Source organism: Catenulispora yoronensis, assembly GCF_039531695.1.
GTDB lineage: Bacteria > Actinomycetota > Actinomycetes > Streptomycetales > Catenulisporaceae > Catenulispora > Catenulispora yoronensis.
The window spans coordinates 1-99,443 of the sequence record NZ_BAAAQN010000049.1; the positions used below are offsets into that span (position 1 = coordinate 1).

The following is a 99,443-nucleotide window of genomic DNA, read 5'->3' on the forward strand; positions in this document are numbered from 1 at the left end:
CCGCGAACAACCAGACCACCTCCGACAACGACTCCCGTGAACTCGGCGAGGCGTCCGTCAAGGCGGCACAGCTGCTCGGCATCCCCAGCAGCGGCACCACCGGCGGCGTCGACAACGGCGTCACCGTCGTCATGTTCTCCGGCCCCTCCTGGGTCGTCAACGGCACCAACTCCACCCTGAACACCAACGCCCAGGCACTGGTCCAGAAGGCGCTCGACACCCTCGGCGCGGCCATGTCGGGCGGCACCACCCCGCCGCCCGGCGGCACCCTGTTCGAGGCGGAGACCGGCACGCTGTCCTCCGGCGGCACGTTCGACTCCAACCACGCGGGCTTCACCGGCTCCGGGTTCGCCAACACGGCCAACGCCGTCGGCGCGTACCTCGACCTGCCGGTCACCGTGTCCGCCGCCGGTACCAAGACTCTGACGATCCGGTACTCCAACGGCACGTCCTCGGACCGGCCCGCGACCATCTCGGTCAACGGCTCCTCGAAGGGGACGGTCAGCTTCCCGGTCACCGCGGACTGGGACACCTGGTCCACCGCGACCATCTCGGTGCCCCTGAACGCCGGGTCCAACACCATCCGGATCGCCGCCACCACCTCCGGCGGCGACGCCAACATCGACTCGGTGACGGTTTCGTAAGGAACCTGGACCAGTAGCTCCACAGTTCAAGCACGTCCCGGCGCCGGCCGGCGGGCCATCCCCGCTGTCCGGCGCCGGTGTCGTCCTGCGAGCGGCGCGCGCCGCCTGGTCACTGACGCCGTCCGCGGGTGACGATGACGACGTACCGGCACTCCGCGGTGGTCGAGTTCTGGAAGGTACACGGCGCCGGTTCGCCGAGTTCGAGGGTGTCGCCGGCGTCGAGTTCGTGGACGGTCGCGCCTTCGTGGAAGGTCAGGCGGCCGTCGAGGACCCAGACCGTCTGGCGGATGAAGGCGAAGGCGGCCGCCGGGTAGGCGACGCCGGCTCCGGCGGGCAGCCGCACCTCGGTGATGTCGGCGGGGAAGTCCGGCCCGGTGATCTGGCGCCGCCGGTACCCGGTGTCGGGGTCGCGCCACGTGGGGAGGTCGGCCTGCCGGGTGAGTCCGGTCGGGCCGGTCCGGTCGGCCGGATCGGTCGTATCCACCCCGGTCACAGAACCCTGGTCCGACTCGCGCTCGGCGCGGGCGAGCAGCTCGGAGACGCTGAGCTGGAACGCCGCCGACAGCTTGCCGAGCACCACCGCCGTCGGGCTGCTCTCGCCGTTCTCGATCCGGCTGATCATCGCCCGCGACACCCCGGAGGCCTCGGCCAGCTGCACGAGGGTCCAGCCGCGCCGGTCGCGCTCGGCGCGGATCCGGGTTGCGATCTTCCCGACCAGTGGTTCTACTATATTGGACATGGATCTAGCATATAAGAATCGGGCCGGGGTCGCGGTCCGCCCCGCCGGCCCCCAGGACGCGGAGGCGATCCGCGAGATCCGGAACCGGGCGATCGAGCGCTCGACCGCGCTGTGGACGAACACGGTGCTGTCGGCGACCGACGGCGCGGCGTGGCTGGACCCGCACTTGCGACGCGGCTCGGCGTTCGTCGCCGAGGCCGACGGCGCGGTGGCGGGGTTCGGTGCCTACGGCCCCTGGCGTGACTTCGAGGGCTACCGCCACACCGTCGAGGACTCCGTGTACGTCCACGAAGACCACCACCGGCGCGGCGTCGGGGCGGCGCTGCTCACCGCCGTGATCGACGCCGCCCGCCACGCCGGCCACCGCATCGTCATCGCCGACATCGAGGCCGGCAACACCGCGTCGATCAAGCTGCACGAGCGCTTCGGCTTCCACCACGTCGGCACCGTCGGCGACGCGGGCACCAAGTTCGGGACCTGGCTCGACCTGACCATCATGCGGCTGCCGCTCAGGTGACGGAGCCCGCCTCCAGCGCGGCCCGCAGCGCGGCCATCGTCGCGGCGACCCGCGCCAGGTCCTCGCTCGACACGGACGCGGTCAGCGCCGCCAGCTCCGCCTCCACCACCGGCCGCGCCGCGGCCAGCGCCTTCTCCCCCTCGGCCGTCAGCCGGAGGATCGACGACCGTCGGTCCTCCGGGTGCGCGACCCGGACGCACAACTCCGCGGCCACCAGGCGGTCGACCGCCTTGCTCACCGCCCCGACGGTGATCCCCACGTCGTTGACGATGTCGAGCACACGGCAGTCCGGGACCCGGTCGATGATCTCCAGGAACTCGAACTGCCCCAGGCTCAGGCCCTGGGCCGCGCGCAGCCGGGCGCTGACGGTGTCGTAGAGCCTGGTCTCCACCCGGACCAGATCGATGAAGACCGGCGTGACGTGCCTCACAACACCTCCATTAGATTCCTAGGAATCAGCTTCCCTGGAATACAGTTATGGCACCGGGAAGGATTCCTCGGAATCTATCTCCTCGGCCCGCCGTTCCGCCATTCCCGCATCGTGGAGGCCCCCTCATGTCCCGTCAGCAGCGCGAAGAACTTGCCGCCCGGCTCCGCTCCGTTCCGCGCGGGGCGACGCCGCCCGGCGTCGAGGAACAGCGCGCCGGCCTCGCCGCCGCCGTCTCCCGGCCGATCCGGCCGGACGTGGCCACCCGGCACACCGTGCTCGGCGGCCGCCCGGCCCTGGAGCTGACGCCCGCCCGCGCCACCGACCGCGGCCACCTGCTCTACCTGCACGGCGGCGGCTACGTCAGCGGCTCGCCGGACACCCACGCCGGACTCGTCGGCGAACTGGCCGCCCGCGCCGGGCTGCGGACCACCTCGCCGGCCTACCGGCTGGCGCCCGAGCACCGGTTCCCGGCCGCGCTCGAGGACGGACTCGCCGCCTACCGCGAACTGCTGGACCGCGGCACCGACCCCCGGGACCTGGTCCTGGCCGGGGACTCGGCCGGGGGCGGTCTGGCCGTCGCCACCCTGCTCGCGGCCCGCCAGGCCGGCCTGCCGCAGCCGGCGGCCGCGGTCGTCTTCTCCCCCTGGCTCGACCTCACTCTCGGCGGCGCGAGCTTCCAGACCCGGCGCGACGCCGACGCCATCTTCACCGAGGCCGATTTCGAGAACTACGTCGAGCACTACCTCGGCTCCGGCGACCGGTCGCAGCCCCTGGCCAGCCCGCTGTTCGGCGACCTCGCCGGCCTGCCGCCGCTGCTGGTCCAGGTCGGGACCGACGAACTGCTGCTCGACGACGCGATCCGGCTGGCCGCCCGGGCGGGCGCCGCCGAGGTGGAGGTCACCCTGCAGATCGGCCCCGGCCTGCCGCACGTCTACCAGCACCAGTACGGCCGGCTCGACGAGGCCGACGCCGCCCTGGACCACGCCGCGCGCTTCCTCAACGACCAGCTGGCCAACGCCCGGGCAGAGGCCGCGGCCAGCGAACCAGCCCTCTGACGCCTCTGGAGACGCGCACGGAGACGCCGCCGGAAACGACGGTGGCGCCGGACAGCATCCTGCGATCCCCTATCGTGTGGGGCATCGAAGGGGGTGGGCGTGCATTCTGGAGAGCTGTTCGCCGGACGCTACGAGATCGTCACCCGGCTCGGCCGCGGCGGTATGGGCGAGGTGTGGTCCGCCCGCGACCGGAGCCTGCGGCGAGACGTGGCCGTGAAGCTCCTCTATCTCGACGACACGGGGTCCGACGACGCGGTGCGGCGGTTCGAGCGCGAGGCGGTGGCCGCGGCCCAGATCAGCCACCCGAACGTGGCGGTGGTGCACGACCGGGGCGTCCAGGACGGCGTGCTGTTCCTGGTCATGGAGCGGATCGACGGCGCGACGCTGTCGCAGGCGCTGCGCGGCGGAACGCCGCTGCCGCTGCCGGAGGCCGTGCGGATCGGGGCCCGGATCTGCGACGCGCTGCTGGCGGCGCACCGGGCCGGGGTGATCCACTACGACATCAAGCCGCACAACGTCATGATCGCCACGGACGGCACCGTGAAGGTCGTCGACTTCGGCATCGCGGGGTTCGCCCATTCGCAGTTCACCGTCGCCCGGACCTCGCAGCTGGCGCCGGCCGGGACGCCGGAGTTCGGCGCGCCGGAGCAGTTCCTGGAGGAGCGCGGCGACGAGCGCTCGGACCTGTACGCGCTCGGCGGGGTGCTGTTCTGCATGCTCACCGGACAGCCGCCGTTCCAGGGCCAGAACGGCATCGCGGTGATGATGCGCAAGCGGGACGAGGCGGCACCGCGCGTCGACAGCCTCGTTCCGGGCGTCCCGCCGGCGTTGACGGACTTGGTCGCCGAGCTGCTGGAACGGGACGCGGCGCGGCGTCCGCAGACTGCTGCCGAGGTGTCTGCGCGGTTGGCGGGTGTTGAGAGGGAGATCTCTGTCGCGCCGGTCCTGGATCCGGGGGCCTCGGGTTCGCAGAGCATGCATCCGGGGGTCGCGGAGACCATGCGGGCGATGCCGGTCGAGCCGCGGTCGACGGCTTGGGCTGCGGGGTCGGCTGCGGGGCCGGCTTCAGGGTCGGCTCCCGGGTCGGCTGCGGGGCCGGCTTCGGCGTCGGAGACGGCTTCGGCTCCGGCTTTGGGTTCCGCGTCGCCGGCCGCAGCGGCTTCGGCTTCGGCATCGGCATCGGCTTCGGCTTCGCGGGCCGCAGCGCAGCACCCGACGTGGTCCGCCGTCGGCGCCCTCCAGCAGCCGACCGTACAGCCGGTCCGCAAGGCGTCGGCGTGGGCGCCGGGGTCCGCGGTGGCCTTCCTCGCGGGCATCATCGCGGCGACGCAGCTGGCCGGCATCGGCGCCCAAGTGATCGCCACGGAGGCCAAAACCGGCAGGCGCTGGACCGACGAGGTGTGGCAGTCCACACAGTCCTGGTCGGGCTGGACCAGTCAACTCTTCACGACCTGGTCGCACGGCGCCGCGATACAGGTCGTCCTGTTGGGTGTCTTCCTGGTGTCCATGGCGCTGCTGGACACATCGGCCGCCGCCAGAGTCAGGCTCGCGGGCTACGCCACCGGTGTCGCCTCGGCCATCTGGCTGACCGTCGCGACCCTCGCGCTCGCCGGGGAGGATCAGCGCGAGTCGTCGCTCCATCTCGCCGCGCGCGTGAGCAAGATCGCACCGCCGACCGCCAGCGTGTGGTGGCAGACCTACGTCATGGCCGGGCCGATCGTGCTGACCGCCGTGGCGTGGATCGCGGTGGCCGCCTACGCGGTGCTCGACACGGGATCGCGGCGCCGACGCGCGGCCATCCGGCGTAGCTGACCGAGCGGACTTCCCTGGTTCTTGGCTCCCGGCCCGGAAACGAGTTGTCCCCGCGCCCTCCGTGGAGGACGCGGGGACAACTGTGTTCGAGCCGAGTTGCCGGCGCTTTAGACGGCGCGGACGTCCTCAGCCTGCGGGCCCTTCGGGCCCTGCGTGACGTTGAACTCCACAGCCTGGTTCTCCTCCAGGTTGCGGTAGCCGCTGCCGCTGATCGCGGAGAAGTGGACGAAGACGTCCGGGCCTCCACCGTCCTGCTCGATAAAGCCGAAGCCCTTTTCGCCGTTGAACCACTTGACCTTGCCGGTTGCCATGAATCTCCTTGAGACCTGCGGCCACACCCACCTGGTGGGGACGCGTGCGCTGAACAACTATTGCACGGTTTGCAGCTTCCGCATTACCACTTGTCATCGTTCTCACCGTATTCGGGGTGAGTGGCGACCAAACAGCCCTATAATGAAGGAATTTCTATGCTTGACACCCCATTCGACCGATCGGGCATCGCCGGACGAAGACCGCCCAATTCCTCCGATTGGCTGTCAATCCGCTTCAGATCGCGACCGCCGGGCATAGGGATGGGTGTTCGACAGGCCGACACACCGACAGGCCGGGAAGGAACTGTGCGATGTTCCAGCTCTTGTGGATCCTCATCCTGGGCCTCATCCTGGGCGCCCTCGCCCGCCTCATCCTCTCGGGCAAGCAGGACATTCCCGTATGGCTGACCATGATCGCCGGCGTCGGCGGCGCCTGGCTCGGCAACGCCGTGTCCGGCTGGATCGGCGTCCGCCACACCGGTGGCGTCGACTGGATCCGCCACGCGCTCCAACTCGGCTTCGCCGTCGCCCTGGTCGCCCTCGCCGCCTCGCTGTGGGCCGGACGGAACGCGGCACGGCATTAGGGAGCTCCGGCGGCTCCGGCGGCTCTGGCGGCCCCGACAGCTCCGCGGCGCCTCGGCCCGGTCCACCACATCGCCCCGCGCACCACGACGGTGTCAGCGGGGCGATGTGCGCTGTCAGGACGGCGTCAGGGCCGTGTCAGGCGGGGCGGCGAAGGTAGCGGTGTGAGGACGGGCCGCCAGGGTCCGCGCAACCACCGCCCGAGGAGCACATCATGCAGAAGTTCGACACCGCCGGTCCGGTCTCCGTCGTCCTGGACATCCCGGCCGGGCGCGTCCGGCTGATCGCCACCGAGCGCGCCGACGCCGCCGTCGAGATCCAGCCGAGCGACACGTCGAAGAAGCGCGACGTCAAGGCCGCGGAGCAGACCGGCGTCGAGTACCGCGACGGCGTCCTGCGGATCACGACCGCCGACCCGCACCGCCTGTTCGGCAGCTCCGGATCGCTGGAGGTGACGGTCGAGCTGCCCTCCGGCTCCCGGCTCGAAGGCAAGGCCGGCGCCGCCGAGCTGTACACCACCGGGCGCCTGGACGAGGTGGCCTTCGACGGCGGGTACCGCACGGTCCAGATCGCCGAGACCGGCGGCGCGCGCCTGAAGGTGCACACCGGAGCGGTCTCCGTGGCCCGGCTGACCGGCCCGGCGTGGATCAGCAACGGCATGGGCGACATCACCGTCGCCGAGGCCGTCACCGGCAAGGTCACGCTGCGCACCGGCTCGGGCAGCCTGTCGATCGGCACGGCCCCGGGCGTCTCGGCCACGCTGGACGCCAAGACCGGCTACGGCCGGATCGCGAACGCGCTGACCAACACCGACGGCCCCGCCGCCGCTCTGGCCATCGAGGCCACCACCGACCACGGCGACATCGACGCGCACAGCTTGTGAGGGTGGGTGGGGGCCGCTCGGGGAGCTCCCGGGCGGCTCGGGCGCTGTGGACAACGAAGTCGGTCCGAGCGGTGCGAAGCTCACCGTCGCCGATTCCGCGCCTCCCGGGCCCTACGCTCCGGCGGTTCGACATTCCGCCACCACCGCCCCAGCACCACCAGCTCGCGCAGCACGCCTCCGACCGCGGCGACCGCCTCGGCATGGCCGAGCAGGTTGGCCCCGCCGCCGTTGTGGAACAACACCCAGGCCGCGGCGGCGGACGGCACCACGACAAGAAGGTTCGACAGGATCCGCGATCGCAGAACCCTGTCCACGGGGCTCCAGCAGGTCTGCACCGCGTGGTCCCACCGCCGCCACAGCGCGGCCCGCACCATACCGCCGGCGTTGGCCACGATGTCCGAACACTGCGATCCGGAGAGCACCGCCCGCCAGTCGCCCTTGAGGTCGTCGGAGCCGGGGACGCCGCAGAGAATGCAGCCCGCCAGCCGGAACAGCCACAGCGCGGCGCGACCGCGCGGGCCCGGCACCGCGATCGGCGGGGGACGCCAGGTCTTCCGGCGCCGCGGCTTGTTCGGCGGCTTGAAGAACCAGTCGGTGAAGTCGTAGAAGGGGAAGGGCAAAGTCGCCTCGCCCCGGCGGGCCTGGCCGGCGGAGCCTTCACTGACCTTCAGCGCGACTTCTTCCCAGGTCATGGGTCACCGCTCGCCATTCCCGGAGCCGGTGGTGTCCAGGCGAGTTGCCTGCGGCGCCGCTCGCTCAGCTCGCTGTGCAGGGCCGCGCGGCCGCCGGTCGTCAGCTCGAAGTAGCGGCGACGGGGCCGGTCCGCGGGCTGCGGGTCCTCCCAGGAGGAGGAGATGAGGCCGGCCTGAAGCAGGCGCTCCAGCGCCGGATACACCGTGCCGGTGCCGTAGCCGGTCTTGCGGCAGATGGACAAGCCCCACTCGGGCTCCTCCGGCGCGGCGGCGGCGAGCAGGCTCAGGACGTCGAGCACAGTCGTCGTCATCCTGATCCGCCTCGGAGCCACACTCTCAGTGTACGACGGTGCGCCACCCTATGTCGATAATCAGAAATTGCAGCACAGAGCCTTGCGCTGCCAAGGATTACGACTTACGGTCACGGCAACGTCGCTGAGCGCGAGTCTTCAAGGGGTCAGCCATGACCGGAATCCGAAGCACCTTGGCCATCAGTCTTCTGACATGCACAGCACTGACCGCGACGGCCTGCTCCGGCAGCACCGCGAACCACACCGACGGCCGGCGGACCGGGCCCGTCAAGATCTGGTACTCCAACAACCCCCAGGAAGTCGCCTGGGGAAAGGCCGAAGTCGCCGCGTGGAACAAGCTCCACCCCGACCAGGAGGTCACCGGCGAGGAGATCCCCACGGCCCACAGCTCCGAGGAGTCCATCACCGCCGCGATCAGCGCCGACACCGCGCCGTGCCTGGTCTTCAACGGCTCGCCGGCCGCCGTCTCGGGCTGGGTCCGGCAGGGCGGGCTGGTCCCGCTGAACAGCTTCCCGGACGGTGCCTCCTACATTGAGGACCGCTCGGGCCGGGCAGCGGCCGCCGAGTACCAGAGCCCTGACGGCGACTACTACCAGCTGCCCTGGAAGTCGAACCCGGTCATGATCTTCTACAACAAGGACATGTTCCGCGCCGCCGGCCTCGACCCCGACCACCCGGCGCTCGCGACCTACAGCCAGTTCCTCGACGCCGCGCACAAGCTGCACGACTCCGGCAAGGCCGCCCTGGCCATAGCCCCGTCGGCGAACGGCGACTTCTACCAGAACTGGTTCGACTTCTACCCGCTCTACATCGCCGAGAGCCGGGGCCGGCAGCTGGTGTCCGACGGCCGGCCGACCTTCGACGACGCGGCGGGCCGGGCCGTCGCCACGTTCTGGGCCGAGATCTACAAAGCCGGCCTGGCCCCGAAGGAGACCTACAACGGCGACGCCTTCGCCGACCAGAAGGCCGCGATGGCCATCGTCGGCCCCTGGGCCATCTCCGTCTACGGCTCGAAGGTGAACTGGGGCGTCGTCCCGGTCCCGACCTCGACCGGCCTGCCCGCGGACCAGATCCACACGTTCGCCGACGCCAAGACGGTGTCGCTGTTCACGGCCTGCCGCAGCCGGGACACGGCGTGGGCGTTCCTGAAGTTCGCCACCGGCCCGGACGGTGACAGTGCCCTGCTGGAGAAGACCGGGCAGATGCCACTGCGCGCCGATCTCGCGACGGTCTACGCGCCCTACTTCGCATCGCATCCCGCATACACGCTGTTCGCGCAGCAGGCGGCCCGGACCGTCGAAGTCCCGAACGTCCCGCACGGCGTGGCCATGTGGCAGGACCTCCGCAACGGCTACCTGCGGTCGGTGGTCTTCGGCGACGAGCCGACCGCGCAATGGCTGCATGAGGCGGCCTTGAAGGTCGCGGCCGATATCCAGCCGTAGGCCGGCGGGTCGAGAGGGAGGACACGCTCATGTCCAGTGCCACGCGGCCCGGCCGGAGTCCCAGAACCCTGATCGGCCTGTGGCTCACCGCGCCTTACGCCCTGTATCTGATCGCGGTCTACGGGGCGCCGATCGTCGAGGGCTTGCGCATATCGTTCCTGAACTACGTGTACGCCGCGCCCGGGGCCTCTATCCCGGAACCGTTCGTCGGCCTACGGAACTACCGGACCGCGCTGGCCGATCCACAGCTCCGGCAAGCTTTCGTCAATATCCTGGAATACCTGGCGGTCAACGTCCCGCTGACCGTCGTCCTCGGCCTGTCCCTGGCAGCGGCGCTGGCCCGGCTGACCAGGAAGAAGACGTTTCTCCGGCCGACCTTGCTCCACTCGGTCTTCTTCGTGCCCTACATCACCGCCGGCGTGGCCGTGATCGGAGTCTGGTATTACCTCTTCAGCCAGGGCGGACTGATCAACCGCCTGCTCGGCACGCTGGCGCCCGACCCCTCCTGGCTGGTCAATTCCAAGCTCGCGATGATCGTGATCGCCCTGGAAGTCACGTGGAAGCAGCTCGGCTTCTACATCCTGCTCTACCTGGCAGGCATCCTGCTCATTCCCCGCTCGCTCTACGAAGCCGCCACCATCGACGGCGCCGGAACCCTCCGCAGGTTCCGCTCGATCACTGTGCCCGGCGTCCGCGACATCACCACACTGACGATCACGTTCTCGGTCATCGACGGCGCGAGCCTGTTCACCGAGCCGTATCTCCTGACCGGCGGCGGGCCCTACGGCACGTCCGTCTCACCGGCTCTGCTGATCTACCAGAAGGGCGTCGAGCAGGACGACCCGGCCCTCGGCGCGGCCATCGGCATGCTGCTGACGGTCTTCGTCCTCGTCGTGGCGGGCATCAGCCGCAGACTCCAACGTCGTCTTCAGACCGGAGGCAGGTCATGAAGCGGAGGCAGGTCATGAGACGGGCAGGCACCTACGCCTTCGTCCTGCTGGGCGCCTTCATCAGCTTGTTCCCCTTCTACTACATGGTCATCGGATCGCTTCAGCTCCACGCCGACAGCGCTTTCAGCGGCCTGCTCCCCCGGCCCGGCAACCTCGGTCTGCAGAACTACCGCGACATCAACCACGCGATCTCGCTACTGCCCGCCCTGGCGAGCTCGGCCATCTTCACTCTGGGCACGGTGACCCTGACGATCGTCATCGGCCTCCCGGCCGGCTACGCGTTGGCCCGGCTCCACTTCCCGGGCCGCCGCGCCCTGAACAGGGTCCTGATGCTCGTCCTGGTGCTGCCGTTCCAGGTCCTGATGATCCCGCTCTACGTGCTCGTGGCGCGCGACTACGGCCTGGCCGACTCCTACCTGGGCATGATCCTGCCCTTCGCCGTCAACGCCACGGCCGTCCTGATCTTCCGCCAGTTCTTCGCCTCGCTGCCCGATGAACTCTTCGACGCCGCACGCATCGACGGCGCCGGGGAACTACGGACCCTGCGACTGGTCGCCGAGCCGGTGACGAAACCGGCGATCATCACGGCGTCGGTGATCACGTTCGTCGGGCCGTGGAACGAGTTCCTCTGGCCGTTCCTGATCACGAAGAAGCACTCCATGCAGCCCTTGGCCGTGGCGCTGGGCAACTACATCGAGACCAACGCGTCCACCGCGGCCAACCCGTACGGCGTGATCCTCGCTGGGGCCTGCGTGTTGGCGGTGCCGGCCATCGCGTTGTTCGTGATGGCGCAGCGGTACTACACGTCCGCGGCGTTGGGCGCGGGAATCAAGGACTAGGAAAGGACCAGGGAAGGACCAGGAGCAGAGCAACCGCCTCGGCCGCCGCGGCACTGTCCGCAGCGGCCGAGGCGGAGATTTCACCCGCAGCCTTTATGGGCTAGTACGGCCTGGGGGAATACCGCAACGACTTGTAGTCGCATATGCCGTCGTTGCCCCCACCGGTGACGATCCAGTACGCCGGCGCGCTGTAGCCCCAGACGGTGCCGATGGAGGTCTGGCACGACTGGTCCATCGTCTGCGTGATGCCGTTCGGGATCACACCGCCGAGGTACTGGAGGATCGCTGTTCCGCTGGGGTAGACGCCGGCCAGGACCCAGTTCGCGGGAGCGGCCTGGTTCGGCAGGACGTAGACCTGGGCGCCGAAGATGGCGCCGCCGAGGTACTCGATGTGCTTCGTCCCGGCGGCCGGGTTCTGGCTGTCGACCAGCCAGCCGGACGGCACCGGGGCGGACAGGGCGATGGTCTGCCCCTGGCCGAACGTCGGGTCCGCGTTGGCCGCCGGGGCGGTGAGGACGGCGGCTCCGGCCGCCAGTACGGCAACCGCGGCCGGGACCAGGTGCGAACGTGCTCTCGGCATTCCCATTCCTTTCCGAGATGGTGGTGCGGACGCACCGGGTATTACCCCGCGCCTGAACCAATACTCTGATTTGTCGGTCAGGTACCACACCCTGGAATGCCCCCCTTATGTGCGATGATCACCGCGTGACGCACCCGATATCCGAGCCCCGCCCGGGGATCCCCGACGAGCGCAAGCTGGAGATCATCCGCGCGAAGCTCGACGAGCTGACCGGCCCGCAGTGGACGCTGACCGACGACGGCACGATCACCGGCCGGGGCAGCGCCACGGTCCGCCTCGGCGAGCCCCACGACGACCACCCGAACCATCTCGACATCGACCTGATCCTCAGCCGCACCCACCCGGCCGAGACCACCTTGTCCGACTGCGCGACCGGCTACTCCCACGACCCCGACGAAGCCGTCCGCCAAGCCGTGGACCAGTGGGCCCAGACCACGGCCCAGGCCGCCTTTGAACTCATGGAACAGCGCGGCCAACGTGCCGGCCACTTCCCCGGCCACGCCCCGGACGGCGTCCCGGGCTGGCACGCCATCTGCGGCGCGGCCGTCGGCTGGGGTCTCGACGACGGTACCGGCGCCAAACAACGCTGGCTGGCGGAGAACCCGCCGTGGATCCGCATCGGCCCCGAGATCGCGGCGGCGATGAACCGCGAACTCAATACCCTGCGGATGTTCATCGGCAGCGACGCCGACACCGAACTCGCCGAAGTCCGCGTCAACGGCCAACTCCATGACGAACTGTCGGCACGCCTGCTCGGCATGGACTGGCCGCGCTCGGCGCGCATGACTACTGCGCGGACGTATGTGCTGCTGATTCCCGAGCGCGGCGAGCCTGCCGGCGACGAGTAGTCGGCCGGTCGGCGTCCGGGTCGCCGCAGACCCGGACGTTCGTCCTTATCCGAGCAACGATCCGTACTGATGCGCGCCGTACACCAGCAGCATCCCCAACGCCGCTCCGCCGAGCACCGCGACCGGCAGCCATCGCCGTTCCATCAGGCCCTCGCGGTAGAGGCGGCGCAGCATCAGCGCGCCATAGGCGACAACGACCGGGCCGGCGGTCACCGACCCGAAGGTGTACCCGTGCCCTGATATCGCCTGCACAAGGTGCATCACGCCGTGGAGCGTCCAGCCCCAGATCAGCAGGCCGAACAGCGTCATCGTCCGGCCGGGGCGGGCCGAGCGCGCGGCGGCCAGGATCGCCAGCCAGCCGAGGCCGAGTTCGAAGATCATGCCCGCCAGGCACTCGGACGTGGTCTGGAAGACGCCGAATTCCTTGAAGCCGTTGTGCCGGACGATGTAGAGGGCTTCTTCGCCGTCGTGGATCACGAACGACAGAATCCAGCCCCACATCCACAGCCGGGTCGTCGTCGTCAGTCGGGACACCGCGGTCGGCGCGTCGGCCATGGTGCCGCTCGCAGTGCTCGTGGAAGCTGCTGACATCTACCCCACCCTTTTCCATACGTGCGCGTACGTAAACCCTGACGCGATTAATGTACGCACCCGCATGGAATACTGTCCACCATGACCGACAAACCCCGCCGCGGCCGCCCGCCGAAGACCACCGCCGAGGACTGGGAGCGCGCCGCCCTCGACGCCGTGGCCGCCGGCGGCGTCGCGTCGGTCTCCGTGGAGGCCCTCGCCGTCGGGCTCGGCACGACGAAGGGCAGCTTCTACTGGCACTTCGCCAATCGCGAGGCCCTGATCGAGGCCGCGCTGCACCGCTGGGAGGCCGAGCACACCGAGCGGCTGGCCGGCTACCTGGACACGGTCGCCGACCCCATGGAGCGCCTGCGCTACACCTTCCCCGGCTCCCTCGCCGACCAACGCGGCTCGGCGGTCGCGCTCACCCTCCTGGCCGACGCCGAGGATCCGTCGGTCGGCGCCGCGATCGCCCGGGTGACGGCCCGCCGGGTGGCGGTCCTGGAACGCGCCTTCGCAGACCTCGGATTCACCCCGGGCCAGGCCCGCACCCGCGCCCAGACCGCCTACGCCATCTACCTCGGCACCGCCGCCCTGCGGCGCGGCGCGCCCGACTCGGCGCCCGAGCCGGACGCGGACTACGCCGCGACGGTGCTGGAAATACTGACCACCGCCGAGCGCGGCTAACCCGCCATGGCCCGCTCGACATTGGCGATGACCAACGACAGATTCGGCGCCTTCAGGATCGCCATGGCTTGCTGCGGGGTGAGCCCCGGACCCTCCGGCGCGGCCTCGGCATCGGCTTTCCCCATGACCGCGGGGTCGATGTTCATGCCGAGTGCGGGCTTTCCGAGGACAGTCAGATAGCCGGTCTTGCCCGACCCGTCGGAGGCGGCATACACATACCTTCCCATCCGCGGCTTGCTGTCAGGAGCGACCTGCTTCAACGCGCCGGACCCGGCGTCGTAGCACAACGTGGCCTTCCGGCAGGTCGGGTCCGGCGCACCGTCGGCCGTGTCCGCCCAGCCGAAGGTGTTGACCCCGCGCGGGCCGACGAGTTCGAGCGCCCAAGGAATCGCCGGACTGAGCTTGAGACGAAAGCCCGGAGGCAGAATCCAGGCTGTCTCGGCGGCGATCCGCGTCTCGATCTCGTAGCGCTGCCGAACCGCCGTCGCGGACGCGGGGACGGACGGATCCAGCAGGTCGGCCACGGCCTTGAATCCCGGCGCGTTCACAAGCTTCTTGAAGGCTTCCACGTCCAACGGTCCCTGTGCGGAGGCGCTGACGCTGTCTCCGTAGATCAGGATCCGGATCGGCGGCTTCGACGTGTCCGCGGGCAGGTATTCGAACCACGTCGAGAAGGCCGACCCGCCGTCGTCCGATCCCGACGATGGCAGTGTCCGTACCCTGATGGTTCCCCCCACGACCTGGACCGGGACCGTCGCCGGGTTCCGAGTAAAGGCATCCTCGTACCCGGTGTTGTCGGCATCGATCTGCAACACGTAGTCCTTCGCGCCGACCCGCACCATGAAGTCCGGCGAGACGTCGCCCGTCCGGCTCGAAATCGGGCCCTGCCGAGTGGTGTCGTACCGCACCGTCAGCCCCGCCGGCAGCAGCGGGGTGAGCAGCCCCGGCAGCTCCGCTTGGATCTCCCGGATCTTGTCCGAGTACGTCGGCGCCTGGTCCTCGAACGCCGACGCCGAGGTCGGCGGCACGGTTCCCGTGACCAGCGACCAGTCATCACGGTTGTCCGCGCCCCGGTTCGCGACGACGACCGCGCCGGCGGCGATCGCCAGCACGCAGACCGCCGTACCGGCCACGGTGTAGACGCGGCGCCGCGAGACCTCGGCGCCGTGCGTGATGGAGGACTCTGCCATGCCTGCGCGATGCGGCGGCTCGACGCCGTCGAACAGGCGGTTGATCAAGGCCCGAGCAGCCAGCTCCGGGATGTCGTTCTCTGATGTGTGCTTCATGTATCGCCTCACCTGATGTCCGTGGAGTCGGGAAGCAGGGTGCTGAAACTCTCGCCGAGCCGCTCCCGGAGTTGGGCCAGGCCGCGCGCGGCCATGCTCTTGACCGTGCCGGTGCTGATCCCGAGCATCGCCGCCGTCTGCTCGACGCTCTGGTCCTCCCAGTAGCGCAGCGCGACGACGGCCCGCGTGCGCGGGGCGAGGTCGGCGAGCGCCGCCAGGATGGTCAGGCGGATGTCGGCGTCGTCGGCCGGCGCGGTCGGTCCGTCGCCCAGAGCGTCGAGCGTCGTGGACTCCCGCTGCCTCGCCTTGCTGTCGAGAAAGCAGCGGTAGACCACTTTGCGGGCGTAGGCGTCGGGCAGGTCCATGGCGCGGACCCGGTGCCACGCGCGGAAGACCCGGTCGTACGCGCTCTGGACGAGGTCCTCGGCGAGGTGCCAGTCGCCGCAGAGCACGTAGGCCGAGCGTCTCAGGTGGCCCTGGCTTCCCATGACGAAGGCCCGGAACTCGTCGACGTGTTCGGGCTTCATACCGTTCCTGAGAGATCTCACACTGGTACAACACGAGGTGAGTGCTGATGGGTTCTACATCTTGCCGGAGAAAGTCTCAGACCACGGTCTGCTGGTGCCAGATCGACGTACTGTTCGCCTGCCAGAAGTAGTCCAGGTGTTCGAAGGTGTCGCCGGCCAGGATGATCACGGCGGCGCCGGTCGAGGCGATGGCCGGGAAGTAGTATTCGATCACCGGTCCCGACGCGACGGTCTGCTGATGCCAGGTGGTCGTGCCGTTGGCCTGCCACCAGTAGTCCAGCGGGGCGCCGGGGAATTCGCTCTGGGTGATGACCACGCCGGTGCTGGTGAAGGTGATCGAGGGTCCGCCGCCCCCGTTGAACGCGCTGAGGGCCACAGTCTGCTGATGCCAGGTGCCGCCGGAGTCCTGCCACCAGTAGTCGAGGTTGCCCGCCGAGTCGTCGGCGGCGATGAGCACGCTGGTGCCGTTCCAGGCGATCGAGGGCGGGCCGGGGTAGGTGATCTTGCCGGCAGTCGCGACGACCTGTTTGGTCCAGGGCGTGGTGCCGAAGGTCTGCCGCCAGGAGTCCAGGTTTCCCAAGGAGTCGAGCGCGGCGATGACGACGGCCGTTCCGGTCGAGGTGATCGTCGGGGAGTAGTAGCTGAGCGTGCCGGCGGCGGCGACGGTCTGCTGGTGCCACGTCGAGGTCCCGTTGGCCTGCCACCAGTAGTCCAGGTTGTAGGAGTTGTCCGTCGAGGTGATGATCACGGCGCTGCCGTTCCACGCGATCGAGGGTTCCTCGTACTGGAAGCCGCTGGCGGCGACGGTCTGGTGGTGCCAGACGGTGTCGCTGTTGGCCTGCCACCAGTAGTCCAGCCCGCCGCCGGTGTCGGAGGCGGCGATGACGACGCCGGTGCTGGTCGACGTGATGGAGGGGTAGTAGTACGAGACCGCTCCCGCGAGCGCGACAGTCTGCTGATGCCACGTCCCGCCGGAGTCCTGCCACCAGTAGTCGAGGTCCCCGTCGAAATCCGTCGCGGTGGCCAGCGCCGAGGTGCCGTTCCAGGCGAGCGACTGCCGGCCGAGGCCGTAGTCGCCGCTCAGGAATTTGGTGGTGGGGGCCTTGGGTGTGGGGGTCGGTGTGGGTGCGGCCGTGACCGTGGGGGCGGCCGAGGTCGCGATCGCGAGCACGGCCGCGCTCACCCAGACCGGTACGCGTCGGAGGATCCGTCGTAGTCGAGACATCCCATTCCTGCCCTTCGAAGAACGTCGTTCCTTTATCAGGGGGCGTGTATCAGTGAGCGAGCTTTCTCGGCGGAGACTAGGACTCCGACCACCGGCCGGCGGCGGGGAGGCTCCCTACCTTTCGCCGGGCCTTCGTGGCGGGATGGGTGAATATCAACCGGTATCGCGCTACCCTGCGAACGTGAGGGACGGCGCGGCGCGGGTGCCGTGCGCCACCGGCGTGTAGGGGGCTCTCGTGCAGCTGTACGAGCGGCACGAGGTTTTGGACGCCGTGGGTGCCGACCTGGCACGGGCTGCTCGGGGCGCCGGCGGCGTGACGGTGGTGCTGGGCTCGCCCGGCATCGGCAAGACCCGGCTCGCCGCCGAGATCGCGGCGCGGGCGCGGGCCGCTGGGATGACTGTGCTGAGCGCTCGGGGGCACGAACTCGAACAGGATTTGCCGTTCGGCGTGGTGCTGCAACTGCTCGAGCCCGCACTTGCTGACGGGGTGGCCGGGAGCGTGGCTGGAAGCGCGCACGCCGAGCGCGCCGCGATGTTCGCCGGGGACGCCAGCGGGGCGCAGACGGTGTTCGAACCTGGATCAGCGAGCGTGCTCACCGATCCGGCAAGCGTGGTTCATGCGCTCTATCGGCTCACCCTGCGTCTGTCGGCCCGATCGCCGCTGGCTCTGCTTGTCGATGACGCCCACTGGGCCGACGCCCCGAGCTTGCGTTGGCTCAACTACCTGGCGCGTCGTTCGGATCGCGCGGCGGTCCTCAGCGTAGTCCTTTCGCGTTCGCAGGAGCCCGGGCCCGCGCAGCCCTTGGTGGAGGCGCTCGCTCAGGCGCAGGCTGCTCGAACTGTAGTGCTCAGACCCCTGACTCGCACTGCGGTCGCCGCCCTGCTGCTGAGCGCGCTCGGGCCGAGCTCGGAGAGGTTCGTCGATGCCTGCCGCCACGCCACCGGCGGCAATCCGTTCCTGCTGACCGAGCTGATCCGGCACCTCGCGCAGTCCCCAACACAGGCTATTGATTCAGATGCCGCCGAGCTCGCTCCCATCGTCCCGGAGACGATCAGCCGATGGGTACTCGCCCGCGTGAACAGGCTCGGCCCTCAGACGCTCGCCGTGGTGCGCGCCGCGGCGGTCCTCGGCGAACACGGCCGCCTCGACCAGGTCGCGTCCCTCGCCGGCCTGTCGACCAGCAACGCCGCGGACGCCTGCGATCTGGCGCGCGCCGCCGGCATCCTGGCCCCGAGCGCAGCATTCGCCTTCAGCCACCCGCTCGTGGCAGGCGCGATCCGCGCGGACATCCCAACCTCCGCCAGAGGCCTGATGCACCGCCGCGCAGCCCGAATGCTGGCCCGATCCGGCGCCGCCGCACCCCAGATCGCCGCCCACCTGCTGGCCGCACCCCCGATCGGCGACGCATGGACGGTGGCCAGACTGCGCAAAGCCGCCGACCGGGCACTCGCAGCAGGAGCACCGGAGATCGCCGCCGAGTACCTCCGCCGCGCCGCCGAGGAACCTCCGCCACCACAACTGCGCGGCCAGGTCCACCACGAGTGGGGCATCGCCGCCTCACACCTGGACCCACGCTCCGCGCTACCCCTCTTCCAACTCGCTGTCGAGCAGTCCACCGACCGACACGCCCGCTGCGAGGCAGCACTCGGCCTCGCCAAAGCCTTCTCGCACTGCGACCAGGTCGGCTCCGCGGTCGCAGTACTCGATGCGACAGCGGCAACAATCGGCCATCCCGGCGACACCCGACGCCTCCGGGTCGAGCAGTCGGTGTGGAGCGCCTGGTGGGCCGGCCATGCCGACCCGGGAGGGCGGCGGGCGCTGCTGGAGTGCTTGGGTGGGTCGGGTAGTGGCGATGGTAGGGGCGCTGGTAGCGGCGGAAGTTCGGGCGGAGGTGCGGGCGGCGATGAGGTTGCCGGTGCGAGCGGACGCCGCATCGGTGGCGGAGGCGGAGACCGTGGCGGAGACGGCAGCGCCGGTGGCGAGGGCGACGGTGCCGACGGACGCAGCATCGGTGGCGGAGGTAGCAGTGCCGATGGCGGTGCGCGTACCGGTGCCAGTGGTGGCGATAAGAGCGGCCGTACCCGTGCTGGCGAACGCGGCATCGGTGGCGGAGGTGCCGGTGCCGGTGCCAGCAATGGCGGTGGCGATGAGGGCGGCCATGCCGGTGCTGGCGAACGCTGCATCGATGCCGGTGGCGGAGGCAGTGGCGGTGCTGCCGGTGGCGGTGCGCGTTCCGTTGTTGGTGCCGCTGGTCGCGATGAGGCTGGCCGTGCCAGTTCCGGCACCGGCGGGCGCTGCATTGGTGGCGAAAGCGGTGCTGGTTACCGCATTGAACATGGTGGCGGTAGCGGTGGTGCCGATCGCGGAGGCGGCAACGCTCGCGATGTCCGCACCGTTCTGGTGTTGCGGGCGTGGGAGGCGATGATCGCGGGGGATCCGGTGGCGGAGGTTTGTGGGGCGGTGGAGCGGGCGGTTGCGGTTGGGGCGGACTGGGCGAGTGAGGGGCATGACTTTGAGAATCCGTGCATTTTGGCTCAGGTCTACATCTTCACTGATCGGCTCGATGCCGCGACCGCGCTGCTCGATCGGGGGGTCGCGCATCTCGATCGGCATGGTTGGCGTGGGACGCACTACAGCTTCGTGCAGACTCTGCGTGCTGTCGCCGCCTATCGGCGGGGCGATCTGTTGGCGGCTGAGCGTGATGCCCGGGCGGCGTGGCGGCTTGTTGCCGAGTTGGGTTCGGGGGTGCCGTCGTGGTGGTGGTCGCTGGGGACCCTGATACAGGTGCTGACTGCTCGTGGGCGTTTGGCGGAGGCGCATGGTCTGGCCGCGCAGAATGGGCTCGGCGAGCGTCCGTGCGACGCGTTGTTGTTGCCTGATCCGCTCACGGTGCGTGGGGAGCTGCGCCTGGCGCAGGGCCGGTCCGCCGACGCTGCCGCGGATCTGGAGGCTGCCGGGAGGGTGCTGGAGGCGCACGGTTGTTTGAGTCCGTCGTGGAATCCGTGGCTCATGGACCTGGCGCTGGCGCGGGGATCCGCGCGCGCGAGCGCGCAGGAGGCGCTGGTCCGCGCGCGCCGAGCGGGCACTCCTTGGGCGATTGGCAGAGCTTTGCGAACCGTCGGGCTCCTCACACCAGGGCCCGAGAGCATTGAAGTGCTCGAACACTCGGTCGAGGTCCTTGAACGTTCTCCGGCCCGCTACGAACACGCCCGCAGCTTGGTCGCGTGGGGTGCGGCGCTGCGGCGTGCCAACCACCGCAGCGCCGCCCGCGCTCCCCTGCGTACCGGGCTCGACCTGGCCACGCAGTGTGGTGCGGACCATCTCGCCGACCAGGCCCGGACCGAGCTGGCGGCCACCGGCGCCCGGGCGCCCCGCGCCCGCCTGACCGGCCCCGAGGCGCTGACGCCCAGCGAGACGCGCGTCGCCGCGCTGGCCGCCGGCGGCATGAACAACCCGCAGATCGCAGAGGCCTTGCACATCTCCCGCAAGACCGTGGAGAAGCACCTTGCCGGGACGTTCACCAAGCTCGGTGTCCACTCCCGCCATGATCTCGATCAGGCTCTGGCTTCGGATCCGGCAGCCGGCGACTCTCCCCACCGGGCTGCATAAGCGCGCGCACAACCAATCCGAGTCCGTCACACAGTCGGGAGACTCCACGTCTGCCGAAGCTCCTCCAGCTTCTCGTGGAAACCCGGGAAGGTCTTCTTCACGCACCCCGGCTCATCCAACGTAATACCGGGGACGCGCAGCCCGGTAATGCTGAACGCCATGGCGATGCGGTGGTCGCCGTGGCAGGTGATATGCGCCGGCCCGGGCTCAGCCGGCTCGATCTCGATCCAATCCCGGCCGGTCGTGACCGGGACGGCCAGCGCCCTCAAATTCTCGGCGCAAGCGTCGAGGCGGTCGCACTCCTTGACGCGAGTGTTGTAGACGTCTTCGATCCGCACCGGCCCATCCGCGAACGGCGCGATCGCGGCCAGCGTCGGCATGGTGTCGGAGATGTCCCGCATGTTGACCGTGATCCCGCGCAGCCTGCCCTCACGCGGGCCGGTGACGGTGACCGAGTCCGGCCCGAGTTCGACCGCGGCTCCCATCCGCTCCAGGACGCCCGCGAAACGGACGTCGCCCTGCAAAGCCTGGGAGCCCAGGCCGGGCACCGTGACCGTCCGGCCGGTGACGGCGGCAGCGGCCAGGACGTAGCTCGCCGTCGAGGCGTCCGGTTCGATCAGGTAGTCGGCGGCCTGGTAGCCCCCGGGCGCGACGCTGAAAGTGCTGCCGTCGTGGTCGACCGTGGCCCCGAAGCGCCGCATCATCGCCAACGTGATGTCCACATAAGGCTTGGAGACCAGGTCGGTGACGGTGATGGTGAGGCCCTCGGTGGTCAGCGGGCCGAGCAGCAGCAATGCACTGAGAAACTGCGACGACAGCCCGGCGTCGAGCTCGATGTGGCCGCCCTTCACACCGGCCGCGTGGATCGTCACCGGGTGATGACCGTCGACACCCTCGTGGACGAGGTCGACCCCAAGTTCGACCAACGCCCGGGTGAGCGGCCCAATAGGCCGGCGGCGCATCTGCGCGGAGGCGTCGAACCGGAAGACGCCCTCACCAGCCGCGACCAGCGCCGGCAGGAACCGGGCCGTGGTCGCGCCGTCGCGGCAATAGACGTCGGCGTCACGAACCGCCGGCCCGTGCGGCCGCCCCTCGATCCGCCAGAGGCGCTCCTCCTGAGCCAGCTCGTAGCCCAGGACGCGGAGCGCCTCAGCGAAACCCTCGGTGTCGTCCGAAGACAGCGGCCGATGCAGAGTGGTCACCCCCTCGGCCGCCGCGGCGAGGAACAACGCTCGCGCAGTGATCGACTTGGATCCGGGGATTTCCACAACGGTCATGGTGAGAAGCCTATGGCTTGCCTCCCCGGCGATCACTCCACGATCAGTCCTCAGCGAGCTGTGTCGCCGCGACGTCAGGCAACCGTCAAGACCGCGTTGCCACGAATACCCCGGTCCCGCAGCCGGTCCAGGACGGCGGCGCTCTCGGTCCAGTCGGCCACCTCGCCGATCTCAGGGTGCAGACGCCCCGTGGCGACCAGTCGCACCAGGGTCGCCAGGTCCTCGCCGTCGGAGACGTCCGAGTCGGCGTAGTGGAAGTGGCGGATCGTGGCCGACTCCGGGCCGGCGAAGAAGTCGAAGAAGTTCAGCGTCGCGGGCTGGCGGCTGACCTGGCCGAACCACACCAGGCGGCCGCGGTGGGCCACCTTCGCCAGCGCCAGCGGCAGGTTCGCCCCGCCGGTGCTCTCCAGGGCGACGTCGAACGGTCCGGCGGCGTCGGCGACGTCCTGGACGATCTCGGCCGCGCCGAGCTCCGTCAGCCGGCGGCCGCGCTCGGGCGAGCCGGTCACCGCGGTGGCCCGGGCGCCGGCCGCGGCGGCCAGCTCGACGAAGTAGTGGCCGACGCCGCCGGACGCCCCGGTGATCAGGATCCTGCGACCCGCGACGTCGCCGACGACCCGCAGCAGGCGCAGCGCGGTCAGGCCGGCCAGCGGCAGCGCGGCGGCGGTCACGGCGTCGACCTCGTCGGGCAGCTCGGCCAGCGCGTGGGAGGGGACCGCGACGTACTCGGCCCAGCCGCCCTGCGGCGGGTGCCCGACGACCCGCCGGCCCACCGCCGGGCCGCTGCCGTCGGCCGCGGCCTGGACCACCAGCCCCGCGACGTCCTTGCCCGGCCGCCAGCCCGGCGGCGGGGATTCGAGCTGGAACGTCTCGCCCCGGTTGACCGAGTACGCCTCGACCTTGACCAGCACCTCGTCCGGGCCCAGCTGGGGGTGCTCGACCTCGGCGAGCTCGACGGACGGGGTGGCGTTCCCGGTGGCGACCATGGCCTTCATGGCGGTTTCCTCTCTGTTCTCGCGGCCGCCCTGGGGTGGCGTCCGGCTTCGAGATCAAGGAAACCGCCGGGGAGGCGGCATGGTCCAACAACCGGCGGGACGGTTCGACAACCATCGGTGGTCCGCCGAGGCAGGGCCCTTGCGAGGCGCCCGGCTAACTCGCCGTCGGCTCCTTCGCCGTCAGCTGAAACTGCTTGGCCTCCGGTGCCTTGACCCAGGTGACGCCGCTCGGGGTGAAGGTGCCCAGGCCCTGGACGGTCACGACGCCTCCGGTGATCGAGTCCGGCGCGTCGAAGGCCAGGGTCGCCCCTTGCGGCTGATGCACCATGTGGTCGGCCCCCTCGGCGATCCGGCCGGGCGAGACAGTCCCGTCGGGCAGCGTCAGGGTGAACGACTTCGCCGGGTCGAGCGTGAAGGTCACGTCCATCAGGGTGTGCAGGCCGGGGTCGACGTCGATGAACGCCGTCGTCGACACCCAGATGCGGCCGGGCGGGGCCCAGCCCAGACGCGGCAGCCAGGGTTGAAGGTCGATGGTGCCGCCGAAAAGCGAGAACGACACCTCGAATCCGCATGCGTCCTTCAGGCCCGTCCCGGCCGTGCTCGGGTCGTCGCACGTTGCCCGGCTCACATAGAAGTCGGCGTTGTCGCTGTGTTTCGGCCACGCCAGGGACCGCGGCGGGTAGTACCCGACCACGGCGTCCGACCCGCGCCTGCCGGCACGCATGTCAAAGGTCTGCGCCCGGCCCTCGTCGACGACCTTCAGCAGCGCCGTGTGCCCCACGGGCACGCTGACCACGAACCCGAAGGCGCTGCCGGCCACCGGCACCGGACGCTCCGCACCGTCGATCACCACGCTGACCGCGATCTTCGAGGTGTCGTAGATGTTCACCGTGTCGCTGCTGAGGCCGATGAACTCGTGGCCGTTCGCCGCGGCGTGCGGCTGGTTGTCGGTGTATCCCCGGGAGTCGACCATGCCGTAGGTCGTCCCGCTGACGGTCGAACGGTCGAACTTCAGCCGGAAATGCGGCCCGGTCAACGCCCCGTCGGCCTGGCTGATGGGCGTGACCACGCTGCCCGGGACCGCGGCCACGGCCTGATCGAGGATCTGGATCCGGTCGGCCGGCTCGACGGCGGGTCCGCGCGCGCCGCCCCCGCACGCCAGATTCCCGGCCAGGAGCGCCGAAAGCACTCCGATCGTTGTCAGAACCCGTACTCCCATGGTGCCCGAGGATCGCGCCATCGCCCCCACCCGCCCCCGTCGAGCACGCCCCCGTGGCGCGCGACAGAAGCACCCTGATTCATCGGGACGCCGGCGTCAACCCCGGGCCCGGAACCGGGCCTTACCGCACGGCCACGGCCGGAAGCACAAGGCGGAAACAGGCGCCGTCGGGCACCGGGACGGTCTCCACGCTGCCGCCGTGCGTCTCGGCGACCTGCTTGACGATGGCCAGGCCGAGGCCGGAGCCGGGCAGCGAACGGGCCGCCGGGGACCGGTGGAAGCGGTCGAAGATGTAGGGAAGGTCGGCGGCGGGGATCCCGGGGCCGTGATCGCGGACGTCGACGACCGCGCGGGACTCCACGTGCCGGACCGTGACCAGGACGGGCGGCGGGTCCGGCGAGCCGACCGCCGCGACCAGTTCGGCGGCGGCCACGAACTTCACCGCGTTGTCCACAAGATTGCCGACCGCCCGCTCCAGCGCGTCCGGATCCCCGTGCACCATCACCGGCTCCTCGGCGACCACCTCCACCGCGACCGCCGCCCCGCTCGTGTTCCGCCGCTCGGCGACGGCGGCCGCCAGCAGGTCCAGCCGGACGTCCTCGGTGTACCCGGGAGCCTGTCCGCACCGGGCCAGCTCGACCAGGTCGTCGACCAGTCCGCTGAGTTCCCGCGCCTGCGCCAGGGCCTTGTCGGCCAGCACCGGCGTGTGCGGGTCCGCAGGGCTCTCCGCGATCAGCTCAAGGTTCGTGACCAGCGAGGTCAGCGGCGTGCGCAGCTCGTGGGACGCGTCGGCGACCAGGCGGCGCTGCGCGCCGACGGTGCCGTCCAGCGCGACCGTCATCGCGGTGAACGCCCGCCCCAGGCGGCCCACTTCGTCGCGGCCCCGGACCTCCACGGTCCCGGTCAGGTCGCCGGTCGAGGTGATGTGCTCGACGGCCGCCGTCAGCGTGCCGACCGGGCGCAGCACGCGGCCCGCCAGCAGGCGCGCGACCGCGGCGGCCAGCAGTCCGGCGGCTGGGGTGAGCAGGACGAGCAGCCACAGCAGGGCGTGCAGCGTCGGCGCCGGATCGGATTCCAGCCGCGCCGCGCGGATCACCGAGTCGGGGTATCCCGGCATCGCGGCGGTGTAGACCCGGTACAGCTTGCCGCCGTAGACGGCGTCCTGGAAGTACGCGGCGGACCGCCCGGCCGCCACGTCGACATCATGGGGCGTCACGTCGGTGAAGCGGTCGCTGGGGCCGACAACCGGCGCGACGACGAGTTGGAGCAGCCCGGTGCCGACCCTGAGGACGTAACCCTGGACGGGAACACCGGCCGGCGGGGCCGACTTCTCGGTGTCCTCCACGCCGTTGCGGTTCTCCTTGGTGACCCGACCGCCCGAGCCGGCCGCCGAACCCCCGGCGGTCGGGCCGGCCGCCGCCGGACTCCCGCTCAGCACCTTGTCGCGGACGTCCTTCAACGAATCAGGGCTCTGCCGCACCGCGTCCACCAGCGACGCGTCCAGCTGCGCCCGCATCCCGGCGCCGATCGCCGGATACTCGATCGCGCCGGCCACGGCCGAAGCCGTGATCATCGCCGCGCCGCCGGCGAGCGCCACCCGCAGGCGCAGGTTCACGGATCCTCCCGCAGCACGTAGCCCAGACCCCGGACGGTCTGGATGAGGCGCGGGCGGCCCCCGGCCTCCAGCTTGCCTCGCAGATAACTGATACTCACCCACAGCGCGGTCGCCTCCGGGCCGAAGTCGTAGCCCCAGACCGCCTCGAAGATCTGCGTCCGGGACAGCACCCGGCGCGGATTGCGCAGGAACAGGTCCAGCAGTGCCAGCTCGGTCCGGGTGAGCGGAACCGGCTCCCCGGCCCGGGTCACCCGGCAGGCCGCGACGTCCAGGACCACGTCGGCGAACCGCAGCAGCTCGGGCGTACCGGTGCCGGACCGGCGCAGCAGGGCCCTGACGCGGGCCCGCAGCTCCTCCAGCGCGAACGGCTTGGCCAGGTAGTCGTCGGCCCCGGCGTCCAGGCCCGCGACCCGGTCGGCGACCAGGTCGCGGGCGGTGAGCAGCAGGATCGGCGTGGCGTCCCCGGCGTCGCGCAGCGCGCGGCAGATCTCCAGGCCGTTCGGCTCGGGCATCATCACGTCCAGCACCACCGCGTCGGGCGGGGTCCGGGCGTGCTCGGCCAGCGCCGCGGCGCCGTCCGCGGCGACGGCGACGTCGTAGCCGTCGCGCCGCAGCGCGTGTTCCAGCGACTCACGAACCGCCGCGTCGTCGTCCACCACCAGAATGCGCATGCCGGGAGTCTTACTCTCCTGCCTGAGACGTCACTGAGACCGAACCCGCGGTGCGACTAGTTCTTGGAGCTGAACGACGTCGCCTTGCCCGCGTCCCCCGGCCCCTTGCCGACGGAGCCGCAGTCGTCGCCGTGGGCGATCACCGTGACGGCGCTGCCGGGCGCGGTCTTGGCCGTGGCGCAGGTGCCCTTGCCGCCGCTGCTGCCGCCGCCGTCGGCCGCGAACGCGGCACCGGCGGACGTCGCGGCCGCCGCGGCGACGACGGTGGCGATGACGATCCTCTTACGCATGCTCATGCTGGTCCTCCTCAGGAACCGGACGGCGTCTGTCGCCGTCCTGGAAGCCATAGGACCAAGCCCACTTCCCACAGACTGTGGCCGAACCTTGGCGTTTCCTTTCAGGTTCCGATCGGAGCCGCGTCGGCGACCGGTTCCTCCATGGCCTCGTCCCGTGCCAGGTCGGCGGCCGGTTCCACGGCCTCGTCCCGGGCCGGGAACACGACTTCCTCCAGGATCAGCTTCACCGCGGTCGCCGCCGGCACCGCGACCAGCGCCCCGATGATCCCCAGCAGCGTGCCGCCGGCCAGCACCGCGAGCATGGTCGCCGCCGGATGGATGCGCACGACGTACTTCATGGTCAGCGGGTTCACCAGGTGGTCCTCGGCGAAGCGGAACAGCGTGTAGAACACGCCGGTCGCGACGGCGACCGGCACCGAGACGGTCAGCGCCACCAGGCTCACCACGATGCCGCCGACCGTGGAGCCGATGATGGGGATCAGGTCCATGATGGCGACGAACACCCCCAGCAGCACCGGATACGGCACCCCGAACGGCCAGGCCCAGGCGAAGGTCGCCAGCCCGGCCAGCACCGACGTCGCGACGTTGGCCAGCATGTAGCGTCCGACCTGGGCGACGATCCGGTCGGTGAGGTCCCCGACGGCGTCCCGGCTCGGCTCGCGGACGAACCGCAGCGCGAACCGCTTGATCACCGGCATCCCGGTCAGCAGGTAGATCGTCAGCGTGCTCACCGCCAGCAGGCCCGCGAGCGCGCCGACCAGCCGCCGGCCCATGCCCAGCACCCCGCTGAACAGCGCCGACGCCGCGTCCCCGCCGGAGAAGTGCTGCTTCAGCTTCTCCAGCACCTGGTACCGGTCCTCCAGCCGGCCGAGGGTGGAGTGGTGGTCGTGCAGCTCCTGGATCCACACCGGCACCGCGTTGACCAGCGCGTCGATCTCGGTCGTGACCGGCGGCACGGCCAGGGCGACGAAGCCCGCCACCATCCCGAGCACGGCCACCACGACCACCGCCACCGCGACGCCGCGCCGGGCCCCCAGCCGGACGAGCACGCCGACCGCCGGCTCCAGGCTCACCGCCAGGAACAACGACAGCAGCGCCAGCACCAGCACCTGCTCGGCCCCGAGCAGCGCCTGCGCGAGCGCATAGGCGAGGAGGAGCCCGGTTCCGAGGCCGAACCCCATCCCCACCCAGGAGACGTCAGGCTGGGATGCTTCGTCACGGATCCGGAACGGTCTTGGCATGCGGACTCCTCCTCGCCGCCGCATCCGCTCGATGCCAGTCCAGTGACGGATGCGATCGCCGCCGGACGAGGGAACCCCCGGCGGCCGGATCCTGATGACCGGCTTCGGAGAAGCCAAACCGGCGGCGCCGGTCGACTCTGTGAGCCGGTCCGTTCTGTGAGCCGGTCCACTCTGTGATCAGAGTTCGAACGCAGGAATGCGGCCGCGGCCGGAGCGGTTTGGTCCAGTGCCGTTGTGATCGATCACTCAAGGAGCACACTCATGCACGTCGTCGATACGCAAGCGCTGGCCGCGAAGTCCTCCGACCCGTCTGCCGTCGCCGCGGAGCTGCGCGACCGCGCCGAGATCGCGGACGCGCTGTACCGGTTCGGCCTGGGCCAGGACCTGAAGAACGCCGAGCTGTTCGCCTCCGCCTTCGCCGCCGACGCCGAGCTGGACTTCCGTCCCGCCGCCGCCCGCTGGGGCGCGAGCCCGCCGCTGATGACCGGCCGGGACCAGATCGTCGGCGCGATCCTGGCGATGTTCACCGGCCGCGTCGACACCACGCACCAGGTCACCAACGTCCGCGTCGCGGTCGACGGCGACACCGCGCGCCTGACCGCGCTGGTGGAGGCGCAGCACCTGCTGACGGCCGACCACGGCGTGTTCGCCCTGTTGAAGAACCCTTACTCCTGCGACCTCGAGCGCGACGGGGACCGCTGGGTGATCCGGCGGATGCGGATCGAGAACGCCTGGTTCACCGGGGATCCGACAGCCATCTTCGGGGGCTGATCCACCCGGTCGTCCGCCCTACGCGGGGCGAAGGCGGAGGCCGTCCAGGAACACCGTGATCAGCGGATCGCCCGGACGGATTCCGGGGCGGCAGACGATCACGCTCAGCATGTCGGCGACCTGCGCGGGAGAGAGATCCCGACGCAGGTCGCCCTGCTTCTGCGCGCGGGTGACGGCCTCGGCGATGAGGGCGTCGCTGCGCTCCGCGAGCGCATCGAGCTCGGGCTTGTCCAAGGGCGTCTCGCTGACCGCCTTGGTGAGAGCCAGCGGAAGCGCCACGCACTGCTCGATGATGCCGACGAACGCGTCCCAGCCCGAAGGCGCCGTGTCCAGGCGCGCCTGAGCGTAGTCGTAGAGCCGCCGCAAGCTGTCGGCGGCGATCTCCTCCAGCAGGCTTTGGCGGTCGGGGAAGTGGCGATAGAGCGTGCCGACGCCGAGCCCGGCGGAGCGCGCGATCTCCTCCATCGAAGCCGCGGGACCGCGCTCGATGAAGAGGTCGACCGCCGCGCCGAGGATCAGGTCGCGGTTGCGGCGCGCATCGGATCGCACGGACAGCCTTTCGTCAGAACCGGAATACCGGGTTCAGGTTAGTGTAGCCTCCGAAGTGGAAGCGGAACCTCAGGTTCACTTTGGAGGGTGTTATGCGGTGGGGATTCTTCTCAGGCGGCGAGTCGCTGAGCGTGGATCGGCACGTCGAGCAAACGCGGGCGGCGGCCGCGGCGGGCCTGGACTCAGCGTTCTTCGGGCAGGTGGGCTCCTGGGACGCGATCGGCCTCGCGGCGATCTGCGGCCGTGAAGTACCGGGGATCGAGGTGGGCGTGGCGGTCACCCAGACCTTTCCCCGGCACCCGCTGGCCCTGGCCGCCCAGGCGCTGACCGCGCAGGCCGCCACCGGCAACCGTTTCACGCTGGGCGTCGGGCCGAGCCATCCGGCGGTCATCGAGGGCCAGTTCGGGCTCGCCTACGAGAAGCCGGCCCAGCACACCCGCGAGTACCTGGAGGTGCTCGGCTCCCTGCTCGACGGCCGTCCGACCGAATACCGGGGCGAGCGGATCACCGCTGTCGGCCGGGTCGACGCTCCGGAGGCGAAGCGGCCCGCGCTGCTGCTGTCGGCGCTCGGCCCGGTCATGCTGCGGACCGCCGGGGAGCTGGCGGACGGGACGACCACGGTGTGGGCCGGCCCGCGGATCATCGGCGAGCATGTCGCACCCCTGATCAATCGCGCCGCGCAGGAGGCGGGCCGTCCCGCGCCGAGGATCGCGGCCCTGGTCGTCGCGTCGCTGACCAGCGATCCCGACGGGACCAGGCAGGAGCTGGCCGAGCGTTATGCGATGGCGTCGCAGATGCCTGCGTACCGGGAGATCCTCGAGCGCCAGGGCAAGTCGAACGTGGGAGAGACGATCGTCGCCGGCGACGAGCAGACCCTGGAGCGGGAGCTGCGGGCCTACGCCGACGCGGGGGCGACCGATCTGATGGTCAGCGCCTTCGGGGCCGCCGAGCGGTTGATCGAGTTCCTGGGTTCGATCCGCACCGGTAGGTAGGGGGCGTAGGGCGCTTAGGGGGCGTAGGGCGCTTAGGGGGCGTAGGGCGCTTAGGGGGCGTAGGGCGCTTAGCGCGCTTAGGGCGCGTGGAACACGCAGGGCGCGGCTCGTTACGGATGCCGTCGCGGCGCGGGCACAGCGGTCAGGGGATTGCGATAGAGCGCATCCAACACCGCCGAGCCGCCCGCGACGGCAAGGGTGTCCCCCGCGAAGCTCGACGGCACGACGGCGGTCGCCGCGTCGAAGCGGGTCCGAGTGCTGACGGCGATCTCGGCCCGCAGCGCCGTCAGCACCGATGGCAGAGCCATGACCGCCTGGTCGGCCACGACCACGAGCTCGGGGCTGAACACGTCGATCAGCAGCGCCGCGCCCTGGCCGACCAGGCGGGCCCGCTCGACCAGCAGGTCCACCGCCGCCTCGGTGCCGGCGCGCGCCTCGGTGAGCAGGGCCGGGAAGTCGTGGGCGGCGACGACGCCGGTGGCGACGGCGCGGCCGGTGACGGTGCGTTCGGAGACCGAGGCCTGGAAGCAGCCGGTGCGGCCGCAGGGGCAGTGCTCGGCGCTGTTGGCGAGGGGAAGGTGCGCGATGACTCCGGCCTGGGAGCGCGGGCCGTAGTGCGCGGCGTCGTCCAGCGCGAAGGCGGCCTCGACGACGTTCCCGACGAACAGGTGCAGCACGCTCCGGGCGTCGCGGGCGGCGCCGAACAGCCGCTCGCCGTGCAGGAGGGCCCGGGAGTGTCCGTCGACGTGGACGGGCAGTCCGGTGTGCTCGCGCAGCAGATCGCGCACCGGCACCTCGCTCCAGCCGAGCATCGCGTGCTCGACGACGGTGCCGGTGTCCTGGTCCACCCACCCGCCGCAGGCGACGCCGACGCCGAGCGGGGTGGCGCCCGCGCCGTACCGGTGCAGGAGGTCGAGCAGGCAGCGGGCGGCGTGCCGGAGCGTGTCGGCCGCGGACGCGGCGGGGGTGTCGCCGGCCCGGTGCGGAATGCGGGAGCTTTTCAGGACCCGGCCGCGCAGATCGAGCACCGCGACGGTGGTGTGCGGGACCGCGATGTGGACGGCGCCGACCACATGGCGGTCGGTGTCGATGTCGACGGGAAGGTGCGGACGGCCGAGACCGTTCGACTGGATCTGCTCGGGCAGGTCGCGCAGCAGGCCGAGCGCGATCAGCTCGGTGCTGTGCCCGGTCATGGAGGCCGGGGACAGCCCGGTCAGGCGGGCGATCGTGCTGCGGGCCACGGGGCCGTGCGCGAGGACCGCGCGCAGGACCGCCCCGGCGCTCGCTTCACGCCTTCCGGCCATGACGAGGCGGGCGTCTGAGACGGCGGGGGTGGGAGTGGACGCGGGACCGGACGCGGGGCCGGACGCGGGGGTGGGGTTGCGGGCGGGGGCGGGCCTGCGCGCCGGTCGGCTCGGCGGCGTTCTGTCCGGCACGGTCCGGTCCTGCGCTGATCTGCCCGGCGCAATTCTGTCCGGCACTGCTCGGACCGGCGCGACAGGGCGGCAGTCAGGTATGGCTCGGGCCTGGTTCTGGCCCGCGGACTCGGTGCAGGCCGCGACACCGGGATGATCGCCGATAACAGGTTTCATGGGAGGCAGCCTCCGACCGCGCGCCAGGATATGGGACCGTTCGTCTCGCGCGCGCCGGTGTCAGCGGGTGGCGCGCAGCTCACGAGGCCGACACAGCGCGGCCGCCTGGCGGCGCAGGTCGACGTACAGCCGGGCCCTGAGACGGGCCGCCTGGGGAACCATGTTGTCTGCGAACGCGGGCTGTGGGCCCGATTATTCCCGGGGCCGATCCCGGCGGTCGGTGATTGACAGCATCGTGTCGCCGTACCTAGCGTCGGTGGCGGCGCGCCAGCGGATCGCCGTTTCCTCTACCGCCCGCCCCGTTCCGGGCGTGGTCGTGTGCTTCCTGCTTCCTGATGGAGAATCCTGATGACCCAGACCCCCGGGCCCGACCGTGCCCTGCCGCTTCCCGCGACGCTGCGCACCGGCGTCGTGGTGGGCAATCCCAAGCCCGCCTCGCGCACCTACCAGGCCGCGCTCCATCTCGCGGAGCGTCTCGCCGGGCGGGCCCCGGACCTCACCGTGGACCTCGCCGAATACGGCGCCGGCCTGCTGGACTGGTCCGACGCCGCCACCGCCGAGGCCGTGGCCGGCGTCGCCGCGCTCGATCTGCTCGTGGTGGCCAGCCCGACGTACAAGGCCTCGTACACCGGCTTGCTGAAGGTGTTCCTGGACCGCTTCCAGTCCGACGCGCTGGCCGGCGTGGTCGTCGTGCCGCTGATGCTCGGCGCCGGGCCCGGCCACGCGATGGCGCCGGAGGTGTTCCTCAAGCCGGTGCTGGCCGAACTCGGGGCGGTGCTGCCGACGCGTGCGCTGTATCTGCTGGACTCCTCCTACGACGACCCCGCCGCCTACGAGCCCTGGCTCGCCGCCTCCCAGGACCGGGTGCTCGCGGCGCTCCGCCGGCCGGCGTCGCCGACCCTCTGAGCCGTGGACGGTGCCCGGCCTGCATTATTTCAGTAGAGATGAAATGGCCATCTGTTGACGAGAGCTATTCGCACTGAGATCGTAAACGCATGACCTCCGGCGTGCTTCTCGTGGCCCGCCTGCACGTCGACCTTCGGCGGCAGGCGAGCGCCGTCTGTCCGGCTTCGCGGTAGTTCTCTCCGCCTCGCGGCAGTCCTCTCCGCCCCGCGGTCGCCCCTTCTGTCGCGACCAGCGCCTTCGGCAATTGTTTCGGGACCCTGATTTTCAGCATTCCGCATCACGGTGCTGATTCGCGTCCCGGCATTCCCCATCCCTTTTCCCTGTTCCCCCCTGCCCGCTGAAAGGTTCATTTCGCCATGCCCGAGAACCAGCTCACCGTCACCCGGGTCGCCGGACGCATCGGCGCCGAGATCGGCAACGTCGACCTCGCCGAGCCGCTGGACGAGGCCGCCGTGGCGGCGATCCGCGCCGCGCTGCTCGAACACAAGGTCGTCTTCTTCCGCGCCCAGCGCCTGGACCACGGTTCGCAGATCGCCTTCGCCCGGCAGTTCGGCGAGCTCACGCACGCCCACCCGCACGAGGACGCGCCGCCGGAGCAGTTCCCGCAGATCCTGACCATCGACCCGGACCGTTACGCGCAGAAGTACGGCGAGGACTTCCGCCAGGAGTACCGCAAGCGTCAGTACTCGTACTTCGCGGGCTGGCACACCGACGTCACCGCCGCCGTCAACCCGCCGGCCGCCTCCATCCTGCGCGCGGAGACGGTGCCCGAGTTCGGCGGCGACACCCAGTGGACCAACCTGGCCGCCGCCTACGAGGGCCTCAGCGCCCCGCTGCAACGGCTGGCCGAGTCGCTGCGGGCGGTGCACCGGTTCCGCGTGCCGACCGACGAGTCGTCGAAGCTGTCCGAGCGGGTCAACGCCAACCTGCTGATCGCCGAGCACCCGGTGGTGCGGGTGCACCCCGAGACCGGTGAGCGGGTGCTGTTCGTCAATCCCGGCTTCACCGACCACATCGTCGGGCTGAACGCGGTCGAGTCCCGGCGGATCCTGGAGCTGTTCTACGAGCACCTGACCCGGTCGGAGTACACGGTCCGGTTCCGCTGGCGCGCGGGCGACGTCGCGTTCTGGGACAACCGCGCCACCTCGCACTTGGCGCCGTCGGACCTGGACCACCTGCATGTCCAGCGCACGCTGCACCGCGTCACCCTGATCGGCGACCGCCCGGTGGGCGTCGACGGCCGGGAGTCCGAGCTGATCGCCGGCAAGCCGTTCCTGGCCGAGGCCGCCGTCGTCGCGTCCTGATACCCGTGCGCCGCACTGCCGTGCTGCCGTGCTGCCGTGCTGTCACCGGCACGGCAGCGCGGCGGCGCGGTGAGCCGGCCCCCCGGCTCCCCGTTCCCCTTTGCCCGCCGCCTTGAGGAGGCCGCCTTGTCCCGTCATCGTGATCGACCCTCGGGGTCGGCCGTGGCCCTCTTCGCCACCAACCAGGACCTCTCCCCCGCCGGGCTGCGCGAGGTGTTCGGCGCCTTCCCCTCCGGCGTCGTCTCCGTCGTGGCCTTCGTCGACGACCGGCCGATCGGCCTCGCGGCCAGCTCCTTCACCTCGGTGAGCCTGGACCCGCCGCTGGTGTCGGTCTCGATCGCGAACGGTTCGAAGACCTGGCCGGAACTGCGCGGCGCCGACCACCTGGGCATCACGGTCCTGGCCGACCACCATCGCGGGTTCGCCAGGCAGCTGGCGGGGCCGGTCGGCGCGCGGTTCGAGGGGATCCCGCTCGCCCGCACCGCCGAGGGGGCCGGATTCGTCGAGGACGGCCTGGCGCACTTCGCCACCAGCGTCCACCGCGAGGTCGAGGCCGGGGACCACACGATCGTCCTGCTGCGGGTGCACGCCAGGGCGGCCGCCGCCGAAGGCTCGCCCCTGGTCTTCCACCGCAGCGGTTTCCGCACCCTGGCCGCCTGACCGCGCGGCACGTCTTGAAGTGATCGTCGAAGAAGGACACATGGAATTCCTCTGGTACGTCCCCAACACCATCGAGCCCGGCCATCGGGGCGACGACACCGCCGACGGCTGGGGCACCCTGGACTTCACCCTCGACCTGGCCGTCACCGCCGAGCGCCACGGCTGGTCCGGCGCGCTGTTCGGCACCGGGTGGGGCCGTCCCGACACGTTCACCGTCGCCACCGCGGTCGCGGCGCGGACCAGCACGTTCAAGCCGCTCGCGGCGATCCGGCCCGGCTACTGGCGGCCGGCGCATTTCGCGAGCGCGGCGGCGACACTGTCGCACCTGTCGGGCGGTCGGCTGCTGATCAACATCGTCAGCGGGCAGGACAATCTCGCCGCGTACGGGGACGCCGAGGGCGACCAGGCGCAGCGGTATGCCCGTACGAAGGAGTTCATGCGGATCGCACGGCGGCTGTGGACCGAGGAGGACGTGACCTTCGCCGGCGAGCACTTCCAGGTGACCGGCTCGACGGTCGTGCCGCGGCTTCCCGACGGCGGACCGCGCCTGTACTTCGGCGGCGCGTCGGCGGCGGCGGAGCGGGTCTCGGCGACGGAGGCCGACGTCCAGCTGTTCTGGGGCGAACCGCTGGACGACATCGCCGAACGCATCGAGCGCCTCCGGGTGCTCAGCCGCGATCTGGACCGCGACCTGGCGCCGCTGGAGTTCGGACTGCGGATCACCACGCTCGTCCGCGACACCCCGGAGGAGGCCTGGCAGGCCGCCGAGGCGAAGGTCGCGCAGCTCGCGGAGCGCAACGGCGCGCAGCCCGACCGCAGCGGCGTGTCGAAGGGCCGGGCGCCCGCGGTCGGCCAGCAGCGGCTCCTTGATCTGTTCGAGCGCGGCGAGGTCTTGGACGACTGCCTGTTCACGACGCCCGGCCGGTACGGAGGCGGCGGCGCCGGCACCACCTGGCTGGTCGGCTCGGCCGATCAGGTCGCCGCGGCGCTGCGCAAATACGCCGACCTCGGCATCAGCCACTTCATCCTGTCGGACACGCCCTACAAGCAGGAAACCGCTCGCGTGGGCGACGCGCTGATCGGGCGGCTGCGGGAGCCGGTCGCGGTCTGAGACCGCCGCTCGCACCGCGGTGTCCGCGCCCTGGGACACGCTTGCCCGAAACTCTACTGAATCTATATGAATGAAAGACTTTTCGGAAGGCCGAGCCCTCATGACCAACCAGGAACCCACCAGGAGTCGCGCGTCTCGCCGCGATCCCCGTCCCGATCCCCGTCGCACCCCCCGCCCCGCCCCCCGTCGCACCCCCCGTCGCCGGTCGGCCTCGCGCAGGACCGCGATCGCGGCGACGGCGGCCGCGATCGCGACCGTGGTCGGAGTATCAGGATGCAGCGACTCGAGCCACCCGGCCCTGGCGCTGACCGCCGCGATCCCCACCACCGTGCCCTCCGACGCCGTGCTGCGGATCGGCGACCCGGCAGTGCAGATCGCGATCCAGGCCGCGGGACTGGACAAGCAGCTCGCCGCCGAGGGCGTCACCGTCAAGTGGGCCAACATCAGCGGCGGGCCGGACAGCATCAAGGCGTTCCGGGGCAACCAGCTGGATTGCAGCGCGGTCGCCGACATCCCCTCGCTGTTCGCGCACTGGACCGGCACGCCCACGAAGATCGTGTTCCAGTCGGTCACGATCGACCCGCTCTCGCACCCGGTCTACCAGCTCGGCATCGCGCCCGGCGTGGCCGTCAGAACCCTGACGGACCTCAAGGGCAAGAAGATCGCCTACAGCGCCGGCCAGGCCCAGGGCGCCCTGGTCCTGCGGGTGTTGCAGAAGGCCGGGCTCAGCAAGAACGACGTCACGCTCGTGGACCTGCCGAGCACGGCGAGCACCTACAACCAGGCGCTCGGCAGCCACGCCGTGGACGTCGCACCGCTGGGCAACAGCACGATCGCGACGTACCTGCACCAGTACTCCGGCTCCTCGGCGATCGACACCGGCATCCGGGACGACGCCTCGACGCTGTACTGCCTCACGTCCTCGGTCCAGGACCCGGGCAAGGCCGCGGCGCTCCGGCACTACGTCGCGGCCCGCACCAAGGCACTGCTGTGGCAGAACACTCACCCGGACGAGTGGGCCAAGCTCTACTACCAGCAGAACCAGGGCTTGAGCGCCGCCGACGCGCAGCACGCGGTGCAGGTCAAGGGCGAGACCGGGATCCCGACGGACTGGACGAACGCGGATGCCCGGCTCCAGGCGACCGCCGATCTGCTGGCCCAGAACCAGGGCAACCCGAAGTTCGACGTCGCAGAGGTCGTCGACACGCGCTTCGCGGCGGTGGAGGCCGCGGCGGCCGGATCGGACGTGGTCGGCGGGGCGGCGTCATGAGCGACGTCGTCCTGCACCACCAAGCCGGCGTGGCCATCAGCACCACCGACGCCGGCGCCGCCACTGCCACCGGCGCCGACGCCGCCACCGCCGCCGCCACCGCCCCGGCCGAGGACGCGACGCTGGACCTGCGCGTCGTCCGCCGCCGGCTCGGGCCCGGACGCCGGATCCGCTTCGCCCTCTGGATCGGCCCCACGCTGCTGCTGGCCGTCTGGGTGACCGGCTCGCTGGCCGGCTTCATCGCCCCGCAGGTGCTCACCGCGCCGTGGGACGTCGTCAAGGAGTTCGGCGAGCAGTGGAATCACCACGACCTGCTCAGCAACATCACCGCCTCGCTGGGGCGCGCCGGATACGGACTGGCGCTGGGCACGGCGACCGGCTTCGTCCTGGCCCTCGTCTCCGGCCTGTCCCGGCTCGGTGAGGCCGTCATCGACGGGCCGATCCAGGTCAAACGCTCCATCCCGACGCTGGCCCTGATCCCGCTGTTCGTGGCCTGGTTCGGCATCGGCGAGGAGATGAAGATCATCACCATCGCGCTGATCTCGATGATCCCGATCTACATCAACACCCACAACGGGCTGCGCGGCATCGACGGACGCTACGCCGAGCTCGCCGAGACCCTGGACATCAAGCGCGGCACGTTCCTGCGGCACGTGGTGCTGCCCGGCGCGCTCCCCGGCTTTCTGCTGGGCCTGCGGTTCGCGGTCACCGGCGCGATGCTCGGCCTGGTCGTGGTCGAGCAGTACAACTCGCTGTCCGGCATCGGCCACATGATGACGCTGGCCCAGGAGTACGGGCAGACCTCGGTCATCGTCGTCGGCCTGGTGCTGTACGGCATTTACGGCTTCCTCGCCGACTCCGCGGTCCGGCTCGTGGAAAGGAGGGCCCTGTCATGGCGACAGACGTTGGAGGGGTGACTACGGACTCTGCGACGGCGACGGTGACGGACACAGCCGGGGCCACGGCGGCAGGGAGCACCACGGCAGTCGGGGCCACCGCGGCGACCACCGCCGGCGTCACGGTCCGCAACCTGCACCGCAGCTTCAACCGGTCCGGCGGCGTGCTCAACGGCCTGGACCTGGACATCGCGCCGGGCGAGTTCGTCGCGCTGATCGGGCGCTCCGGCAGCGGCAAGAGCACTCTGCTGCGCGCCCTGGCCGGGCTCGACCGGGATGTCGAAGGCTACGGCAGGATCTCGGTCCCGCGGCAGGTCTCGGTCGTCTTCCAGGACTCCCGGCTGCTGCCGTGGCGGCGGCTGCTGGCCAACGTGACCTTCGGCCTGGAGGGCAAGGACGCCGCCGAACGCGGCCGGCGCGCGCTGACGGAGGTCGGCCTGGCCGGGCGCGAACGGGCCTGGCCCGGCGAGCTGTCCGGCGGCCAGCAGCAACGCGCCGCGCTGGCCCGCTCGCTGGTCCGCGAGCCTCAGCTGCTGCTCGCCGACGAGCCGTTCGGTGCGCTCGACGCCCTCACCCGCCTGCAGATGCACGCCTTGCTGCGCAAGCTCTGCGCGGTGCACAAGCCGGCGGTGCTGCTGGTGACCCACGACGTCGACGAGGCGATCGTGCTCGCCGACCGGGTGATCCTGCTCGACGAGGGCGTCGTCGGCACCGACGTCCGCGTCGACCTGGAGGAGCGGTCGCAGGCGGACCCGGGCTTCGCCGCGCTGCGCCGACAGCTGCTCGACGCCCTGGGCGCCACCGGCGAACACCTCGGCTCCGACTTCATCGCCCCCGGCACGCGCCGGGCGTCCTGAAAGGACACGAACCCACCCATGGGCACCGCCAAGACCGGCAGGAAGCTCCATCTCAACGCGTTCCTCATGGACACCGGCCATCACGAGGCGTCGTGGCGCCTGCCGGAGTCCGACCCGTACGCGGTCTGGGACGTCGAGTACTACAAACGCGTCGCCCGGATCGCCGAGCGCGGCAAACTGGACTCGATCTTCTTCGCCGACAGCCCGGCCCAGGGCCACGACCCCGCGCGGCGGCCGCCGGGCAAGCTGGAACCGACCGTGCTGCTGACCGTCATCGCCGGGGCCACCGAGCACATCGGCCTGATCGCCACCGCGTCCACGTCCTACAACGAGCCGTTCAACCTGGCCCGGCGCTTCGCGTCGGTGGACATCGCCTCGAACGGCCGGGTCGGCTGGAACATCGTCACCACGGCCGGGGCCGACGCCGCCCGCAACTTCAGCTTCGACGACGTGCCGCCGCACAAGGAGCGGTACGAGCGGGCCGACGAGTTCGTCCACGTCGCCACCAAGCTGTGGGACAGCTGGGCCGACGACGCGACGATCGCGGACAAGGCGGCCGGCGTGCACACAGTGCCGGCCCTGGTCCGCCCGATCAACCACCGCGGCCGGTTCTTCCGCGTCGACGGCCCGCTGAACTCGCCGCGCCCGCCGCAGGGCTGGCCGCTGCTGGTCCAGGCCGGCTCCTCGGAGGATGGCAAGGAGTTCGCTGCCACCTGGGCCGAGGCGGTCTTCACCGCACAGCAGACGCTGGAGGAATCACAGGCCTTTTACACCGACCTCAAGGCCCGCGCGGTGCGGCGCGGACGCGACCCCGAGAGTATCAAGATCCTGCCGGGCATCGTCCCGGTCATCGGCGACACCGAGGCCGCGGCCCGCGACCTGGAGGACCAGCTCGAACGGCTGATCGACCCGGAGCACCAGAAGCGCAACCTGGCCGACCGCTTCCGGCTCGACCCCGACGCGCTCGACCTGGACCGGCCGCTGCCGCTGGACCTGCTGCCGAAGGAGGACGAGATCCAGGACGCCAAGAGCCGCTACACGCTCATCGTCGATCTGGCCCGGCGGGAGAACCTGACCGTGCGCCAGCTGATCGCCCGCCTCGGCGGCGGCCGCGGCCACCGCACCTTCACCGGCACGCCGGTGCAGGTCGCCGACACCATCCAGCACTACTTCGAGAACGGCGCCGCCGACGGCTTCAACATCATGCCGGCCGTCCTCCCCTCGGGGCTGGAGGCGTTCGTGGACAAGGTCGTCCCGATCCTCCAGGAGCGCGGCCTGTTCCGCACCGAGTACGAAGGCACCACGCTGCGCGACCACTACGGTTTGGCCCGCCCGGCCAACCAGATCCACACCGCGGGCGTCGCTTCGTGACCGCTGCCCCGAGCCGTCCGGAGCCGCCGGCCCCGGACGGCGTCCGGCCGCCGGATGTCGATGTCAGCTGGCTGCGACGCCTCGCCGGCTACTGTCTGCGGCACCGCGGCGACCTGGCCGCCGCGTACGGAGCGGCGCTCGTGGCGGCCATCGCCTCCGCGGTGCTGCCTCTGGTGCTGCGGCACATCGTCGACGGCGTCGACGACCACGCGCTGCGGATGACGCCGTGGCTGCTGATCCTGGCCGGACTGGGACTGGTGCGGTTCGCCGCGAGCTTCCTGCGCCGCTACTGCTCCGGCCGGCTGTCGCTCGGCGTCCAGTACGACCTGCGCAACGACGCGCTCGCCTCGCTGCTGCGGCTCGGAGGCGGCTATCAGGACGAGCTGCGGATCGGCCAGGTCGTGAGCCGTTCGATCTCTGATATCACCCTGATCCAGCAGCTGTTGCAGATGCTGCCGAACATGACCGGCAACTTCCTGATGTTCGCCGTCTCGCTGGTGTTCATGGCGGTGCTCTCGCCGCTGCTGACGCTGGTCGCGCTGGTGGTGGCGCCGGCGCTGTACGTGATCGTCCGGCGCAGCCGCAACGACCTGTTCCCGGCCAACTGGCACGCGCAGCAGGAGGCGGCCGAGGTCGCCACCGGCGTCGAGGAGGCCGTCACCGGCGTCCGGGTGGTCAAGGGGTTCGGCCAGGAGGAACGGGAGATCCGGGAGCTCGAAAGCCGGGCCCGGCGGCTGTTCTCCTCGCGGGTACGGGTCGCGCGGCTGACCAGCCGCTACAACCCGGCGCTGCAAGCCGTGCCGCCGCTGGGACAGGTCGCCGTGCTGGCGCTGGGCGGGTGGCTGGCGCTGCGCGGCGACATCACGCTGGGCACGTTTTTGGCGTTCACCACGTATCTGAGTTCCTTCGTGAACCCGGTCCGGCAGGTGGCGACGCTGCTGACCGTGTGGCAGCAGGCCCGGGCCGGGGTCGAGCGGGTGCTCGACATCGTCGACGTCACGCCGGGCATCACGGACCGCCCCGACGCCGTCGAACTCCCGGACGTTCCGCTCGCGCTGGAGTGGGACGGCGTCGTCTACGGCCACGGCGAGGAAGGCGGCACGCCGCTGCTGAACGGCTTCTCGCTGCGGGTGGAGCCGGGCGAGACCATCGCGCTCGTCGGCACGGCCGGGTCCGGCAAATCGACGGCGGCGCATCTCGTCCCGCGCTTCTACGACCCGTCGGCGGGGTCGGTGCGCGTGGGCGGGATCGACGTCCGCGACCTGCGGCTGGCCTCGCTGCGCTCGCGACTGGGGTTCGTGTTCGAAGACAGCCGTCTGATATCCGGGACAATCCGGGCGAACATCGCCTTCGCCGAGCCGGACGCCTCGATCGAGCGGATCCGCGCGGCGGCGCGGATCGCCCGCGCGGACGAGTTCGTCGACGGGCTGCCGGACGGCTACGACACGGTCGTGGGCGAGCAAGGACTGACCTTGTCCGGCGGGCAGAGGCAGCGGATCGCTTTGGCCCGCGCGATCCTGCGGGATCCCGCGGTGCTGATCCTCGACGACGCCACCTCGGCGATCGACGCCCGGGTGGAGAAGGAGATCCACGCCGGCCTGCACGGCGTCACCCGGCGGCGCACCACGCTGATCATCGCGCACCGGGCCTCGACGCTGGAGCTGGCCGACCGGATCGCGGTCCTGGACGGCGGCCGGGTCGTCGACGTCGGGACCGCGGCCGAGCTCGAAGAACGCAGCGCGGTCTACCGGGCGCTGCTGTCGGGCGAGCCGGCGCCGGGCGAGCTCGACATCGACGCGGTCGAGGCGGCGGGCCCGTACCGGCCGGGCGGCGTCACCGAGACGCTGTGGCAGCGGCCCCACGAGGAGGATGAGGTCGGGGAAACGGTGGGGCTGCGGGTCGCTCAAGCGTTCGCAGCCCGCGCGGCCGGTTCGGGCCAGGGCGGCGGCGCCCGCGCGTCGCTGGGCGGCGGCGTGCTCGGGTCGGCGCCGCCGACGCCGGCGATGCTGGCGCATCTGGCGCGGGTACCGCTGGTGGACCAGGATCCTGATGTGCCCTCCGAGCAGGCGCGCGCCGCCGATCCGCACTTCGGGCTCGCGTCGCTGATCCGGCCCTTTCGCAGTGCCCTGCTGCTGGGCCTGATCCTGGTCGCCCTGGACGCGGCGGCCGAGATCGCCGTGCCGATCCTGGTGCGGCACGGCGTCGACTCCGGCATCGCGCGCGGCTCCGAGCGCGCGCTGGCGGTGGTGTCGCTGGCGGCGGCCGCGATCGTCGGCGCGGACTGGATCGCAGGGATCTGTCAGGTCCGCGTCACCGGTCGCACCGGCGAGCGGTTGCTCTATACGTTGCGGGTCAAGACATTCGCGCAGTTGCAGCGGCTCGGGCTCGACTACTACGAGCGGGAGCAGGCCGGCCGGATCATGACGCGGATGACGACGGACGTGGACTCGCTGTCGAACTTCCTCCAGACCGGGCTGGCGACGTTCGTGGTCAGTGTGCTGACGGTGTTCGGTGTGCTGATCGCGCTTCTGGTCATCGACGCCGGGCTGGCGCTGGTCCTGGTCGCCGCGCTGCCGGTCCTGGTGCTCGCGACCGCCGTCTTCCGGCGGCGGTCGGTGCCGGCGTATCTCGACGCCCGGGAGAAGGTCAGCGCGGTCAACGCCGATCTCCAGGAGAACGTGACGCTGATCCGGGTCACGCAGGCGTTCGGGCGTGAGGCGTACAACCATGGGGCCTTCGCCCGGCGGGCTTGGGCGTTCCGGGACTCGCGCCTGTATGCGCAGCGGTTGATGGCGACGTTCTTCCCTTTTGTGGAGTTCCTCAGCGTCGCCTCCAGCGCGGCGGTGCTCTACGCGGGGGCACAGCAGGTCCGCTCGGGGGCGCTCTCGGCGGGGACGCTGATCGCGTTCCTGCTCTGCGTCGATCTGTTCTTCTCGCCGATCCAGCAGCTGTCCCAGGTCTTCGACGGGTATCAGCAGGCTGTCGTTGGGCTGGGACGGCTTCGAGCGCTGATGCGCACGCCCTCGGCGACCCCGGCGTCGGATTCCCCAGTGCCGGTAACGGAACTGGCCGGGGCGATCGAGTTCGACAACGTCGGCTTCGGCTATCGGACCGAGGCCGACGGCGCCGAACCCCGTGAGGTGCTGCACGGCGTCAGCTTCCGCATCGCGCCGGGTGAGACCGTCGCCCTGGTCGGGACCACCGGCGCCGGCAAATCGACGATCGTCAAGCTGGTGGCCCGGTTCTACGACCCGACGGCGGGCGCGGTCCGCATCGACGGCGTCGACGTCCGCGACTTCGACCTCGGCCAGTTCCGGCACCGGCTGGGCATCGTGCCGCAGGAGTCGCACATCGGCGGCGGCACGGTGCGCGACGCGATCGCGTACGGCCGGCCCGACGCCACCGACACCGAGGTGGAGGCGGCGGCCCGGGCGGTCGGCGCGCACGAGATGATCGCCGGGCTGCGGCACGGCTACCTCACCGACGTCGGGGAGCGGGGCCGGACGCTGTCGGCCGGGCAGCGGCAGCTGCTGGCGCTGGCCCGGGCCGAGCTCGTCGATCCGGACGTCCTGCTGCTCGACGAGGCCACGGCCGCGCTGGACCTGGCCACCGAGCGGCGGGTCGGGCGGGCGACGGCGGCGCTGACCCGGCGGCGGACCACGATCGTGGTGGCGCACCGGCTCACCACCGCGATGGCCGCCGACCGGATCGTGGTGCTCGGCCACGGCCGGGTGCTCGAAAGCGGCGCGCACGGCGAGCTGCTGCACGCGGACGGGCCCTATGCCCGGCTGTGGCAGGCGTTCCAGAGCGCCGGCCCCAAGGCCGACGTCGACACGTTGTCACAGTCTTCTGATGTTGTTGTTCTATCACAGTCTCCTGACAGCGCCCTCTTGTCACAATCCCCTGATGTCGACCTTCTGTCGCAATCACAAGGAGAGAACCGATGACCATACCCCTGCGCCCGTTCGGCCGTACCGGCGTGAAGGTCAGCGCGCTCGCGCTGGGCACCATGATGTTCGGGCCGCGCGGCAACCCGGACCACGAGGACAGCGTCCGGATCATCCACCGTGCGCTCGACGCCGGGATCAACCTGATCGACACGGCCGACGTCTACAGCCAGGGCGAGTCCGAGACGATCGTCGGCAAGGCCCTCGCCGGCCGCCGCGACGACGTCTTCCTCGCCACGAAGTTCCACGGCCGGATGGGCGAGGACGTCAACCGCTTCGGCAACTCCCGGCGCTGGATCCTCAAGGCGGTCGAGGAGTCGCTCACCCGGTTGCGGACCGACCACATCGACCTCTACCAGGTGCACCGGCCCGAGGACGACACCGATGTCGACGAGACCCTCGGGGCGCTGTCCGACCTGGTCCACCAGGGCAAGATCCGCTACATCGGCACGTCGACGTTCGAGCCCTCCGGGATCGTCGAGGCCCAGTGGACGGCCGAGCGGCGCGGGCGGGAGCGGCCGGTCGCGGAGCAGCCGCCGTACTCGATCCTGGCCCGCGGCATCGAACGCGAAGTGCTGCCGATCGCCCAGAAGTACGGACTCGCGGTGATCCCGTGGAGCCCGCTGGCCGGAGGCTGGCTGAGCGGCAAGTTCCGCGCCGGCGGCCCGCAGCCCGAGACCAGCCGCGGGGCGCTGCAACAGGGACGGTTCGAGATCGGCGACCCGGAGAACACTGAGAAACTCCAGGCGGTGGAGGCGTTGGCACTGCTCGCCGAGGAGGCGGGCATCTCGCTGGTGCACCTGGCCCTGGCCTTCGTCCTCGAACACCCGGCCGTGACGGCACCGATCATCGGCCCGCGCACCTTCGAGCACCTTGAGGGGCAGCTGGGAGCGGCGTCGCTGCGACTGGCCCCGGACGTACTGGACGAGATCGACAAGATCGTGCCGCCGGGAGTCACGCTGTCTTCGCGCGATGCGGGGTACTACCCGCCGTCGATCACCGAGTCCACGCGGCGCCGAAGGGGCTGAGGCCGAACCCGCCGTCGAACAGCGGCAACGCGGGCCGGGCGGGACGGCCACACCCCGACCGCCCGACCCACGTATCAGAGTTCTGCTTCAATGGACCTCGATGACGCAGCGCCATCGACGATGGCACTCGCCGCGGGGAGAACACATGACCAGGCAGCATTGGATCACCCTCGCCATCTTGGCCGTAGCAGCCATCGCGATCAGAGCCTACCTCGGACCCTCTTCCAGCTGCCGCATAGCCGGCGCAGACGCAGCCCGCAGGAACGCGCAACCGCACGGCGCGCAGCGCAAGGCGACGCAGTCGCAATGCACAAACACGCCCAAGTCCTTTACCGCGAGGCACGCCGACGACGCGCCCTCAAATACCTACGCCGGGCGGCGGCAATGGGAAACCTCGACGCCGTGAACACCCTGGTCGGCTACCTAGCGTTTCCGCGGGAGGCATTGGAGCGCAAGTCCTGGATGCGCCGGGCCTCACAACTGGCAATCGAGCAGAAGAAGCCGGCAATAGTCATTGCCGGCTACCTGCGCGCCATCGAGGAGTTCGACCACGCCGGCCGCGTACTGCTCCGCGCAGCCAAGCTAGGCGACATCGACGCCGCCTTCGAGGTAGGCCTGATCAACGAAGGCCCCGACGGCAACGCAACCGAAGCCGAACGCCGCTTCCGCCAGGCAGCAGACGCAGGGCACTACAAAGCCCAGCTGAAGCTCGGCAACCTCCTCATGCAAAGCGACCGCTCGGCCGAAGGTAAGTACTACTACCAAAAAGCCATCGCCCAAGAGCCCGCCCAAGGCCGTTCAGCAACCTTCGAACTCGGCCAACACCTATGGAAACGCGGCGAGATCGACAAAGCCGACCAACTCCTCAGAAGCGCCACAACCCCCGCCGACCCACACTCAAACGTCTACGTCTACGCCGAGTTCCTATGCGAACAAGGCCAAACCGCCAAAGCCATCGAACTCCTCCAAGCACGCCACGGCACCTCCGCCACAACCACCCAACTCCGCGAAGCCGCCAAAGTCCTCCGCCACGGCCACCGCCCCGACGCCGCCACAGAATTCACAGACCGCGCCGACCACATCGAACTCCAGGAACGACAACGAGACGCGAACCGCGACTATGACGACTTCGACTGAGCCTGGGGCGGAGCCGGGGGCGGGGCCGGAGCCTGAGGCGGGGGCGGGGGCGGAGCCCGAGCCGGAGCCGGGGGCGGAGCCCGAGCCGGAGCCGGAGCCGGAGCCGGCAGGCCGCCCACCCGCAACACCTCGCCACCCCCGGGAAGCCCCAGCACCGCGAGGCCCCCACCAGGCATTTTAGGCTCCCACTAGACCATCCGAGTGACGCCATGACAACGACACGCCCATGTTTTTCCGTGCTCGATATAGCAGCGACCGTCGAGGGCAGCCAGACCCGGGTGGAGGTGTCAGTGCCGACCGCCGAACCAACCGCCAGCGCACAGACCAGCAGACCCGCGACGACCTGGAGACGCTGGCTGACGATGCGCTGACCAGCGGCGCGCGGTGAGCAGCGATTGGCGGACCGGTGATGCGCGCGGCGGCCTGCGGACCAGTCCAGCGGCGCACGGTGATCGGCGACCTGCGGACGGGCAGCGCGCGGCGACCTGCGGGACAGCGGTGCGCGGTGAGTTGGTGATCGGTGATCGGTGACCAGCGGACCGGTTGGTGCGCAGCGGCCGGCGACGCGGTGGCCGATGGTACGCCGACGCCCGCAATGCGGTGACCGTTGGCGCGCGGTATCGACAATGGGGAAGCCGGCAGCGCATGGTGGTCGGCAATGTGTCGGCCCGTGGTGCGGTGGTCGGCGGCGCGGTAGCCGGTAGCGCACGGAGGTCGGCTCCGGAGCTGCGGCACGCGCAACGATCTCATGGGCTTCGGGCTTCAAGCTCCAGCCATCGGGGCTTCGGCGCTCGGGCTTCGGCCTTCGGGGCTCCAGCCATCGGGGCATCAGCCTGTGGGGCCTCGGGACTTCGGGGCCTTACGGCCTCGGGACTTCGGGGCTTTGCAGCTTCGGGACTTCGGGGCTTTACGGCTTCGGGCTTTGGCGCTCGGGCTTCGGAGCGTTGGGGCTTCGGGCTCCAGCCATCTGGCAACCGGCATCAGGCATCTGGCATCTGGCATCTGGCCGGACCTTCGGCACCGGGCTTCGCCCTTCGCGCTTCAGCCATCACCGTTATGTATCAGGGTACTGGTAACTTTCTGCCACCGGCTCGGGGAAATCGTCCGGCCAACGCTGTTGGATCTGGGTCAGCGTGGATGACCAGAGTGTGGCCTGGGGGTGGGCGTCTCTTGCGCGGAGTGTTGAGGTGATTCGGGTGATCAGGCTGGCGGCTTGGGGGGTGGAGACGATTGATTCGAGTGGGGAGTGGGGGGCTAGGCCTAGGCGTTCGGCTTCGTGGAGGGCTCTGGGGAGGGGGTCTGTGGTTGGGGTGGGGTGGTCGAGGCGGATGCATTCTTCGGCGATGCGTTGGATGAAGCGGGGGAAGATCAGGCGGAGGTAGAGGTCGTCGAGGTTGTTGAGGGCGGTGTTGAGGTCTTGGGTGGTGGTGTGGGAGAGCCAGGGTTCCCAGCGGTCCATGCGGGTCAGGTCTGGGGAGAAGGGGCGGTCCAGGGCGGAGCTGAGGAGGGAGTTGCCGATGATGACGCGCATCTCCTCCGTGCTGTCGCGGATGTCGCGGAGTTCGTTCAGGCGGTTCGGTGGGAGGCGGTCCTTGGCTGGGGACGCGAGGAGGGAGGATGACATGCGTAGGCTTGCGATGTAGGAGAGCAGGGCCAGGTGGAGTTTGCGGTGGAAGTCGAGGAAGTCGCGTGCGCCGTCGGCTTGGCGGCGGAGGCGGTCGCCGTTGGTTCGTAGGGCTCGGGTGATGGCGATCGCGCGCATGGGGCCGTCGGGTGGGTCGTCGATGAGTGCTGCGACCACGCTTTCGGCGGTCAGGTCGGGGAGGGGGGTGATCTGTGTGGGGTGCGCGGCTTCGATGCCTATGGATTCGGAGGGGTCGGAGGGGTCCAAGCGCTCGAACATGTCGGGCGGAATGGCTGGCAGGAGTCGACGGCGCAACCAGGCCGCTTTGGGGTCCACGCTCATGGTCAGGCACGCGGCCTTGATATCGGCGGCGGCTGGGACCGGTATCAGGAGCCGAACATAGCGGTCCGAGACGGCCGCGTTGACGGCATCGGCCCAGGCTCTGGCCTGGGCATCGTCGTCGGGTGGTAGCCCGGCAGATGCGTCGGGCGGCGCGTCGGGCGACAGCCAGGTCGGTGCGTCGGGCGGCGTGTCGGGGAGCAGCTCGGTCGCCACGTTGACCGACTCCGCAGCCTGCACCTCAGCCAAAACATCAGCCAGCACCACCGCGTCCGCCACCGCGTGGTCAAGCCGCTCGTAGCTCTCGACGGCGTCGAGGATCTGCGCGATATGACAGTCCTCGTACATGGTCGGGTCTCGGGCCTCGATCTCCTCGGCGAGCTCGCGCAGGCGCGTTTCAAGCACCCTCTCGACGCGTAGATGGCCCTTCACCACACGTGCTGGGTCGATGTGCGGCGGCAGTTCGTCGTATGTGCGGCGTTGTCCGCCTTCGGCGACGATGAAGCCCTCGGAGCCGCGTGGGCTGATGATTTCGACGACGCCCTCGCCGCTGGTCAGGATCGCGCGTAGTTCTGGTACGTCGGCGATGAGCTCGTTCGCGCCGGGCGGCCTGGTGAGCAGTGTGAGGCGGGCCATGCGGTGGAAGCGTTCGAGGCGGACGAGAGTGCGGATGCGTTCGGTGAGCGTTTGCGGGTCGCTCACCGGCGGGTCGCTCACCGGGTCAGCTCCGTGGTGAACTGTTCGACGAGGCGTTTGGCGAGGTCCTCCGTCACTCTCTCGTTGAAGCCGAGGCCCAGGAGGGCGGTGCGGAGCTCGGCGATCTGGGCGGAGGCGCTGGTCTGGAGGACGTCGGCGAACTGGTCGGTGGTCAGGGGGCCGACTACTTCCGCGACTATTTGGTCGAGTTCGGTCTGTGCCTGCCGGGCTTTTTTGGGCAGCTCGTTCTCGGCGCCGTTCCCGGACATGCCGAGCAGGGCCTCGACTCGGTCGAAGGCCGCGTCCACGGCTCGGCGGCCCCAGTCCTGGCCACGGGCCTCGGCTGCCTCGCGTGCGCCGGTGGCGATCGCGCGCCAGAAGGAGCGGACCATGAGCGTTCCGACGACCAGAGCGATTTCGATGCCGGTGAAGAATCGGCGGTCCTCCTCGCGCCGCGACAGCCGTACCTGCATCACGTCCGGCCCGATCTCGGCCACGGCCAGGCGAGCGAGATCTGAGCTCGTTGAGGTCTCTATGCGTTCCACCCCTCCCCCGCTGCGCGTGGTCAGTTTCAGTTTTCCTCGCTACTTCTCGGAGCTTCCATACCGAGAAGATCTCCAAACCGGGGAGAACGGCCCGAGCCGCAAACCGTCAGGGTCCTGGTACGCAGACATCACGTACCAGGACCCTGACGTCAGTTGACGGCTAGCCGATCGCCGCCGCGAACACATGCAACGGCGCCGACGAACCGGCGGGCAGCGTCACGGACTGGATGGTCTTGCCAGCCTCCAACGCCACGCTGTCGTAGAACACTGATGCCTTCCACGGCGACGTACCACTGGCCGTGTTGCCATAGGCGGAAGTCACCGCGACCTGCGATCCGGGGAACGGAGAAGTCGAAGCCCAGTCCCCGAACCCGAGCGTGAACTGCTGCGTCGTCCCGTCGGTGTAGGTGATGGTCGCCGTCCCGGACGACTGTCCGTTGGCGGCGGCCCCCAGGAAGCCCAGAGTGGTGCCGGTGCCGGTAACGCTGAACGAACGTCCGTCGGCCTGGACGTTGTCAGCAGTGCCCGCCGCGGCGGAGGGCCACGTGAATACGAGCCCGTCGAAAGTGAACTGGCTGCCCGGTGTCAGTCCGGCTGCCGCCAGTGCCTGCGCCGAGAAGCTGTTCTCACCTCCGTCGATGTTGCCCGGCGTGTGGTCCGCGTCGTCGGTGATGGACACGTTGTTGAACCCCGCGCTCAGCGACGGATACGCGACCGTGGTCTGCGTTCCGGAGATTCCGGCCTGGGCGCCGCCGACGCTCTCTGTCACGCCGATCACCTGCGAACCAGGCTGCTGCGACGCCGGAACCGCCACCGACCAGGTCGTCGACACCGTCGCCCCGGGTGCCACCGTCGCGAACGTGTTCGGCGTGCTGTTCGTCGCCGTCCACCCCGCGGGCAGCGTCAGCGCCAGCGCCACGGTGGACAGCGCCGCCGAGGAGGTGTTGGCCAGCGTGGTGGTCACCGTACCGGACGAGCCCGGTTCGAGGGCCGGCGGCGCCGCGACCGAGAGCTGGTCGGACTTGATGGACAGGGCGAAGATGTGGAGCGCCGGTATCCCGCCGTGCGGCTGCGCGCTGCCGGACGGGAGCGTGATCGACTGCACCGTCTTGGCCGGGTCGAGCGCCACCGGGTAGTAGTCGATCGTCGCCGCCCACCCGGTCCGGTTGCCCGGCTGGTTGCCGTAGGGCGAGCGGATCGCCACGTCGCCGCCGGCCGGCGGGGTGCCGTTGGCCCAGTCGCCGAAGCCGATGGTGTACGGCTGGGTGCTGCCGTCGGTGTAGGTGATGACGCCGCTGCCGCTGCTGGCGCCCCAGGTGCTGGTGCCCAGCAGACCGAGCGTGGAGCCGGAGCCGGAGAGGTCGATGGTCTGCCCGGCCGCGACCACGTTGTCCTCCTGGCCGACCTGCCGGTCGGGCCAGGTGAAGGTCAGGCCGTTGTGCACCAGCGGCGCGCCCGGCGTCACCCCGACCGAGGCCAGCGCCTGGGCCGAGAAGCTGGCGCCGGCGCCGTCCAGATCGGCGCCGCCGCGGTTGCTGTCGTTGGTGGTGGCCTTGTTGTTGAACGCCGCCGACAGGGACGTGTAGGGAACGGCCAGCTGGCTGTAGCCGGTGCTGTCGTGGCGTCCGTCGACAGTGGCGTCGGCGTTCACCGTGTACGTGCCGCCGGCACCGGCGGGCACCGCCACGGCCCACGTGGTCGTCACCTTCTGGCCGGCCGCGACGCGGGCGAAGCTCGACGGGCTGGTCGCCGTCGCGGTCCAGCCGGAGGGCAGGTCCAGGTTCATCGCGACGTTGTTCACCGCGCCGGAGTTTCCGGTACCGGTGTTGGTGAACGTCGTGGTGACGGTCGAGGTCTGCCCGGGCTGCGCCAGCGCCGGGGCGCTGATCGAGACGGCGTGGCCGACCACGATCGGCGTGGAGCCGCTCACTCCGTCGACGGTGACGGTGATGTCGGCGGCGCCGGTGCCGACGGCGGTCACCAGGCCCTTGGAGGTGACGGTGGCCACGTCGGGGTTGCTGCTGCGGTAGCTGACGCGGGCCTTGGACAGATCGGCGAAGCTGCCGTCGACCGCGGCGGCCTCGACGATGTTGTCCGCGGTGACGGCCAGGTTGCGGTCCTGCGGGACCGAGCCGACGCCGGTGGTGTCGTCCGCGATCCACGGGTTCTTGCCGGTGAGGTCGAGCGTCTGGCCGACCTGGAAGGCGACCTGGTCGGGCTGCACAGTAACGCTGCGGACGCGCGTCGCCAGCGCGCCGGTGACGGTAACGTCGGCGCTGCCGCGGAGGTCGCTGGAGTCGGCGCCGACCTGGAAGGCGTAGGTGCCGTCGTAGACGACCGACTTCATCGTGGTGGGGTTCCAGATGCCCAAGTCAGGGATCTGAGCCGTGATCGTGAGCCGCTGGCTCTGACCGGGGTTCAGCACCTTGCTCTTGGCGAACCCGACCAGCTGCTCCTTCGGGAACGTCGCGCCGGTGACGGTGAACTTCGGCGACGCGTACAGCTGCGCCACAGTACTTCCCGCAGTGGTACCGGTGTTGGTCACGGTGACGGTGACCGTCTGCGAGCCGTTCGCGTCGACGCTGCGGTGATCGGCGCGGACGTCGGAGAAGGCGAACGTCGAGTAGCTCAGGCCGTAGCCGAAGGGGTAGGTCGGAGCGCCGGTGAAGTACATGTAGGTGCGGCCCAGCCCACCGGTCTCGGCCGGGGTCAGGCCGTAGTTCGACATGGCAGGGAGCTGCGAATCATCGGCGTACCAGGTGAAGTTCAGGTGCCCGGCAGGGTTCTGCGCCCCGAAGATCACGTCGGCCAGCGCGGTGCCCTGGCTCTCGCCGTTGAAGCCGCTGAACACGATCGAGGCGAAGTCGTTCTGGACGTCGGCGATCCGCACCGGGCCGCCGGACTGGATCGCGAGCACCGTCCGGGGGTTGCCGACCGCGGCGATCTGCGAGATCAGCGAGTCGTAGTTGCCCGGCATGGCGATGGTAGTGCGGTCCTTGCCCTCGTCGGCGATCTGCTGGTTGGTGCCGACGAACACGATGACGGCGTCGGCGGCGGCGACGTCGGCCAGGGTCTGCGGCGAGCAGCTCGCGGGTGCGCTCGCCGTGGTGGAGGTGCCGCAGGCGTCGAAGGCGACGGTCGCCCCGGGGTTGGCCTTCTGCACGGCGGCGGTGATGCCCTGCACGGCGCTGACCTTGAGCGACGGGTCGCTGGAGTAGTTACCGAGGGTCACGGTGTTCGCCATGTCGCCGACGACCACGATCTTGTTCGTCGTGGCGGCGGACAACGGCAGCAGCGGCTTGGCGGCGCCCGCCGCGGGCTGGTTCTTCAGCAACACCAGCGAGTTGTCGGCGATCTTGGTGGCGAGCGCCTGGTGGGCCGGGCTCTGGATCTGTGCCTTGGTGATCTGGGTGTAGGGGTTGGAGCCGGCGGGGTCGAACTCGCCGGTCTGCATGCGCACGGTGAAGATGTTCACCAGGGCGTTGTCGATGACGCCTTCGCTGAGGATTCCGGCGTTGATCGCCGCGGTGATGTCAGCGTACGTGTTCTCGCCGCCGGCGCAGTTCAGGTCGGTGCCGGCGCGCAGTGCGTAGGCCTGGCCGCCGGCCTGGGCCGGAACGGTGGTGCCGGTGGCGGTGTCGGTCCAGGTGCCGGTGGAGCTCTTGCCGTCGGTGGTCCAGCCGGGTGGCGCCCAGTTGTGGCCGCTGGGGAACGACTGGTAGGCGGTGCCGATGGCGCCGCAGTCGGAGGTGATGTAGCCGTTGAACCCGTACTGGCGCTGCGCGAGCTGGTTGGTGGTGTAGGTGTCGGCGACCGAGGGGGTGCCGTTGATGGCGTTGTACGACGTCATCAGGCCTGAGACATGCGCGTTCTCGATCAGGCTGGCGAACTGCTTGGTGTAGTAGTCGTGCAGTTCGGTGTCGCTGACGTTCGAGGTGACGCCGGTGCGGTCCTGCTCGACGTTGTTCAGGGCATAGTGCTTCGCCGTGGCCGCGACCTTGAGATAGCCGGTCTTGGACTGGCCGGTCGGCGTGTTGCCCTCGTAGCCGTTGACGAAGGCGCCGGCCATCTGCGACACCAGGTAGGGGTCCTCGCCGAACGCCTCGTCGGTCCGGCCCCAGCGCGGGTCGCGGTCCATGTTCACGGTGGGGGCCCAGAAGGTCAGGCTGCCGTAGTCGGCGGCCGACGGGCCGAGATTGTTCTGGTTCACGCCGAACAGCGATTTGTCCAGGAAGCCGCGGGCCTCGTCGGATATCGCGGTGGTCTCCTGGTAGATCAGGTCCGGGTCCCAGGACATGGTGCTGGCGAAGTTGGTCGGGAAGCTCGTGGAGCGGACCGCGCCGCCGTTGCCGTTGTTGACCTGGTTCGCGCCGAGGGTGTTGACGCCGTGCTGACCCTCGCTCCAGTACGTGTACTGCTGCACTCCCAGGCGGGGGATCGCGGGGCCGCTGTTGGTGCTCAGCTGCTCCACTTTCTCGGGCAGTGTCATTCGGGAGACCAGGTCGGCGGCGCGCGCCTGCGGGCTGTAGTGGGTGTCGAGGTAGATCGGCACCGGGGTCTTCTTCTGGGCCGCGTTCGCCGCCGGCCCGGGTCCGGCTCCGAATCCGGCCGGGAGTCCGGCTCCGGCCGACGAGGCCGGGGCGGCGGACACCACGATGCCCAGTCCGAGGGCCAGGGTGGCCGTGGCGTGGACCGTCCTGCGGAGCCCGGGCCGTTTGGTGCGTCTGTGCTGGTGCATTGCGCCTCCGAACTGGATGTCTGGTGGGGCACTCGCTCGACGCGGGAGCGTGTCAGGGCACGGCGACGGGGACACCGTGCCCTGAGACGTTCTGGCGTTGCCCATCACATTCAGCCGACTATGCGCGAAAGTCAAGAAGCCTGAAACATATATGGGACGAGTTTTGACTAGGCCGAGACTTAGTGCTCCAGGTGGGCTTGGAGCCGCTGGGCGATCTGGTCCATCGCGTCGTCCGTGACGCTCTCGGCGGCTTCGCCACCGAGCAGCTGGAACACTCGCGGTCCTCGCTGCGACGGTGGCAGGTCCGCCATCCTCGGGACGAGGTGGAAGTGGACGTGGCCGAATCCTTCGGCCTCGGCAAACTGGGCGACATACGTCTTGGCACAGCCGACGGTCGCGTGGAGGGCGCGGGACAGGCGCACTTGCCACAGACCCAGTCCTTGGGCCTCAGTGTCCGTCAGCTCGGCGATCGCCGTGACGTGGCGGCGGGGAACGAGGACCAGCCAACCGGGCAGCGCGGTCCCGATGGCGTGCGCCACGCGCCAGTGGTCGTCGACGGCGATGCGCTCGCGGGGCGGCAGGCGCGGCAGGTCGGCTTCGGCGCGACAGGAGTAGCAGTCGTGATCAGCGATCATGCGCGAGATACTACGAGGTCTGTTTTAGTCGGCCCAGAGACCGGCCCAGGAACCGGCCCATGAAGCAGAAGGCCCTGGTGAGGGGCTGGGGGCCACTCACCAGGGCTGTCGGTTCTCAGCACGAACAACGCTCAGCACGAACAACGCTCAGCGCCGACGACACTCGGCACCGATGGCGATGGCTATCGGCGGAGCAGGGATCAGAACTGTGAGAAGGCGTCCTGCTTGGGCTTGAGCACCTTCCCCTGGGCGTCGTAGTAGACGAGAGTGCCGCCGGGCGAGTGCCACGACTGGTTCGCGAAGGGCAGGTAGAAGTACTTGCCGTCCTCGTCCGCCGGGGCGGCGACGAGCGTCGCGTCCTGCGTCGTGCCGTCCTTGAACACGACCTGCACGCGGGCCACCTTCGCGGCGACGATGCCGCTCACGAAGCTGATTCCGTAGGGGCTGGAGTTCTCCTTCTTCCAGCTGTTGTCCATCGCCCCGACGCCGAGACAGGTGACCGAGGTCGAGGAGGCCAGGTCGGCGTTCGGGTAGGAGAAGTGCTTCAGCAGCGCGGAGATGTTGTCCGGCGAGGTGCCGCCACCGCCGGCGCCGCGGTCGCGCAGGGAGTTCGGGCCGACGAAGTAGGTGTCGTCGAAGACCATTGTCTGCTTCGTTTCCCCGCCCGGGACCGGCACGACGACGCCGTCCTTCTTGGTGAGTTCGCGGGCCAGCGTCCAGGGCACGCCCTTGAACACGCCCTGCGCGATGACGGTCTTGCCGTAGTGGATCGGCTCCTCCGCCGGGGTCGACGTCGGCGCGAAAGGCGCGACCGGCGTGGTCGGCGGAGCCGCCTGCGGCTTCGCGGCCTGCGCACCCGGCGACGTGGCCGGGGTCAGGGCCGCCGCGCCGGGTCCGTTGCCTCCGCTTGCGGCGCGGGTCGCATCCGCGCCGCCGGCGAAGCTGGAGACACCGACGGCCACCGCCGCGCCGAGGGCCACGACGCTGAGCGCGGAGCCCCCGATCGCGCGGACCCGGATCCGGCGCCGGGCGTCACCGACGATGGCGTCGTACGGCGCGCTCGCGGGCAGGACGTCCTCGGCGGCGCCGGTCAACAGGGTACGAAGACCCGCCTGCTGCGCGTCGTCGCTGTGTTCTGTCATGAGTTCGTGACTCCCATCGTGAGTTCCTCGTGGGCGGCGGCGATGAGCGCCGGATGCTGCCGGAGCCGGAGCAGCGCGCGGTGCGTCTGGCTCTTGACGGTTCCGGTGGAGCATCCGAGGACCTCGGCCGTCTCCCGTTCCGTGAGGTCGGACCAGAACCGCAGCACCACGACGGCGCGCTGCCGCTTGGGCAGCTCCTGGAGCGCCGCGACCAGCGCGCGCCGGTGTGCCACCTGGTCCGTGGCGTCGGCCACTCCGTTGTCCGGCGGGTCGCCCAGGTGCTCGGTCACGCGCCGCTTGCGGAAGCGGCTCGCGTTGCAGCGCACCATGATCTTGTGGACGTACGCGTCCGGGCTCTCGCTCGCACGCACCCGGTTCCAGCCCTGGTACACCCGGACCAACGTGGTCTGGGTGAGGTCCTCGGCGTGGTGCCGGTCGCCGGTCAGCAGGTAGGCGGTCCGGACCAGCCGGGCCCACCGGGCTGTGACGAAATCGTGGAACTCGGCTGCTTCCGCATTCTTCATTCGGCCCCTCCTCGAACAGGTAGTGGACCGTGGGGCTGCGGATGGTTGTCACGGGTCACGGATGTTGGAGCCGACAACGCCGTGGACGTCGTACCCGATCTCCACCTCCAGCGAGGTCGGATGCGGCGTGGAGAGCGCGAACAGGGAGCCGTCGGAGAAGACGCTCCCCCGGATGCGCAGGTGTGTCAGAGCGTCGTGCGCTAGGCGCCCTGGGCACTGGGATAGGCCGCAGCGAGCGCTTTGGCGACCGCGGTGATGCGAGGCAGGTCGATGGTGGGGTTCGACGCGGTGCTGTCGGGCGTGTAGATCATGATCGTCCACACCACTCCCGGTCCTTCCACCGCCTCGTAGTCCGTGCAGGCACGCAGTGCGCCGATCTGCTGGGTGGGGCACTCCAGCGTGGCTTGGACTGGTTTGACGGCGTCCCACGTGCCGAGATTCATGGTGATGATGCCGACAGCCCGGTCTCCCGCCATGAACGCGCAGGCTATGGCGCTCCCCTCCTGCGCTCCGTACCGGTTCATTGTGAGGTGCGTGGCGTCGGTACCGAGGATCTCGGTCAGCTTCGACGCGGGCAGCGCGGTGCAGGGGTCGATCCGGGCCGCCGGCGCGAAGGCAGTGTCAGGGTCCGTGGTCGGTGGGGCCCAGGCCGCCGGGGCGGCGGGGTCGCCGAAGGTGGCGGCGAGGAAGCGGATCAGTGTCAGAGTGGCGTCCTGGTCGGGTTTCGGGTCGCCCGAGGGGTCTTTCGCGGTCGCACTGAAGGCTTCGACGTCCCAGGTCGTGGCGCCGGGGCCTTGGAGCAGATCCTCCCCTTCCGACCCGGCGCACATGTGAAGCGTGTTGGTGAGCGGTCGCTGCGTGCACGGTGGGCGGCCCGCGTAGCCCATCACTGTCGACCAGTCGCTGGACAGGATCGTGATGTCCGCGACCACGCGCGGGGAGGCGTCGGTGGTCCGGAAGACGCAGGCGGCGCTGCCGTAGGGCGCGTCGTCGGGAGAGTTCTGATTGATGCTGTAGGTGAATTGCTGAGCGGGGAGCTTCAGCAGCGAGGCGAGGCGACTCGGTGCTATGGCGTGGCAGGGGTTGAACACCGGTGCGGCCAATACTCGCGGCTGCGGGGTCGGGGTCGGGGGGCTGGTGCTCGGCGGCACCGATGGAGTCGACTGCTGCGCGGTGACGGAGGCGGTCGCCGACACCGGTTTCGGGTCAGGGTTCTTCGATCCGTGCCACGGGATGAGGGCGACGCTGCCCGCGACGACGACCACGGCGGCTGTTGCCGCGATGGTGGTCTTGGCTGTACCGAGCTTGGTGTGCATGCGACGCAGGGGGTTGCGTGGCCGACCTGGTTGACCTGGTTGGCCTGGCTGGCCTGTTTGGCCAGGTTGGCCGGACTGGCTTGGCTGACCTGGCTGCGTGGGCTGACCTGGTTGGCCAGGCTGCGTTGGCTGGCTTGGCTGACCCGCCCCGGTCGGCTGAGCCAAACCCGGGTGCCCCAACCCCGGGCCGGAGGGCGGCGCAGCCGTCGCCGGACCGGCCGGACCGGCTGTACCGATCGAACCAACCGCGTCCGGCAGCAGCGACAACAGCAGTCCGCCCGCCGCCAGCGAAGAAATCGCCCCGAGCAGAGCCTGCCACGCGCGACGTTCCCAATCCGGCCCATACGCGACCAGGGCTACGCGCTCCAGCTCCTCGGCGAACTCCCCAGCCCGCGCCGGCCGCTCAGCAGGGTCCTTCGCCATCCCCTTGGCGACGAGCGAGCGCAGCAGCTCGGGCACGTCGTCCAGCGGAACCGGCTGGTCGCTGTGCGCGGCGGCCCAGTCGGCGACGACCGCGGTGCCCTCGGGGCGGAACGGCCGGTGCCCGGTGACGCATTCGAAGAACACCGCCGTGGCCGAATACACGTCAGCGGCCGGGGACACGGCGCCCCGGAACTGTTCGGGAGCCATGTAGGCGACCGTCCCGAGCGCGGACGTCGGCAGCTCGCCGCTTCGCACCGCGATCCCGAAGTCGGCGAGAACCGACACGCCGTCCTGCCGAATCAGGACATTGCCGGGCTTGTAATCGCGGTGCACGACGCCGCGTACATGCGCGGCGTCCAGGCCCAGCAAGGAACCCTTCAGAACACTGAGCGCGACTTCCGGCGTGCGCAGCATCTCCGGATTCTGCTTAAGGAGCAGCCCCAAGGTTCCGCCGGGGACGAAGTCCATGACGATGGCCGCACCGAGCGGGCCATCACTGCCGTCAACCGCTGGCTGCTCTATATAGGCGTGCAGACGCACCACATGCGGCGATTCCACCTCGGCCAGCGTTCGCGCCTCGCGCCGGAACTCCTCACGGAAGCCGCTGTCGTCCACCAGACCTGCGGCGAGGTACTTGATGGCGACCAACGCGCCATCGGTCTGGCGACGCGCCAGCACCACATACCCGAAGCCGCCACGCCCCAGCTCCCGTATATGTTCGTATCCCTCGACCTGCCACTGTGCGCCCTGCACGTCGCCCCCACCCTCCCCAGAGTTCTCGCCGAGCCTAGATCCACAAAGCAGCCACGGACGCCACCGAAGTGGCGATCTGCGCGACGTTGGGCATCGCGGCGGCGATACCGTCGAGCCAGGTCTTGATGCGGTGCTTGTTGGGCTCGGGCTTCGCGAGCTCCTCGGACAGTGCGTTGAGACTCTCGACCGCGGCCGGGTCGGCCGACTCCTCGACCAGGCGAGCGAGCTCGTCCAGGGCACGCTTGGCGTCCTCGCCACGGTTGGTCTGCGCGGCGTTGAGAGCGTTGGTCAGCGTCGAGCGGTTGACGACGACCGCTCCCGCGCCGATGTTCTTGATGACGTCACCCATGGCGAGCTCCCCAATCTCGGTGCGGTACTGGTGATATCGGTGGTACTGGTTGATGGTGATCGTGATCCGGTCCTGCTCCGCGATCAGCCTGTCGATTCGCCACCTCCCGTAGTGGTCGACATCGGCCGCGAGCGCCCTGATCTCGGCCTCGTCGAGGCGTCCGTCGGCTATTTTGGCCAGCGAGAAGACGGCGTCCGGGAAGCGGGACATCTGCTCGTCGAAGTCGGTGATGACGCGTCCCTGATACAGCGACTCGACATACGTCTCCAGCCACGACACCGCCACGCCGAGGTCGCCACGCGGGCCGGGCTTGAAGGTCCGGTATGCGGCTGCCACCACGGGCTTCTCGTGCGCGCTGATGAAGGAGACCGCCGCATGCGCTGTCGGCGGATCCTCCGCCAGGAACGAGGGCAGCGGTTCGATCTCCTCAACGAGCACACAGAGCCGCGGAACACCCGTGTAGCCGGTGTAGATCTTCAACAGCGACGGCGGCATCTCCATGAGCTTTCCGGTGATCTCGCAAGGGAAGACGCCCCACTGGCTGATCCCGTCGATGCAGCGGGCGTACAACTCGTCGGAGAGCGCGATGGGGATGCCGCGTTCCACCGGGGGAACGGACACCGCGGTCATGAACCACAATCGGCCCTCGGCCGTTTCCCTGCTGCGCAGCCGTACGCAACCGACTCCGGTAGCGAGCATCTCGCCTTTGCCGGCGAAGCGAAAAACAGTCCCGTCCGGGGTCGGAAGGCCGTACCGCTCGGCTTCGGCCGTGGTGAGGCGGGCGGCGTACTGCGCGATGGAGGCTCGCTGGCGAGTTGCCCTGGGCGTCGGATACAACCCCGGCGACAGCGGGAACCACTCGGAGATCAGGACCCGATGCAGGAAGACGGTTCGCAGGGCCCGTACCTGCTCGTTCATCACGTCCAGCCAGAGGGCTGCGACATCGCCATAGTGATGATCCGCAGCCGACGGCAGATCCGACCGCCATTGGTGCAGCGAACCGGTTGCGAGCTGGGCGTCGACGATCACCGCCGCCGTGTCGGCCAGCACCGGTGCGTGGACTTCGCCAGGCTCCCCCTCTATCGGCATGCGCTGAACGTAGCTCATTGATCGCGGCCGACGGGGCGTTTTAAGATCCCTTACTCGCCCAGGTCCACAACTCGCTGCTCCGCCGCCGACAGGCGAGCTGCTTCCAGCACCTTCAGCATCGCCACGGCGTCGGCGGGATCGACCGGGTTCGGACCTCCCTCACGCAGTGCGCGCGCGATGCCTTCATAGAACTCGACGTAGGAGCCGGCGCGCGTCGGGTACTCCTTGCCGTTCAGCGAGCCCGGCTCGTTGGCCCCGAATCCCGGATCGGCCGGGCCGCCGCCGGCGCGCAGCGACGCCTCCTGGCTGTCCAGTCCGGCGCTGAGCCAGGAGCCGCCGTCGCCCAGGACCCGGAAGCGCGGGCCGGGCTGTTCGGCCAGGACGCTCATCCACAGGTGCGAGTGGGTGCCGTCGGCGTGCCGCAGCGCCACGAAGGTGTCGTCGTCGGTCGTCGCCCCGGTGCGCAGCGCGGACACCTCGGCGTAGACGCTGCGCGCCGGCCCGAACAGGGTCAGTGCCTGGTCGACCAGATGGCTGCCCAGGTCGTTGAGCAGGCCGCCGGCGTCGGCGGGGTCGCCGGACTCCCGCCAGCTCCCGGACAACCGCGGCCGCCACCGCTCGAAGCGGCTCTCGAACCGGTGCACGCGCCCCAGCTTCCCGGAGGCGACCAGGTCGGAGAGCGTGAGGAAGTCGCCGTCCCAGCGCCGGTTCTGGAAGACGCTCAGCAGCAGCCCCGCACGCCGCGCCCGGCCGATCAGAGCGGCGGCCTCGGCGGCGGTCGCGGCCAGCGGCTTGTCGACCACGACGTTGACGCCCGCTTCGAGGGCGGCGGTCGCGATCGGGACGTGCGTCCGGTTGGGCGTGGCGACGACGGCCAGATCGACGCCGGTCGCCCACAGCTCGTCGGGGCTAGACACCCGGACGACGTCGTCGGGGACCGGACGCGAGGTCACGACGGCGGTCAGCTCCAGGCCGGGCGTGGCGCGGATCAGCGGGGCGTGGAAGGCGGAACCGGCCAGGCCGTATCCCACCAGGCCGACCCGCAGCGGGGACGGCGGCGTGCCTGGGGCGCTGGTCCCGGGGCCGGTTCCGGGGCTGGTTTTGGCGCTGGTCCCGGCACTGGTCCCGGCGGCAATCTCGGTCGCGCTCGCGGTACCGCTCGTCGTGGGGCTGCTCATGAACCGAGTTAATCAACACTGTTGAGAAACCGTCAACCGGGGGCTAGTCTCGACCCATGCCGACCGGGGCCAACCTCCACGCGCTGCGCGACCACAACGCCGCGGCCGTCCTGGCCCTGGTGCGCGGATCCGGGCGCGGATCCGGGTCCGGGTCCGGCGCGGATCCCGGCGTCAGCCAGGCCCACCTCGCGGCCGCCACCGGGCTGACCGTGCAGGCCATCAGCAAGATCGTGCGCCGGCTGCTGGACGAGGGCCTGATCGCCGCCTCCGGACGGGTGACCTCCGGGATCGGCAAGCCGACCACGCTGCTGCGGCTGGTCCCCGGATCCCGGTACGCCATCGGGGTGCATCTGGGCCGGGACCGCCAGACCGTGCTGCTCGCCGACCTGGCGGGGCGCGCCGTGGCGTCCCGGGTCCGGCGTGGGAAGCTCAGGGCCCCCGACCGGGCCTTGTCGGCGGTGGCCGAGGACATCGCCGTCCTGCTCCAGGACATCCCGGACGAGCGCGTGCTCGGCGTCGGCCTGGCCTGCCCCGGGCCGCTCGACCACCGGAGCGGCGTTCTGCACCGGGTCACCGGGCTGCCGGCCTGGCACGGTCTCGCGTTGCGGGACCGTGCCGAGGCAGTCCTCGGCCGGGTTTGCGCCGTCGACAAGGACACCACCGCCGCCGCGCTGTCCCAGCCCGGCCCGGCCGATCGCGCGTTCGTGTATCTCGCCGACGGCCTGGGCGCCGGGCTGGTGCTGGGCGGCCGCGTCCATCGGGGGGCGGGCACCGATGCCGGCGAGTTCGGACACCAGGTGCTCGATCCGGACGGTCCGGCCTGCCGATGCGGACGGCGCGGATGCCTGGAGGCCTACGTCCTCGCCGATCTCGGACGCGGCGCCGTCGACCAGGCCGCGGCTCGCCTGGCGCAGGGAATCGGCAACCTGACACGGCTGCTGGACCTTGACGAGATCATCCTGGGCGGCGACGCCGTGCTTGCCGAGCCGGAGCCCTACCTGGCCGCGGCCCACGCCGCCGGTGCGCCGCGCGCCGAGATCGCGCAGGCCGGGCCCGAGGCTGTCGCGCTCGGGGCGGCCGCGCTCATTCTCAGGCCGCTGTTCGACCCCTGATCTCGGAGGGTCCGCCGATGGTCAGCACCGCCTTCCCGCCGGGGAGTCGGCGCGCGCGGAAGTCGTCGAGGACGGGGACCAGGTCGCTCCAGTCGGCGACGTGGCTGAGGGTGGTGTGCAGTCGGCCGGCGGCCACGAGGTCGACGAGCGTCTGAAGGTCTTGGCCGATCGCGTCGGGCTGCGCGTATGACAGGTAGCTGATCAGGCGGGCTCCTTCGTGGCCGATGAAGTCGTAGATGTCGATCGGGGTCTTCTCGCCGCTGCTGGTGCCGAGGACGACGATGGTTCCGCCCGGGGCGATTGCGGCCAGGGCGGCGGTCAGCGTCGCGCCGCCGACCGATTCCAGGACGACGTCGAACGGGCCGAACTCCTGGGCCCCGTCCTGAGTCTGGGCCTGGGATCCGGCCTGGGCCCCGGCCTGGGCGCTGTACGCGGTCACCGTCGCGCCGGACGCGACCGCCAGTTGGACCTGGAAGCGTCCGACGCCGCCGTTGGCGCCGGTGACCAGCACTCGGCGGCCCAGGAGGGCGCCGGCGAGGCGGACCGTCCGCAGCGCGGTGAGGCCGGCCAGCGGCAGCGCGGCGGCCTGCTCGACGGTGACGGTGTCCGGGAGGACGGCGAGCCGGTCGGTCGGCACGGCGACCTGCTCGGACCAGCCCGCGCCTTCCACGAGCGCCGCGACGCGGGTGCCCGGCGCCGGGCCCGAGCCGTCGGCCGCCGCCTCGACCACGACGCCGGCGATGTCCTGGCCGGGGCGCCAGTGGTCGGTCCGCATCTTCAGCAGGGCCAGCTCGCCACGGTTTATGGAGAAGGCACGGACGGCGACGAGTGCCTCGTGCGGGCCGGCGGCGACCGGCTCGGCGATCTCGCGGACGACCGGTCCTTGGGGAGTGTTCACCACGGATTTCATGCGTCCATTAGGCGTTGCGGAACATCGGGGAACCAGATCATGTTCTTCCGTTCAGTTATCACCGGACGGAATCAATGCCCAGAGTCGGTGGGGGGCCGCGCCGTGGAGTTGCGCCAGTTCGAGTACTTCGTCGCCGTGGCGGAGGAGCTCGGTTTCGGCCGGGCCGCGGAGCGGCTGCACGTCGTGCAGCCGGCGGTCAGCAAGCAGGTCGCGCGGCTGGAGCGTGAGCTCGGGGTCAGGCTGTTCGACCGCTCCACGCGGCACGTAAGGCTGTCGGCGGCCGGGGAGCGTCTGCTGCCGGAGGTGCGCGCCGCTCTCGCCGCGGCTGCGAACGTCGGGCGGATCGCGGCGGACATCGGCGGCGGGCAGGACGCGGTGTTGCGGCTGGGCACCAGCCAGGGTTTGGGCGACCGCTTGGACGAGATCCTGCTCCACCTGGCCGCGGTCCTCCCACGACTCCAGGTGCGGCTGAGCAGCCTGCCGCTGTCCGACCGTCTGAGCGCGGTCCGCACCGGGGAGCTCGACGCGGCTTTCGTCCGGATCGTCGAGCACTCCCCCGGCGTCGAGCTGCTGCCGCTGTGGACCGAGCCGCTGCACGTCGTGCTTCCGGCGGCGCATCCGCTGGCCGGGTTCGCCACGCTCGCGATCGAGCAGATCGCCCCGCTCCCCCTGCGCCTGGCGCCGCGCGCGGTCAACCCCGCGTTCCACGACCTGATCGTCAACGCCATCACCGCGTCCGGCCACGAGCCGGTCCTCGGGGCGCCGTTCACGAACCTTCAGGACACGTTGGCGCAGATCGCGACCGGTCCGGCCTCGTGGAGCGTGCTCTACGGCGCCGCCACCGCGCAGCTTCCGACCGCCCGCATCGCGCACCGGCGGCTGGCCGCGCCCCGGCCGACCACGTCGCTCGCCGTTTTGCCTGGTCCGCCCTCGGCGGCGGTCCGGGCGCTCCTCGGCGCCTGCGCGGCGATCACGGGTTAACGCCAGGGCGGCCCAGCGCGGATCGATCTTCATCCGGATGTTGCCTGCGCTTACGAATCCACACCCTGTGACGCTGTTCACCTTTAATCAATTAGAGATCCGGGCTCGTATGCCTTAGAATCATAGGCGTAACGAGATCAGATCCGATGGATCCCCAAGGAGTCAACGATGAACGCCGAAGTCCTCACCGCCCGCCTGCAGATCGCGATCGCCACCGCTCGCCACAAGGCCGAGGTCGAGCGCCAGACCCAGCTCGCGAAGCCCGCGCCCAAGAAGTAGGCGCCTCGAAGTGAGCGCCTCGCTCTCTTCAGGCCCTGACCCAAGACCTGCGGCCCACACCCTCAGCAATGCCCCTGGCAGTTCCACCGCCAGGGGCATTTGCCTTTGCGCACGCGGTCGCCGGGGTGATGAGGTGGCACGGTGACGAAGCATGACGCGGCGGCGGAGCAGTACACGGCAACAGAGCATGTTGCGGCAGTGGAGCACGGCGCGGCGGCGATCGTCCGGCCGTCAACGCTGGCCTGGGTCCGCCGGCAGCTGGCGGCCGACGAGCAGATCATCGGTATCGAGGCCCTGCACGGCGGCATCACGGCCGAGATCCGCAAGCTCGCCATCAGCACACCGGACGGCGGCACTCGCGCGCTGGTGCTGCGCAGCTACGTCGATCCCTACTACCTTGCGCTGGCCGAGGAATCGCTGACCGGCGAAGCCAATACCCTGACGGAGCTGGGCGCGACCGATGTGCCGACTCCCAAGCTGGTCGCGGTCGACGCCACAGCCGAGCACTGCGAGTATCCATCGCTGCTGATGACCCACCTGCCGGGACGGACCGCCCTCGCCGATGACGGCCTGGAGGCTCGCGTCCCCGCACTGGCCCGTCAGCTTGTCGCAATTCACGCACTGCGTCCCGCCGAGCGGCCACGGCAGTACGTGACGCTCTCGACCCCCGACACCGCAGTGGTACCGCAGGGCGCCGACGAGGCCAGCTGGGCCGCGGCGATCGAAGCGATCCGCCGACCCGCACCGTCCTCCGAGGGGTGCTTCCTGCACCGGGACTTCCAGCCCGGCAACGTACTCTTCGCCGCCCTGCCTTCAGGAGCGGCGAGCGCGCAGATCACCGGCGTCGTCGACTGGGCCGCGACGTGCTGGGGCCCGGCAGACCTCGATGTGGCGCATTGCAGTACGAATCTGGCCTTGATTCATGGCCCAGAGTGGAGCCAGCGCTTCGCCACGGCCTACGAGGAGGCCGGAGGGACGCTGACCGCCGCTGAGGATGAGCGGCTGTACTGGTTCACGAGGCATGCGCTGGCCTTCTCGGAGGAAGTGGACGTGATCTCCGGGGCGTGGCGGAAGGCGGGGCGGGCGGATCTGACGACGCGTGCGGTGGAGCTGCGATTGGACGCCTATGTCAGGCTGCTTATGAGGGACGGGGTCATGGCTCGCGGCTGAGCAATCAGCGGACGCGAATCGGGGCGCCGGATCACCGACGCCCCGACTCCGCCGCGCCATGAGCGGCAAAAATCCCTATGAAGCGATGACATCCACATAGTCGAGCTTGTCATTGCTCGACCCAGTGGCGTTCGTGATAGTCAACCGGCCGTCGGAGACCGTCACCTGGCTGGTCCCCTCTATCCAATGGTTGCTGGCGGTCGGTGTGCCGGACACGGTGAGCACGCCTTCGACGTTGACCTTGTAGACGCTGTCGGTGTTGGACGGGTCGCCGCACACCAGGTGGACCGTGTAGTGCCCGTTCGGCACCGCGAGTTCCCATACCGTCGCGCTGCCGCTGCGCTGCATGTGGATCAGCGTGTCGTAGCGCTGGTCCGGCGAGCTCGCGGCGTTGCGGTCGCGGGTGTTGACCGCGTTGTCGATGTTCCAGCCGTAGGTCAGGCCTCCGCTTCGGGCGCCGTAGGCGGCGCCGGTGTCGGCGGCGTAGCCGGCCGGGAGGGTCGCTCCGGCGGGCTGGAAGTTGACCGTCGCGGCGAACGCCGGGGTGAGCAGGTAGGCGCGCTTGTGGCCGTTGTGGAGGCCGACGCCGACGATCTGGCCGCGGTCGTTGATGCCGTTGGCCGCCTGGAGCGTCCAGCCGGAGCCGGCCGGGAGCAGCGTGTCGAGCTTGGTCAGCGGACCGCCGGGCTGGCGGATCCAGGCCTCGGGCGCGGCGCAGGGCTGGCATTCCGGGTCGGCGGTGCCGACGATCTGGCCCGCGGCGTTGATGGCCGTGGCCCGGTTGTACTGGATGCTGTCGACGGTGCCGAGGTCCGTCAGGGTGTTGTTCTGCCACACCGCGGCGTCGAGCCCGCCGACGGGGCCGGGCCGGCTGACGTCGCCGGCGATGGTGCCGGATACGTTTACGGCATTCGCCGAACCGCCCTGGCCGCCGGGCAGCAGCGGCAGCATGGTCAGGGTGCCGTTCTGCCAGACGAAGGCCGGGCTGCCGACGACCTGGCCGCGGGCGTTGATGCCGGTGGCGGCGTCGAGGGTCTGGGTCGGGGTGCTCAGCTCGGTGGGGTTGCCGGCGGTGTCGTAGAGGATCGCCTCCGGGCTGCCCTCGGAGTCGGCCGGGCGCTGTCCGCCGGCGACCCGGCCGGCCGGGTCGATGCCGTTGCCGACGCCGAGGCGGTTGGTGATCGGGCCGCCGAGGTCCTGGAGGACGCCCGCCGCGCTCCAGCGGACCGGGTAGGCGTAGCCGCCGTTCTCGCGCGTGGCGTCGCCGGCGATCTGGCCGGCGTCGTTGATGGCGTTCGCGCCGCTGTAGTCGGCCCCCGCCTCGGTGCCCAGGTCGGTCATCGTCCCGGCGGACCAGCGGAAGCCGTGCTCGGCGAAGGACGCCAGATCGCTGTAGCCGACGACGACCCCGGCGTTGTTGATGCCGTTGGCCACGCTCAGGTCACCGCCCAGCGTGCCGAGGTCGGTGATCGTGTAGAGCGACGAGGTCGCGCCGGCCGAGGTGGCGAGCGGGACGGGGAGGGCCAGCGCGGCGCAGAGTACTGCGACACGCGCGGCGGTGGCCGTTGTGCGTCTGTGGGACGGATGCATGGGGAACCTTTCGCTCGGGACGAGGGGTGGTTCGTTACCTTTGGACGCGTCGCGCACGCTATGACAGCGTTGCCCTGCGCGCCAGAGCGTGGCAGGACAACGCGGTCAGAACATCTGGGTTTCAGCAGCCTGCTTTGTAGAAGTACTTGCTGACGCTCGGATCGCCCATGTTCGCCTGGGTGATGGCGACCATGGTGGTCCCGATCTGCGCCGTCACGGGCTTGCCGTCGAGGGCGGCCACCGCCTGGTCGACGGCCTGCGTCCCGATGCCGCCGGGGTCCTGGGCGACCAGCACCTGGAGCGAGCCGTCCTTGAGGGACTGCACCTCGTCGGGCTCGGCGTCGAACGCGGCGACCTTCACAGCCCCCTGCTTCCCGGCCGCCTTCAGGCCGGTGGCGATGCCCTGGCCGGTGTTGGTGTTGCCGGCGAACACCCCGCCGAGGTCCGGATGGGCCGCGAGGGTGGCCTGGATCTGCGACGCCGCGGTGGCCGGCAGGTCGTTGTCGTACAGCACCGGCAGCAAGGTGATGCCGGGATGGTTGGCCTGTATCTCCTCGGTGAAGCCCTTGATCCGGGCGTCGGTGGTGGAGATCCCGGGCTTGACGCTGATCACGATCGCGGAGCCCTTGTCCCCCATCAGCTGGGCCAGCGCCTTGGCCGCGGCCTTGCCGCCGGCCTCGTTGTCCGAGGAGATGCGGGACAGCCCGATCGAGGTGTCGGTGACCGAGGTGTCGACGAGCACGACCTTGGTGCCGGCCGCCTGCACCTGCTTCAGCGACGGCGTGAGCGCGGCGGTGTCGACCGGGGAGATCAGCAGCGCGTCGGGCCGGGTGGCGGCGACCGAGTCGATGATCGGCCGTTGCAGCGAGACGTCCCACTGCGCCGAGCCGTCGGCCTTGAGCGACACCCCGAGCTTGGCCGCCTCGGTCTGCGCGGCGCAGGTCATGGTGATGTAGAACGGGTCGCTCTTGACACCGGTGATCAGCTCTATCGACTTCTTGCCGCCGCCCGCGGAGCTGGAGTGGCCGCCGCTGCCGCCGCTGCCGGAACTGCTGGAACTGCCGCAGCCCGCGGCGGCCAGCAGCGCGAGCGCGGTCACGGCTATGGCGTGGATCCTGGTCTTCGACATGGGTGCCGTCCTTGACTGCCGCTGTTCGGATAGGGAAAGGGTCGGGCGGACGCCTGACGGCGCCTTGGCCGTCAGCCGGGATCGCGGCCGTTGCGCCGGATCTGGTCCACGTAGACCGCGAGCACCAGGACGACGCCGATCGCGACGTCCTGCCAGTACTGCTGCACGCCGATGACGATCAGGCCGGTGGTCAGCACCGCCGGGATGAAGACGCCGATGACCGTGCCCAGGACGGAGCCCCGGCCGCCGAACAGGCTCGCTCCGCCGAGCACCACCGCGGTGATGACCTTGAGGTTGTCGGTGGAGTGCCCGGCGATCGAGGTGGTCCCGAAGTAGGCGAGCCACATCATCGCGCCGAGGCCGGCCAGCAGCCCGATCAGCGCGTACACCTTCACCAGGTGCCGGCCGACCGCGATGCCGGAGCGGCGGGCGGCTTCGGGGTTGGAGCCGATCGCGTAGGTGTAGCGGCCGAACCTGGTGTGGGCGAGTACGAGCCCGAACACGACCGCGGTGCCCACCGCGATCACCACCAGCCACGGGACCTGGCCGAACAGCTTGCCGAAGCCGATGTCGCGCTGGAGCGTGCCGGAAGCCGTGTCGGCGGGATCCTGGCCGCCGGTGATGATCTGGGCCAGGCCGAGGGCGGCGCCGAAGCCGCCGAGGGTGACGATCAACGGCGGGACCTTCGCGGCGGCCACCAGCACGCCTTGCAGCGCGCCCCAGGCCAGCCCGGTGCCGAGCGCTATCAGGGTACTGACGGCGATGGTGCCCCAGCCGGAGGCCGCGCCGCCGTGGTGCAAGGTGTACTCCCCCGCGAGCACCGCGGACAGGACCAGGACCGAGCCGACGGACAGATCGATGCCCGCGACGATGACGACGAACGTCATGCCGACGCCGAGGACCAGGTAGATCGCGGCGTTGGTGGCGATCTGGGTGATGTCGTAGACGGTCAGGAACTTGCCCGGGGCGGCGATGGAGAAGTAGGCCACGAGGAGGAACAGGACGCCGGCGGTCCAGGTCTCGTTGGCGGCCAGCGATCGTGCGAGCCAGGGCGGGAGGGCGCGAAAGGGTCCGTGCTGGCCGTCGTCGGCGGGAGTGACGGCGGAATCGGCGGGAGCGGCGGCGGAATCGGCGGCATCGGCAGCGGAGGGGGTGGCGGGGGTGGCGGGGTTTTCGGAAACGGGTGTCTCAGGACGCGTCGTCACCGTCGGCTCCTTCCTGGGCCCCGGGCCGGGACTCGTCCGTCGGCGCTTCGGCGGGCGCCTCTATTCGCGTCTCAGCGCGCACCTCCAGCGCGCCGGTCATCGCCCCGACGAGCTCCTCGACCGAGGTGTCAGCGGCCTGGAACCGCGCCACGCGGCGGCCCAGCCGCAGCACCTCGACGCGGTCGGCGACCGACAGCACCTCGGGCATGTTGTGGCTGATCAGCACGACGGATATCCCGCGGTCGCGGACGCGGCGCACGGTGTCCAGCACCCGGCCGCGCTGCACGACGCCGAGCGCGGCCGTCGGCTCGTCCAGGAAGACGACGCGGCTGGCGAAGGCCACGGCGCGCGCGACCGCCACCGACTGCCGCTGGCCGCCGGACAGCGAGCGCACCGGCACGCCGACGTCCCGCAGCCCGACGCCGAGGTCCGCGAACGCCGCCACCGCCGCGCGGCGCATGGCCGCCCGGTCCAGGACCTTCAACCGGCCCAGGAGGCCGCCCCGGTAGAGCTCGCGTCCGAGGTGGAGGTTGGCGGCCGCGTCCAGGTCGGGGGCGAGCGCAAGATCCTGATACACGGTCTCGATGCCGCAGCGCCGGGCGTCCAGCGGGCTGGCCAGGCGGACCGGCTCGCCGTCGATGAGGATCGTCCCGCCGTCCGGACGCAGGGCGCCGCACAGGGTCTTGACCAAAGTGCTCTTGCCGGCGCCGTTGTCCCCGATGAGGGCGACGACCTCGCCGGCGTGGGCGGCGAAGTCCGCTCCGTCCAGGGCGGCCACGTGGCCGTAGTGCTTCGTCAGCCCTCTGGCTTCCAGCAGCGGGGCGGTCATCGGCACCCCCGGTCCCGGGACGCCGCCTTGCGAACGTTCCCATGATCCGATCGGGTCTGTTGCCTGGACAACCTCGGCTCGGCGGTCACAAGGCCTCGCTTTCGCATCGAAGGGCTGATGGCTCACCAAGGGAGCGTCGGGCGCGTCGGGTCGCTCGTTGTGAACGTTCACACAACATCGGAGTGAGTATCCGGCGGACCCAAAGCTCTGTCAAGCATCCCGACGGACCCGGTACGGTGAGGCGATCACCGCCGGGCCCTCGGGGGTGCCGTCCCGGTGGGGGTTGAGAGCATGGCCGTGTTCGCCACGTACTGCCAGGTCTGCGGGTTGCCGGTGCAGCAGGACCACTACGTCCCGGCCGAGGACGGCGCCTACTTCCACATCTGGCGCGGCGACGGGGAAGACGCCTGCGATCCGCTCGTCGCCTTCGGACCGGAGCACGCTTGGCTGCGCGAGGCGATCGGGCTGCGCATCGACGAGGACGCGCTGCTGATGCCGACCGTCTCAGGGGTCGTCCATGACGGCGATCTGGAGAGTCCCGGAGGCCGGCTGTTCAACGCCGACCTGTTCGACGGCGAGGGCGACGAGCGGATGGCGCTGCATGGTGCGTGTTGGCGACTGGCGGACGAGCCGACGTCGTGGGACGCACTGGCACAGGTAAGGGAGCTGCGGGAGTTACCGGAAGGCGAGAACCACTATCGGCAGCAGTTGTTCGACTTCGGGCCCTTTGTCGAGGACGGCCTCGGTTGGATGCTGGCCGATCCCGAGTCCGCAACGCCGGAAGGCTTGCGCAGTCGCGGGCGGATTCTGGAGTTGCTCCAGATATCCGACCCGTCGGACTGAGGGTGACGGAGAACGCCGCACAGCAGCGGCAGCGGGCTCACAAGCGCTGCGTCGCCAGCACCGCGCCGTCCGCCGCGTAGACCGAGACCGTCGGCTTCACCGAATCGACCCGTAAGGCTTCGCCCTCGACGACGAACACCGACCAGCCCGGCGCACCCGGCAGGGCCAGTACCTCGGTGGTCAGCGGGTGGCCGTTGAGTTCGAGCGTGATCGAGGCCGCTTTGCCAGGGCCGTGGTAGATGCCCGCCCACACGGTCGTGGAACCCGCGGTGCCGGCGATCGCGGCGACGCCGGCGCTCGGTAGCGACAGATGGTCCGGGTGGTCGATCGACAGGGCCGAGGTCGCCAGCCAGAGTCCCTGATCCGTGAGCCACAGCACGGCGCCGGAGTGCAGGGTCACCCGTTCGCCGTCGGCGACGGTCCGCACGGCGGGCCCGGGCTGCTGCGTGCCGGTGATCTGAGTGAGCGGCGGCTGCTGGGGCCCGGGCGTGTGCGAGCGGCCGGCCGCCAGCCAGGTCGGGACGGCGACGGCGCCGACGACGGCCAGCGTCATGGCGGCGGTCGACGCGGTGCGGCGGCGTCGGCGCGCGGCCTGGCCGCGCCGGATGGTCGGCTCCGTCGGCGACGGGTTGACGGCGACCCGGTCGGCGGCGCGGCGCATCGCCTCGGCCAGCGTCTCATCGAGGTTCACAGGGCTTCCTTTCCTCCGGTCGAGGCGATCCCGGAAGACGTGGCGGGAGTGCCGGACAGCTGCTTGGCCGGGGCCGGCCTGGCACCCTGGACCGGCCTGGCACCCTGGGCCGATCCGGCACCCGGAGCGGACCTGGCGGCCGGGGCCGATCCGGCGAACCCGGCCAGCAGGCCGTCCTGGCGCAGCCTGGCCATCGCCCGCGACATCTGGCCGCGCACCGTGGCCTCCCGGAGGCCGAGCGCGGCCGCTATCTGGGCGTGGGTCATGTCGTCGAAGTAGTACAGCACCACCACGGCCCGCTGCCGCGCCGGGACCCGGGCCAGCGCGGCGAACAGCGCCTCGGTCTCGTCGCCGTCCGGCGCGGTCGGCTGCTGCCGCGGCTCCGGCAGGCGCGCGGTCAGCCACTCGGCGACGCGGCGGCGCCGGAACTGGTCGGCGTGGCAGTGGATCATGATCTGGCGGACGTAGGCGGCGGGATCGTCGCTGGCGCGCACCCGCGCCCATTTCACGAACGCGCGGACCATCGCGGTCTGCGCCAGGTCCTCGGCGCTGTGGTGGCTGCCGGTCAGCAGATAGGCGGTGCGGACCAGTGCGGGCCAGCGGGCGGCCATGAAGTCCCGGAACTCGTCGTCGGCGGAGCTGGTGGTCACGGAGGCCTTGTCGGATCGGGGATGCGGTGGTGGGCGGCGAGGACGGGGACGGGGCAACGGGGCGCGGCGGGCGCCGAACGGCCACGTTCGGAGAAACCGCGGCCGCCGCGGGCTAACCGCTCATCGCCGACACCCGCCCCCAGACCTTCTAGCTGTTCTGCACCTTGATCGACGGCTTGGCCGAGCCGACGCCGTGCGCGTCCAGCACGTAGTACACACCCCAGCCGGGGTTGCCCGGCAGCGAGGTCACCTTAGTCTCCAGCACGCGGCCGTCGATGGTGATCGTGACCTTCGTCGAGTCCGAGACCGGGCCGCGGTAGATACCCGCCCACAGGGTCTGCGAGCCGTCGCCGGCCGCGGTGGTCGCGGCCTTACCCGGCTGCACCGCGGAGACCCGCAGCAGGTCCGCGGTGCTCGCGCCCGGCACCTGCACGTGGAGGCCCTCGGCGGTGAGCCACAGCTTGTAGTTCTGCATCGTGATCACGTCCGGGGTCGCGGCGGCGGCAGCGGCCGGGTGCACGTCCGCCTGCGCCGCCGGGGCGACGGCCGGGACCGCGCCCGCCTGGACCCCGGCGGCCGACGGCGATCCGTCGGTCCCGGCCGCCGACGCCACGGACGCGACCCCGGCCCCGACACCGACCACACCGGTCATCGCCACCGCGATCAGCGCCAGCCGCCCGCGCTTGCCAACAGGCCTGCTCACAGAGTTCATCGCTGCTCCTGCCTCGAAAACCGTCTCCCGCTCCGTTCGGGAGCCGAAGAAGACAGGGTCCGTACCCCGTCCGATCCCCAAGACAGCTCGGCGCGGGCAGAACGCTGCTCGCACCGGCGCGGCAGTGCTGTGATCCACCTCACACTGGTGTCGGAACGACCTCCAGCGCCGCCGGGCCGTTGACCATCATCGAGGCCAGACGGGCCGGCTCCTGGCCGGGCCGCGCCAGCGCCAGCCCGGGCAGGCGCTCGAACAGTGTGGACAGGGCGATCTCGGTCTCCAGGCGGGCGAGATGCGCGCCGAGGCAGAAGTGGGGCCCGTAGCCGAAGGCCAGATGCTCCTTGCTGGCCCGCGTGGGGTCGAACTCGTCGGGTCGGTCCGGGTGCAGCGCCGGGTCGCGTCCGGCCGCGGCGAACCCGATGATGATCGGATCGCCCTCGGCGATGACGACGCCCTCGCCGAGGTCGATCTCCGCGACGGCGTAGCGCAGCGGCATGTGCATCACCGGCGCCTGGACCCGCAGCGTCTCCTCGATCACGTCCCGCCAGCCGATCGCCTTGTCCCGGACGGCGGCCAGGCTCTCGGGGTGGGCGAGCAGGGCGTGGACGGCGCTGGTGATGACGTTCACCGAGGTCTCGTACCCGGCGCCGATCATGGCCGACATCGTGCCGAGCAGCTCCGGCTCGGGCATCGGCTCCTCGCCCGGGCGGTCCGCCAGCAGCAGGTCCCCGGTCAGGTCGTCGGCCGGATGCTCCTGCTTGTAGCGCAGCAGCTGCGTGAGCCGGTCGTTGAGCTCGGTCAGCCGGACCACCATCTCCTCGGGCCCGAGCGCCGACTCCAGGATGCCGTCGATCGCGCTGCCGATCGGGGCCCGCAGGTGGTCCGGGACGCCGAACAGATCGCAGATGACTGTCATGGTCAGCGGCAGCGACAGCTCCCGCCGCAGGTCGACGCTCGTCCCCGGGGGCCGGGCGGCCAGCGCGTCGACCAACAGGTCGGCGGTCGCCTGGACCTGGGGCCGCAGCCGCTCGACCCGCCGCGGCGAGAAGGCCGGCGCCAGGCGGCCGCGGGCCTTGTGGTGCTCCGCGCCGTAGCTGTTGAAGAAGCTCTCCTGGAACGCGATGCCCGCCAGCACCCAGCCCTCGGGCACCTCGGAGCGGCCGGGCCAGTGCCGGCGGAAGTCGCGGGAGACGCGCGGATCGGTGAGCAGCGCCTGGATGACGCTGTGCCGGGTGACCGACCACGCCAGGACCGGGCCGGGCAGCTCGACGCGCACCGCCGGTCCCCGGGCCCGCAGGGCCGCGGCCTCTCCGTGCAGGTCGCTGCCGGTCGGATCGAGGATGGGGCACTTGGAAACGGACGACGACGACATGCCATGCTCCCTCGCCGGAAACCGCGCTCGCCTCAGCACGGCGACGCCCCCCGCGCACCGTGCGTGTCCCGTCAGAGTACTGCGACGGCTGGCACGCGTCACGAGTCGGAGCGGCCCCCGATGATCCGCGGCAGTTCGCCGCGCGAGGAGACGCCGAGCCGGCGGTAGACCCGGCCCAGGTGTGCCTCGACCGTCCGCGGACTGAGGAACAGCCGCTGTGCGATCTCCCGCGACCGCAGACCCGCGGCGGCGAGCGCCGCGATCTCGCGTTCCCGGTCGCTCAGCATGCCGAGGGGCCCGTCGTCGTCCGGTCGCGGCGGTTTGACCTCGCCTCGGCCGGTGGCCGGTTCGGCGCGGGCGCGGGCCGCGTCCTCGCGCACCCAGGACGCGCCGAGGGCGTCCGCGGTCGTCGATGCCGCGTCGAGCCAGACGAGGGCGGCTTCGGGGCCGTGCGCCGCTTCGACCGCCGGGGCGGCCATGGTCTGGGTCCAGGCCCGTTGGATCGGGAATCCGGCCCGGGTGAAGCGGTCGACGGCCTGCTCGAAGCGGTCGACGGCGAGATCGGGGCGGCCCTCGGCCAGGTGCAGGGCGGCGCGGGCGCGGACGGCGCTCGCGGTCTGGCCGGGCAGGGCGAGGCGGGCCGCGGCGGTCTCGGCGACCTCGGTCCAGCGCCGGGCGGCGGGCAGGTCGCCGCAGCGGACGGCGGCCAGGGCCATCAGGGCTTTGAGCGAGGGTTCGAGGGCCGGCTGGGCCGCCGCCACGTCCTGGCCGTCGGCCCGCTCCAGCATGGTGCGCAGGGCGCCTTCGGGGTCGCCGCCGAGCAGCTGCACCTGGGCCGCGACGCCGAGGGCGCTGAGGGCCCACCAGCTGTGGTGGGACTCGACGTCGGCGATCGCGGACTCGGCGAGCGCCAGGATCTCGCGCTCGTCGCGGCGGCCCCGGGTCCAGATCATCGCCGAGGCGCGCACGGCCTTGGCCAGGCCGATGCCTTCCTGGGAGCCGACGGCGGCGGCGAGCTGTCCGGCCTGACCGGCCCACTGGGTGATGGTCTCCAGGCGGCCGGTGAACAGGTCGACGACGGCGAGGCCGAGGAGCTGGTGCAGGACCACGTGCAGCTGGGTGCCGCCGCTGGCGACCTTCAGTCCGCGCCGGAGGTGCCGGGAGGCGTCGTCGAAGTGTTCGAGGTAGAACTCCGCGATGCCGAGCGTCGCGAACATTTCAGGGGCCTGACCCGCGTGCGGATCGGCGAGGGCGTCCACCGCGGCGGCGCAGGACCGCGCCTCTTTCACGGCGACGTCGACGTCGCCGAGGTAGGCGTCCTGGCAGACGGCCAGGCAGCGGATCGCGACCTCGGTCGGGTGCGGGGGCCGGGCGGGTCCGGTGGGCCGGGTGGGTCCGGTGGCCCGGGCGGCGGGGCCGGCGAGGTCGGTCTCGGTGTCCACGGCCTTGCGGATCATCGCGCGGGCCTGGATGTGGTCGCCGCCGAGCGTCTGCACCAGCGCGTACTCGTAGATCATGGTGACGGCTTCGAGCGGCAGGGCGCCGCCCTCCCCCGGGGCCGGAAGCAGGCCCAGCGCCGTGGCGGCGATGGCCTCGGCCTCGGGGTAGCGGCACAGCAGCCGTTCGACGTCGGCGGCCGCGCCGTACGCCCGGAGCGCGATCTGCCACGGCAGTTCGGAGACCTGGCCGAGCACTTGGTGCACCAGGGCTCTGGCTTCGTCCAGGCGGCCCACGGCGATCATCGCGCGGGCGCACAGGATCTCCACCTCGGCGCGGGCCTGGCCGCCGTGGGGGGTGTGGTCGAGGGCCAGGCCGGACCAGTGGGCGGCGGCGGCCGGGTCGCGGGCCACCACCTCGGCGGCGGCCCGGGCCAGGATCGGGGCGGCGGTCCCGGAGTCCGTGCCCAGCAGGTGCTCGGCGTGCCGGGCCAGCGGTGCGGCGGCGGTTTCGCGGCGGGCGCGCAGGTCGAGCGCGCGCCGGTGGCCCACCGATTGTTCGGCGAGGCTGCAGTGTTCGTGGGCGACGTGGCCCAGGACCGGATCCCGGAAGGCGAACTCGCCTCGGTCGCGCGGCCGGACCAGGTCGGCGTGGGTCAGCTCGCCGAGGGCGGCGAGGACGCGGTCGGCCGGGAGGTCGCAGACCTCGACGACGTCTTCGGGGCGGAACGGGTCGCCGAGGATGGCGGCGCCGCGCAGTACCGCGCCGGCTTCCGGGGAGAGGAATTCCAGTTCGGCGGTCAGCGCGGCCGCCTCGCGCAGCAGGCCGCCCGGGTCGCCGCCGGCGCGGAACGGCCACAGCACCGGGTCCCAGCCGGCGGCCAGCAGGATCCGGAGGTTGCGGGGGCTGCCGCCGGCGGCGTCGCCGAGCCTGCGGTCGTGGGGCTCGTCCTGGGCGGTGAGGTCCGGCAGGGCGGGACCGGGCTCCGGGGCTTCCGCGGCGGACGTGGCGGACGCGGCGGACGCGGCGTGGGCCGCCGGGCCGCCGGTCCAGCGGTCGGCGAGCTCGGCCATCGTGTCCGGGGTCAGCGGCGGGACCACGACGCGGAGCACGGTCCCGGCGCGGATGCCGTCGTCCAGGGCTTCCAGCAGGGCGGGGCTGGTCTGCCGGGGGCGGTGGGCGAGGGCCAGCAGGAACGGTCCCGGGACGGGGTTGCGGACCAGGTGCACGGCGATGTCGACGGAGGTCCGGTCGCACCATTGGACGTCGTCGAGCAGTACCGCGCCGCCGGGTTCGGCGGCCCAGGCGCTCGCCAGGCCCCTGGCGGAGGCCGGATTCAGGGTGCTGTCGGGCTGCGCTTCCCAGGCGTTGCGGAATATCTGGCCGGGTACGGCGTCGCCACGGATCGCGTGGCCGCGGGCCAGTCTGGCCCCGGACTCGGCGACCATCGCCGCGAGGGCGGCCAGCAGGCTGGTCTTCCCCATGCCGGGGTCGCCGACGATCTCCAGGACACTCCCCCGCCCGGAGCGCAGCGATCGCACGGCCTGTTCCAAGCGCGCGACTTCCGCGTCCCGTTCGACCAGTGGCCCGTCGAAGCGTGAGAGGCTGATGAGTGGCATCGACACAAGGTAAAACTCTCCATTTCCAGCCGCCGATATTCAAGGTAGTGACACACCACATTCGGCACCGTCAGCGCGGTGGTGCTCGGACGGGTGCTGATGTTCCTCGATCGTTCACGCGGGCGCGGCGCGGGTGGTTCATCGCGAGGCCGGTCGCCGGACTTTTTCTCTGCTGACTGTCACGGAGGGGCTGCCCCGCGGCTATATGGGGTGTAAGCGCTACTACGTCGAAGGGAAGGGGGAGCCATGGCCGCGCTGGAGGATCATGAGCTCACCGACGAGGACCGCGAGTTCGTCGATCGGCTCTACAGGGAGCACGGAGGACGGCTGTGGAGTTATTGCAGCCGACTGGTGGGGCTCGACGGCGCCGGGGATGTGGTTCATGAGGTGTTCTACGAGCTCATCAGGAAGCCGGAGCGGATAGCGGATCTGCGCGTTCTCGACGCGGACCGACGGCGTGGGTGGCTGTTCCTCGCGGCTTATCGCAAGGCTTTGCGTCAGCTGGAGCGGTGGAACCGCGCCATGCCGACGGACCGGATTGTGGAGGGTGCCGATGCCAGGGATCCGATGGATCGCTGGCTTGGCGCCGCTCATGCGGAAACCCTTATGGCGCAGGTGCGGCAGACGTTCGACGAGCGGGATCAGGCCTTGTTGCGGGTGTCGCTGGACATCAGCGAGGAGGTGATCTCGTACGAGCAGGCGGCTGTCGAGCTCGCGATGAAGGTGGACGCGGTGCGCCAGGCGGTGAACCGGATGGTCAACCCGGAGAAGGGATACCTGCGCGGGGCCGTTCTGACGGTCTATCTGCATGACACCGGCGGCGGCAAATGCACCGACGACCGCCTGCGGAGGGCTGTCAGCGGTGAGCTGACCATACAGCTGCGGACCAAGGTGGTGCGGCATGTGGGTCGCTGCGCGGACTGCCGGACCACACGGGATCAGCTGCCGCTTCTGGCCGGGGTGCTGCGCGGTGCCTGGCCGACGCTGTTGTTGCCGCCGCCGGATGTGCATGCGCGGGTGATGCGGGAGGTGGGCTGCCGGATCGCCGGGGATACGGCGGGCCCTGGCAGCTCTGGCACTGACCAGACCCCAAGCCAAAGCCAAGAGCAAAGCCCTGGCTCTAGGCCGAACCAGGCAGCGCCGTCGGCCGCGGACATGGTCTCGATGCTGACCCGGCCGCTGTTCGCAGCGAAAGCGCCCGCCAAAGCTCCGACGCGCAGGCGCCGCCAGTCGCTGCTGGTGCTGGTACTGCTCCTGCTGGGCGTCTGCGTCGCCGAGCCGACCTATGCCAGCCACCTGTTCGAGAGCGCTTCGAAGCCGGGGACCGGTCGTGCGACACCGGTTCGCTCGCCTGTCCAGGTCGCGCCGGTGACCTCCGTCGCTCCGCCACCAGCGCAAGGGACACGGACCCGTGCCGGCGCACCGCCGTCGACCGCCGTCAGCTCGCCGCGGGTCGTGCCGGCGCCGCCTTCGTCCACGGCGGAGGCACGAGCGTCGGTCCCGAAGCCCAGCAGTTCGCCCTCGACAGCTGTCAGCACTCCAGCGAGGATCCCGCCGCCGCAGAGCAGCTCAGCACCTCCGCAGAGCAGCTCCGCGCCCTCGCAGGCTCCTGCCTCACTCGGGCCCTCGACCACTCCCACTCCGGTTTCGGCCACCCCCTCGGTCACGAACGCGACGGCCACCGTGGAGATGTGCGGACTGCACATCACCGCCACTGTCGCCAACGCCACGAGCAGCGCCCTGAACTTCCTGGTCGATGGGAAGCTCCCCTCGACCATCATCCCTTTGCAGGGTTCTCCGTTGGCCGCCGACCTGTACCCGGTCGATCCTCCGCGCTCCAGCCAGATCGCGGTGAGTCACAAGGTGAGCTGGTGGATCAGCGCGAAAAACGGCTCGACGATCCGGTTCTCGCCGGCGGTGACCCAGACCGTCGCGGGGTGCTCGAACGTCACTCCGGTGCACTGAACCGCCGGTACCGTCCGAACGCCAGGGCCAGCACCGTCCGCCACTCCGTGCGCAAGGACCGCCGGGGTGGCGGCGCGGCGCGCCGGTGACGCGGCACGCGGACGCGCAGCGCGCGGGGGCGGATCGTGCAGACCACCGGCGTCTTCAGGGTCAGGGCCTCGCCGTCGACCGCGACCGGGATGGTCGCCTCGACGGCGTCGACCTGGACCCGGCGGGCGCTGCGCACCGTCACCGCCCGGGATCCGGTGCCCAGCAAGGCGAACTGCGCCGCGCTCAGGGCGCCGTCGACGTGCACGGCCACGACACCGAGGAGGCCGCGGTCCAGGCGGGGACGGCGGCCGCCGCCGAGCGTTCCGGACTCCATGTAAGGGTTGTTGCTCACCAGCAGCACTTGGGGCGAGGGCAGCGGATCGCCGTCGGTGTCCACCGCCAGCGACTCCTCGGTGGCCGGGAGCAGGTCGGGCAGGTGCTCCAGCGCGGTTCCGGCTTTGGAATCACGGTACTGAGGGTTCTGCACGATCTCGGCGTACGCACCGAAGGACGCGGTGTTGACGAACGGCCGGTCGGCGACGGTTCCGAGGTCCACGCGCAGCTCCACGCCGTCGCGCAGGGCCTCCAGATCCGCGGCCGGGTTGTCGCGGTCCAGGCCGAGGTCCATCGCGAAGTGGTTGCGTGTGCCCGCCGACACCACCATGAAGGGCAGGCCGTGGTCCGCGGCGACGGCCGCCACCAGCGCCTGCGTGCCGTCGCCGCCGGCCACCCCGAGCAGGTCCGCCCCGCCGGCCACGGCCTCGCGCGCCATGGCGGTGACGTCCTGATTCGCGGCGGGGTCCAGGAGCAGGACGCGGGCCCCGAGCGCCTCGGCCTTGGCGACGAGATCGAATTCGCCGACTTTGCCGTTGCCGGAGGCGGGGTTCATGATCAGCACGGGGTGGCGGGGCCGGGCGGCGCGCCGGGGACGGGACCGGGAGCGGGAACCGGCGCTGGCCAAAGCTTGCGTGTGGTCGAGGCCGCGTAGCGCGGCGCGAGTGCAGAGCACCCCGGCGGCGGCCAAGGCCGCCACCGCGACGCCGGCGAGCCAGAAACCCGCCACGGCGGACAGGATGATCAGCACCACCGGCGCGGCGGCGGCCACTCCGGCGCCGAGCCACCGCAGAAGCCTGCGACGTGCGATGAACCACCAGGCACCGGCCCCGGTGAGGAGGATGGTGACCAGGACGGCCGACACCATGAGCAGGCCGCGGAAAAAGATAATCGTGACGAGGAGCAGGGCGACGGTCGCGAGCAGGCAGCTCAGCCCGAGCTGGGCGAGCGTCCGGGACCGGCGATCAGGTGCCACCTGGACCTCTCCTCCTACAACCGTCGCCAACGCGCTTCGCAGAACGAGTACGCGCCGAACGCGGCCAGGCCCAGGGCCATCAGGACCAGCAGCACCGGGCCGAGCGGAGCGGAGGCGAGGGCGCGGAGCGTACCGTCCACGCCCCGGGCGCGCGCCGGGTCGAAGGTGATGGCGGCGTCGATGAGGAACACGCCCGCACCGGCGGCGACCACCCCGCGCGCCACGTTGCCGACCATGCCGAGCGCCAGTACTCGGCGTCGCCCGGATGCGGACAACGAGCCGGTGCGCAGTTCCTTCGCGAAGCGCTTCTGGAGGCCGCGCTTGACGAACAGGGCACCGCCGATCACGAAGCCCGCGCCCACCGCGCCGACGAGCCACCGACCCCCGGTGTGCTGCATGAGTCCGGAGGTGAAGTCCGTCGATTGCTGGTTCGTCGAACCGCTCGCGTGCCCGGTGAGGGCGAAGCGGGCGGTGGTGTACGCGGCGACGGTGTAGAGCACTGCTTTGCCCGCCGAGGCGAGCCTGGAGCCGGCGCCCTCCTTGTCGGGCAGGTTGGGGCGGAGTCCCATCATCGCCCGCCACAGGGCCATTCCCGCGAAGCCGACGACGAGGAACCAGAGGACGACGAGGCCGAACGGCTTGCCGGCGATCAGCTCGAGCGCGCCGGTGCGGTCGGCCTCGTTGGCGCGATGATCGAGCGCGATCATCAGTGCGATCCAGCCGACGACGAGATACACCAGGCCTCGCGCCGCGAAGCCGGCTCGGCCGAGGGTGATCAGCGCCTGTTCGGGCGGGGAGTCGGATTCGGAGTCGGTGGAGGCGGTGGATCTGCTGGTGGCGCGTCCGGCGGAGCCGGTGGACGCGGCGGAGCGGCCCCCGCGGCCCCCGCGGCTACGGCGCGCCAGGCGGCCGAAGTGCCAGGTAGCACGTGATCCCGTACTCATCGGCAACTGCCTTTCCTCGCCTGAGAAGTCGTTTCCGGCCCACCGGATGTCCCCTTCGCCACCCGCCAAACGGGGCCCATCGCGTTTGCCGACGTCAGACCTGGTCATCAGGAACGAGACCAGCCCCCAAGGAGGACACCATGAAGCGAGCGATGACCCTGGCCACCGGCCTCGCCGTGGGCTACGTCGCCGGCGCGCACGCCGGCCGCGAGCGATACGAGCAGATCAAGCGCAAGGCGCACGACATCAGCCAGCAGCCGACCGTGGCGGACGCGCGGGCGAGCCTGCGCGAGCACGCCACCTCCGCGACGAAGACCGTTGCCGACAAGGTGACGGACGTCGCGTCCGGGCTCGTCCACAAGATCCACGGTCCGGGCGAGGAGGAACCCGCGGTGGCCGCGATCAACAGCACGTCGGTGCTGCCCGGAACAGCTACTGGCGGCTATCCGTCGGTGTAGGCGTGGCCTGAGCTAGTAGAGTGTCGCTGCTTAGTCATGGTGTGCCTGGTGGGGGCTGGTGGTGTTGAGCCTGTCTTCCCTTTTGTCAGTCAGGACTGTGATGTCTTCGCAGAAGAAGCGGCCGGTTGTTTTGACGCTGGCTGATCGTGAGGAGTTGGTTCGGGTCACCAGGACCGGGGTTCATCCGGCCTCGATGATCCGGCGAGCACGGGTACTGCTTGCGCTGGACAGGTCCGTGGGTGTGGAGGATCCCAATGAGGTGATCGCGGCTCGGCTCGGTGTCTCGGGCGAGATGCTGCGGCTGGTCGCCAAGCGGTTCGCCGAGACCGGCGGCGACGTGTGGGCCACGATCGGGCGTAAACAGCGGCCGTTCCCGCCGGTGGCCTCACCGGTGACCGGCGAGGTCGAAGCCAGGCTGATCGCGCTGGCCTGCTCGGCGCCGCCGGCCGGTCACGCCCGGTGGAGCCTGCGGCTGCTGGAGAAGCACGTCGCGCTGGTCCAGGACATCCCCGACCTGGACCACTCCACCATCGGCCGGGTGTTAAAAAAACACAGCTGCGCCCTCATCTGAGGAAGTGCTGGACGATCCCGCCGAAGGCCAGCGCGCAGTTCGCGGCTGCCATGGAGGACGTGCTCGCCGTCTACGCCCGCCCCTACGATCCCCGGCGCCCGGTGGTGTGCATGGATGAGAAGCCCTACCAACTGCTTGGACACGTGCGCGACCCGATCCCCGCAGCCCCACGGCGCGACCGGCGGGAGGACTCCGAATACCTGCGCCACGGCACCTGCTCGATCTTCTGCTGGGTCGAGCCTTTGGCCGGCTGGCGCAGGATCGACGCCCGCCCCCGGCGCACACGGATCGACTGGGCCGGCCAAGTCCGGCACCTGCTGACCCAGGACTACCCCGACGCCGACCAGGTCATCCTGGTGATGGACAACCTCAACACCCACAACACCGCCTCGCTGTACGAGGCCTTCCCACCCCAGGAGGCCTTCGCCCTGGCTCAGCGGCTGGAGATCCACCACACCCCCAAACACGGGTCCTGGCTCAACATCGCCGAGATCGAACTGTCCGCTCTCACCAGACAATGCCTGGACCGACGCATCCATGATCTCGACCTGCTCAACACCGAACTGGCCGCCTGGGCCGACACCGTCAACACCGTTCAACGCCAAGTCCGGTGGCACTTCACCACCGACGACGCCCGCACCCAACTCCGCCACCTATATCCCAAACATTAGCGGCGACACACTACTAGGCCTGGCCTTAGCCAGATGTGGCCTGAGCCGGGCCTGGCCTGATGTGGCGTGGCCTTAGGGCGCCACGTAGCCGAACACAGTCTCGGACAGCACGGCGGTCTCCTTCACACCCGTCCCGGGCGGCGCCTCGAACGCGCCCATGAACAGGTCCCCGTTCGTGCCGCCCATCCAGACGCAGATGCTGTAGCCGCTCGCCAAGTCTCCGCAGCTCATCACCAGCGACGATGCTGTCGCGTGGGTGCCGAGCTTGGTCTCCGGGACGACGTTCCGCGCGCCCATCGCCTCCAGCGTGCCGTCGACCACGTCCGGCACAGGGCGGACCGGCTTCAGCTGGCCGAGGATCAGGATGTACGTGTTCGCCGACGACTCGGCGTCGCCGTAGCCGGTGGCGCTGAGGTCGGCGAGGGCGTCGCGGTACTTCGCGTCCGCGACCTGGTACACCTTCGACGAGGCACCGAGCGACGCGGTGCGGTGGATCGGCAGGTGCGAGGACCCGACGGCGTCCATCAGCTCGACGACTTTCTGGTGATCACCCTTGGCGCTCGCCGGAAGGGGCCCGGACGCCGACGAGTGCGAGGCGCTGGGGGTGCTGGAGGCAGTGGAGGCGCTGGAAGTACTGGAGGCGCTGGGCGCGGAGGAACGGCTGGAATGACCGGTCGCCGACGCCGACGACTTCGGCGAGGTCGCGGATGTCTTGGAGGTCGCGGACGTCGAAGTCGTGCCCGTTGCGGCCGTCGCAGTCGTCTGCGACGGCTGGTCCGTCGCGGAGATGATCGAGACAGCGGACTGCTTCGTCGGCTGCGACGCACACCCCGCGGCCATCATCGCCACCAACGCGCTCATCGAGCTGACGTGAAGCGCCTTCGACCTGATCATCGCGGTCTCTCCCCCTGCGGCTGGCTGTTGCTCTCAACGCTAGGGGGCGGGAGCAGGGCGGAGATCAGGCGTTTCCCTAGCGCACGCCGCGTCCTGGGCCGCCATGACTTCGTCGCCGTGCTCGAAGGCCCAGGCGCCGAAGGCCTCGATCGGTGCCAGCAGGGACCGGCCCAGGGCTGTGAGCTCGTACTCGACTCCCGACACCGACTCCGGTTGCGCCTGCCGGTCGACCAGGCCGTTGAACTGCAATCGCCGCAGGGTCTCGGTGAGGACCTTGGAGCTGATGCCGCCGATGTGTTCCCGCAGCTCGACGGGGCGGCGGGGGCCGTCTCGCAGGGCCCAGAGGACGACGGAGTTCCACGTGTTGGAGAGCAGGTCGAAGGCAAGCCGGGCCCGGCAGTCGGCGAGGAATACATCAGTGGTCACATACCAAATGGTGCCCGATCCGCCTTCTAGCGTCAGTACGGACGATCAAAGAGGCCGCAGCGACGGCCGGAGAGGAGACGATTATGCGGATCGGCGTGCTGGGAACGGGCAACATGGCCGACGCGCTCGCCACCCAGTGGGTGCGGGCCGGACACGAGGTGATCATCGGGGGGCGTGACGTCGGCAAAGCGGAACAACTCGCAAGCCGCATCGGCGACGGGGCGAAGCCCGCCGACCTGCGCACAGCTGCCGAAGCCGCCGACGACGTGGTGCTGGCCGCCCTGCCCTACGCGGCAGGCGCGGACGTGGTCGGCGCCCTGCGCTCGGCGCTCGAAGGCAAAGCAGTCCTCGACTGCTCCAACCCGATCGGGCCCGGCTTCCGCCTCCTGACCGAAGGTGGCCCCTCCGCCGCCCAACGTCTGGCCGCGGCAGCGCCGGAAGCCCACGTGATCAAGGCCTTCAACGTCTGCCACGAAGACGTATGGCGCATGCAGCCGCCCGTCTTCGACGGACGACCACTGGCCGTACCCCTCTGCGGCGACGACGAGGCCTCCCTCGCCAGAGCCCGCGAGCTGGTGCGGAACATCGGCTGCGAACCCTTGGCCGCCGGGGGCCTGGAGCGCGCAAGCCTCGTGGAGGCCACGGCCCTGTTGTTCATCGGTCTGTGGGTCGGCGAACAAGTCGACGCCCAGGCCATCGCGCCTCCGTTGGCGTTTGTGACCGGACCGCGCTGAACCGGTCGACAGCCATGGCCAATCCGACCGCGCAGGTGATCCACGCGGTGCTGAGCAGACGAGGCGCCTCGGCGAAATGGGGATGGACGCAGACCGTGCCGATGCCGATGAGGACCGGAACTGTCAGCAACGGTGCGGCGCGGGAAGACTTGGTCCACAACAGCCGGCCGGCGACGGACAGTGCGGCGATGCCGAAGGGCATAGTGGCCTGCCGTCGGACCTCCATCAACCAAAAGCCCTGATTCAGGGTCAGCAGTCGCTGCCAAGGATGGGTGACATCCGGGCTGGTGAAGCACACCGTGAACAGCTCCTGCAAGGTCTCGGCGATGCCTGGGTCACCTCTATAGGCAGACCAGGCCGCAGTGCCGGCCGCGCCGACGCCGGCCAGCGCGAGCAGAAGCACAGTTGCCGGGCGACGCGTCCCGATTCCGGGACGCGTCAGGCCCATACCGGCGGCGACAAGCAGCCCGGCGCATAACGCAGTGGCCGTGGACTCCTTTGCAGCAATCGTTGCGACAAGCCCCGCGACGAGAAGGCACGCGCCCACGCGGGGCCGCCTGTTGCCCAGCAGCAGCGCGGCCCCGACCAGCACGATCAACACCAACACGTCGATGGGCCCCTCCGACAAAGGCTGGGCGCACCACGACCCGATCGGAAGAACCGCGAACAGAATCTGCCCGGCCACCGCCGCCCTGACCGACCCGCCGATGGCGGCGACCAGGGCGGCGGTGAGCAGACCGCCCGCGGCCGCCAGCGTTCCCGCCGCGACCCACATGCCCCAGAAGGTGCCGAACACGACCAGGAAAGGGGCATACATGGCCGCGACGCCGACGCGCGCCGTGAAGATCGCGGTGTAGCGAGGGCTGACGCGAGTGTCCCAACCGGCAGCGTCGCTCACGCACTGGGCCTGATCGTCGGGCCTGCCGTCGCGGGCCAGCACAGGGATGATCCGCCTCGTCGCGGCGTCGGCGGAGGCCCGGCCCGAACACCAGGCCACAGCGGCGTCGTGGACAGCCCGCGCCCGGCTCTCGCCATCGAGGACCAGGGCGTTGGCAGTGTACTGACGCATGTCGAAGCTGTAGCCCGGAAACACCCGGGCCCCCGCCAGCGTGGCCGCGAACACGGTCAGCGCCACCACTGCCATCGCCGCCAGGTGGCGTCGGCGACCTGGCGTCACGCCGAACGCCGGCCTCGCCGCCCCGGCCGCCCCGGCTGGCCCGGCCGGCTCCCGCGCCTCGGCGGTCCGCCCCGGAAGCAGGGTGGTGCCGGTGAGCGGGCGGCTCGTGTCGGTCGTGATGGCGCCGGTCATGTACTGCACGGTGGCACCCGACCCGGACGCCGCGACGTCATTACTCCGAACGGGGGCGTGTCAGGGATCGACGCCTGTCACCGAGCCTCGCGGTCGGGCGAGACCCCCTCCCCGAAGAACGCGATCAGCGGCTTCACGATGGACGCGGCCGCGACATTGGGCAGCGTGTGATTCCCCTTGACGGCCCTGGCCTCCCCGTCGGCGAGCTCCGCCGCGACGGCACGGCAGTTCTCCAGGAAGTAGCCGGGGCTCTTGGTGCCCGCCAGCAGCAAGGTTCTGGCTTTGATCGACGCGTAGTTCGAGGCCGGGCCCTCGGATTCGGCGATGCGCCGGATCTCGGGTCCGAAGCTCGGCATCACCTCGGCCATGTCCTTGCCGATCGGCGTCTTGAAGAAGAGGTTGCCGAAGATCTTTGCGATGCCGAACGGCATCCTGCCCTTCAGGTCGTCCGGGTAGGTGTATTTGGTCAGCACGGCGAAGGCGTGGACGTAGTCGCCCGCGGCGACCCAGCGTTCGAATTCGTCGATCCAGCCGCCGGCCGGCCGGCCGTCGATGTACAGCCCCGGGTCGAAGACGGCGATCCGGTCCAGCATCGCAGCCGTCTGCGACGCCATGCCCGCCTGGAGCGCCACGAAGCCGCCGCCGCTGTGGCCGAAGGCACTCCGCGCGCCAGTGGCCGCGAGCACGGCCGCCAGGTCCTCCACGTCGGTGGCGATCGTCTCGTCGCCGGTCACCGGCGCGGTGTCGGGACGGCCGCGGCGGTTGTAGCGGTGGACGGCGAACCCGCCGGCGGCCAGGGCCTTGGCGAGTCGCCGGTAGTGGCTCTCGCGCAGTCCCCCGCCGTGCAGCAGCACGATCCCGGGGCCGTCGCCCACTGTGTGGACGGTGAGGGGCGAGCCGTCCGCCGAATGTACGCGCATGTCCATGACCTCCCGGTGTGACACCCCAATTACTGCGAACAGTGTTAGCAGTTTACACTGATGTCTGTGAGCACCGCGAACCGCACGAGCGTCTGGACCCGACCCGAACGCGGCGCACGTGGCCCCGTCCCCTCGCTGGGCCGTGCTGACATCACCGCCGCCGCCATCCGGATCGCCGACGCGGGCGGCCTCGCCGCGGTGTCCATGCGGGCCGTCGCGGTCGCCCTGGGGACCGCCGCGCCCTCGCTCTACCGGTATGTGGAGTCGCGCGAGGATCTGCTCGACCTCATGGTCGACGCCGCCGTCGCCGAGCTCTCGCCGGCCGAGCCGACCGGAGCGTGGCTCGACGACCTCGTGGCCGTCGCCCGGCTCCAGCTCGGCAACATGCGCGACCACCCCTGGCTGCCCGATGCCTTGCAGCGCGATCTCTCGTACGGGCCGCACACGATGGACTTCTTCGACCGGTGCCTGTGGATGCTGGAACCCGTCGACTGCCCGACGACGTCGAAACTCGAAGCCGTCGGGCTGATGACGGGCATCGTCACCCTCTTCGCCCGCGCCACGGCGCCGCAGCAGCCGTTCATGGTCGCCGCCACTCCTGAACAGCATCCGCACCTGTTCGCCGCGCTGGCCAAGGCCGGCGACGCCGCACCGCGCGACCCGTTCGCTCAGGCCGTTCGCAGTGTTCTTACTGGGCTGCTGACTGCCGCGTCGGACTCCGACGGGGTCGGCTAGTCAGGCGCGGGCACGGTCAGCCAGTGGGCCGTCGGAACTTCTGGATCGAGGAGTCGGACGCGCACTTGTCCGCGGCCTGCTGGGCCAGTCTGATGAACTCGTCCGGCTTGATCGTGCTGGACATCAGCTGGCCCATGGCGAGGTCGAGGTCCGACTGCATCTGGCTGTACCAGTACGAGTGATACCAGTTGAAGACGTGGCCGTTGGCCGCTTGGTACTGGTCGTGACTGGACTTCAGGCCCGGCTTGAGCCGGGCCGCGAGGTCCGGCGTGATGGCGTCCTTGACCACCGGCAGCGTGTTGGTCTTCTGCGCGAAGGAGGCGGCGCCGGCCTTGGAGCACATGAGGCGCAGGAACTCCAGGCCGCCGGCCTGGTTCTTGGCCTTGGCCGGGACGATGAACGGCTCGCTGGCCTCGGACCGGACGGCGGTCTGCGGCAACTTGTCCCCGCTGAGCGAGGGCATCGGGAACACCGCCATGCCGAAGTCCGCCGGGGTGGTGGCCAGCTGTTCGGCCTCCAGCCACGAGCCGCAGGGGATGATCGCGGCTTTGCCCTGATTCCACTGGGCTTGGGACTCGATGTGGGTCAGGTTCTCGGTGCCGGGGAGCATGTAGCCCTTGTCCACCAGCATGTAGATGGCGTCGACGGAGTTCTTGACCGCGTCGGACTTCCAGGCGTTCGGCTCCAGGTTGTCGATGGCCGTCATCACGTCCGGGCCGCCGTTCTTGGCGACCAGGTCCATCAGCGGCACCATCATGTAGTACGGATATTTGCCCTGGTGGCAGAACGGGGCGATACCGGTGCTCTTGATGGCGGCGCACAAGGTCATGAAGTCGTCCCAGGTCTTCGGGACCTGCCAGTTGTTCTTTTGGAACAGCGTGCTGGAGTACCACAGGCCCCAGATGGTGAGGGCGTAGTTCAGCGAGAACATGTTCGAGCCGATCAGGCCGATCTCGGCGGTGCCGGGCAACAGGATGTCGCGGACCTTCTTGGTCGGATCGTCGATCGACGGTGCGTTCAGCAGCTTGTCCAGGTTGGCCAGCTGGCCGTTCTTGTACAGCACGGCCTGCTGGAGCTCTTTGGCGCCGGAGTTGGCGATGACGTCCGGGGGGTTGCCGGCGTCGAACCGGGGCTGGAGGTCGCCGGTGACGTCCTGGGAGCCCTCGTGCGTGAGCGTGGCGCCGGGGTACTTCGACTTGTACATGTCCTCGAAGTCCGTGGCGTAGTCGGCGCCGTAGAGGCCCGAGAAGATGTAGACGTCGAGCGGGTCGGAGTTTTTGACGGCGAACGGGTTGGTCGGGCTGGTGCCGGTGCTGGCGGATGGGGTTGCGCCGCCCGCTCCTCCTCCAGTGTCGCCGCCGGTTCCTCCTCCGCTGGTGGCCGTGCTGGAGGCACTCGGGGTCGTCGGGGAACCGCGGCCTAGGAGCCAGGCGGTGGTCGCGCCGCCTGCGCCGACCAGGCCGACGCTTGCCGCTATGAGGCGGCGGCGAGTCGGCCGAGGAAGGTTGGGCGAGGTCGCCGGGCTTAGCGAGTGCTCGGTGTGGGGCAGACTCGGCAGCGGGGTGGATGGTGCAGCGATGGTCGGCGCCGGGGCGGTTTCGGTCGGCGGCGTTGGGGGCCAGGTCGGCGAGGATGCGGCCAGCGTGGCAGGTGACGCAGCCAGAGTCGGCGGTGGTGGCGTCTCCACCGCGCCCGAGGGAACGCCTTCAGCCTCAATCACCGCTATCTCTGTGATCTCCGCGATCTTTGCGGGCACCGCAGGCGTCGCAATCGCCGCGCTCTCAGGCGCGTCAGTCAGCCAGGACAGCACTTGCGCCGCCGTCGGCCGCTCCTTCGGGTCCTTGGCCAGGCAACCGGCGACCACCGGCCGCAGCTCCACCGGGACCGTCGAGAGATCAGGTTCCTGATTGACGATCCGATACAGCATCACCTGCGCCGAACCCTCGCCGAACGGGGCGACTCCCGCGGCGTGGCACAACAGCTGACCGAGGCAGAACACATCGCACGGCGGGCCGATCGGCTCTCCGGCGATCTGCTCCGGCGCCATGAACCCAGGCGTGCCGACCACCACGTCGGTGCGGGTGATGGCGGTCGCGTCGAGGGCCCGGGCGATCCCGAAGTCGATGACTCGCGGGCCGTCGTCGGCCATGAGCACGTTCGACGGCTTCAGATCCCGGTGCACCAGCCCCGAGGCGTGGATCGCCACCAGCGACTCCGCCAGGCCCGCGCCCAGACGCCGCAGCCCGGCGCCGTCCAACGGCCCGTCCCGCTCGATCACCCGCGCCAACGACGGCCCCGCCACGAACGACGTCACCAACCACGGCGGATCGGCGCCCGGATCAGCGTCCACCACCCCCGCCGTGTGGTGCCCGCCGACCCTCCGCGCCGCCTCCACCTCAGCAGCGAACCGCCGCCGAAAGCCGGGATCACGCGCCAAATCGGCATGAACCACCTTCACCGCCACCAACCGCCCACCGGGCGACCGCGCCTGGTACACCTTCCCCATACCGCCCGCCCCCAGACGACCCAACAACTCATAGCCGCCCACCCGGACCGGATCGCCCGGACCCAACGGCTCCATACTGCCCCCAAAGATCATCGCACCGCCCGAGTTCGAGGAGACATCCTTGCACCACGCGGGGCCGGCGCGAAAGACAGGAATTCGCCGAGTCACCGGGCGGTTGCGGGAGCTGGCGGAGCCGCCGCGGATGGACGCCCCTGTCGGGTCGGTCCCCGCCCCTAGTGCAGCGCCGCGTTGGTCCTTCGGGAGTTGCCGGTCAGTTGGCGGGGTCGCCGAGGTAGAGGCCGACGGCGCAGTCGAGGGCGCAGTCGAGGGCGTCTTCGGGGCTTCCGAAGCATCGCCGTTGATGACGGCGTCGATTTGGGCGTGGCCGGCGGGCGGCATGCCGCGGCCAGTTCGTCTCCTGCGACGAACTGGCCGCGGCCATCGATACCTTCGTCCTGGCCTACGACGAACACGACGCCAAGCCCTACCGCTGGACCTACGACGGCAGCCCACTCAAAGCCGCATGAACCCCCCGAAGCATCAACGCGGCGCTGCACTAGGGCTGGAAGATCACTTCCGGATTGTTCGGCGTGGGGCCGTCCAGCAGCGGACTGTGAATCCCCTTCAGCGTCTGGTCGAAGAACGCCGTCACGTACTCGCGCGTGATCACGATTCCACGTTCGGGGTCCAGGGGCGGCGTCGGGAACCCGGCCTCCTGCTCGAGCAGGTCCACGTCGGTGAAGCTGGGGTGGTCGGCGCCGGTGACCGCCAGCCACCTCTTGTAGCCGCCGAGGGCGGCCCAGGCCTGGCCCCACGTAAGGTCGCCACCACCGGCAGAGTGGACGCCGGCCCTGCCCAGCATGAGGAACGGCCGGTTGATCTGGCCGGGCATCGGGGTCGGGTAGAAGCTTCCGTCCATGTCCACCCCGGCCAGTACTCGCGGGTCGGCGATCATCGTGGTGGCGGCCGCCGCTCCGCCGATGGAGTGTCCGGCCATGCCGATCTCGTGCTTGTTGATCAGGTGGGCCAGGGGCCACGCGGTATTGCCGTGGGTCAACTGGTCGATGACGAAGGACACGTCCAGTGCGCGGCTGGCGGTGACCGTGTCCATGTCGAGAGTCGGGTCATCGCAGATCGCGCACGGCGGTGTCTCGCCGTTCGCCAGCGTCTCGCCGCTGTCCCCGTGGGTGTCGCCGACGAGCGCGACGATGAAGCCGTGACTGGCCAGGTCGGTCGCGAGCGCGGTGAGCACCATGCGCGGGTCCCCGAACCCGGGCGAGAGGACCACCAGCGGATACTTGCCGCGGTGCGGCCGCGCACCGTCGAAGGCGTGAGTGGTGATGCTGGAAACGTTCTGTGGGGTGAGGCCGGAGCTCGCCGGTATCTTCGCCTGCTGGATGTGTCCGGCTGCCTCGGCCAAGGTCATATAAGGGGCCGGAGTCCCGGTCCCGGGGACAGCCGGGTAGACCATCGTGACGGTCAATTGGCGGGGGCCGGATGACGGCACCCACGGATCGAGACGGCTCCGATCGGTGAGGTGGATGACGTCCTCGCCGGCGGCGTAGGGGCCGGTCGGCGCGGGGAGCGTGCCTTGGAAGGAGCGCGTGGGCGCGGTGGCCGTGGCCAGTGCGGCGTCGAACGCTTGCCTGGCCACCGATGTGGCCGACGGTGTGGGCGTGGCGGCGAACCCGGCGCCGGTCCCGGTGGCGAGGGCGGTGAGCGCCATGACTGTCACAGCGCTGATGCGGCGATGGCGTTTCATGGGATCGACGCTAGGTTCCACACCCCAGCCTTCGAATCAGCCCACGGATGTCAATGATCTGTAGCGCGTCGGCCTCGGGGAGTACCGTAGCCATCCGGAGTCACCCGCCGGGAGTATGCGACCCCCCAGCCGACCGGCAACCCCCGAAGGACCAACGCGGCGCCGCACTAGCCTGCTGGGGTGATGGTTGCGGATTGCGAGCGGGTCCAGACCTCCTGGTTCCGGACCCAGGCCGATGTGCTCGGTGGCGAGTCGTGGGATGACGGGGCGCTGACGTGGACGGATGGTCCCGATGGTTTGAACCTGATGTTTCCTCGCGAGCTCGACACGGCGGCGGTCCGGCACGGGGTTCAGATCGCGCTGGCTCGTGGACGGTCATCGGTCGGGGTTTGGCTCAACACGGGGGTCGATGCGTCGGCGCTGCGGGAGTGCGGCTTCGAGCGCGGATGGGCGATCAGGTGGATGGCGGCGTCGCTGGCCGCGGTTGTGGCCGATGGAGGCGACAGGGATGGCCGCGTCGAGCTCCAGACCACGACGCTCGATTACGAGGGCGAACACGCCGACTACGGTGATCGGCTGAGGCTGACGCGTCAGGAGCCGTCGGTGGCCTGGTACGCAGCTGCGTATAACCGACCAGCCGACGTGAGGCCGTCCGACCGGCCGCGGCGGTTCGCCGGGCGCGCGTGGTCGTTCTACGACGGGGGCGCGGACGGGATCGCCGGAGTGTTCGATATGGAGGTCTGGCCTCGGTTTCGCCGCCGTGGGCTGGGGACCGCCTTGCTGCGGACGGTCTGTTCCGCCGCGCGGGAGGCCGGGGCGTCGCGGGTCGTGCTGAACGCGACGGAGGAGGGCAGCCTTCTCTATCGCAGCTGCGGGTTCACCACGATCGGCGAAGGCATCACCTGGTGGCTCCACCTCAACTCGTGAGTCAGAGGTCGATGAGCTCGATGGCCACGTGCGCCGTGTCTCCCACTTCGATCTCCTCGGCCTTGCGAACGGCCTTCTTGATCGGCAGGACATAGCAGGAATTCGCACTGTCCGGGAAGATCGACGTGTCCCACTTGCTGTCGCCGACGGTGACGCGCACCCGCACCGCCCCGAAGCCCCGCCGTGGGCCGCTCACCAGGTCCCGAATCTCCTCGCTGAGGTCGGCAGGCACACTGACGAAGGTCCAACTGTCGGCCTTCCGCGCGTCCCAGAGCCACAGGTCGGCGTCGAACGTGAGCATCATGCCCTCAGCATCGCACTTCGGACTGACGGGATCGGGTCGGTGCGGTGGTGCGCCGGTCGGGGACCACCGGGCTTGGTCGGGCGAGTTGTGTGATCGGCCTGTCGGGGGTCGTGGTTCGGTGGAAAAATGATGGTCGTATCCGGATGCTGATGCACATCAGCGGTGGTTGGCGGGGGCTGAGGTGTCATGTGGAAGCAGTAAGCGCTGATCAGGCGCGGCGTGTCGGGCAATATCGGGTCATTGCCGAGTTGGGGCGCGGGGGTATGGGGCGGGTGTTGCTCGCCAGTGGTGGGGATGGGCGTCTGGTCGCGGTGAAGACTGTGCATGCCGCGCTGGCTGCGGATAAGGACTTTCGCAAGCGTTTTCGTCACGAGGTCGCCGCATCGCGTCGGGTCTCGGGCGCGTACACCGTCGCCGTCGTCGATGCCGACGCGGATGCGGAGACGCCGTGGCTGGCCTCGGTGTTCGTCCGGGGGCCGGCGTTGTCCTCGGTTCTCGCGGAGTGCGGGCCGTTGCCGTACGAGGCTGTGCGGCGGCTGGCGGCCGGGCTTGCCAGGGCTCTGATCGAGGTGCATCGGGTCGGTTTGGTGCACCGGGATCTCAAGCCGTCCAACATCCTGCTCGCCGAGGACGGTCCGCGCGTCATCGATTTCGGTATCGCTCGTGCCGCCGACCAGCCATTCGGCAGCGCGGTCACCGGGACCGGGTTCCTGATCGGTTCGCCGGGCTACATGGCGCCGGAGCAGGCCGAGGGGAGGACGGCGACCGCCGCCAGCGACGTCTTCGCGCTCGGCGCTGTCCTGTTCGCGGCCTGCACCGCGCAGGATCTGTTCCGGGGGCCGGGAGTGCCACAGATTCTCTACAACGTGGTCCACCAGGAGCCGGATCTGGACGCGGTGCACCCGCGGCTGAGAGCGCTGGTCGCCTCCTGCCTGGCCAAGGACCCGGCCGCCCGGCCCGACCCGGCGGGGATACTGGCCGAGATCGGGACGCTGGCTCCGACGTCAAAGCCGTGGCCTGCTGCCGTGTACAGCCTCATCGACGCACAGAACTCTGCGATCGACGAGGTGCTGTCGCGGTACAGCGACGACGACAGCGACGACGACAGCAGCAGCGACAGCGCCGACACGCCAGTCCCCTCTGCTTCAGTCGCCACCGAACCCGCCCTCACTCTCGATGCGGAGGCGATTCCGGAGCCGGCAGCAGCACCTCCTTCGACCAGCACCGACACCCGCCATCTCACTCGCCGCTCGGCCCTCACGATCGGCATCCTGGCAGTCGGCGCGACCGGTGTCGCGGTCAAGAGCTTGTGGCCTTCGCCGACGCACTCGCCCCACACGAAGGGCCCCGCCGCGCCCACATCGCCCTCGACCTCCGGCACCACACCGACCACGACCACAACCACAGCCCCGACCGCGCCGAGCTCCCCCACGCCCAATCCAGCGGATCCCCGCACCATAACCGTCCTCACCGACACGCAGAACGGCCTCTACAGCGTCCAGGACGTCGCGTTCAGTGCCGACGGCCAAACCGTCTTCACCAGGACATCAACCGGCAACGTCCAGCTCTGGAACACAAAAACCCTGAAGGAGACCGGCAGCGCATTCACAGCCGATGCCGGCTCGATGGCGTTGACCCGCGACACCCGCATCCTGGCCACCGCCAGTGTCGACCCCGGCGACGACACCATCACCCTGTGGGACACGGCCTCCCGCAAGCGGATCGGCGTGCCCATGACGCCGTCAGAGGGCAACAACGTGCGCTCTCTGGCATTCAGCCCCGATGGAACACTCCTCGCCGCCGGCTACGACGAGGATCTCGTTCGGCTGTGGACCGTTCCGGACGGCCGCCAGTTCGGCAAGACCATCGGGGACCCGACCGATCCGGGCGGTACCTGGGCAACGACGATCCGGGCCGTGGCCTTCAGCTCCGACGGAAAGATCCTCGCCACCGGCGGTACCGGAGACCACGACAGCCACACCCGCTATGTCCGCCTCTGGAACGTCGCGACCCAAGCCCAGATCCGCTCGCCCATCGAGATCAACAGTGTCACGGCTCTGGCCTTCAGCCCCGACGACCACATGCTGGCCATCGACTCGAACGAGACAGGCCAAAGCCTGTGGGCGGTGGCCGGCCTCACGAAGATCAGCGACAATCTCAGCCTCCCGACGCCGTACACCTCCGGCGCCCTCAGCGGCATCGCCTTCAGCCCGGACGGCCGCAGCCTGGCCGGCGGGGGCGCCAACGCGGCCTCCGTCGTCGTCTGGGACCCCTCGACGCTCAAGATCGTCGCGAGTCTGCCCAGCACTGCTTCCATCATCAACATGGTCGCGTTCAGCCCCGACAGCCGCACGCTGGCGATCGCCAACGGCGACGGCACCATAACCCTGTGGCAGGTGCCGAAGCCCCAATGAAGCCTCAATAGCGTCTGCGAGAACGCAGACCGCTGATCCGAGAAGAGACCCGGGCCGGAGTCGAACCGGTAACCAAGCGGGTTGCAGCCGCCCTCCCGAGCCGTCGGAATGAGGCCCCGGGTCTCGACGGCACGCCGGGTCCGGTGAGGGCCGTAGCAGCGTGCCGCTGTGCACCCGATGGGGATCGAACCCACATGCCCTCGCGGGCCCCGGCTTCTCAGACCGGGCTGTATTCCAGTTCCAGCACGGGTGCTCGGTGCCGCGCGGGGAAGTGCGCGGCGCCTGGTGCTTCCGGCGGGATTCGAACCCGCACTTCCGGCGCTCTGAACGCCGGGCCTCTACCAATTGGGCTACGGAAGCTTGGTCGGGGTGACACAAAGAGGCCGCCCGCCGGGGTTTCTTCCGGCGGGCGGCCTCTGGGACCGTCAGGTGGTGCTGACGGTCAGGCCGAGATCTCCTCCGGAAGGCTGATAAGGCACAGGCACCGGAGGACGCACAGTCGGGTCGCTGCGACGGTCATGGCCTTGCCTTCCTTCCGATCTCGGCTTCGGTTCGTCTGCGTTTAAGTGTGGCGGGGCGCCGTTGATCGGACAACCGATTTAATCGGCGGTGCCTCGCCGGCGGTCGGGCCCCGATCGCCGGCGATCACGCCCCGATCAAACCCCGATCAAGCCGCCTTCATCTCGTCGCGCACCGCCGCCGCGAAGGCGTCGATGTCGGCCTCGGTGGTGTCGAAGGAGCACATCCAGCGGACCTCGCCGGTGTGCTCGTCCCAGGTGTAGAAGCGGAAGTGCTTCTGGAGGCGCTCGGTGACCTCCGGGGGCAGGATCGCGAAGACCGCGTTGGCCTGGACCTCCTGGGTGAGGCGCAGGCCCGGGATGTCGCGGACGGCGGCGGCCAGGCGCTGGGCCATCGCGTTGGCGTGGGAGGCGTTGCGGAGCCACAGGTCGCCGCCGAGGAGGGCTTCGAACTGGGCCGACAGGAAGCGCATCTTGGAGGCCAGCTGCATCGACAGCTTGCGCAGGTACATCACCCCGTGGGCGGCCTCGGGGTTGAGGAGCACGACGCACTCCCCCGCCAGCAGGCCGCTCTTGGTGCCGCCGAAGGTGAGGACGTCGACGCCGGCGTCGGTGGTGAACTCGCGGAAGGGCCGCTGGAGGGTGGCGGCGGCGTTGGAGAGGCGGGAGCCGTCGAGGAAGACCTTCATGCCGCGCTCGTGGGCGTGGTCGCAGATGGCCTTGATCTCCTCGGGGGTGTAGCAGGTGCCGAGCTCGGTGCTCTGGGTGATGGCCACGACCAGGGGCTGCGCGCGGTGCTGGTCGCCCCAGCCCCAGGCGTGGGTGTCGATCAGGTCCGGGGTGAGCTTGCCGTCGGGGGTGTCGACGGTGAGCAGCTTCAGGCCGCCCATCTTCTCCGGGGCGCCGCACTCGTCGACGTTGATGTGCGCGGTGCCGGCGGCGATCACCGAGCCCCAGCGCTCGCTCATCGCGTCCAGGGCCACCACGTTGGCCCCGGTGCCGTTGAAGACCGGGAAGGCCTCGGCACGCTCGCCGAAGTGGCCGCGGAACACCTCCTGGAGGTGCTCGGTGTAGACGTCCTCGCCGTAGGAGATCTGGTGGCCCCCGTTGGCGACCGCGATCGCCTCCAGGACCTCGGGGTGGATCCCGGCGTAGTTGTCGCTGGCGAAGCCGCGGTGTTCGGGGTCGTGGCGGCGGGTGATGGTCACGGCGTTCCTATTCGGGTGCGGGCGGGCGGGACGGGCACGGGTCAGGGCGCCAGGCGGACGCGGGTGCCGTTGAGGTCGGCGGCCGGGCGGTCCCAGGCGGCGGCGATCTCGGCGGCGAGGTCGTCGACGTGGGTGTAGCCCGGGAACTTGCCGTCCGGCTTGGCCTCGCGCATGGCGTCGGTCAGCAGGGCCTTGACGACCAGCACCAGCGCCGCGGCGGTGCCGCCGTCCTTGGCGAACTGGTCGGCCAGGGCCAGCGTCCAGGCCTCGGCGGCGGCCTTGGCGGCGCCGTAGGCGGCGTTGCCGGCCGTGGGGGCCGCGGCCGCGGTGGCCGAGACCAGGACGAAGCGGCCGTCGCCGGCGGCGAGCGCCTCGGCGAAGGCTAGCGAGGTGTGCTGGGTGGTCTGGATCAGCAGCCGGTGCAGCAGGTCCCAGTCCTCCAGCTTGGTCTCGCCGAAGGACTTCGAGCCGCGCCAGCCGCCGACCAGGTGGACCAGGCCGTCCACCCGGCCGTGCTCGGCCAGCACGGTCGCGGCGAAGGCCTGGGTGGCCTCGAAGTCGAGCAGGTCGACCACGGCCGGGACGGCGCGGTCCGGGGCCACGGCCGCGGCGGCGCCGCGCTCGGCGTGGTCGGCGCCGGCGTCCACGGCCAGGACGGTGGCCCCGGCGGCGGTCAGGGCGCGCACCACGGCACCGCCGGCACCGCCGCCGGC

At 70.5% G+C, this 99,443-nt stretch carries 87 protein-coding genes and 3 tRNA genes; 38 read left to right on the forward strand and 52 right to left on the reverse strand.

Annotated elements, in window-relative coordinates; all coding sequences use genetic code 11:
- Nucleotides 1-644, forward strand: a 644-nt coding sequence (locus tag ABD481_RS32130) for a carbohydrate-binding protein (protein WP_344669579.1), incomplete at its 5' end; no start/stop codon positions are given.
- 109 nt (nucleotides 645-753) lie between these two features.
- On the opposite strand, the gene ABD481_RS32135 is transcribed toward ABD481_RS32130, so the two are convergent.
- A complete protein-coding gene (locus ABD481_RS32135) occupies nucleotides 754-1,383 on the reverse strand; it encodes a helix-turn-helix domain-containing protein (protein ID WP_344669580.1) in 630 nt (209 codons plus the stop codon).
- Between ABD481_RS32135 and ABD481_RS32140 the strand changes: the two genes are divergently transcribed.
- Nucleotides 1,382-1,900, forward strand: coding sequence for a GNAT family N-acetyltransferase (locus ABD481_RS32140; protein ID WP_344669581.1), 519 nt, complete (start codon nucleotides 1,382-1,384; stop codon nucleotides 1,898-1,900). The genes ABD481_RS32135 and ABD481_RS32140 overlap by 2 nt on opposite strands.
- Here the strand turns inward: ABD481_RS32140 and ABD481_RS32145 are convergent.
- Nucleotides 1,893-2,330 (reverse strand): MarR family winged helix-turn-helix transcriptional regulator, encoded by a 438-nt coding sequence (locus tag ABD481_RS32145; RefSeq protein WP_344669582.1) that lies wholly within the window; start codon nucleotides 2,328-2,330, stop codon nucleotides 1,893-1,895. The two genes, ABD481_RS32140 and ABD481_RS32145, sit on opposite strands and share 8 nt — an antisense overlap.
- A gap of 125 nt (nucleotides 2,331-2,455) precedes the next feature.
- Between ABD481_RS32145 and ABD481_RS32150 the strand changes: the two genes are divergently transcribed.
- Nucleotides 2,456-3,385, forward strand: a complete 930-nt coding sequence (locus ABD481_RS32150) for an alpha/beta hydrolase (RefSeq protein ID WP_344669583.1) — start codon at nucleotides 2,456-2,458, stop codon at nucleotides 3,383-3,385.
- A gap of 99 nt (nucleotides 3,386-3,484) precedes the next feature.
- Nucleotides 3,485-5,197, forward strand: coding sequence for a serine/threonine-protein kinase (locus ABD481_RS32155; protein WP_344669584.1), 1,713 nt, complete (start codon nucleotides 3,485-3,487; stop codon nucleotides 5,195-5,197).
- 107 nt (nucleotides 5,198-5,304) lie between these two features.
- Here ABD481_RS32155 and ABD481_RS32160 read toward each other — a convergent pair whose 3' ends face one another.
- Entirely contained in the window at nucleotides 5,305-5,508 is a 204-nt protein-coding gene (locus ABD481_RS32160; protein WP_344669585.1) for a cold-shock protein, read from the reverse strand.
- Between the two features lie 311 nt (nucleotides 5,509-5,819).
- Here ABD481_RS32160 and ABD481_RS32165 point away from each other — a divergent pair, with 311 nt between their 5' ends.
- Both ABD481_RS32165 and ABD481_RS32170 read left to right on the forward strand, forming a co-directional pair.
- A complete protein-coding gene (locus ABD481_RS32165) occupies nucleotides 5,820-6,092 on the forward strand; it encodes a GlsB/YeaQ/YmgE family stress response membrane protein (RefSeq protein ID WP_344669586.1) in 273 nt (90 codons plus the stop codon).
- 212 nt (nucleotides 6,093-6,304) lie between these two features.
- A complete protein-coding gene (locus tag ABD481_RS32170; RefSeq protein WP_344669587.1) occupies nucleotides 6,305-6,973 on the forward strand; it encodes a DUF4097 family beta strand repeat-containing protein in 669 nt (222 codons plus the stop codon).
- Nucleotides 6,974-7,053: 80 nt separating this feature from the next.
- On the opposite strand, the gene ABD481_RS32175 is transcribed toward ABD481_RS32170, so the two are convergent.
- On the reverse strand, nucleotides 7,054-7,665 hold the full coding sequence (locus ABD481_RS32175) for a hypothetical protein (RefSeq protein ID WP_344669588.1): 612 nt from the start codon (nucleotides 7,663-7,665) through the stop codon (nucleotides 7,054-7,056).
- Nucleotides 7,662-7,976 carry a PadR family transcriptional regulator gene (locus ABD481_RS32180; protein ID WP_344669589.1) on the reverse strand — a complete coding sequence of 105 codons (315 nt, stop codon included), beginning with the start codon at nucleotides 7,974-7,976 and terminating at the stop codon, nucleotides 7,662-7,664. Before ABD481_RS32180 ends, ABD481_RS32175 begins: the two co-directional genes overlap by 4 nt.
- A 152-nt stretch (nucleotides 7,977-8,128) precedes the next feature.
- On the opposite strand from ABD481_RS32180, the gene ABD481_RS32185 reads away from it, so the two are divergent.
- The 3 genes from ABD481_RS32185 to ABD481_RS32195 are packed head-to-tail and all read left to right on the forward strand — an operon-like array spanning nucleotide 8,129 to nucleotide 11,207.
- Entirely contained in the window at nucleotides 8,129-9,418 is a 1,290-nt protein-coding gene (locus tag ABD481_RS32185; protein WP_344669590.1) for an ABC transporter substrate-binding protein, read from the forward strand.
- Nucleotides 9,419-9,447: 29 nt separating this feature from the next.
- On the forward strand, nucleotides 9,448-10,368 hold the full coding sequence (locus ABD481_RS32190) for a carbohydrate ABC transporter permease (RefSeq protein ID WP_344669591.1): 921 nt from the start codon (nucleotides 9,448-9,450) through the stop codon (nucleotides 10,366-10,368).
- 14 nt (nucleotides 10,369-10,382) lie between these two features.
- Entirely contained in the window at nucleotides 10,383-11,207 is an 825-nt protein-coding gene (locus tag ABD481_RS32195; protein ID WP_344669592.1) for a carbohydrate ABC transporter permease, read from the forward strand.
- Nucleotides 11,208-11,307: 100 nt separating this feature from the next.
- Here the strand turns inward: ABD481_RS32195 and ABD481_RS32200 are convergent, their stop codons facing one another.
- Nucleotides 11,308-11,787, reverse strand: a complete 480-nt coding sequence (locus ABD481_RS32200; protein WP_344669593.1) for a hypothetical protein — start codon at nucleotides 11,785-11,787, stop codon at nucleotides 11,308-11,310.
- Between the two features lie 125 nt (nucleotides 11,788-11,912).
- Here ABD481_RS32200 and ABD481_RS32205 point away from each other — a divergent pair, with 125 nt between their 5' ends.
- Entirely contained in the window at nucleotides 11,913-12,635 is a 723-nt protein-coding gene (locus ABD481_RS32205) for a DUF6348 family protein (RefSeq protein ID WP_344669594.1), read from the forward strand.
- Nucleotides 12,636-12,680: 45 nt separating this feature from the next.
- Here the strand turns inward: ABD481_RS32205 and ABD481_RS32210 are convergent, their stop codons facing one another.
- A complete protein-coding gene (locus ABD481_RS32210) occupies nucleotides 12,681-13,226 on the reverse strand; it encodes an HXXEE domain-containing protein (protein ID WP_344669595.1) in 546 nt (181 codons plus the stop codon).
- Nucleotides 13,227-13,307: 81 nt separating this feature from the next.
- On the opposite strand from ABD481_RS32210, the gene ABD481_RS32215 reads away from it, so the two are divergent.
- A complete protein-coding gene (locus ABD481_RS32215) occupies nucleotides 13,308-13,892 on the forward strand; it encodes a TetR/AcrR family transcriptional regulator (RefSeq protein WP_344669596.1) in 585 nt (194 codons plus the stop codon).
- On the opposite strand, the gene ABD481_RS32220 is transcribed toward ABD481_RS32215, so the two are convergent.
- The 3 genes from ABD481_RS32220 to ABD481_RS32230 form a co-directional block, all read right to left on the reverse strand.
- Nucleotides 13,889-15,178 (reverse strand): hypothetical protein, encoded by a 1,290-nt coding sequence (locus ABD481_RS32220; RefSeq protein ID WP_344669597.1) that lies wholly within the window; start codon nucleotides 15,176-15,178, stop codon nucleotides 13,889-13,891. The genes ABD481_RS32215 and ABD481_RS32220 overlap by 4 nt on opposite strands.
- Before the next feature lie 8 nt (nucleotides 15,179-15,186).
- A complete protein-coding gene (locus ABD481_RS32225) occupies nucleotides 15,187-15,705 on the reverse strand; it encodes a SigE family RNA polymerase sigma factor (protein WP_344669598.1) in 519 nt (172 codons plus the stop codon).
- 76 nt (nucleotides 15,706-15,781) lie between these two features.
- Entirely contained in the window at nucleotides 15,782-16,930 is a 1,149-nt protein-coding gene (locus tag ABD481_RS32230; RefSeq protein ID WP_344669599.1) for a hypothetical protein, read from the reverse strand.
- A gap of 235 nt (nucleotides 16,931-17,165) precedes the next feature.
- Between ABD481_RS32230 and ABD481_RS32235 the strand changes: the two genes are divergently transcribed.
- Nucleotides 17,166-20,540 carry a helix-turn-helix transcriptional regulator gene (locus ABD481_RS32235; protein ID WP_344669600.1) on the forward strand — a complete coding sequence of 1,125 codons (3,375 nt, stop codon included), beginning with the start codon at nucleotides 17,166-17,168 and terminating at the stop codon, nucleotides 20,538-20,540.
- 26 nt (nucleotides 20,541-20,566) lie between these two features.
- Here ABD481_RS32235 and aroA read toward each other — a convergent pair whose 3' ends face one another.
- The 7 genes from aroA to ABD481_RS32270 all read right to left on the reverse strand — a co-directional run bounded on the left by aroA (nucleotide 20,567) and on the right by ABD481_RS32270 (nucleotide 27,854).
- The gene (aroA, locus tag ABD481_RS32240; RefSeq protein WP_344669601.1) at nucleotides 20,567-21,817 is read right to left on the reverse strand and encodes a 3-phosphoshikimate 1-carboxyvinyltransferase; all 1,251 of its coding nucleotides are present in this window, start codon (nucleotides 21,815-21,817) and stop codon (nucleotides 20,567-20,569) included.
- 74 nt (nucleotides 21,818-21,891) lie between these two features.
- A complete protein-coding gene (locus ABD481_RS32245; protein WP_344669602.1) occupies nucleotides 21,892-22,812 on the reverse strand; it encodes a zinc-binding dehydrogenase in 921 nt (306 codons plus the stop codon).
- Nucleotides 22,813-22,966: 154 nt separating this feature from the next.
- On the reverse strand, nucleotides 22,967-24,001 hold the full coding sequence (locus tag ABD481_RS32250; RefSeq protein WP_344669603.1) for a hypothetical protein: 1,035 nt from the start codon (nucleotides 23,999-24,001) through the stop codon (nucleotides 22,967-22,969).
- Nucleotides 24,002-24,152: 151 nt separating this feature from the next.
- On the reverse strand, nucleotides 24,153-25,646 hold the full coding sequence (locus tag ABD481_RS32255) for a HAMP domain-containing sensor histidine kinase (RefSeq protein ID WP_344669604.1): 1,494 nt from the start codon (nucleotides 25,644-25,646) through the stop codon (nucleotides 24,153-24,155).
- The gene (locus tag ABD481_RS32260) at nucleotides 25,643-26,317 is read right to left on the reverse strand and encodes a response regulator transcription factor (protein WP_344669605.1); all 675 of its coding nucleotides are present in this window, start codon (nucleotides 26,315-26,317) and stop codon (nucleotides 25,643-25,645) included. Before ABD481_RS32260 ends, ABD481_RS32255 begins: the two co-directional genes overlap by 4 nt.
- Before the next feature lie 56 nt (nucleotides 26,318-26,373).
- On the reverse strand, nucleotides 26,374-26,613 hold the full coding sequence (locus ABD481_RS32265) for a hypothetical protein (protein WP_344669606.1): 240 nt from the start codon (nucleotides 26,611-26,613) through the stop codon (nucleotides 26,374-26,376).
- Between the two features lie 101 nt (nucleotides 26,614-26,714).
- Nucleotides 26,715-27,854 (reverse strand): AI-2E family transporter, encoded by a 1,140-nt coding sequence (locus ABD481_RS32270; RefSeq protein WP_344669607.1) that lies wholly within the window; start codon nucleotides 27,852-27,854, stop codon nucleotides 26,715-26,717.
- Between the two features lie 261 nt (nucleotides 27,855-28,115).
- Here ABD481_RS32270 and ABD481_RS32275 point away from each other — a divergent pair, with 261 nt between their 5' ends.
- Nucleotides 28,116-28,625: a nuclear transport factor 2 family protein gene (locus ABD481_RS32275; RefSeq protein WP_344669608.1), complete on the forward strand. Its 510-nt coding sequence runs from the start codon at nucleotides 28,116-28,118 to the stop codon at nucleotides 28,623-28,625.
- Nucleotides 28,626-28,643: 18 nt separating this feature from the next.
- On the opposite strand, the gene ABD481_RS32280 is transcribed toward ABD481_RS32275, so the two are convergent.
- Nucleotides 28,644-29,174, reverse strand: a complete 531-nt coding sequence (locus ABD481_RS32280; protein WP_344669609.1) for a TetR/AcrR family transcriptional regulator — start codon at nucleotides 29,172-29,174, stop codon at nucleotides 28,644-28,646.
- A gap of 92 nt (nucleotides 29,175-29,266) precedes the next feature.
- Between ABD481_RS32280 and ABD481_RS32285 the strand changes: the two genes are divergently transcribed.
- Nucleotides 29,267-30,166: a TIGR03564 family F420-dependent LLM class oxidoreductase gene (locus tag ABD481_RS32285; protein ID WP_344669610.1), complete on the forward strand. Its 900-nt coding sequence runs from the start codon at nucleotides 29,267-29,269 to the stop codon at nucleotides 30,164-30,166.
- 110 nt (nucleotides 30,167-30,276) lie between these two features.
- On the opposite strand, the gene ABD481_RS32290 is transcribed toward ABD481_RS32285, so the two are convergent.
- The gene (locus ABD481_RS32290; RefSeq protein WP_344669611.1) at nucleotides 30,277-31,470 is read right to left on the reverse strand and encodes an ROK family protein; all 1,194 of its coding nucleotides are present in this window, start codon (nucleotides 31,468-31,470) and stop codon (nucleotides 30,277-30,279) included.
- 636 nt (nucleotides 31,471-32,106) lie between these two features.
- Here ABD481_RS32290 and ABD481_RS32295 point away from each other — a divergent pair.
- The 12 genes from ABD481_RS32295 (at nucleotide 32,107) to ABD481_RS32350 (ending at nucleotide 46,245) form a co-directional block, all read left to right on the forward strand.
- Nucleotides 32,107-32,664, forward strand: a complete 558-nt coding sequence (locus tag ABD481_RS32295; RefSeq protein ID WP_425559339.1) for an NADPH-dependent FMN reductase — start codon at nucleotides 32,107-32,109, stop codon at nucleotides 32,662-32,664.
- 89 nt (nucleotides 32,665-32,753) lie between these two features.
- Entirely contained in the window at nucleotides 32,754-32,837 is an 84-nt protein-coding gene (locus ABD481_RS32300) for a putative leader peptide (RefSeq protein WP_344669661.1), read from the forward strand.
- A 183-nt stretch (nucleotides 32,838-33,020) separates the two neighbouring features.
- Nucleotides 33,021-33,968 carry a TauD/TfdA dioxygenase family protein gene (locus ABD481_RS32305; protein ID WP_344669612.1) on the forward strand — a complete coding sequence of 316 codons (948 nt, stop codon included), beginning with the start codon at nucleotides 33,021-33,023 and terminating at the stop codon, nucleotides 33,966-33,968.
- 162 nt (nucleotides 33,969-34,130) lie between these two features.
- The gene (locus tag ABD481_RS32310; RefSeq protein WP_344669662.1) at nucleotides 34,131-34,628 is read left to right on the forward strand and encodes a flavin reductase family protein; all 498 of its coding nucleotides are present in this window, start codon (nucleotides 34,131-34,133) and stop codon (nucleotides 34,626-34,628) included.
- A gap of 40 nt (nucleotides 34,629-34,668) precedes the next feature.
- On the forward strand, nucleotides 34,669-35,739 hold the full coding sequence (locus ABD481_RS32315) for an LLM class flavin-dependent oxidoreductase (protein WP_344669613.1): 1,071 nt from the start codon (nucleotides 34,669-34,671) through the stop codon (nucleotides 35,737-35,739).
- A 256-nt stretch (nucleotides 35,740-35,995) separates the two neighbouring features.
- On the forward strand, nucleotides 35,996-37,009 hold the full coding sequence (locus ABD481_RS32320) for an ABC transporter substrate-binding protein (protein WP_344669614.1): 1,014 nt from the start codon (nucleotides 35,996-35,998) through the stop codon (nucleotides 37,007-37,009).
- Nucleotides 37,006-37,926 carry an ABC transporter permease gene (locus tag ABD481_RS32325; RefSeq protein ID WP_344669615.1) on the forward strand — a complete coding sequence of 307 codons (921 nt, stop codon included), beginning with the start codon at nucleotides 37,006-37,008 and terminating at the stop codon, nucleotides 37,924-37,926. Before ABD481_RS32320 ends, ABD481_RS32325 begins: the two co-directional genes overlap by 4 nt.
- On the forward strand, nucleotides 37,902-38,762 hold the full coding sequence (locus ABD481_RS32330; protein ID WP_344669616.1) for an ABC transporter ATP-binding protein: 861 nt from the start codon (nucleotides 37,902-37,904) through the stop codon (nucleotides 38,760-38,762). The genes ABD481_RS32325 and ABD481_RS32330 overlap by 25 nt, the downstream gene beginning before the upstream one ends.
- A gap of 18 nt (nucleotides 38,763-38,780) precedes the next feature.
- Nucleotides 38,781-40,133, forward strand: a complete 1,353-nt coding sequence (locus ABD481_RS32335; protein WP_344669617.1) for an LLM class flavin-dependent oxidoreductase — start codon at nucleotides 38,781-38,783, stop codon at nucleotides 40,131-40,133.
- Nucleotides 40,130-44,080: an ABC transporter ATP-binding protein gene (locus ABD481_RS32340; RefSeq protein WP_425559340.1), complete on the forward strand. Its 3,951-nt coding sequence runs from the start codon at nucleotides 40,130-40,132 to the stop codon at nucleotides 44,078-44,080. The genes ABD481_RS32335 and ABD481_RS32340 overlap by 4 nt, the downstream gene beginning before the upstream one ends.
- Entirely contained in the window at nucleotides 44,077-45,108 is a 1,032-nt protein-coding gene (locus ABD481_RS32345) for an aldo/keto reductase (protein WP_344669618.1), read from the forward strand. The genes ABD481_RS32340 and ABD481_RS32345 overlap by 4 nt, the downstream gene beginning before the upstream one ends.
- Before the next feature lie 306 nt (nucleotides 45,109-45,414).
- Nucleotides 45,415-46,245, forward strand: a complete 831-nt coding sequence (locus tag ABD481_RS32350; RefSeq protein WP_344669619.1) for a tetratricopeptide repeat protein — start codon at nucleotides 45,415-45,417, stop codon at nucleotides 46,243-46,245.
- 1,054 nt (nucleotides 46,246-47,299) lie between these two features.
- On the opposite strand, the gene ABD481_RS32355 is transcribed toward ABD481_RS32350, so the two are convergent.
- The 9 genes from ABD481_RS32355 to ABD481_RS32395 all read right to left on the reverse strand — a co-directional run bounded on the left by ABD481_RS32355 (nucleotide 47,300) and on the right by ABD481_RS32395 (nucleotide 61,596).
- Entirely contained in the window at nucleotides 47,300-48,925 is a 1,626-nt protein-coding gene (locus ABD481_RS32355; protein WP_344669620.1) for a trehalase domain-containing protein, read from the reverse strand.
- Nucleotides 48,922-49,449, reverse strand: a complete 528-nt coding sequence (locus tag ABD481_RS32360; protein WP_344669621.1) for a hypothetical protein — start codon at nucleotides 49,447-49,449, stop codon at nucleotides 48,922-48,924. The genes ABD481_RS32355 and ABD481_RS32360 overlap by 4 nt, the downstream gene beginning before the upstream one ends.
- Before the next feature lie 160 nt (nucleotides 49,450-49,609).
- Nucleotides 49,610-54,187: a glycoside hydrolase family 3 C-terminal domain-containing protein gene (locus ABD481_RS32365; RefSeq protein ID WP_344669622.1), complete on the reverse strand. Its 4,578-nt coding sequence runs from the start codon at nucleotides 54,185-54,187 to the stop codon at nucleotides 49,610-49,612.
- Between the two features lie 179 nt (nucleotides 54,188-54,366).
- Nucleotides 54,367-54,822, reverse strand: a complete 456-nt coding sequence (locus tag ABD481_RS32370) for an HIT family protein (RefSeq protein WP_344669623.1) — start codon at nucleotides 54,820-54,822, stop codon at nucleotides 54,367-54,369.
- Nucleotides 54,823-55,022: 200 nt separating this feature from the next.
- Nucleotides 55,023-55,964 carry a hypothetical protein gene (locus tag ABD481_RS32375; RefSeq protein WP_344669624.1) on the reverse strand — a complete coding sequence of 314 codons (942 nt, stop codon included), beginning with the start codon at nucleotides 55,962-55,964 and terminating at the stop codon, nucleotides 55,023-55,025.
- Nucleotides 55,961-56,488 (reverse strand): SigE family RNA polymerase sigma factor, encoded by a 528-nt coding sequence (locus ABD481_RS32380; RefSeq protein WP_344669625.1) that lies wholly within the window; start codon nucleotides 56,486-56,488, stop codon nucleotides 55,961-55,963. The genes ABD481_RS32375 and ABD481_RS32380 overlap by 4 nt, the downstream gene beginning before the upstream one ends.
- Nucleotides 56,489-56,688: 200 nt before the next feature.
- On the reverse strand, nucleotides 56,689-58,980 hold the full coding sequence (locus tag ABD481_RS32385; protein WP_344669626.1) for a serine/threonine-protein kinase: 2,292 nt from the start codon (nucleotides 58,978-58,980) through the stop codon (nucleotides 56,689-56,691).
- Nucleotides 58,981-59,014: 34 nt separating this feature from the next.
- Nucleotides 59,015-60,418 carry a hypothetical protein gene (locus tag ABD481_RS32390; RefSeq protein WP_344669627.1) on the reverse strand — a complete coding sequence of 468 codons (1,404 nt, stop codon included), beginning with the start codon at nucleotides 60,416-60,418 and terminating at the stop codon, nucleotides 59,015-59,017.
- Nucleotides 60,419-60,468: 50 nt separating this feature from the next.
- On the reverse strand, nucleotides 60,469-61,596 hold the full coding sequence (locus ABD481_RS32395) for a Gfo/Idh/MocA family protein (protein WP_344669628.1): 1,128 nt from the start codon (nucleotides 61,594-61,596) through the stop codon (nucleotides 60,469-60,471).
- A gap of 56 nt (nucleotides 61,597-61,652) precedes the next feature.
- Here ABD481_RS32395 and ABD481_RS32400 point away from each other — a divergent pair, with 56 nt between their 5' ends.
- The gene (locus ABD481_RS32400; protein ID WP_344669629.1) at nucleotides 61,653-62,708 is read left to right on the forward strand and encodes an ROK family transcriptional regulator; all 1,056 of its coding nucleotides are present in this window, start codon (nucleotides 61,653-61,655) and stop codon (nucleotides 62,706-62,708) included.
- Here ABD481_RS32400 and ABD481_RS32405 read toward each other — a convergent pair.
- Complete coding sequence (locus tag ABD481_RS32405) at nucleotides 62,686-63,618, reverse strand: zinc-binding dehydrogenase (protein WP_344669630.1); 933 nt, start codon at nucleotides 63,616-63,618, stop codon at nucleotides 62,686-62,688. The two genes, ABD481_RS32400 and ABD481_RS32405, sit on opposite strands and share 23 nt — an antisense overlap.
- Nucleotides 63,619-63,720: 102 nt before the next feature.
- On the opposite strand from ABD481_RS32405, the gene ABD481_RS32410 reads away from it, so the two are divergent.
- Nucleotides 63,721-64,599 carry a LysR family transcriptional regulator gene (locus ABD481_RS32410; protein ID WP_344669631.1) on the forward strand — a complete coding sequence of 293 codons (879 nt, stop codon included), beginning with the start codon at nucleotides 63,721-63,723 and terminating at the stop codon, nucleotides 64,597-64,599.
- A 477-nt stretch (nucleotides 64,600-65,076) separates the two neighbouring features.
- Entirely contained in the window at nucleotides 65,077-66,048 is a 972-nt protein-coding gene (locus tag ABD481_RS32415) for a phosphotransferase family protein (RefSeq protein WP_344669664.1), read from the forward strand.
- Between the two features lie 75 nt (nucleotides 66,049-66,123).
- Here ABD481_RS32415 and ABD481_RS32420 read toward each other — a convergent pair whose 3' ends face one another.
- The 4 genes from ABD481_RS32420 to ABD481_RS32435 form a co-directional block, all read right to left on the reverse strand.
- Nucleotides 66,124-67,638: a hypothetical protein gene (locus tag ABD481_RS32420; RefSeq protein ID WP_344669632.1), complete on the reverse strand. Its 1,515-nt coding sequence runs from the start codon at nucleotides 67,636-67,638 to the stop codon at nucleotides 66,124-66,126.
- A 121-nt stretch (nucleotides 67,639-67,759) separates the two neighbouring features.
- Nucleotides 67,760-68,767: an ABC transporter substrate-binding protein gene (locus ABD481_RS32425; RefSeq protein ID WP_344669633.1), complete on the reverse strand. Its 1,008-nt coding sequence runs from the start codon at nucleotides 68,765-68,767 to the stop codon at nucleotides 67,760-67,762.
- A 71-nt stretch (nucleotides 68,768-68,838) separates the two neighbouring features.
- Nucleotides 68,839-69,972: an ABC transporter permease gene (locus ABD481_RS32430; protein ID WP_344669634.1), complete on the reverse strand. Its 1,134-nt coding sequence runs from the start codon at nucleotides 69,970-69,972 to the stop codon at nucleotides 68,839-68,841.
- Complete coding sequence (locus ABD481_RS32435; protein ID WP_344669635.1) at nucleotides 69,956-70,801, reverse strand: ATP-binding cassette domain-containing protein; 846 nt, start codon at nucleotides 70,799-70,801, stop codon at nucleotides 69,956-69,958. Before ABD481_RS32435 ends, ABD481_RS32430 begins: the two co-directional genes overlap by 17 nt.
- Nucleotides 70,802-71,092: 291 nt before the next feature.
- Between ABD481_RS32435 and ABD481_RS32440 the strand changes: the two genes are divergently transcribed.
- The gene (locus ABD481_RS32440) at nucleotides 71,093-71,644 is read left to right on the forward strand and encodes a hypothetical protein (protein ID WP_344669636.1); all 552 of its coding nucleotides are present in this window, start codon (nucleotides 71,093-71,095) and stop codon (nucleotides 71,642-71,644) included.
- Between the two features lie 37 nt (nucleotides 71,645-71,681).
- Here the strand turns inward: ABD481_RS32440 and ABD481_RS32445 are convergent, their stop codons facing one another.
- From ABD481_RS32445 to ABD481_RS32465, 5 genes are all read right to left on the reverse strand, one after another.
- Nucleotides 71,682-72,335: a hypothetical protein gene (locus tag ABD481_RS32445; protein WP_344669637.1), complete on the reverse strand. Its 654-nt coding sequence runs from the start codon at nucleotides 72,333-72,335 to the stop codon at nucleotides 71,682-71,684.
- Nucleotides 72,332-72,985: a SigE family RNA polymerase sigma factor gene (locus tag ABD481_RS32450; protein WP_344669638.1), complete on the reverse strand. Its 654-nt coding sequence runs from the start codon at nucleotides 72,983-72,985 to the stop codon at nucleotides 72,332-72,334. Before ABD481_RS32450 ends, ABD481_RS32445 begins: the two co-directional genes overlap by 4 nt.
- Before the next feature lie 148 nt (nucleotides 72,986-73,133).
- Nucleotides 73,134-73,697: a hypothetical protein gene (locus ABD481_RS32455; protein ID WP_344669639.1), complete on the reverse strand. Its 564-nt coding sequence runs from the start codon at nucleotides 73,695-73,697 to the stop codon at nucleotides 73,134-73,136.
- A 139-nt stretch (nucleotides 73,698-73,836) separates the two neighbouring features.
- Complete coding sequence (locus tag ABD481_RS32460; protein ID WP_344669640.1) at nucleotides 73,837-75,069, reverse strand: cytochrome P450 family protein; 1,233 nt, start codon at nucleotides 75,067-75,069, stop codon at nucleotides 73,837-73,839.
- Nucleotides 75,070-75,167: 98 nt separating this feature from the next.
- Complete coding sequence (locus ABD481_RS32465) at nucleotides 75,168-78,125, reverse strand: helix-turn-helix transcriptional regulator (protein ID WP_344669641.1); 2,958 nt, start codon at nucleotides 78,123-78,125, stop codon at nucleotides 75,168-75,170.
- Between the two features lie 246 nt (nucleotides 78,126-78,371).
- On the opposite strand from ABD481_RS32465, the gene ABD481_RS32470 reads away from it, so the two are divergent.
- Entirely contained in the window at nucleotides 78,372-80,090 is a 1,719-nt protein-coding gene (locus tag ABD481_RS32470; RefSeq protein WP_344669642.1) for a hypothetical protein, read from the forward strand.
- On the opposite strand, the gene ABD481_RS32475 is transcribed toward ABD481_RS32470, so the two are convergent.
- Together ABD481_RS32475 and ABD481_RS32480 are read right to left on the reverse strand one after the other, a co-directional pair.
- Complete coding sequence (locus ABD481_RS32475; protein ID WP_344669643.1) at nucleotides 80,074-81,429, reverse strand: diacylglycerol/lipid kinase family protein; 1,356 nt, start codon at nucleotides 81,427-81,429, stop codon at nucleotides 80,074-80,076. The two genes, ABD481_RS32470 and ABD481_RS32475, sit on opposite strands and share 17 nt — an antisense overlap.
- A 14-nt stretch (nucleotides 81,430-81,443) precedes the next feature.
- Nucleotides 81,444-82,373 (reverse strand): DUF1206 domain-containing protein, encoded by a 930-nt coding sequence (locus ABD481_RS32480; protein WP_344669644.1) that lies wholly within the window; start codon nucleotides 82,371-82,373, stop codon nucleotides 81,444-81,446.
- 140 nt (nucleotides 82,374-82,513) lie between these two features.
- Here ABD481_RS32480 and ABD481_RS32485 point away from each other — a divergent pair, with 140 nt between their 5' ends.
- From ABD481_RS32485 to ABD481_RS32495, 3 genes are all read left to right on the forward strand, one after another.
- Nucleotides 82,514-82,831, forward strand: coding sequence for a hypothetical protein (locus ABD481_RS32485; protein ID WP_344669645.1), 318 nt, complete (start codon nucleotides 82,514-82,516; stop codon nucleotides 82,829-82,831).
- Between the two features lie 100 nt (nucleotides 82,832-82,931).
- Nucleotides 82,932-83,402 carry a helix-turn-helix domain-containing protein gene (locus tag ABD481_RS32490; protein ID WP_425559341.1) on the forward strand — a complete coding sequence of 157 codons (471 nt, stop codon included), beginning with the start codon at nucleotides 82,932-82,934 and terminating at the stop codon, nucleotides 83,400-83,402.
- Nucleotides 83,291-84,073 (forward strand): IS630 family transposase, encoded by a 783-nt coding sequence (locus ABD481_RS32495; protein ID WP_344669647.1) that lies wholly within the window; start codon nucleotides 83,291-83,293, stop codon nucleotides 84,071-84,073. The genes ABD481_RS32490 and ABD481_RS32495 overlap by 112 nt, the downstream gene beginning before the upstream one ends.
- A gap of 72 nt (nucleotides 84,074-84,145) precedes the next feature.
- Here ABD481_RS32495 and ABD481_RS32500 read toward each other — a convergent pair whose 3' ends face one another.
- Nucleotides 84,146-84,967 (reverse strand): hypothetical protein, encoded by an 822-nt coding sequence (locus tag ABD481_RS32500; protein WP_344669648.1) that lies wholly within the window; start codon nucleotides 84,965-84,967, stop codon nucleotides 84,146-84,148.
- A 39-nt stretch (nucleotides 84,968-85,006) separates the two neighbouring features.
- Nucleotides 85,007-85,393: a winged helix-turn-helix transcriptional regulator gene (locus ABD481_RS32505; RefSeq protein ID WP_344669649.1), complete on the reverse strand. Its 387-nt coding sequence runs from the start codon at nucleotides 85,391-85,393 to the stop codon at nucleotides 85,007-85,009.
- 83 nt (nucleotides 85,394-85,476) lie between these two features.
- Here ABD481_RS32505 and ABD481_RS32510 point away from each other — a divergent pair, with 83 nt between their 5' ends.
- On the forward strand, nucleotides 85,477-86,127 hold the full coding sequence (locus ABD481_RS32510; RefSeq protein WP_344669650.1) for an NADPH-dependent F420 reductase: 651 nt from the start codon (nucleotides 85,477-85,479) through the stop codon (nucleotides 86,125-86,127).
- On the opposite strand, the gene ABD481_RS32515 is transcribed toward ABD481_RS32510, so the two are convergent.
- The gene (locus ABD481_RS32515) at nucleotides 86,048-87,436 is read right to left on the reverse strand and encodes a hypothetical protein (RefSeq protein ID WP_344669651.1); all 1,389 of its coding nucleotides are present in this window, start codon (nucleotides 87,434-87,436) and stop codon (nucleotides 86,048-86,050) included. The genes ABD481_RS32510 and ABD481_RS32515 overlap by 80 nt on opposite strands.
- Before the next feature lie 77 nt (nucleotides 87,437-87,513).
- Complete coding sequence (locus ABD481_RS32520; RefSeq protein WP_344669652.1) at nucleotides 87,514-88,356, reverse strand: alpha/beta fold hydrolase; 843 nt, start codon at nucleotides 88,354-88,356, stop codon at nucleotides 87,514-87,516.
- A gap of 66 nt (nucleotides 88,357-88,422) precedes the next feature.
- On the opposite strand from ABD481_RS32520, the gene ABD481_RS32525 reads away from it, so the two are divergent.
- On the forward strand, nucleotides 88,423-89,091 hold the full coding sequence (locus tag ABD481_RS32525; protein ID WP_344669653.1) for a TetR/AcrR family transcriptional regulator: 669 nt from the start codon (nucleotides 88,423-88,425) through the stop codon (nucleotides 89,089-89,091).
- A gap of 16 nt (nucleotides 89,092-89,107) precedes the next feature.
- Here ABD481_RS32525 and ngcE read toward each other — a convergent pair whose 3' ends face one another.
- Together ngcE and ABD481_RS32535 are read right to left on the reverse strand one after the other, a co-directional pair.
- Nucleotides 89,108-91,996: an N-acetylglucosamine/diacetylchitobiose ABC transporter substrate-binding protein gene (gene ngcE, locus ABD481_RS32530; protein WP_344669654.1), complete on the reverse strand. Its 2,889-nt coding sequence runs from the start codon at nucleotides 91,994-91,996 to the stop codon at nucleotides 89,108-89,110.
- Between the two features lie 157 nt (nucleotides 91,997-92,153).
- Complete coding sequence (locus ABD481_RS32535) at nucleotides 92,154-93,359, reverse strand: alpha/beta hydrolase family protein (RefSeq protein WP_344669655.1); 1,206 nt, start codon at nucleotides 93,357-93,359, stop codon at nucleotides 92,154-92,156.
- A gap of 237 nt (nucleotides 93,360-93,596) precedes the next feature.
- Here ABD481_RS32535 and ABD481_RS32540 point away from each other — a divergent pair, with 237 nt between their 5' ends.
- Nucleotides 93,597-94,286: a GNAT family N-acetyltransferase gene (locus tag ABD481_RS32540; RefSeq protein ID WP_344669656.1), complete on the forward strand. Its 690-nt coding sequence runs from the start codon at nucleotides 93,597-93,599 to the stop codon at nucleotides 94,284-94,286.
- 1 nt (nucleotide 94,287) lies between these two features.
- Here the strand turns inward: ABD481_RS32540 and ABD481_RS32545 are convergent, their stop codons facing one another.
- Nucleotides 94,288-94,590, reverse strand: a complete 303-nt coding sequence (locus tag ABD481_RS32545; protein WP_344669657.1) for a DUF1905 domain-containing protein — start codon at nucleotides 94,588-94,590, stop codon at nucleotides 94,288-94,290.
- Nucleotides 94,591-94,739: 149 nt separating this feature from the next.
- Here ABD481_RS32545 and ABD481_RS32550 point away from each other — a divergent pair, with 149 nt between their 5' ends.
- Entirely contained in the window at nucleotides 94,740-97,004 is a 2,265-nt protein-coding gene (locus ABD481_RS32550) for a WD40 repeat domain-containing serine/threonine protein kinase (protein ID WP_344669665.1), read from the forward strand.
- Between the two features lie 45 nt (nucleotides 97,005-97,049).
- On the opposite strand, the gene ABD481_RS32555 is transcribed toward ABD481_RS32550, so the two are convergent.
- The 5 genes from ABD481_RS32555 to ABD481_RS32575 all read right to left on the reverse strand — a co-directional run.
- Nucleotides 97,050-97,127, reverse strand: a tRNA-Cys gene (locus ABD481_RS32555).
- Nucleotides 97,128-97,173: 46 nt separating this feature from the next.
- A tRNA-Leu gene (locus ABD481_RS32560) sits at nucleotides 97,174-97,257 on the reverse strand.
- A gap of 30 nt (nucleotides 97,258-97,287) precedes the next feature.
- Nucleotides 97,288-97,364 (reverse strand) — tRNA-Leu (locus ABD481_RS32565).
- Nucleotides 97,365-97,671: 307 nt separating this feature from the next.
- Nucleotides 97,672-98,730, reverse strand: a complete 1,059-nt coding sequence (locus ABD481_RS32570; protein ID WP_344669658.1) for a threonine aldolase family protein — start codon at nucleotides 98,728-98,730, stop codon at nucleotides 97,672-97,674.
- Between the two features lie 41 nt (nucleotides 98,731-98,771).
- A partial coding sequence (locus ABD481_RS32575) for an SDR family NAD(P)-dependent oxidoreductase (RefSeq protein ID WP_344669659.1) occupies nucleotides 98,772-99,443 on the reverse strand: 672 nt, incomplete at its 5' end.

Excerpts from the sequence above, each read along its gene's own strand:
- ABD481_RS32285 (WP_344669610.1), top strand. The coding sequence starts at position 29,267 with ATGCGGTGGGGATTCTTCTCAGGCGGCGAGTCGCTGAGCGTGGATCGG.
- ABD481_RS32325 (WP_344669615.1), top strand. The coding sequence starts at position 37,006 with ATGAGCGACGTCGTCCTGCACCACCAAGCCGGCGTGGCCATCAGCACC.
- ABD481_RS32245 (WP_344669602.1), bottom strand. The coding sequence starts at position 22,812 with ATGAAGGCCATGGTCGCCACCGGGAACGCCACCCCGTCCGTCGAGCTC.
- ABD481_RS32480 (WP_344669644.1), bottom strand. The coding sequence starts at position 82,373 with ATGAGTACGGGATCACGTGCTACCTGGCACTTCGGCCGCCTGGCGCGC.
- ABD481_RS32190 (WP_344669591.1), top strand. The coding sequence starts at position 9,448 with ATGTCCAGTGCCACGCGGCCCGGCCGGAGTCCCAGAACCCTGATCGGC.
- ABD481_RS32300 (WP_344669661.1), top strand. The coding sequence starts at position 32,754 with ATGACCTCCGGCGTGCTTCTCGTGGCCCGCCTGCACGTCGACCTTCGG.
- ABD481_RS32470 (WP_344669642.1), top strand. The coding sequence starts at position 78,372 with ATGGCCGCGCTGGAGGATCATGAGCTCACCGACGAGGACCGCGAGTTC.
- ABD481_RS32140 (WP_344669581.1), top strand. The coding sequence starts at position 1,382 with ATGGATCTAGCATATAAGAATCGGGCCGGGGTCGCGGTCCGCCCCGCC.
- ABD481_RS32180 (WP_344669589.1), bottom strand. The coding sequence starts at position 7,976 with ATGACGACGACTGTGCTCGACGTCCTGAGCCTGCTCGCCGCCGCCGCG.
- ABD481_RS32290 (WP_344669611.1), bottom strand. The coding sequence starts at position 31,470 with ATGGCCGGAAGGCGTGAAGCGAGCGCCGGGGCGGTCCTGCGCGCGGTC.
- ABD481_RS32535 (WP_344669655.1), bottom strand. The coding sequence starts at position 93,359 with ATGAAACGCCATCGCCGCATCAGCGCTGTGACAGTCATGGCGCTCACC.
- aroA (WP_344669601.1), bottom strand. The coding sequence starts at position 21,817 with ATGACCGTTGTGGAAATCCCCGGATCCAAGTCGATCACTGCGCGAGCG.
- ABD481_RS32150 (WP_344669583.1), top strand. The coding sequence starts at position 2,456 with ATGTCCCGTCAGCAGCGCGAAGAACTTGCCGCCCGGCTCCGCTCCGTT.
- ABD481_RS32230 (WP_344669599.1), bottom strand. The coding sequence starts at position 16,930 with ATGTCTCGACTACGACGGATCCTCCGACGCGTACCGGTCTGGGTGAGC.
- ABD481_RS32485 (WP_344669645.1), top strand. The coding sequence starts at position 82,514 with ATGAAGCGAGCGATGACCCTGGCCACCGGCCTCGCCGTGGGCTACGTC.
- ABD481_RS32175 (WP_344669588.1), bottom strand. The coding sequence starts at position 7,665 with ATGACCTGGGAAGAAGTCGCGCTGAAGGTCAGTGAAGGCTCCGCCGGC.
- ABD481_RS32330 (WP_344669616.1), top strand. The coding sequence starts at position 37,902 with ATGGCGACAGACGTTGGAGGGGTGACTACGGACTCTGCGACGGCGACG.
- ABD481_RS32315 (WP_344669613.1), top strand. The coding sequence starts at position 34,669 with ATGGAATTCCTCTGGTACGTCCCCAACACCATCGAGCCCGGCCATCGG.
- ABD481_RS32345 (WP_344669618.1), top strand. The coding sequence starts at position 44,077 with ATGACCATACCCCTGCGCCCGTTCGGCCGTACCGGCGTGAAGGTCAGC.
- ABD481_RS32195 (WP_344669592.1), top strand. The coding sequence starts at position 10,383 with ATGAGACGGGCAGGCACCTACGCCTTCGTCCTGCTGGGCGCCTTCATC.
- ABD481_RS32510 (WP_344669650.1), top strand. The coding sequence starts at position 85,477 with ATGCGGATCGGCGTGCTGGGAACGGGCAACATGGCCGACGCGCTCGCC.
- ABD481_RS32440 (WP_344669636.1), top strand. The coding sequence starts at position 71,093 with ATGGCCGTGTTCGCCACGTACTGCCAGGTCTGCGGGTTGCCGGTGCAG.
- ABD481_RS32265 (WP_344669606.1), bottom strand. The coding sequence starts at position 26,613 with ATGAGCATGCGTAAGAGGATCGTCATCGCCACCGTCGTCGCCGCGGCG.
- ABD481_RS32215 (WP_344669596.1), top strand. The coding sequence starts at position 13,308 with ATGACCGACAAACCCCGCCGCGGCCGCCCGCCGAAGACCACCGCCGAG.
- ABD481_RS32335 (WP_344669617.1), top strand. The coding sequence starts at position 38,781 with ATGGGCACCGCCAAGACCGGCAGGAAGCTCCATCTCAACGCGTTCCTC.
- ABD481_RS32405 (WP_344669630.1), bottom strand. The coding sequence starts at position 63,618 with ATGAAATCCGTGGTGAACACTCCCCAAGGACCGGTCGTCCGCGAGATC.
- ABD481_RS32370 (WP_344669623.1), bottom strand. The coding sequence starts at position 54,822 with ATGATCGCTGATCACGACTGCTACTCCTGTCGCGCCGAAGCCGACCTG.
- ABD481_RS32350 (WP_344669619.1), top strand. The coding sequence starts at position 45,415 with ATGCACAAACACGCCCAAGTCCTTTACCGCGAGGCACGCCGACGACGC.
- ABD481_RS32135 (WP_344669580.1), bottom strand. The coding sequence starts at position 1,383 with ATGTCCAATATAGTAGAACCACTGGTCGGGAAGATCGCAACCCGGATC.
- ABD481_RS32515 (WP_344669651.1), bottom strand. The coding sequence starts at position 87,436 with ATGACCGGCGCCATCACGACCGACACGAGCCGCCCGCTCACCGGCACC.
- ABD481_RS32395 (WP_344669628.1), bottom strand. The coding sequence starts at position 61,596 with ATGAGCAGCCCCACGACGAGCGGTACCGCGAGCGCGACCGAGATTGCC.
- ABD481_RS32545 (WP_344669657.1), bottom strand. The coding sequence starts at position 94,590 with ATGATGCTCACGTTCGACGCCGACCTGTGGCTCTGGGACGCGCGGAAG.
- ABD481_RS32305 (WP_344669612.1), top strand. The coding sequence starts at position 33,021 with ATGCCCGAGAACCAGCTCACCGTCACCCGGGTCGCCGGACGCATCGGC.
- ABD481_RS32500 (WP_344669648.1), bottom strand. The coding sequence starts at position 84,967 with ATGATCAGGTCGAAGGCGCTTCACGTCAGCTCGATGAGCGCGTTGGTG.
- ABD481_RS32365 (WP_344669622.1), bottom strand. The coding sequence starts at position 54,187 with ATGCACCAGCACAGACGCACCAAACGGCCCGGGCTCCGCAGGACGGTC.
- ABD481_RS32490 (WP_425559341.1), top strand. The coding sequence starts at position 82,932 with ATGTCTTCGCAGAAGAAGCGGCCGGTTGTTTTGACGCTGGCTGATCGT.
- ABD481_RS32390 (WP_344669627.1), bottom strand. The coding sequence starts at position 60,418 with ATGCCGATAGAGGGGGAGCCTGGCGAAGTCCACGCACCGGTGCTGGCC.
- ABD481_RS32295 (WP_425559339.1), top strand. The coding sequence starts at position 32,107 with ATGACCCAGACCCCCGGGCCCGACCGTGCCCTGCCGCTTCCCGCGACG.
- ABD481_RS32210 (WP_344669595.1), bottom strand. The coding sequence starts at position 13,226 with ATGTCAGCAGCTTCCACGAGCACTGCGAGCGGCACCATGGCCGACGCG.
- ABD481_RS32260 (WP_344669605.1), bottom strand. The coding sequence starts at position 26,317 with ATGCGCATTCTGGTGGTGGACGACGACGCGGCGGTTCGTGAGTCGCTG.
- ABD481_RS32520 (WP_344669652.1), bottom strand. The coding sequence starts at position 88,356 with ATGCGCGTACATTCGGCGGACGGCTCGCCCCTCACCGTCCACACAGTG.
- ABD481_RS32220 (WP_344669597.1), bottom strand. The coding sequence starts at position 15,178 with ATGAAGCACACATCAGAGAACGACATCCCGGAGCTGGCTGCTCGGGCC.
- ABD481_RS32425 (WP_344669633.1), bottom strand. The coding sequence starts at position 68,767 with ATGTCGAAGACCAGGATCCACGCCATAGCCGTGACCGCGCTCGCGCTG.
- ABD481_RS32225 (WP_344669598.1), bottom strand. The coding sequence starts at position 15,705 with ATGAAGCCCGAACACGTCGACGAGTTCCGGGCCTTCGTCATGGGAAGC.
- ABD481_RS32420 (WP_344669632.1), bottom strand. The coding sequence starts at position 67,638 with ATGCATCCGTCCCACAGACGCACAACGGCCACCGCCGCGCGTGTCGCA.
- ABD481_RS32275 (WP_344669608.1), top strand. The coding sequence starts at position 28,116 with ATGCACGTCGTCGATACGCAAGCGCTGGCCGCGAAGTCCTCCGACCCG.
- ABD481_RS32375 (WP_344669624.1), bottom strand. The coding sequence starts at position 55,964 with ATGACAGAACACAGCGACGACGCGCAGCAGGCGGGTCTTCGTACCCTG.
- ABD481_RS32400 (WP_344669629.1), top strand. The coding sequence starts at position 61,653 with ATGCCGACCGGGGCCAACCTCCACGCGCTGCGCGACCACAACGCCGCG.
- ABD481_RS32550 (WP_344669665.1), top strand. The coding sequence starts at position 94,740 with ATGCACATCAGCGGTGGTTGGCGGGGGCTGAGGTGTCATGTGGAAGCA.
- ABD481_RS32460 (WP_344669640.1), bottom strand. The coding sequence starts at position 75,069 with ATGTCGTCGTCGTCCGTTTCCAAGTGCCCCATCCTCGATCCGACCGGC.
- ABD481_RS32270 (WP_344669607.1), bottom strand. The coding sequence starts at position 27,854 with ATGCCAAGACCGTTCCGGATCCGTGACGAAGCATCCCAGCCTGACGTC.
- ABD481_RS32200 (WP_344669593.1), bottom strand. The coding sequence starts at position 11,787 with ATGCCGAGAGCACGTTCGCACCTGGTCCCGGCCGCGGTTGCCGTACTG.
- ngcE (WP_344669654.1), bottom strand. The coding sequence starts at position 91,996 with ATGCCGCCCGCCGGCCACGCCCAAATCGACGCCGTCATCAACGGCGAT.
- ABD481_RS32435 (WP_344669635.1), bottom strand. The coding sequence starts at position 70,801 with ATGACCGCCCCGCTGCTGGAAGCCAGAGGGCTGACGAAGCACTACGGC.
- ABD481_RS32170 (WP_344669587.1), top strand. The coding sequence starts at position 6,305 with ATGCAGAAGTTCGACACCGCCGGTCCGGTCTCCGTCGTCCTGGACATC.
- ABD481_RS32185 (WP_344669590.1), top strand. The coding sequence starts at position 8,129 with ATGACCGGAATCCGAAGCACCTTGGCCATCAGTCTTCTGACATGCACA.
- ABD481_RS32380 (WP_344669625.1), bottom strand. The coding sequence starts at position 56,488 with ATGAAGAATGCGGAAGCAGCCGAGTTCCACGATTTCGTCACAGCCCGG.
- ABD481_RS32160 (WP_344669585.1), bottom strand. The coding sequence starts at position 5,508 with ATGGCAACCGGCAAGGTCAAGTGGTTCAACGGCGAAAAGGGCTTCGGC.
- ABD481_RS32455 (WP_344669639.1), bottom strand. The coding sequence starts at position 73,697 with ATGAACTCTGTGAGCAGGCCTGTTGGCAAGCGCGGGCGGCTGGCGCTG.
- ABD481_RS32465 (WP_344669641.1), bottom strand. The coding sequence starts at position 78,125 with ATGCCACTCATCAGCCTCTCACGCTTCGACGGGCCACTGGTCGAACGG.
- ABD481_RS32165 (WP_344669586.1), top strand. The coding sequence starts at position 5,820 with ATGTTCCAGCTCTTGTGGATCCTCATCCTGGGCCTCATCCTGGGCGCC.